Annotated in this window: 106 protein-coding genes, 3 tRNA genes and 1 pseudogene (1 of these 110 running past the window's edge); 62 read left to right on the top strand and 48 right to left on the bottom strand. The window is 38.3% G+C overall.

Annotation, left to right across the window (positions count from 1 at the left end; all coding sequences use genetic code 11):
• The 18 genes and pseudogenes from tuf to A8B79_RS04315 all read left to right on the top strand — a co-directional run.
• Positions 1-285: pseudogene (tuf, locus tag A8B79_RS04230) on the top strand (elongation factor Tu); the annotation flags it as partial.
• A 69-nt stretch (positions 286-354) separates the two neighbouring features.
• A tRNA-Trp gene (locus tag A8B79_RS04235) sits at positions 355-427 on the top strand.
• Between the two features lie 25 nt (positions 428-452).
• On the top strand, positions 453-635 hold the full coding sequence (gene secE, locus A8B79_RS04240) for a preprotein translocase subunit SecE (RefSeq protein ID WP_066218416.1): 183 nt from the start codon (positions 453-455) through the stop codon (positions 633-635).
• Between the two features lie 4 nt (positions 636-639).
• The gene (nusG, locus tag A8B79_RS04245) at positions 640-1,197 is read left to right on the top strand and encodes a transcription termination/antitermination protein NusG (protein ID WP_066218419.1); all 558 of its coding nucleotides are present in this window, start codon (positions 640-642) and stop codon (positions 1,195-1,197) included.
• Between the two features lie 75 nt (positions 1,198-1,272).
• Positions 1,273-1,704, top strand: coding sequence for a 50S ribosomal protein L11 (gene rplK / locus A8B79_RS04250; protein WP_066218424.1), 432 nt, complete (start codon positions 1,273-1,275; stop codon positions 1,702-1,704).
• 12 nt (positions 1,705-1,716) lie between these two features.
• Complete coding sequence (rplA, locus tag A8B79_RS04255) at positions 1,717-2,415, top strand: 50S ribosomal protein L1 (RefSeq protein ID WP_066218427.1); 699 nt, start codon at positions 1,717-1,719, stop codon at positions 2,413-2,415.
• A gap of 18 nt (positions 2,416-2,433) precedes the next feature.
• Entirely contained in the window at positions 2,434-2,955 is a 522-nt protein-coding gene (gene rplJ, locus A8B79_RS04260) for a 50S ribosomal protein L10 (protein ID WP_066218430.1), read from the top strand.
• Between the two features lie 62 nt (positions 2,956-3,017).
• The gene (rplL, locus tag A8B79_RS04265) at positions 3,018-3,395 is read left to right on the top strand and encodes a 50S ribosomal protein L7/L12 (protein WP_066218432.1); all 378 of its coding nucleotides are present in this window, start codon (positions 3,018-3,020) and stop codon (positions 3,393-3,395) included.
• Between the two features lie 145 nt (positions 3,396-3,540).
• The gene (gene rpoB, locus A8B79_RS04270; protein ID WP_066218435.1) at positions 3,541-7,356 is read left to right on the top strand and encodes a DNA-directed RNA polymerase subunit beta; all 3,816 of its coding nucleotides are present in this window, start codon (positions 3,541-3,543) and stop codon (positions 7,354-7,356) included.
• A gap of 31 nt (positions 7,357-7,387) precedes the next feature.
• Positions 7,388-11,689 (top strand): DNA-directed RNA polymerase subunit beta', encoded by a 4,302-nt coding sequence (gene rpoC / locus A8B79_RS04275; RefSeq protein WP_066218439.1) that lies wholly within the window; start codon positions 7,388-7,390, stop codon positions 11,687-11,689.
• A 142-nt stretch (positions 11,690-11,831) separates the two neighbouring features.
• A complete protein-coding gene (locus tag A8B79_RS04280) occupies positions 11,832-12,668 on the top strand; it encodes a LytR/AlgR family response regulator transcription factor (RefSeq protein ID WP_066218444.1) in 837 nt (278 codons plus the stop codon).
• A 100-nt stretch (positions 12,669-12,768) separates the two neighbouring features.
• A complete protein-coding gene (locus A8B79_RS04285) occupies positions 12,769-13,386 on the top strand; it encodes a dioxygenase family protein (protein ID WP_066218446.1) in 618 nt (205 codons plus the stop codon).
• Complete coding sequence (locus tag A8B79_RS04290) at positions 13,379-13,972, top strand: YceI family protein (RefSeq protein WP_066218450.1); 594 nt, start codon at positions 13,379-13,381, stop codon at positions 13,970-13,972. Before A8B79_RS04285 ends, A8B79_RS04290 begins: the two co-directional genes overlap by 8 nt.
• Before the next feature lie 354 nt (positions 13,973-14,326).
• A complete protein-coding gene (locus A8B79_RS04295) occupies positions 14,327-16,129 on the top strand; it encodes a FliG C-terminal domain-containing protein (RefSeq protein ID WP_066218453.1) in 1,803 nt (600 codons plus the stop codon).
• Between the two features lie 3 nt (positions 16,130-16,132).
• Complete coding sequence (locus A8B79_RS04300; RefSeq protein ID WP_066218456.1) at positions 16,133-17,206, top strand: hypothetical protein; 1,074 nt, start codon at positions 16,133-16,135, stop codon at positions 17,204-17,206.
• Positions 17,178-17,813, top strand: coding sequence for a hypothetical protein (locus A8B79_RS04305; RefSeq protein ID WP_066218459.1), 636 nt, complete (start codon positions 17,178-17,180; stop codon positions 17,811-17,813). The genes A8B79_RS04300 and A8B79_RS04305 overlap by 29 nt, the downstream gene beginning before the upstream one ends.
• On the top strand, positions 17,810-18,634 hold the full coding sequence (locus A8B79_RS04310; RefSeq protein ID WP_066218464.1) for a motility protein A: 825 nt from the start codon (positions 17,810-17,812) through the stop codon (positions 18,632-18,634). The genes A8B79_RS04305 and A8B79_RS04310 overlap by 4 nt, the downstream gene beginning before the upstream one ends.
• Before the next feature lie 5 nt (positions 18,635-18,639).
• Positions 18,640-19,314: an OmpA/MotB family protein gene (locus A8B79_RS04315; RefSeq protein ID WP_066218469.1), complete on the top strand. Its 675-nt coding sequence runs from the start codon at positions 18,640-18,642 to the stop codon at positions 19,312-19,314.
• On the opposite strand, the gene A8B79_RS04320 is transcribed toward A8B79_RS04315, so the two are convergent.
• The 3 genes from A8B79_RS04320 to A8B79_RS04330 form a co-directional block, all read right to left on the bottom strand.
• Positions 19,308-20,351 carry a WD40/YVTN/BNR-like repeat-containing protein gene (locus A8B79_RS04320; RefSeq protein ID WP_235603560.1) on the bottom strand — a complete coding sequence of 348 codons (1,044 nt, stop codon included), beginning with the start codon at positions 20,349-20,351 and terminating at the stop codon, positions 19,308-19,310. The genes A8B79_RS04315 and A8B79_RS04320 overlap by 7 nt on opposite strands.
• Before the next feature lie 172 nt (positions 20,352-20,523).
• Positions 20,524-22,641: a fatty acid oxidation complex subunit alpha FadJ gene (gene fadJ, locus A8B79_RS04325; protein ID WP_066218472.1), complete on the bottom strand. Its 2,118-nt coding sequence runs from the start codon at positions 22,639-22,641 to the stop codon at positions 20,524-20,526.
• A 104-nt stretch (positions 22,642-22,745) separates the two neighbouring features.
• Positions 22,746-24,092, bottom strand: coding sequence for a thiolase family protein (locus A8B79_RS04330; protein ID WP_235603563.1), 1,347 nt, complete (start codon positions 24,090-24,092; stop codon positions 22,746-22,748).
• A gap of 69 nt (positions 24,093-24,161) precedes the next feature.
• Here A8B79_RS04330 and A8B79_RS04335 point away from each other — a divergent pair.
• From A8B79_RS04335 to egtD, 5 genes are all read left to right on the top strand, one after another.
• Positions 24,162-24,239 (top strand) — tRNA-Val (locus A8B79_RS04335).
• Between the two features lie 206 nt (positions 24,240-24,445).
• Positions 24,446-26,437, top strand: coding sequence for a sensor histidine kinase (locus A8B79_RS04345; RefSeq protein ID WP_066218477.1), 1,992 nt, complete (start codon positions 24,446-24,448; stop codon positions 26,435-26,437).
• 76 nt (positions 26,438-26,513) lie between these two features.
• The gene (locus tag A8B79_RS04350) at positions 26,514-26,765 is read left to right on the top strand and encodes a hypothetical protein (RefSeq protein WP_066218480.1); all 252 of its coding nucleotides are present in this window, start codon (positions 26,514-26,516) and stop codon (positions 26,763-26,765) included.
• A gap of 67 nt (positions 26,766-26,832) precedes the next feature.
• Positions 26,833-28,119, top strand: a complete 1,287-nt coding sequence (gene egtB / locus A8B79_RS04355) for an ergothioneine biosynthesis protein EgtB (RefSeq protein ID WP_066218483.1) — start codon at positions 26,833-26,835, stop codon at positions 28,117-28,119.
• Positions 28,120-28,124: 5 nt separating this feature from the next.
• Positions 28,125-29,069, top strand: a complete 945-nt coding sequence (gene egtD, locus A8B79_RS04360; protein ID WP_066218486.1) for an L-histidine N(alpha)-methyltransferase — start codon at positions 28,125-28,127, stop codon at positions 29,067-29,069.
• A gap of 275 nt (positions 29,070-29,344) precedes the next feature.
• Here the strand turns inward: egtD and A8B79_RS04365 are convergent, their stop codons facing one another.
• The 15 genes from A8B79_RS04365 to A8B79_RS04435 form a co-directional block, all read right to left on the bottom strand.
• Positions 29,345-30,082 carry a lysophospholipid acyltransferase family protein gene (locus A8B79_RS04365; protein WP_066218489.1) on the bottom strand — a complete coding sequence of 246 codons (738 nt, stop codon included), beginning with the start codon at positions 30,080-30,082 and terminating at the stop codon, positions 29,345-29,347.
• A gap of 34 nt (positions 30,083-30,116) precedes the next feature.
• On the bottom strand, positions 30,117-30,482 hold the full coding sequence (locus tag A8B79_RS04370) for a YraN family protein (protein WP_066218491.1): 366 nt from the start codon (positions 30,480-30,482) through the stop codon (positions 30,117-30,119).
• Positions 30,475-31,044: a GbsR/MarR family transcriptional regulator gene (locus tag A8B79_RS04375; protein WP_066218495.1), complete on the bottom strand. Its 570-nt coding sequence runs from the start codon at positions 31,042-31,044 to the stop codon at positions 30,475-30,477. Before A8B79_RS04375 ends, A8B79_RS04370 begins: the two co-directional genes overlap by 8 nt.
• A 44-nt stretch (positions 31,045-31,088) precedes the next feature.
• Positions 31,089-31,835, bottom strand: coding sequence for a DUF1835 domain-containing protein (locus A8B79_RS04380; protein ID WP_066218498.1), 747 nt, complete (start codon positions 31,833-31,835; stop codon positions 31,089-31,091).
• A 6-nt stretch (positions 31,836-31,841) separates the two neighbouring features.
• Positions 31,842-32,225: a hypothetical protein gene (locus tag A8B79_RS04385; RefSeq protein WP_066218501.1), complete on the bottom strand. Its 384-nt coding sequence runs from the start codon at positions 32,223-32,225 to the stop codon at positions 31,842-31,844.
• Between the two features lie 3 nt (positions 32,226-32,228).
• The gene (locus A8B79_RS04390) at positions 32,229-32,591 is read right to left on the bottom strand and encodes a DUF1304 domain-containing protein (protein WP_066218504.1); all 363 of its coding nucleotides are present in this window, start codon (positions 32,589-32,591) and stop codon (positions 32,229-32,231) included.
• A 10-nt stretch (positions 32,592-32,601) separates the two neighbouring features.
• The gene (locus A8B79_RS04395; protein ID WP_066218506.1) at positions 32,602-32,931 is read right to left on the bottom strand and encodes a DUF5615 family PIN-like protein; all 330 of its coding nucleotides are present in this window, start codon (positions 32,929-32,931) and stop codon (positions 32,602-32,604) included.
• On the bottom strand, positions 32,931-33,152 hold the full coding sequence (locus A8B79_RS04400) for a DUF433 domain-containing protein (protein ID WP_066218508.1): 222 nt from the start codon (positions 33,150-33,152) through the stop codon (positions 32,931-32,933). The genes A8B79_RS04395 and A8B79_RS04400 overlap by 1 nt, the downstream gene beginning before the upstream one ends.
• Positions 33,153-33,194: 42 nt before the next feature.
• Positions 33,195-33,971: a DNA alkylation repair protein gene (locus tag A8B79_RS04405; protein WP_066218511.1), complete on the bottom strand. Its 777-nt coding sequence runs from the start codon at positions 33,969-33,971 to the stop codon at positions 33,195-33,197.
• Positions 33,972-34,026: 55 nt separating this feature from the next.
• Positions 34,027-34,407: a GxxExxY protein gene (locus A8B79_RS04410; protein ID WP_066218516.1), complete on the bottom strand. Its 381-nt coding sequence runs from the start codon at positions 34,405-34,407 to the stop codon at positions 34,027-34,029.
• Positions 34,408-34,520: 113 nt separating this feature from the next.
• On the bottom strand, positions 34,521-35,714 hold the full coding sequence (locus tag A8B79_RS04415; protein ID WP_066218518.1) for a pyridoxal phosphate-dependent aminotransferase: 1,194 nt from the start codon (positions 35,712-35,714) through the stop codon (positions 34,521-34,523).
• 210 nt (positions 35,715-35,924) lie between these two features.
• Positions 35,925-36,416: a pantetheine-phosphate adenylyltransferase gene (gene coaD / locus A8B79_RS04420; RefSeq protein WP_066218521.1), complete on the bottom strand. Its 492-nt coding sequence runs from the start codon at positions 36,414-36,416 to the stop codon at positions 35,925-35,927.
• A 9-nt stretch (positions 36,417-36,425) separates the two neighbouring features.
• Positions 36,426-36,980 carry a 16S rRNA (guanine(966)-N(2))-methyltransferase RsmD gene (rsmD, locus tag A8B79_RS04425; protein ID WP_066218524.1) on the bottom strand — a complete coding sequence of 185 codons (555 nt, stop codon included), beginning with the start codon at positions 36,978-36,980 and terminating at the stop codon, positions 36,426-36,428.
• A 103-nt stretch (positions 36,981-37,083) separates the two neighbouring features.
• Positions 37,084-37,944, bottom strand: coding sequence for a hypothetical protein (locus A8B79_RS04430; protein WP_066218527.1), 861 nt, complete (start codon positions 37,942-37,944; stop codon positions 37,084-37,086).
• Positions 37,944-38,420 carry a hypothetical protein gene (locus A8B79_RS04435; RefSeq protein ID WP_066218530.1) on the bottom strand — a complete coding sequence of 159 codons (477 nt, stop codon included), beginning with the start codon at positions 38,418-38,420 and terminating at the stop codon, positions 37,944-37,946. Before A8B79_RS04435 ends, A8B79_RS04430 begins: the two co-directional genes overlap by 1 nt.
• A gap of 171 nt (positions 38,421-38,591) precedes the next feature.
• Here A8B79_RS04435 and A8B79_RS04440 point away from each other — a divergent pair, with 171 nt between their 5' ends.
• The 7 genes from A8B79_RS04440 (at position 38,592) to A8B79_RS04470 (ending at position 45,145) form a co-directional block, all read left to right on the top strand.
• Positions 38,592-39,902 carry an MATE family efflux transporter gene (locus tag A8B79_RS04440; protein WP_066218533.1) on the top strand — a complete coding sequence of 437 codons (1,311 nt, stop codon included), beginning with the start codon at positions 38,592-38,594 and terminating at the stop codon, positions 39,900-39,902.
• 4 nt (positions 39,903-39,906) lie between these two features.
• Positions 39,907-40,416, top strand: coding sequence for a SixA phosphatase family protein (locus A8B79_RS04445; RefSeq protein ID WP_066218536.1), 510 nt, complete (start codon positions 39,907-39,909; stop codon positions 40,414-40,416).
• 87 nt (positions 40,417-40,503) lie between these two features.
• Positions 40,504-40,851, top strand: coding sequence for a hypothetical protein (locus A8B79_RS04450; protein ID WP_066218539.1), 348 nt, complete (start codon positions 40,504-40,506; stop codon positions 40,849-40,851).
• 85 nt (positions 40,852-40,936) lie between these two features.
• Positions 40,937-41,122, top strand: coding sequence for a CsbD family protein (locus A8B79_RS04455; RefSeq protein ID WP_066218542.1), 186 nt, complete (start codon positions 40,937-40,939; stop codon positions 41,120-41,122).
• A 141-nt stretch (positions 41,123-41,263) separates the two neighbouring features.
• Positions 41,264-42,082, top strand: coding sequence for a mechanosensitive ion channel family protein (locus A8B79_RS04460; protein WP_066218546.1), 819 nt, complete (start codon positions 41,264-41,266; stop codon positions 42,080-42,082).
• 164 nt (positions 42,083-42,246) lie between these two features.
• On the top strand, positions 42,247-44,217 hold the full coding sequence (locus tag A8B79_RS04465) for a DUF349 domain-containing protein (protein WP_235603567.1): 1,971 nt from the start codon (positions 42,247-42,249) through the stop codon (positions 44,215-44,217).
• Positions 44,218-44,281: 64 nt separating this feature from the next.
• Positions 44,282-45,145: an MBL fold metallo-hydrolase gene (locus A8B79_RS04470; protein ID WP_235603569.1), complete on the top strand. Its 864-nt coding sequence runs from the start codon at positions 44,282-44,284 to the stop codon at positions 45,143-45,145.
• 20 nt (positions 45,146-45,165) lie between these two features.
• Here the strand turns inward: A8B79_RS04470 and A8B79_RS04475 are convergent, their stop codons facing one another.
• On the bottom strand, positions 45,166-45,636 hold the full coding sequence (locus tag A8B79_RS04475; protein WP_235603572.1) for a hypothetical protein: 471 nt from the start codon (positions 45,634-45,636) through the stop codon (positions 45,166-45,168).
• Between the two features lie 83 nt (positions 45,637-45,719).
• Here A8B79_RS04475 and A8B79_RS04480 point away from each other — a divergent pair, with 83 nt between their 5' ends.
• From A8B79_RS04480 to cdaA, 12 genes are all read left to right on the top strand, one after another.
• Complete coding sequence (locus tag A8B79_RS04480) at positions 45,720-46,319, top strand: TIGR04282 family arsenosugar biosynthesis glycosyltransferase (RefSeq protein WP_066218549.1); 600 nt, start codon at positions 45,720-45,722, stop codon at positions 46,317-46,319.
• 1 nt (position 46,320) lies between these two features.
• On the top strand, positions 46,321-47,001 hold the full coding sequence (locus tag A8B79_RS04485) for a TIGR04283 family arsenosugar biosynthesis glycosyltransferase (RefSeq protein WP_066218552.1): 681 nt from the start codon (positions 46,321-46,323) through the stop codon (positions 46,999-47,001).
• A gap of 100 nt (positions 47,002-47,101) precedes the next feature.
• Positions 47,102-49,204: a hypothetical protein gene (locus A8B79_RS04490; RefSeq protein ID WP_153038347.1), complete on the top strand. Its 2,103-nt coding sequence runs from the start codon at positions 47,102-47,104 to the stop codon at positions 49,202-49,204.
• A gap of 11 nt (positions 49,205-49,215) precedes the next feature.
• Positions 49,216-51,903, top strand: coding sequence for a T9SS type A sorting domain-containing protein (locus A8B79_RS16275; protein ID WP_066218560.1), 2,688 nt, complete (start codon positions 49,216-49,218; stop codon positions 51,901-51,903).
• Between the two features lie 63 nt (positions 51,904-51,966).
• The gene (locus A8B79_RS04500; protein WP_066218564.1) at positions 51,967-53,475 is read left to right on the top strand and encodes a hypothetical protein; all 1,509 of its coding nucleotides are present in this window, start codon (positions 51,967-51,969) and stop codon (positions 53,473-53,475) included.
• A gap of 4 nt (positions 53,476-53,479) precedes the next feature.
• Positions 53,480-56,434 (top strand): TonB-dependent receptor, encoded by a 2,955-nt coding sequence (locus A8B79_RS04505; protein ID WP_066218566.1) that lies wholly within the window; start codon positions 53,480-53,482, stop codon positions 56,432-56,434.
• Positions 56,434-57,432, top strand: a complete 999-nt coding sequence (locus A8B79_RS04510; RefSeq protein WP_066218572.1) for a PorV/PorQ family protein — start codon at positions 56,434-56,436, stop codon at positions 57,430-57,432. Before A8B79_RS04505 ends, A8B79_RS04510 begins: the two co-directional genes overlap by 1 nt.
• Before the next feature lie 5 nt (positions 57,433-57,437).
• Positions 57,438-58,718 carry a hypothetical protein gene (locus tag A8B79_RS04515; RefSeq protein ID WP_153038348.1) on the top strand — a complete coding sequence of 427 codons (1,281 nt, stop codon included), beginning with the start codon at positions 57,438-57,440 and terminating at the stop codon, positions 58,716-58,718.
• Positions 58,719-58,755: 37 nt separating this feature from the next.
• Positions 58,756-59,955: an alkaline phosphatase family protein gene (locus A8B79_RS04520; RefSeq protein WP_066218578.1), complete on the top strand. Its 1,200-nt coding sequence runs from the start codon at positions 58,756-58,758 to the stop codon at positions 59,953-59,955.
• Positions 59,956-60,024: 69 nt separating this feature from the next.
• Complete coding sequence (gene fdxA / locus A8B79_RS04525; protein ID WP_066218581.1) at positions 60,025-60,360, top strand: ferredoxin FdxA; 336 nt, start codon at positions 60,025-60,027, stop codon at positions 60,358-60,360.
• A 143-nt stretch (positions 60,361-60,503) separates the two neighbouring features.
• Positions 60,504-61,286: a dihydropteroate synthase gene (folP, locus tag A8B79_RS04530; protein ID WP_066218584.1), complete on the top strand. Its 783-nt coding sequence runs from the start codon at positions 60,504-60,506 to the stop codon at positions 61,284-61,286.
• A gap of 12 nt (positions 61,287-61,298) precedes the next feature.
• On the top strand, positions 61,299-62,114 hold the full coding sequence (gene cdaA / locus A8B79_RS04535) for a diadenylate cyclase CdaA (RefSeq protein ID WP_066218587.1): 816 nt from the start codon (positions 61,299-61,301) through the stop codon (positions 62,112-62,114).
• On the opposite strand, the gene A8B79_RS04540 is transcribed toward cdaA, so the two are convergent.
• On the bottom strand, positions 62,115-62,726 hold the full coding sequence (locus A8B79_RS04540) for a hypothetical protein (protein ID WP_066218590.1): 612 nt from the start codon (positions 62,724-62,726) through the stop codon (positions 62,115-62,117).
• A gap of 137 nt (positions 62,727-62,863) precedes the next feature.
• Here A8B79_RS04540 and scpA point away from each other — a divergent pair, with 137 nt between their 5' ends.
• The 3 genes from scpA (at position 62,864) to A8B79_RS04555 (ending at position 67,217) form a co-directional block, all read left to right on the top strand.
• Positions 62,864-65,008, top strand: a complete 2,145-nt coding sequence (scpA, locus tag A8B79_RS04545) for a methylmalonyl-CoA mutase (protein ID WP_066218592.1) — start codon at positions 62,864-62,866, stop codon at positions 65,006-65,008.
• A complete protein-coding gene (gene meaB, locus A8B79_RS04550; protein ID WP_066218596.1) occupies positions 65,005-65,976 on the top strand; it encodes a methylmalonyl Co-A mutase-associated GTPase MeaB in 972 nt (323 codons plus the stop codon). The genes scpA and meaB overlap by 4 nt, the downstream gene beginning before the upstream one ends.
• A 77-nt stretch (positions 65,977-66,053) precedes the next feature.
• Complete coding sequence (locus tag A8B79_RS04555; RefSeq protein ID WP_066218598.1) at positions 66,054-67,217, top strand: acyl-CoA dehydrogenase; 1,164 nt, start codon at positions 66,054-66,056, stop codon at positions 67,215-67,217.
• Between the two features lie 46 nt (positions 67,218-67,263).
• On the opposite strand, the gene A8B79_RS04560 is transcribed toward A8B79_RS04555, so the two are convergent.
• On the bottom strand, positions 67,264-68,001 hold the full coding sequence (locus A8B79_RS04560) for a formylglycine-generating enzyme family protein (protein ID WP_235603573.1): 738 nt from the start codon (positions 67,999-68,001) through the stop codon (positions 67,264-67,266).
• 117 nt (positions 68,002-68,118) lie between these two features.
• Here A8B79_RS04560 and A8B79_RS04565 point away from each other — a divergent pair, with 117 nt between their 5' ends.
• Genes A8B79_RS04565 through A8B79_RS04575 form a run of 3 tightly spaced genes read left to right on the top strand, consistent with a single transcriptional unit; the run spans position 68,119 to position 71,731 of the window.
• Entirely contained in the window at positions 68,119-69,378 is a 1,260-nt protein-coding gene (locus tag A8B79_RS04565; RefSeq protein ID WP_066218601.1) for a PAS domain-containing protein, read from the top strand.
• 52 nt (positions 69,379-69,430) lie between these two features.
• Positions 69,431-69,859 (top strand): SufE family protein, encoded by a 429-nt coding sequence (locus A8B79_RS04570; protein WP_066218604.1) that lies wholly within the window; start codon positions 69,431-69,433, stop codon positions 69,857-69,859.
• Positions 69,860-69,901: 42 nt separating this feature from the next.
• Positions 69,902-71,731 (top strand): response regulator, encoded by a 1,830-nt coding sequence (locus A8B79_RS04575; protein ID WP_066218606.1) that lies wholly within the window; start codon positions 69,902-69,904, stop codon positions 71,729-71,731.
• On the opposite strand, the gene A8B79_RS04580 is transcribed toward A8B79_RS04575, so the two are convergent.
• The gene (locus A8B79_RS04580) at positions 71,724-72,347 is read right to left on the bottom strand and encodes an FMN-binding negative transcriptional regulator (protein WP_066218608.1); all 624 of its coding nucleotides are present in this window, start codon (positions 72,345-72,347) and stop codon (positions 71,724-71,726) included. The two genes, A8B79_RS04575 and A8B79_RS04580, sit on opposite strands and share 8 nt — an antisense overlap.
• 492 nt (positions 72,348-72,839) lie before the next feature.
• Between A8B79_RS04580 and A8B79_RS04585 the strand changes: the two genes are divergently transcribed.
• From A8B79_RS04585 to A8B79_RS04605, 5 genes are all read left to right on the top strand, one after another.
• A complete protein-coding gene (locus A8B79_RS04585; RefSeq protein ID WP_066219029.1) occupies positions 72,840-73,565 on the top strand; it encodes a YwaF family protein in 726 nt (241 codons plus the stop codon).
• Positions 73,566-74,141: 576 nt separating this feature from the next.
• Positions 74,142-78,080 carry a class I SAM-dependent DNA methyltransferase gene (locus A8B79_RS04590; RefSeq protein WP_066218610.1) on the top strand — a complete coding sequence of 1,313 codons (3,939 nt, stop codon included), beginning with the start codon at positions 74,142-74,144 and terminating at the stop codon, positions 78,078-78,080.
• 65 nt (positions 78,081-78,145) lie between these two features.
• A complete protein-coding gene (locus A8B79_RS04595) occupies positions 78,146-78,637 on the top strand; it encodes a hypothetical protein (RefSeq protein ID WP_153038349.1) in 492 nt (163 codons plus the stop codon).
• 4 nt (positions 78,638-78,641) lie between these two features.
• A complete protein-coding gene (locus tag A8B79_RS04600; RefSeq protein WP_066218617.1) occupies positions 78,642-79,115 on the top strand; it encodes a helix-turn-helix domain-containing protein in 474 nt (157 codons plus the stop codon).
• Between the two features lie 8 nt (positions 79,116-79,123).
• Positions 79,124-79,570 carry a hypothetical protein gene (locus A8B79_RS04605; protein ID WP_066218618.1) on the top strand — a complete coding sequence of 149 codons (447 nt, stop codon included), beginning with the start codon at positions 79,124-79,126 and terminating at the stop codon, positions 79,568-79,570.
• A 162-nt stretch (positions 79,571-79,732) separates the two neighbouring features.
• Here the strand turns inward: A8B79_RS04605 and A8B79_RS04610 are convergent.
• The 3 genes from A8B79_RS04610 to A8B79_RS04620 form a co-directional block, all read right to left on the bottom strand.
• Positions 79,733-79,806: transfer RNA gene (locus tag A8B79_RS04610), tRNA-Arg, on the bottom strand.
• 141 nt (positions 79,807-79,947) lie between these two features.
• Positions 79,948-81,255 (bottom strand): adenosylhomocysteinase, encoded by a 1,308-nt coding sequence (gene ahcY, locus A8B79_RS04615; RefSeq protein ID WP_066218619.1) that lies wholly within the window; start codon positions 81,253-81,255, stop codon positions 79,948-79,950.
• Between the two features lie 15 nt (positions 81,256-81,270).
• The gene (locus tag A8B79_RS04620; protein WP_235603575.1) at positions 81,271-81,807 is read right to left on the bottom strand and encodes a TlpA disulfide reductase family protein; all 537 of its coding nucleotides are present in this window, start codon (positions 81,805-81,807) and stop codon (positions 81,271-81,273) included.
• 127 nt (positions 81,808-81,934) lie between these two features.
• Here A8B79_RS04620 and lhgO point away from each other — a divergent pair, with 127 nt between their 5' ends.
• The 4 genes from lhgO to A8B79_RS04640 all read left to right on the top strand — a co-directional run bounded on the left by lhgO (position 81,935) and on the right by A8B79_RS04640 (position 87,717).
• Positions 81,935-83,146, top strand: coding sequence for an L-2-hydroxyglutarate oxidase (gene lhgO, locus A8B79_RS04625; RefSeq protein ID WP_201118464.1), 1,212 nt, complete (start codon positions 81,935-81,937; stop codon positions 83,144-83,146).
• Between the two features lie 46 nt (positions 83,147-83,192).
• Positions 83,193-84,122, top strand: coding sequence for a D-glucuronyl C5-epimerase family protein (locus tag A8B79_RS04630; protein WP_066218625.1), 930 nt, complete (start codon positions 83,193-83,195; stop codon positions 84,120-84,122).
• Positions 84,123-84,199: 77 nt separating this feature from the next.
• Positions 84,200-87,010, top strand: coding sequence for an FAD-binding and (Fe-S)-binding domain-containing protein (locus A8B79_RS04635; protein WP_235603577.1), 2,811 nt, complete (start codon positions 84,200-84,202; stop codon positions 87,008-87,010).
• Positions 87,011-87,051: 41 nt separating this feature from the next.
• Entirely contained in the window at positions 87,052-87,717 is a 666-nt protein-coding gene (locus A8B79_RS04640; RefSeq protein WP_066218630.1) for a T9SS type A sorting domain-containing protein, read from the top strand.
• Position 87,718: 1 nt separating this feature from the next.
• Here the strand turns inward: A8B79_RS04640 and recN are convergent, their stop codons facing one another.
• Together recN and A8B79_RS04650 are read right to left on the bottom strand one after the other, a co-directional pair.
• Entirely contained in the window at positions 87,719-89,425 is a 1,707-nt protein-coding gene (gene recN, locus A8B79_RS04645) for a DNA repair protein RecN (protein ID WP_066218633.1), read from the bottom strand.
• 21 nt (positions 89,426-89,446) lie between these two features.
• A complete protein-coding gene (locus A8B79_RS04650) occupies positions 89,447-89,803 on the bottom strand; it encodes a four helix bundle protein (protein ID WP_066219035.1) in 357 nt (118 codons plus the stop codon).
• An 81-nt stretch (positions 89,804-89,884) separates the two neighbouring features.
• On the opposite strand from A8B79_RS04650, the gene A8B79_RS04655 reads away from it, so the two are divergent.
• Both A8B79_RS04655 and A8B79_RS16010 read left to right on the top strand, forming a co-directional pair.
• Entirely contained in the window at positions 89,885-90,892 is a 1,008-nt protein-coding gene (locus A8B79_RS04655; RefSeq protein WP_082894060.1) for an RluA family pseudouridine synthase, read from the top strand.
• A 301-nt stretch (positions 90,893-91,193) separates the two neighbouring features.
• A complete protein-coding gene (locus tag A8B79_RS16010; RefSeq protein ID WP_235603581.1) occupies positions 91,194-91,361 on the top strand; it encodes a hypothetical protein in 168 nt (55 codons plus the stop codon).
• 41 nt (positions 91,362-91,402) lie between these two features.
• Here the strand turns inward: A8B79_RS16010 and A8B79_RS04660 are convergent, their stop codons facing one another.
• From A8B79_RS04660 to A8B79_RS04670, 3 genes are all read right to left on the bottom strand, one after another.
• Positions 91,403-91,819, bottom strand: coding sequence for a nuclear transport factor 2 family protein (locus tag A8B79_RS04660; protein WP_066218636.1), 417 nt, complete (start codon positions 91,817-91,819; stop codon positions 91,403-91,405).
• Between the two features lie 127 nt (positions 91,820-91,946).
• Entirely contained in the window at positions 91,947-93,056 is a 1,110-nt protein-coding gene (locus tag A8B79_RS04665) for an alpha/beta fold hydrolase (protein ID WP_161485135.1), read from the bottom strand.
• A gap of 191 nt (positions 93,057-93,247) precedes the next feature.
• Complete coding sequence (locus A8B79_RS04670; RefSeq protein ID WP_066218641.1) at positions 93,248-94,318, bottom strand: helix-turn-helix domain-containing protein; 1,071 nt, start codon at positions 94,316-94,318, stop codon at positions 93,248-93,250.
• 171 nt (positions 94,319-94,489) lie between these two features.
• Between A8B79_RS04670 and A8B79_RS04675 the strand changes: the two genes are divergently transcribed.
• Both A8B79_RS04675 and A8B79_RS04680 read left to right on the top strand, forming a co-directional pair.
• Complete coding sequence (locus A8B79_RS04675) at positions 94,490-94,831, top strand: PadR family transcriptional regulator (protein WP_066218645.1); 342 nt, start codon at positions 94,490-94,492, stop codon at positions 94,829-94,831.
• A complete protein-coding gene (locus A8B79_RS04680; protein ID WP_066218648.1) occupies positions 94,832-97,432 on the top strand; it encodes an ABC transporter permease in 2,601 nt (866 codons plus the stop codon).
• 216 nt (positions 97,433-97,648) lie between these two features.
• On the opposite strand, the gene A8B79_RS04685 is transcribed toward A8B79_RS04680, so the two are convergent.
• The 4 genes from A8B79_RS04685 to A8B79_RS04700 are packed head-to-tail and all read right to left on the bottom strand — an operon-like array spanning position 97,649 to position 99,403.
• On the bottom strand, positions 97,649-98,062 hold the full coding sequence (locus A8B79_RS04685) for an SRPBCC family protein (RefSeq protein WP_066218651.1): 414 nt from the start codon (positions 98,060-98,062) through the stop codon (positions 97,649-97,651).
• Between the two features lie 13 nt (positions 98,063-98,075).
• On the bottom strand, positions 98,076-98,573 hold the full coding sequence (locus tag A8B79_RS04690) for an SRPBCC family protein (protein ID WP_066218654.1): 498 nt from the start codon (positions 98,571-98,573) through the stop codon (positions 98,076-98,078).
• Positions 98,574-98,583: 10 nt separating this feature from the next.
• A complete protein-coding gene (locus A8B79_RS04695; RefSeq protein WP_066218657.1) occupies positions 98,584-99,087 on the bottom strand; it encodes an SRPBCC family protein in 504 nt (167 codons plus the stop codon).
• The gene (locus A8B79_RS04700; RefSeq protein ID WP_066218660.1) at positions 99,077-99,403 is read right to left on the bottom strand and encodes an ArsR/SmtB family transcription factor; all 327 of its coding nucleotides are present in this window, start codon (positions 99,401-99,403) and stop codon (positions 99,077-99,079) included. The genes A8B79_RS04695 and A8B79_RS04700 overlap by 11 nt, the downstream gene beginning before the upstream one ends.
• A gap of 146 nt (positions 99,404-99,549) precedes the next feature.
• Here A8B79_RS04700 and gldC point away from each other — a divergent pair, with 146 nt between their 5' ends.
• A complete protein-coding gene (gene gldC / locus A8B79_RS04705; protein WP_066218663.1) occupies positions 99,550-99,882 on the top strand; it encodes a gliding motility protein GldC in 333 nt (110 codons plus the stop codon).
• 99 nt (positions 99,883-99,981) lie between these two features.
• Here the strand turns inward: gldC and A8B79_RS04710 are convergent, their stop codons facing one another.
• The 14 genes from A8B79_RS04710 to asd all read right to left on the bottom strand — a co-directional run.
• Positions 99,982-100,500 (bottom strand): hypothetical protein, encoded by a 519-nt coding sequence (locus A8B79_RS04710; RefSeq protein WP_066218665.1) that lies wholly within the window; start codon positions 100,498-100,500, stop codon positions 99,982-99,984.
• Between the two features lie 3 nt (positions 100,501-100,503).
• Positions 100,504-101,838: a YfcC family protein gene (locus A8B79_RS04715; RefSeq protein ID WP_066218667.1), complete on the bottom strand. Its 1,335-nt coding sequence runs from the start codon at positions 101,836-101,838 to the stop codon at positions 100,504-100,506.
• 106 nt (positions 101,839-101,944) lie between these two features.
• On the bottom strand, positions 101,945-103,186 hold the full coding sequence (gene amrB / locus A8B79_RS04720) for an AmmeMemoRadiSam system protein B (protein ID WP_066218669.1): 1,242 nt from the start codon (positions 103,184-103,186) through the stop codon (positions 101,945-101,947).
• Positions 103,187-103,460: 274 nt separating this feature from the next.
• Positions 103,461-103,700 carry a DUF2188 domain-containing protein gene (locus A8B79_RS04725; protein WP_066218672.1) on the bottom strand — a complete coding sequence of 80 codons (240 nt, stop codon included), beginning with the start codon at positions 103,698-103,700 and terminating at the stop codon, positions 103,461-103,463.
• Between the two features lie 199 nt (positions 103,701-103,899).
• Positions 103,900-105,831 carry a molecular chaperone DnaK gene (gene dnaK, locus A8B79_RS04730; protein ID WP_066218675.1) on the bottom strand — a complete coding sequence of 644 codons (1,932 nt, stop codon included), beginning with the start codon at positions 105,829-105,831 and terminating at the stop codon, positions 103,900-103,902.
• Between the two features lie 237 nt (positions 105,832-106,068).
• Entirely contained in the window at positions 106,069-106,503 is a 435-nt protein-coding gene (locus tag A8B79_RS04735; RefSeq protein ID WP_066218678.1) for an Hsp20/alpha crystallin family protein, read from the bottom strand.
• A 268-nt stretch (positions 106,504-106,771) separates the two neighbouring features.
• A complete protein-coding gene (locus tag A8B79_RS04740; protein WP_066218681.1) occupies positions 106,772-109,741 on the bottom strand; it encodes a lamin tail domain-containing protein in 2,970 nt (989 codons plus the stop codon).
• A 143-nt stretch (positions 109,742-109,884) separates the two neighbouring features.
• Positions 109,885-111,267 carry an alpha/beta hydrolase family protein gene (locus A8B79_RS04745; RefSeq protein WP_066218684.1) on the bottom strand — a complete coding sequence of 461 codons (1,383 nt, stop codon included), beginning with the start codon at positions 111,265-111,267 and terminating at the stop codon, positions 109,885-109,887.
• Positions 111,267-111,935, bottom strand: coding sequence for an SdpI family protein (locus A8B79_RS04750; RefSeq protein WP_066218686.1), 669 nt, complete (start codon positions 111,933-111,935; stop codon positions 111,267-111,269). Before A8B79_RS04750 ends, A8B79_RS04745 begins: the two co-directional genes overlap by 1 nt.
• A 4-nt stretch (positions 111,936-111,939) precedes the next feature.
• A complete protein-coding gene (locus tag A8B79_RS04755) occupies positions 111,940-112,200 on the bottom strand; it encodes an autorepressor SdpR family transcription factor (RefSeq protein ID WP_066218688.1) in 261 nt (86 codons plus the stop codon).
• Positions 112,201-112,266: 66 nt separating this feature from the next.
• Positions 112,267-112,806: a superoxide dismutase family protein gene (locus tag A8B79_RS04760; RefSeq protein WP_066218691.1), complete on the bottom strand. Its 540-nt coding sequence runs from the start codon at positions 112,804-112,806 to the stop codon at positions 112,267-112,269.
• A 43-nt stretch (positions 112,807-112,849) separates the two neighbouring features.
• Positions 112,850-114,130 (bottom strand): lysophospholipid acyltransferase family protein, encoded by a 1,281-nt coding sequence (locus A8B79_RS04765; RefSeq protein ID WP_066218694.1) that lies wholly within the window; start codon positions 114,128-114,130, stop codon positions 112,850-112,852.
• Positions 114,123-115,049, bottom strand: coding sequence for a bile acid:sodium symporter family protein (locus tag A8B79_RS04770; protein ID WP_066218696.1), 927 nt, complete (start codon positions 115,047-115,049; stop codon positions 114,123-114,125). Before A8B79_RS04770 ends, A8B79_RS04765 begins: the two co-directional genes overlap by 8 nt.
• A 93-nt stretch (positions 115,050-115,142) precedes the next feature.
• Positions 115,143-115,343: the final stretch of an aspartate-semialdehyde dehydrogenase gene (gene asd / locus A8B79_RS04775; protein WP_066218700.1), read on the bottom strand. Its footprint extends 849 nt past the window's final position; only the last 201 of its 1,050 coding nucleotides appear in the window; the start codon falls outside the window, past its right edge; the stop codon is at positions 115,143-115,145.

The following is a 115,343-nucleotide window of genomic DNA, read 5'->3' on the forward strand; positions in this document are numbered from 1 at the left end:
CCACACAAGCAGTTTGATTGTGAGGTATATGTACTAAGCAAAGATGAAGGTGGAAGACACACACCATTCTTCAAAGGATACCGTCCACAGTTTTACTTCCGTACAACGGATGTAACGGGCTCCTGTGAGCTTCCGAGTGGAGTGGAGATGGTGATGCCGGGAGATAATGTAAAGCTCTCCGTAACACTGATCCAGCCGGTAGCAATGGAAGAAGGCCTGCGTTTTGCGATCCGCGAAGGTGGACGTACCGTAGGTGCTGGTGTGGTAACTAAAATTTTAGACTAAGCACTACCAGCTAAGCGAATTTACGGAAAAAAAGTAGGTGGTTTTTGCCATCTACTTTTCCGTGTATAAACGGGCGTAGCTCAGTTGGTAGAGCACTGGTCTCCAAAACCAGGTGTCGGGAGTTCGAGTCTCTCCGCCCGTGCAATTAAATAAAACGAATAAGCATAATGGCTAAATTATCAGGAATTTTTGACGGTGTTGTAGGTGAGTTTAAGAAAGTAGCTTGGCCTACACAGAAAGAACTTATTGACAGTACTATGATCGTTGTGGTTTTCTCGATAATTCTATCTGTATTTATATTTGGTGTTGATCAGGTATATAGTACTGCTTTAGAATACATTTACAATTAAGAACATGAGTGTTGAACTAGTACATGATTGGTATGTAGTACGTTGTTTCTCCAGTCATGAAAATAAAGTAAGAGATTTTCTTGAGCGTGAGATAGAAGAGCAAGGTTTAGAGGATAAAGTGAAAGAAGTGCTTGTTCCAACTGAAACCATTGTTGAGATCCGTGGTGGAAAAAAGAAGACAAGAGAAAAGAATTTTTTCCCGGGATATATACTGCTCAACACCCATTATGATGAAGAGGTAAACAATTTAGTACAAAGCGCTCCTTCTTGCTTAGGATTTTTGAAAGTAGGAAAGACGCAAACTGTACCGCATCCACTGAAAAAGCATGAAGTCCAAAGAATTATAGGACGTGTTAGAGAAGGTGGAGAAGAGAATGCAAATATTGAGATACCATTTAGTGAAGGTGATCTCGTAAAAGTTATTTCCGGTCCATTCAAAGATTTTGATGGCACCGTACAGGAGGTTAACACCGATAAGTTAAAACTGAGAGTGATGGTTTCCATTTTTGGACGCCGAACCCCTGTAGAAGTAGATGTGAACCAAGTGGAATCCACTACTTAAATTAAAGAAACTAGTTGATGCTAGCTATTACGCAACCAAACAGAAGTTACTAATCATTTAGGATCCTGATAATCCATGGCTAAAAAAGTTGAAAGAATCCTGAAGCTCCAAATCGTTGGTGGACAGGCAAACCCTGCGCCCCCAGTTGGACCGGCTCTCGGTCAGGCTGGAATTAACATTATGGAGTTTTGTAAAGCCTTTAATGCTAAGACTCAGGAAAAAGCCGGAACTGTAATTCCAGTTGAGATTACTGTATACGCTGACAAGTCTTTTTCATTTAAAACAAAGACACCTCCAGCGCCAGTATTGCTCAAGAAAGCTGCGAAAATAAAGTCCGGATCGGGTGAACCTAACCTTAAAAAGGTTGGAACAGTTACCTGGAGCCAATGCAAAGATATAGCACAAGAAAAAATGGAAGACTTAAATGCGTTTGACATTGAAGCTGGTGCCGAAATGATTGCAGGAACGGCTCGGAGTATGGGTCTAAGAGTAAATCGCGATAAATAAGGAGTTGTGATTATGGCAAAAAAAGGAAAGAAATACGAACAAGCCGTGGCATTAGTTAATCCGGAGATTGAATATTCTCTGGAGGAAGCATGTGATCTGGTTAAAAAAACTTCAAACCGAAATTTCGATGCTTCGGTGGATATTGATGTCCGCTTAGGTGTTGATCCGCGACACGCCGATCAAATGGTACGTGGAACTGTGAGCTTGCCTCATGGTACAGGTAAAGAAGTTCGAGTTTTAGCTTTGGTAAACGAAGCAAAACAAGATGAAGCCAGAGAAGCAGGTGCCGACCATGTTGGTATGGACGAATACATCAAAAAAATTGAAGAAGGTTGGGCGGATATCGATGTGATAATCGCTACACCTGATGCAATGGGAAAACTCGGTAAACTGGGAAGATTCCTGGGACCGCGTGGGCTTATGCCAAACCCAAAAAGTGGAACAGTTACTATGGATGTAGCTGACGCTGTTAAAACGGTGAAAGCCGGACAGATAGATTTTCGTGTTGATAAATTCGGAATTCTACATACATCCGTAGGTAAAATAAGTTTTGACGCAACTGCAATTAAAGAAAACGCTGAAGCTTTTCTTTCAACTGTAATGCGCTTAAGACCTGCATCCGCTAAAGGACTATACGTGAAATCAGTTTTCATGAGTAGTACTATGGGGCCAAGCATACCTATAAGTAGAACCGCAGTTACATCCCTATAATAGGAGGAATTAAGAATTATGCCTACTGCAGAAAAAAAAGCAGTCTTAGACGAAATCACAGAAAAACTTAATAGTGCTAATGGTATTTATATCACTAAGTACACCGGTATGTCTGTGGCAGATGCTAACGAACTGCGTGGAGAATTCCGCAAGGGAAATATCTTCTTCAAAGTTTACAAGAATAAGCTAATGAAACTTGCTATGCAGGAAGTTGGAGGCTACGATAAAGTACTTCCTTCTTTAGTAGAGCAAAATGCATTTGCATTCGTTGAAGATGAATTGTCCGCACCGGCTAAAGTATTAAAAGAGTTTACTAAGGATAAGAAGAAACCAGAATTTAAAGCCGCTTTTATAGATGGTGAATTCTATTCTTCTGATAAATTAGAAGCTCTCGCCGCAATGAAGTCTAAAAACGAAGTTATTGGCGATATACTTGGTCTGTTGATGTCACCTGCACAAACCGTAGTAAGTGCGCTTACTGCACAAGGGTCAAACCTTGTTGGTGCTGTGAAAACTATTGCCGAAAAAGGCGAAGAATAATATTTATACAACATGTCGCAAGACATTAAAAATTTTACTTTAAAAAACAACTGGAGATAAAAATGGCTGACGTTAATAAACTAGCTGAAGAGCTTGTCAACCTAACTATCAAAGAAGCAAACGAACTAGCAAAAGTTCTTGAAGAAGAATACGATATCAAACCTGCAGCTGCAGCTGTTGCTGTTGCTGGACCAGCCGGAGGCGGAGACGCTGCTGGTGCTGAAGAGCAAACTGAGTTTGATGTAGTTCTTGAAGCTGCTGGTGGAAAGAAAATCGCTGTGATCAAAGAAGTTCGCGGAATCACTGGTCTTGGGCTTAAAGAAGCTAAAGAACTTGTTGATGGCGCGCCTAACACTATCAAAGAAGGTATTGCTAAGGCAGAAGCTGAAGAGATCAAAGCTAAGCTTGAAGAAGCTGGAGCTACAGTAGAGCTTAAATAAGCTTTTTTACAATATTCGCACGTAGCCGATATCGTGAAAACGGTATTGGCTATTGGCGTCTATATTACTTAACCCTGTTATTTATAGGGTTTTTACCGTTTAATTTACCTTCAACAAAAAGGAGAGGTTCCTTTTGAGCAAGAAGATGCAAACTATTCCAAATACGGATCGCCAATCTTTTGGGCGAACAAAAGAAGTTTTAGAATATCCTGATTTCCTGGATATCCAATTAGAATCGTTCGAGAAATTCGTTCAGCTTGATATTGCACCAAATGAGCGTGCTAATCAAGGGCTGCAAAGAATTTTCTTGGAAAATTTCCCAATTCAGGATACCAGAGAAACTCATATACTCGAATTTTTATACTACAATGTTGATGTTCCAAGGTATACTATCAAAGAATGTCAGGATCGTGGATTAACCTATTCAGTTCCATTGAAAGCAAAGCTCAGATTATCATCTGTTGATGATAGTGATGAAGCCAGCGAAACAATTGAACAGGAAGTATTTTTGGGTGACTTACCATGGATGACAGATCGTGGTACATTTATTATAAATGGCGCTGAGCGTGTGATTGTATCTCAGTTACACCGTTCGCCGGGCGTATTTTTTGGCCAATCAGTTCACCCTAATGGTACTCAACTATATTCAGCTCGTGTAATTCCTTTTAAGGGATCATGGATCGAATTTACAACTGATATCAGAGATGTGCTCTGGGCTTATATCGATCGTAAGAAAAAGATTCCTGCTACAACATTGTTACGTGCTCTTGGGTATTCAACAGATATGGACTTATTGAGTCTGTTTGAATTATCTGAAGATGTAAAAGTTGGAACTAAAGCAAACTTCAAGAAGAACCTTGTTGGTAAGCGACTTGCTCAGAACATCATCGTTGAAGAGATGGAAGAAGTTGTTGATGATGAGACAGGTGAAGTTACAGAAGCATTAAACCGTAAGATCATTTTTGAACGTGATCATGAATTGACTGAAGATGATTACGGAATGTTCGGTGAAGTTGATCAGAAAACTGTTCTTGTTCAGAAGATTACTTCAGAAGAATCTGAGCGTTCAGTAATGATGAATACGCTTCGTAAAGATCCAACCTGGGATGAAACTTCTGCACTTGGGGAAGTTTATCAGCAAATCAGATCCGGTGAAATGCCTGATCCTGAAACTGCTCGTTCTATCCTCGAAAGATTATTCTTTAGTGATAAGAAATATGATCTGGGTGAAGTTGGTCGTTACAGATTGAACAAACGACTTCGTTTAGAAGGTAATGAAGATGTACAGTATCTATTGAAGGAAGATATTGTAGCTATTATCACAGAAGTTATTCGTCTTAAGAATATGAAATCTCAAGTTGATGATATTGATCATTTGAGTAACAGACGTGTAAGAACTGTAGGTGAGCAATTAGGACAGCAATTTGCGATTGGTCTTGCAAGAATGGCAAGAACGATCAAAGAGAGAATGAACTCTCGTGATGCTGAGCAGTTGACTCCGCAGGATCTTGTGAATGCTCGTACCATTTCTAGTGTAATTAACACTTTCTTTGGTACAAACCAGCTATCACAGTTTATGGATCAAACGAATCCATTGGCAGAATTAACGCATAAGCGTCGTATGTCTGCTCTTGGACCTGGAGGTCTAACTCGTGAGCGTGCAGGTTTTGAGGTTCGTGATGTTCACTACACTCACTATGGTCGACTTTGTCCAATTGAAACTCCTGAAGGTCCGAACATTGGACTGATCTCATCACTTTGTATTCATGCAAAAGTGAATGATTTTGGTTTTATTGAAACACCTTACAGAAAAGTTAAAGACAAAAAAGTTTCTAAAAGTGTTGAGTATTTAGCAGCGGAGCAGGAAGATGAGACAGTAATTGCTCAGGCTAATGCTGAATTAGATGATAATAACACTTTTGCTAACGATGCAGTATTCTCAAGAATGCGCGAAGGTAACTATCTAGTTGCTAAGGCAGAAGAGATCGAGTATATGGATGTGGCTACAAACCAGATCACATCACTTGCAGCTGCATTGATTCCTTTTATTGAACATGATGATGCAAACCGTGCCTTGATGGGCTCGAACATGCAACGTCAAGCAGTTCCATTGTTAAGACCAGAAGCGCCGGTTGTAGGTACAGGATTGGAGCACAGAGCGGCTCGTGATTCTCGTGCTATTATTACTGCTGATGCTAAAGGTGAAGTTGTATACGTAAGCTCAACTGAAATTCGTATCAAGTACGAAAGAGATGAGTTGGATCAACATTGCTATTTTGATGGCGGTATTAAAACGTATGAGCTTGAAAAATTCAGCAGAACAAATCAGGATACCTGTACTAACCAACGTGCTATTGTAAAAGTAGGCGATAAGGTTAAAAAAGGACAGGCTATTGCTGATGGTTGTTCAACAGACGGTGGAGAGCTTGCTCTTGGTCGTAACTTACTCGTGGCTTTCATGCCTTGGAGAGGTTATAACTTTGAGGATGCAATCGTTGTAAGTGAGCGCATTGTTCAAGACGATATCTATACTTCTATCCACATTACAGAATTCGAACAACAAGTTCGTGACACTAAGCGTGGTGAAGAAGAGCTTACTCGTGAGATTCCTAACGTAAGTGAAGAAGCAACTCGTAACCTTAATGAAAAAGGCATTATCCGAGTTGGAGCAAAAATTAATCCGGGCGACATTCTTGTTGGTAAGATCACTCCAAAAGGTGAAACAGATCCAACACCGGAAGAAAAACTTCTTCGCGCAATCTTTGGTGATAAAGCCGGTGATGTAAAAGATGCTTCTTTGAAAACACCTCCGGGCGTTTCAGGAACCATTATCAACACTAAGCTTTTCAGCCGTAAGCGCGATGAGTTAATCTCAAGAAAAGAAGAGAAGAAAAGAGTAGAGCAAGAGCAGGAAAGACATGCTGAAAAACTTGCAGAATTGAATCAGCAATGGGCTGATAAAATGTATTCTCTACTAAGAGATAAAACTTCTCCTGGAGTACTCAACTACAGTAATTATGAGTTGATTCCAAAAGGTGAGAAGTATAAAAAATCAGTATTTGAAGAATTAGATCCGGTAAATATCAATGAGAATATTGACTGGGCTACAGATCAGGATTTGGTAGAAAAAGTAAGACTACTGTTTGCTAACTATCGTGACCTTCGTCGTAAGATCGACAGTGAGGCTAAGCGTCGTACGTTTGCAATCCAAGTAGGAGACGAACTACCTCCTGGAATCATCCAAAAAGCTAAGATCTACGTTGCTAAGAAGCGTAAGCTTCAGGTAGGTGATAAGATGGCGGGACGTCACGGTAACAAAGGTGTTGTTGCTAAGATCGTACCACAGGAAGACATGCCGTTTATGGCTGATGGTACTCCTGTAGATATCTGTCTGAACCCACTTGGTGTACCTTCTCGTATGAACCTTGGTCAGATCTATGAAACGATCCTAGGTTGGGCAGCTAAGAAACTTGGCGTTACTTTCGCTTCTCCGATTTTTGATGGAGCAAGCATGGATGACGTAAAAGGAAAATTAAAGGAAGCAGGATTACCTGAAGATGGTCGTGTAAATCTTTACGACGGTCGTACCGGTGAAGCTTTCTCTCAAAAGACGACAGTAGGTTACATCTACATGATCAAGTTGAATCACTTGGTTCAAGATAAGATGCACTCTCGTTCTATTGGGCCATACTCATTAATTACGCAACAGCCATTGGGTGGTAAAGCTCAGTTTGGTGGTCAGCGACTTGGTGAAATGGAGGTTTGGGCACTATATGCTTATGGTGCTTCAAGTATCCTGAAAGAAATGCTCACTGTAAAAAGTGATGATGTGAAAGGGCGTTCAAAAGTATATGAAGCTATCGTTAAAGGTGAGAACCTTCCTGATGGTGATGTGCCTGAATCATTCAAAGTATTGCTTCGAGAGCTTATGGGTCTCGGGCTTGAAATACATATTCAATAATCACTGTTAATTATTTAATGGAGGAATACCCTTGCCAATAACAAAAACATTAACAGTTACCAACGACTTTAACAGTATCGGAGTATCACTTGCTTCGGCTGAGACAATTTTGTCACGTTCGCACGGTGAAGTCTTAACACCAGAAACAATAAACTACAGAACCTTTAAGCCTGAGATGGATGGTCTTTTCTGTGAAAAGATCTTCGGTCCGGTTAAAGATTATGAGTGCCATTGCGGTAAATACAAGCGTATTCGCTACAAAGGCATTATCTGTGATCGTTGCGGTGTTGAAGTAACAAGAAAAGCTGTTCGTCGTGAGCGAATGGGTCATATTACCCTAACCGTTCCTGTAGTACACATTTGGTATTTCAAATCTTTACCAAACAAGATCGCATACCTATTAGGTATGTCTTCTAAGAATCTTGATAAGATCGTTTATTACGAAACTTTCGTGATCATCAATCCTGGTGTAGCTCGTGATTTGGGTTACGCTAAAGGTGATATGATCTCTGAAGAAGAGAAATACGATATTCTTGATCAGCTTCCGGAAGATAACTACGAACTTGATAACGACGACGAAGATAAGTTCATAGTAAAAGAAGGAGCAGATGCACTAGCTGCTATGCTTGCTGATCTTGATCTTGATGAATTAGCTTACCAATTACGCTACGAAGTGAAGCATGAGACTTCACAGATGCGTAAGAAAAAGAAACTAAAACGCCTTCAGGTTATTGAGTCTTTCCGTGCTGCTGCAGAGCACACAGAAAACAAGCCAGAGTGGATGTGCCAGAGTGTGATCCCGGTAATTCCACCGGAACTACGTCCTCTTGTACCTCTTGAAGGTGGTAGATTTGCTACTTCTGATCTTAACGATCTATACAGAAGAGTGATCATCAGAAACAACCGTTTGAAGAGATTGATGGACATTAAAGCTCCTGATGTAATTCTTCGAAATGAGAAGCGTATGCTTCAGGAAGCGGTTGATTCTTTATATGACAACTCAAGAAAATCAAACGCAGTTAGAAACAACAATCGTCCGCTAAAATCTCTTAGCGACATGTTGAAAGGTAAAAGCGGTCGTTTCCGTCAAAACCTTCTTGGTAAGCGTGTTGATTATTCAGGTCGTTCTGTAATTGTGGTAGGACCGGAACTCAAAATGCATGAGTGTGGCCTTCCAAAAGAAATGGCAGTCGAGCTTTACAAACCATTCATTATTCGCCGATTGATCGAACGCGGTTATGTTAAAACCGTTAAGAGTGCGAAGAAAGTAGTTGATCGCAGAGATGCGGTGGTTTGGGAAGTACTTGAAAATGTAATTGATGGACACCCGGTAATGCTTAACCGTGCTCCAACGCTTCACCGTTTAGGTATTCAAGCGTTCCAGCCGGTGCTTATCGAGGAAAAAGCGATCCGTCTTCACCCACTAGCGTGTACGGCATTCAACGCCGATTTCGATGGTGACCAGATGGCGGTTCACTTACCACTTAGCCATGATGCAGTGCTTGAAGCTTCTGTATTGATGCTTGGTTCTCATAACATTATGAGTCCTGCAAGTGGTGGACCTATTGCAGTTCCGTCTCAGGATATGATCTTGGGTCTTTACTTCCTTACTAAGCCTGCAAATGGCAAGAAAGGAGAAGGAAAGACTTTCTCAGATATGGATGAGGTTCTTGTCGCTTTTGATCAGGGACAGATCGATCTGCATGCAAAAATTAATGTTCGTGTTGATGTAGTCAACGAAGAAGGCGAAACTGTAAAAGAAGTAGTTAAAACTTCTACAGGACGTGTGATCTTCAATCAGATCGTGCCTGAAGAAATCGGGTTCATGAACAAAACTCTCGGTAAAAAAGAGCTTAGAGTTCTGATTGGTGATATCCATTCTATTGTTGGAACTTCACGTTGTGCTGCATTCCTTGATGAAATGAAAAAACTTGGTTACGAAAACGCTACTCTTGGTGGACTTTCATTCAGCCTTGACGACATCATCATCCCGGATGCTAAAGCAAAATTGATTGATGGAGCCAAAGACGAAGTAACTGACATTCAGGGTCGTTACGAAATGGGTTTCATTACAGATAATGAACGCTACAATCAGGTAATTGATAAGTGGACAAGTACTACTAACCGAGTTTCTGAAACTCTGTTCACGGCTCTTCAAGAAGATCGTGAAGGTTTCAACCCGGTATATATGATGGCTGACTCCGGAGCCCGTGGTTCTAAAGAGCAGATTCGTCAGTTAGGTGGTATGCGTGGTTTGATGGCTAAGCCTCAAAAGAGTTCAATGCAGCAGGGTAACGAAGTAATTGAGAATCCGATTCTTTCTTCTTTCAAAGAGGGACTTTCGGTACTTGAGTACTTTATCTCTACTCACGGTGCTCGTAAAGGTCTTGCCGATACCGCACTTAAAACTGCTGATGCAGGTTACTTAACTCGTCGTCTTGTTGACGTTTCTCAGGATGTGATCATTACTGAAGATGATTGCGGTACTCTTCGTGGTATCAAGATGTCAGCTCTTAAGGATAATGAAGATATCATCGAAAGATTGGAAGATCGTATTATCGGTCGTTTCTCTCTGCATGATATTCATGATCCGATCACAGATGATCTTATCTGCGAAGCAAACCAGATGATCGATGAAGGAGTAGCTAAGAAAATTGCTGAAACTTCTATTGAAGAAGTGGATATCCGTTCGGTACTTACTTGTGAAACCGGTCGTGGTGTTTGTGCAAAATGTTATGGTCGTGACTTAGCTCGCGGAACTGTTGTTGAGAAAGGTGAGGCCGTTGGTGTTATCGCTGCTCAATCAATTGGTGAGCCTGGTACACAGCTTACACTTCGTACTTTCCACGTTGGTGGTACGGCTTCTCGTCTTGAGGCAGATTCACAACATAAAACTAAATTCGACGGTAAAGTTGAATTCGAAAATGTACGTGTTGTAGAATATAATGATGGCGAAGAAGAGCACAACATTGTATTGAGCCGTGCAGGTGAATTGAAAATTGTTAATGACGAAGGTCAAGTCTTAATCAGCTATAACGTACCTTATGGTAGCGAGATGATGGTTGAAGAAGGCGATATGGTTCCAAAAGGAGCACAGCTTTGTAAGTGGGATCCATACAACGCACTGATCTTCTCTGAAATTGATGGTACCGTTGAGTACAAAGATATTATCGATGGAGTTACTTCTACCGATGATACTGATGCTCAAACAGGTCACCGTGAAAAAGTTATTACTGACTCCAAGGATAGATCTCTTGTACCAACACTAGTTGTTAAAGGTGCAAAAGATGTGATCCGCGAAAGTACTCTTCCTGTTGATACTCACGTAGCTATCGACAATGGTGAGAAAGTTTCTGCAGGTCAGGTAATCGCTAAGATTCCTAGAGCAGCATCTAAATCTAAAGATATTACAGCGGGTCTTCCTCGTGTGACTGAGCTTTTTGAAGCTCGTTCTCCAAGTGAGCCGGCAGTAGTTTCTGAGATAGATGGTATTGTTGAAATGGGAGGCCGTAAGCGTGGTTCTCAGGAAGTATTTGTTAAATCAAAAGACGGTACTGATGAGAAGAAGTACTTGATCTCTTTGAGTAAGCATATTCTTGTACAAACCAACGACTTTGTGAAAGCAGGTCAGCCATTATCTGATGGTACAATTCCTGCACAGGACATTCTAAACATTCTAGGGCCATACGCTGTACAATCGTACTTAGTGAATGAGATTCAGGAAGTTTACCGTTTACAGGGTGTGAAGATCAATGATAAGCATATCGAGGTTATTGTTAGCACGATGATGCAGAAAGTTGAGATCACTGATCCGGGCGATACAATGTTCCTAGAAGGCGATAAAGTTGATCGTTTTGAAGTTAATACCAGAAATGACGAATTGATCGGTAAGTTTGTTGTAACCGAAGAAGGTGGCAGTGAGCTTAAGAAAGGAAAGATCCTTGATCGTCGTCAGGTAAGAGACATCAACAACGAATTGATCAAAGAAGGCAAAGAAGAGATCCAAACTCGTGAAGCTGAACCTGCAATTTCTCGACCAATTTTATTGGGTATTACGAGAGCTGCACTTTCTACTGAAAGTTGGTTATCAGCTGCTTCTTTCCAGGAAACAACGAAGGTACTTACTCAGGCTTCTATTGAAGCTAAGAAAGACTTCTTACGTGGACTGAAAGAAAACGTAGTTGTTGGACACAAAGTACCAGCCGGTACCGGTCTTCGTGAGTACAATGATCTTATCGTTGGACCTACTGAGGAAGTTGATGAAAGTGACGCAGAAGTTGCAGAGATATTTGAAACTCTGGGCGGAAGCGATGAGGAGAAAACAGAAGCTTAGGCTTTCTCCAATTAACTTTTATCTAAGATAAATTGAAAAGCCCCTTCAGAAATGAAGGGGCTTTTTTTATGAAAGCCTATTTTCTAACTTGATTTAATAAAGTGATTTTTGTTTTGCTAGTCTCTAATTAGTAATCTGTGCTATGGGAAAGTTGATTGCATATCAAAAATTAGGAAAAATAGAAAAGTGGTTCGCTTTAAATAAGAATAAGGCAAATCATTTCTTTGCATTAGCAGCTTTATTAGTTACTGCCAGTGCTATTTTTCAGGATTTTCTTTTTTCAGAAATCAATAATACAGGTTTCTATTTAAGGGAAGTGCTTCTATTTAAGATCTTTTGGTTATTCTTTATTCCATTCTCCTACATAATTTTTTTTCTGCATAATAAACTCTCTCAAGCATCAATCAAGTCTGTATATCGAGTTCTATTATTGATCTTGATAATTGCTTCATTGTTTGCAGTACAGGTTCTAAGTTCATCTGTTTTGATCTCAAGTCTTGGTACCGCTTGGTTTGGGTTTCGAATAACAGTTTGGCAGCTTATTACCACAAAACTGATAAATTACTTAGGAATAGGCTTCTTGTTTTATGTTCTGGCAATTTGGGTGGCAGAATACATATATCGAACAAACGAAAAATTAAAGAGAGATAAAAAGGTTAAGATTATCACAGTAAGAGAGGGTAAAAAAATTATCCCAATCAACGTTTCTGAGATAAAATGGATCAGCTCAGATAAACCATACATTTCAATACATACCGAGGAAGGAAAGTTTCTTCACAGTTCTACATTAAAGGAAATTCTGAAAGAATTAGACAATTCAAACTTCGTACGAATACATCGCTCCACTATTGTAAATGTTTTAGAAATAGAAAAGTTGGTTTCAAGACTAAATGGTGATTATGATGTTTTGATGAAAGGGGGAAAAGAGTTGCGCTTAAGTCGAAATTATAAAGATAAACTGAATAGCCGTTTTTTTTGATTATCACCTTAGAGTATTAATTACACGTCTTAGCTTATCAGGGTTTGTTGAAGGTGTCACAATAGCGATAATGAGATGAATTCCAACAAATCTCATATAAATGAAGCTATACCTTTTGATATTTTTCACTCTAGCCAGTGGGGTGACATGTGCACAATCACAATCTTCAAGTATCGTAGGAGGTCCTTGTGAAGGTTGCGAAGCCGCCTTGGATTATGGAAGTAAAGAACTATCTGCAATCGATACCCTGCCTAACTTTGAAAACCATTCTCAAAAAATGAAAATTCAAGGCACTGTATATAAATTAGATGGTATAACGCCGGCAAAAGATGTGATCATCTATATATATCAGACAAATCAGAAGGGTGTTTACGAAAAGAAAGGTGATGAAACGGGCTTTGCCAGCTATCATGGTATTTACCGGGGATGGGTCAAAACAAATGAACTTGGCCACTATGCGTTCTATACATTTAAACCGGGTTCCTATCCGGGAAGAACCCAGGCTGCTCATGTTCATTTCACCATCAAAGAGCCGGATAAAAATGAATATTATATCGATGCAATTGAATTCGCTGATGATCCACTACTGAGTGAAGCGGATAGAGAGAGAAAAAATCCGCGGGGCGGAAATGGAATAATAGAGTTAACAAAGAAAGGTGATCTGCTTATTGCGGAAAGAGACATAATCCTAGGCTTAAATATTCCAAACTATGAATAAGTTAATATTAGTAATGGCAGTGTTTCTATTTCTATCACAGTTAAGTGTAGCACAGGAAATCGTGCAAGTACCCATTGATATCAAAGAGTCTGAAGTGAAATGGAAAGGAACTAAAATGAGAGGTTTAGGAAAACACGAGGGAATTATATCTATAAAAAGCGGGCATTTTGAAACAAAAGATGGAGAGTTTTATGGCGGTAAAATAGTTTTTGATATGAATTCTATTTCGGTTACAGATATTCCTAAACGTGAACCAATTCCAAGAAGAAGATTAAACAATCATTTAAAAAGTGATGACTTTTTTGGAGTTGAAAAATATCCTGAAGCAGAATTTCTGATTTTGAAGGTACTTAAAAAAGAGAAACAGAATATAACCGTAGAAGGCGAGCTTTCTATACGCGATGTAAAAGATAGAATCACAGTTTATCTGGAAATAAGACGAGACAATTCAGAAATTAGATCAATAAGTTCTAAACTAGAATTCGACAGATTTAATTGGAATATTGGATATAAAGGAAGCTGGGCGGATCGTACTTTAGTAGATAAGGAAATTGAGATCACCTTATTATTACATGCAAACAATTAGCTTTGAGATTAATAATGGAGACTCACCAACTCAGTCCTCCTTGTTTTGAATATGAAATAACCGGAGCTATAATCACTAAAGTTCTTGTACATTTTTTTCGGGAATATATCTTACTGATGATCGATACCAAGCCCCTTTAGAAATGAAGGGGCTTATTTATTTAAAGACCCATTATAAAATATCAAATAGAAGACGTTAGATGTTGATAACTTTGAACTTCAAGCAAAAAGAGTTAAAAAAATTAGCTTAAATCAATAAATAATATTATTGTTGTCAAGAATTAATAAAAAATCTGATTCAACAAAATTGTGGATAACTTTTTGTTGAAATATTATCTACAGATCGGGGGGTGAAATGAGAAGATCAATAAGTTTCATACTTTTATTAGGGTTTTTTACCCTTAATAATTCTATTGCTCAAATTCCCAGAAGCAATTCGAATTCACCTGATAAACAATCAGAAGAAACTAAATATGAGCGTTATTACGAAATAGTGCTCGAAAATGCTCTTTCAGAGTATTATGAAAACGGCTCTTTTTTGGTGGATGTTCAAGCTGAGGTTGAGCGGGTGTTGGTAGCCAGTGAATACGAAGTAGTGGAAGAATTACCTCCTCTTGAGATAGAAAACCTTCCGGGTTTACCCGTAATACCTCCCGGTTTAAAAGCTACCAGAACGGGCAGAGATAGTATAAAAGTTACTGGTTTTAACTCCAGTTTCAGATTGAATCAGCTTACCATACGCATCCTTATAGATACATCCTATACACAGGAAGACTCGGAGTTTATAAATGAAATGGCAGGAATGGTTGCAAATGCCGATCGATTTCGGGGTGATATCGTAACAGTAGAGAGAAAAATATTTCCAAATCAACAAAGAGGAACTACTTTAACTGCAACAACAAAAGCGGATACTGTATTTATAGGCCAATCAAATGATGGAGTTGAGTTAGCGGAAAATAAATTTTTAGGTATAGATTGGAATAATCCTAAACACTTGATGTATGTGATACTTGGTTTATTTATCCTTGCAATAGCTCTTCTGATTTGGGCACTAATGAAGAGATCAAACTCTGAAAATCAAGACTATAGTGCTGTAAGCGAAGAATTAAAAAATCTTCAGGCAAGTTTAGAATCAGATGAGAGACCGAAAGACGAACTGAGAGAGTTTAAAAATGATAAACAGGCGAAATTCGAAGAAGAGAAGATGTTCATCATTAACAGAACGGTTAGTCAGCCCGAAACAATTGCAAAATTAATCGAAGATCTGATAAATGATAATGAAGATGAAGGTCTTGTAAAAGCTGTACGAGCAATATTCAGTACCGACCCAAAGATTATAGATGTTCTTCAACCTTACCTTGACGATAAGATACATGATTCAATTCTGTTCGGATTAACGAACATAGAAACGATACCGGTCAGTGAAAAAGCAGAAGAAGTTACTGAGTTCAAGAAGAAATTATTAGCTCTAAAAGTATCAAAAAATAAAGGAGATGATGATAATCACCTTTTTGAATTTCTGAATCAGCTTACTAATCAGCAGCTTTTGCATCTTATTAGAGGAGAGTCGGATGAAATGATTGCGATTTTACTTGCTCAGCTATCCGGTGACAGATCAAGCTTCGTGTTACAAAAACTGGATGAGAATAAGAGAATTCCTATTGTTCTTAAAATGGGAAAAATAGCAAACATACCAATCTCAATTTACAAGAAAGTAGCTGCTCATTTTTCTCACAAGGCTCTTACAGTTTCAGATATGAAATATGTGGCCGCTGATGGTGTTGAGAGCATTCTGGATACCATTGATAATTTACCTGTAACGGAACAGCAGAGTTTTGTTAACTCAATAGCAGAGAAGGATTTGAATCTCGCCAAGAAAATACGGAAGTACTTTGTAGCTTTTGATGACATCCCAAATGTTAACGATGAGATTCTTCAGACTGCTTTAGAAGATTCGACCACCGATGATTTAATAAAAGCTCTCTATAATGCAAAAGAACCTGTAAAGGCTAAAATATTGAGTGTCAGACCTGATCGTGAAAAGGAACTCATTTTAAGTGAATTAAAGAATAATCAGGAATTCACATCCATTGAAATTGAAGGGGCCAAAAAGAATATTCTTTTACTAATAAGAAAAGTTCTCAAAAGCAGGGGGTAGAAAATGAATGTTAAAGTACTTCCTGTTATTAGAGTTATAGCATTTTTGTTTTTCATTTCTCTGATGGGTAGAAATGTATTTGCACAGTCTGATGCAGTTTTGGTAGAGAAAGCTGTGGCTAAATTGCAGGATATGACATCTGATATACCTTCTGATGTAAGGCGAGTAACGGTGTACCGATTAAACTACAATGAAAATTACCTGTCAGAAGAAACAGTAGGATATATAGTTTCTCGTATAGAACAAACATTCAGGGAATATTCAGCTCTTACCATTATATCCCCACCTGAATTAAAGCCCACGAATGAACTCAAAATATTTGGAAGAGATTCTACTATCCAAATTTCAAATACGAAAGGGCGAAGTCTTGCCGAGTCCAATAGTGAATTGCTTTTAGAAACTGCTCAAAAGTACTCATTGCATGCATTAATTGAAGTCTCTGTTCAAAAAAAGGCTATAGAGGGTTTTATAATTAATATAAGAATGATAAGACCTGAATCTCAGGAAGTTGTTTGGGTGAAAACTCTTATATCAAATCAGGTATTTCCAAAAGAGGATATAGATAAAGGGAAACTTATCTTTATAAATGTAGGGGTAGAAACAATTATTGGGGAGAGTTTTAAAGTAGACAGCATTACTACAGACGCTGAACAACAAATACTTAATTTTAATGCATCTGTAACTTTCCGGCAGCCCATTGATAATTCTGTTTCTTCTTATTTTGGGATCAGGAGTGGATTAAACATTTATAAAGGAACCCAAGATAGTCTATACAATGCTACATTGTTAAATCTCGGTGTTGTTTTTCACTATGGTTTGGGAGAAGAGAACGAGTCAATAAATGCAAATCGTTTGTTGCTTACTCTTGACGCTGATGTTCGTTTTGCACTAACAAAGTATGAAGGCAGTATTTTTACGATATCACCGGGATTACAATTTAATTTCACAGAATCAATATCAGTAGCACTATATGCCAGAAATATAATATCAGGTGATGAGCTAAGGCAGAAAGACGTAAATCAAAGTATAACATTTAATCGGTTAAGTTATGGCTTACAATGTGTCTTTAGATTTTAGAACAAAACTTATTATAGCAGCCGTAGCTGTGGTTTGTTTAGCTATTACCGGTTGTGCTACAACAGAGCAAACACCTGAAGAGAGTAGCTCAGCGGGAATTACGCCTGAAACACCAGCAGAGGATTCTTCTTCTTTAGTTAAGGAAGAAGCCGGTGAGAGCAGGGTTTCAAATTCAATAAAAGTTATCTACAAGAACAAGAATACAGATTTGGAAGTAACACTAGATCCAAACAAAGAAGACTTTTTTCTGGATCTTAGTGGAATGAGTCCGGCGGAGAAAGATACTATCACTATTGCTGATTCTACACTTATAAAACAACGGGCAGTTGATATGCAAAAATTACTGTCCTCATTCAGGGCAGCTCAGGATCTGTTTTACAAAGGAGAGTACAACGAAGCTTTACTAAAGGTGAACGAATCACTAAGAGTTCAGGAAACTGCAGACGCTTATGGCCTTAAAGGGACGATCTATTTTATGTTGAATAGAAAATCAGCGACCAGAGAAAACTGGGATAAAGCAGTTAAAATGAATCCTGATATCATGATACCGAATATTCCTGAACTTGAAGATATTATTAAAGATATAAAAGGGGATACAGAACAATGAGATTATCGCTTACAAATATTTTAGGAGTATTTTTTAGTGTAGGGATTTTAATTTTTGGAGTCACAGAAATCACCGGTGCTACAGGATATATAAACTCGATTCCTACGTTAAGTAAATATCAGTTTTTGAATATCCCAAGTTTGTTTATAGTTCTTGGTGGGGTTTTAAATGCTGCATTTATTACTTATCAGCCTAAATATGTGGGGCAGGCACTGGTTAGTGTGTTTTATTTGTTCAACCAATCCAGAATATCACATAAAAAGCTAAGTGAAGATCTGAATAATATTCTTGAATGGAGTGATCAGGTTAAAGCAAACCGAATAAAGGCAATGAGCTCGTTGGAAAAAGAGAATGGAGATGAAGTAACCGGGTATTTTTTTTCTTTGATAAATACGAATTATACCAATGATGAGATCAAGGAATTTGCAGGAGTAAGTATTGAAGAGCATTACTTCCGTAAAATGGTAGTAGTTGATGTTCTACGTGCTATGGGTGGAGCGGCACCTTCATTTGGGATGTTTGGTACACTGTTTGGTTTGGTAGTAATGTTAGGTCAATTAGAAAACCCTTCCGGTATGGGGCCTGGTCTTGCGGCAGCATTAATTACAACATTGTATGGTATTTCTTTGGCCAGATTTATTTTTTATCCAATGTCAGAGAAGTTGAAAAATATTGCTCAGCAAAATCGGTATCGTGAATACTTCATGCTTGAAGGTGTGTTACTTATTAATTCAAAGAAATCGAGTTTTTACATTCAGGATAAGCTAAAAACATATTTAAGAAGAGACCTTAGAGGGCAGCAAAAAAAAGATAAGGTATAAATCTGTTGGATTTTAAGAACCTCCATAGAAAAACTGAATTAGATACCCATGAGGAAGATCAGGAATGGCTATTAACGTACAGTGATATGATTACGTTATTATTAGCATTTTTCGCTGTATTAATTGCAGTGTCATATGTAGATCTAAACTTATGGGAGCAAATGAAGCAGGGTCTAAGATCTGAAATAAATAAACAGGAGAATGTTCAGACTCCTCTGGCTGAGGTTAAAAAAGACCTTGACGAAAAACTTGCAGAGGAAAGAGAGGCTGAACTGGTTGATATTACTTTAGACCGGGAAGGAATAAAATTATTTTTCAATTCAAGCTCATTTTATAACTCAGGAGAAGCTAATCTGCTGCCTACAGGACAACAAATCATTGATAAAGTAACTCAGGCAATGAATGATCTGGGCTACTATAAATTTAAAGTAGATGTGGAAGGGCACACTGACAATGTCCCGATCAATACTCCTGTTTATCCATCAAATTGGGAACTGTCTGTTGCAAGAGCATCCGGAGTTGTGAAGTATTTTATCCAGGAAGGTATTGAGCCTGAAAGAATTAAAGCATCGGGTTATGCGGATACAAAGCCTATCGTCCCTCATGTAGATGAAACCGGAAACGATATAGTTGAAAACAGAGCTTTAAACCGAAGAATTGTGATTAGAATTTACTACTGATCAGTCAGTTCCAATTTCCCAATCTTTCCTGAGCCTGCAAGCCAAGCAGCCTTTCCATCTTTGGTAAAACGAACAGTATAAAAAGACTCTTCACTGACTTTCTTCCAGCTTAGTCCTCCGTCTTTTGAATATGATATACCCGGAGTTCCAACCGCTACAAGTTCCTGTCCATTACTACCGGGAATATATCTTACTGATGATCGATACGAGGGCCCTTCACCTTCTGCCGTTAGAGTCCATGTTCTTCCACCGTCAGATGTAATGGCTTTGTTCTCTGTGTTTTTATCTTTCTGATTCCAGTCTCCACCGACTATTATCCCATTTTTTGAATCATAAAAGTGGCTTGAGAAAATTCCCGTCATTTGACCTCCCTGAACAATGGGAGTATTATACACTCTCCAGGTTTCTCCTTTATTTTCACTATGAAAAACCCGTGCTCTTGTTCCGCCTGAAACCAGCCAAACGTTATCTCCGATAATATTCACATTTGAGTTACTTGCTGCAAATCCCGCTTCTCCATTTACTACGATGGGAAGAGAGTCACAGGAAATTTTCCTCCAGTTATCACCACTATTTTCGGTAATTATTACAGAAAGGCATTCATCAATAGGATCACCTACAGCCACACCAAAACCGTTTTTGGAAATAGCCATAGCATTGTAGAATGCTGAAGGATCATCTTCCTTATAAACCAATTTCCAATTTTTCCCTTCATCTGTACTTTTATATAACAAGGCGGGTGAAGCTATACTCAGGACGAAAACGGCACTATCTGTTACAGCGATGGATCGAAACTCGGGCTTTAAGGTATCATAGCTAATCGTGTCAATCTCAAAACTTACACCTTCAGTTTTAGTGAATCCAACCTGACCATTTGACCCTGCAAACCACATGGTGTTTTTATCAATAGCTTCGATTGCCCGGATACTTATGTCAGGAATTTCGAAAGTAGTGACCTGAAAATTCTTTTCTTTATTTACAGTACATGAAAGAAACAAAAGTGAAACAGATAGAACGGTAAGAATGGTTTTCATCATAAAGTGAATTTATTAATCAGGACAATATCAGATTAGGAAACAGAATTCAAGTAAGAATTCTGTTTTAATTTCTTTTCACACAATGGGTTATCTGCCAGATGGATTCCGGAGAGAAGAAAATATACAAGAAGAGACTTCAGATATTATCAATATCTAGAGGGAAATTGAGAGATCAGTCTTTATGAAAAGTTTCTCCTTTTTTAGCTTTATCCATTAAAATTGATGCTGGTTTGAATCTTGGACCAAATTCTTCAGCAAAGCCATTTAGTTTTTTGACAATCACATCGGCTCCTAAACGATCAATGTACCTGAAAGGACCGCCAAGGAATGGAGGGAATCCTAAGCCTAAAATTGCTCCAAGATCCCCATCAGTTGCTGATTTAAGAATTCCTTCTTCCAGACAATATGCAGCTTCATTGATCATGGTCAATGCCATTCGGAACTGAGCAGTTTCCATATCAGGTTTTGTTCTGTTTGTACCACCGAAGTATTTATAGATTCCGGTATTCACTTCTTTTTTCTTTCCGCCTGAATATGAATACATCCCTTTTTTATTCTTGCGACCCAAATAACCTTCATCAACGAGCTCCTGAGCTTTTTCTGAAGATCTTGCTCCTCTTTTATCAAACATTGGCTTCATAGTTTCTCCAACATGAGCGCCTACATCAAATCCAACTTCATCTAAAAGAGCCATTGGGCCAACGGGGTATCCAAACTGTTTCATAGCTTTGTCCAGAAATTCAATGGATGCTCCTTCTTCAAGCAAAAGCAAAGCTTCATTCATAAATGGAGCTAATATTCTGGTGGTATAAAATCCGGGACCGTCATTTACAACGATTACGGTCTTTCCCTGCTTTACGCCTACTTCATAAGCAGTGGCAGTAACCCAATCAGCAGTTTGTTCAGTAGTAATGATCTCCAGTAGGGGCATCTTCTGCACCGGAGAGAAATAGTGCATGCCGATAACGTTTTTCGGATGTGATGATGCTTTAGCGATTTCAGAAATAGGAAGCGAAGAAGTATTAGAAGCAAAAATTGTATCATCAGAAGTCACTTCTTCCACTTCTTTTATGATTTTATGCTTGAGGTTCAGATCTTCAAACACAGCTTCTATAACAAGGTTCAATCCATCGAAACCGGCATATGAATCTACACCGGTAACCCGGCTGGCAATTTCATCTCTTTCAAACTTAGTGATGATCCTTTTTTCCGATTTTTTATTCAGATCTTCCCAGATGCCTTGTTCGCCTTTTGCTGCGGATTCTAGATCACGATCTTTTAGTAGTACGGAGTATTTACCCTTGTTAATACTTACATCAGCAATTCCCGACCCCATTAGTCCTGCTCCAAGAACACCGATCTTGTTAACAGGTTTTACCAGATCTTTTTGAGGGTTTTTCTTGGCGTTGTTCATTGCAAAAAACAGATTCACCAAAGCTCTGGATTCCTGAGTTGCTCCCAGTTCACCAAAGAGTTTAGCTTCATTTAGTAAACCTTTTTCTTTGCCGTGCTTGTAGCCATATTCAACAGCATCTAAGATCTTTTCAGGAGCAGGGTAATTTCCTTTTGTTTGAGCGAGTGTTTGTTTAAGAGCCTGCGAAAAAACGATCTTACGTCCGAGGCCATTACCCTCGATCATCTTTTCCATAGAAGTTCTTTTATCTGTTCGCTCAAATTTGCCTGATGAAACACTATGAACAGCTTTTATGGCAGCTTCTTCCAGAGCGTCTTTGTGAACAAGCTCATCTACTAATCCCATTTTATAAGCTTGACGCCCATAAATATTTTTTCCGGTTAACATATAATTCAGTGATTTCTGAATCCCGATCAATCTCGGTAGACGTTGAGTTCCTCCCGTTCCGGGCAGAATACCCAGTTTCACTTCAGGCAATGCCATAATAGTTTTGGAATGTCCGGAGGCAATTCGATAATGACAGGCCAAAGAAAGCTCTAGGCCGCCTCCCATACAACTTCCGTGTATTGCCACCACTATTGGTTTTGAAGAGCTCTCAACTCTGTTTAATATCTTATGTCCGTCCAGGCTTAATTGCTCTATTTCTTCAGCTGTTTCCCGGGCTTTGAACATTTCTATATCAGCACCGGCAATAAAGTTATTTTCCTTTCCGCTGATGAGGACAGCACCTTTTAGAGAGGGATCAGAATCTAGATCATCCAGAAAGCTTGCAAACTGATCCATCATCGCTTCATTCAATGTGTTTACTTTTTCTCCCGGTTGATCAAGAGTTATAATAGCGACGTTTTCTTTTTTTGTGATGTTTAAGTAACTCATAAGTAGATATTAGAATGTATATAAAACCTATTGCTGAATCCCTTCTATGTAAAGAAAAGCTCAGGTACTAATTTCTTGTAATTTGAAAAATTGATCATTGTCATTTATCCTTGATATCTCTCAAGGATTATCGCATGTCCTTGTCCACCTGCGGCGCAAGCAGTAACCAAGGCGTATCTTCCCCCTTCAAGATGAAGGCGATTAGCAGCAGTTGTAACAAGTCTTACTCCGGTAGCACCAAAAGGATGTCCTAATGAAAGAGAACCGCCCATGGTGTTAATTTTATCCATTGGAATCTGTCCAACTTTGGAGTCTCTGTTTAAAGACTCTTTAGTAAATTTCTCAGAATCCAAAGCAGCCAATACGGCAAGAACCTGCCCGGCAAAGGCTTCATGAATTTCAAAAACGTCAATATCTTCAAGTTTAAGATTCATTTTATCCAACACTTTTGGCGTTGCATATGCAGGACCAAGTAGCAATTCATCTTTAGGATCCTGAGATACAAAATTATATTCTCTCAAATACGCTTTTGGTTTTAGACCTAAGGATAATGCCGTTTGTTCTTCCATTATAAAAGATGCAGAAGCCCCATCCGTTAAAAAAGAAGCATTTCCGGCTGTAATAGTTCCGTGAGGTTTTATAAAAGCAGGTCTTAACTTTGCCAGTTTTTCAATTGAAGTGTCTGAACGAAATCCATTGTCATTGTTAACAACAGAAAATTTTGGTGGTACTTTTACGGGGAAGATTTCATCATCCAGCAGACCTTCCTGAGTAGCTTTTGCTGCTAAATGATGTGAGCGCATTGCAAATTCATCCTGATCCTTCCGCGAGACCCCAAACCTTGCTGCCATTCGGTCTGCACTTTTGCCCATAGTTTCTCCGGTAGAAAATTCTGCAATAGCAGGTAATTCAGGGAGAAGGTCTTTGGGACGAAGTCCTTTTAAGAATTTTAGAAAATCTAAAGGAGATTTATACTTTCGTGCTTCCAGCACTTTTTGGCGAAATTTTTTCTTAAATCGAACCGGAATGTCTGACATCGTTTCCGTTCCTCCGGCTAAAATGATCTTGGCTTGTCCTGATCTTATCAGGTCAACTCCACTGGCAACAGCTTGATTGGAAGAAATACAAGCCAATGCTATTGTAAACGCTGGGACTGTGTTGGGGATGCCTGCACCTAAAGCACTTTCTCTGGCCACATTACTGGTACGAACTTCCTGGATGACATTTCCCATAATGACCCGGTCGATGCTCGAAGGATCAACAGCATTACGTGCTAATAGTCCTTGAATGGCATAACGTCCGAGGTCATAAGCCATAAGATCGTTGTAATCTGTACCGGATTTTAAAAAGGGAGTTCTGATTCCGTCAACCAGCACTGCAGTAAAAGGATAATCTTTCAAAATAGTTGGATTTATTTCAGCTTTCAGCCATAAGTTAACAGTGTTAACCAAATAATCAATATTTGTTGAAATATTTCTTTGTCTGCATTGTAAATGTTCATATATTTGTCGCCCTTGTTAGGGCGATTAGCTCAGTTGGTTTAGAGCACCTCGTTTACACCGAGGGGGTCGGGGGTTCGAGTCCCTCATCGCCCACCACTTGTTTTAAATAACAAACACCAAATTCCAAAAGCCACATTGATTTCGAAACAATGTGGCTTTTTTTGTTTTATAGCAAGGTTAGTTAGTAGCTCTTCTTTCTCCAATGAAACCAAACATGCTATAAAAACATTAATGGTTGATATAGTAATTATGACTAAATTAAAGTAATGTAGCACAATCATTAATCCTGCTCAGAAATCAGTTTGAGATCTAATAACAGTTCTATAGGTTTTGGGGAAACAGAGAAGCGACTTCAGCTTCTGTATCAGATCACGTCTCAGTCCAAAAAAGACTTAAACGAGCAACTTGATAATGCACTTGAATTAACTACGAAGTTACTGGGGATGGAAATAGGTATTATCAGTTCCATTTCTAAAGAGTCGGAAACGTATTCAATCAGAAATTTCTTTCCGGAAGATTCAGGGCTCTCTGTGGGACAAACTTTCGATCTGGGAAATACCTACTGCAGTATAACGCTGGAAAGTGATGATGTGATTGCGATCAATCATATGAAGGAATCAGCATATGAGCGTCACCCTTGCTACAATGCTTTTTCTCTGGAAGCCTATATCGGGATTCCAATAATCATTGATGGAGAATTATACGGAACTATAAATTTTTCGAGCCCAAATCCAAAAGAAGGGGGGTTTGTTCCGTCAGATTATACATTGATTAAGCTTTTGAGTGAATGGGTTGCAGCTACAATTAAGAGAGCAAGAACGGTCAAAGCTTTAAAAGAAAAGAATGACCGACTTGAACTGATCTCTAAAAATAGTGCTGATCTGATCTGTTTACATGATTTGGAAGGGGTGTATACATTCATATCGCCATCCGTAGAGAATATTTTAGGCTTTACTTATGAGGAGCTACTGGGAAAAAATCATGCTGACCTGATCCATAAAGAAGATCTGAAAATGTTAATGGAAGATTCCCGAAAAGAATTAGAAAAGAATGGGGTTGTAACTAATGCCGGATACAGAATTCGGAATAAAAAAGGTGAATATATCTGGTTCGAAAGTTCCGTTTCAACCGTTAAGGATCTTGATGACAAACCAATAGGCCTGCAATCAATTTCAAGAGATGTAACAGCCAGAAAGAAACTGGAGTTGATGTTCGAGAATGCTCAGGAAATGGCACATGTTGGTGGCTGGGAGTTTGATTTAATAACCGGAGAGATTTTCTGGACAGATGAAGTGTACCGGATTCATGACAAAGAAATAGGATCAGAACTAATACTGGAAGAGGGAATGGATCATTTTCCCGGAGAAAGCAGAGATAAACTTGCAATGGCTATCAACAAAGCCACTATGAATCACGAAAAGTACGATCTTGTACTTCCGTTTATTTCAGAGAAAAAAGTTTTTAAGTGGGTGCGTGCAATTGGCGAGCCACATATAGTTGATGGGAATGTAGTAAGGCTGAGCGGTACATTTCAAGACATCAGCAAGCAGGTTAATTATGAAAAGAGAATAATCGCTCAAAATGAAGAAATGCTCAAACTTACAGAAACAAGAGATAAACTCTATTCTATTATTGCGCATGATCTTAAGAGCGCTTTTTTTGGAATTAATGGAATGATCGATCTATTAATTGAAGAGCTGGAAGAAGACAAGAGTGAAAGAGGGATAGAAAGAAGTTTAAAGAATTTGTCCTTGATACATGTTTCTTCTCAGAATGCATATGAACTGCTCGAAAATCTCCTTGAATGGATCAGGGTTCAGAATGGTGAAATTAGTGTTGACAAAGAAAAAATAAATATTGCTCAGCTATTGTCTGACAGCATTTCCATTTTTGAAACATCTGCAGCGAAAAAAAGAGTAACAATAAGTCTACAGACATCTGATATACATATTATGGGGGATGTCAATATGCTGTCCACTGTTTTTCGAAACTTAATATCGAATGCAATTAAGTACTCTGAAAAAGAAGGTGAGATAAATGTGTACATAGAAGAAAGTGGGCATTCGGTAGCTATCGTCATTAAGGATTCCGGAATTGGAATGACTGCAGATATTAAAGATCAGCTTTTTGATAAAGAAAACAGGCCGCAAAGAAGAGGGACTTTATCTGAGAAAGGTACCGGATTGGGATTGCTGTTATGTAAAGATCTTGTAGAGGCACATAACGGAACAATTACAGTTGTTTCAGAAGAAGATAAAGGATCAGAATTTATCGTAAACTTGCCTAAACTCTGACAGAGGTCATTAAAAGGATTTTTTATAAAAAAAAACTATATTAAACAATGCACTCTCTATCTAATGGCGTGTTATTATGGAAATTAAATTTGTTAAACGTTCGGCAATAAACTCTTCTAAGAAAAGAAATTCGAAGTTTAAACCTCTTCTTGAAGCTATCGATAAGCTGAAACCTGGGGGGCAAGCACTCGAGGTATCTTATACAAGTGATAAAAATGTAAACTCAATGCGCACAGCAGTTTACCAACACAGCAGAGTTAAAAATATTAAGATCAAGAGTAAAAAAGATCCATCCATAAAAAAAATTCACTTTTACAGAGAAGAATAAGGAATGAGTTTTTTGGCTTTGGTGTTGATTCCCTACATTATGAGGAGACACCAAACTGCCCTGAACTATGAGTGAAATTACTACAAAAGCAGAGACAAAGAACACCAGGTTTTTGAGAGAAAATGTGGAACTTCAATACTTGAAAGTCAGAAGCTTCACAAACAAAATAGTTGAGCCTTTAGAGACGGAAGACTTTGTAATCCAACCTATGGAAAACACAAGTCCGGCTAAATGGCATTTGGCTCATACTAGTTGGTTTTTTGAGACCTTTGTTTTAGAAAAGTTTCAGCCGGGTTTTGAAAGCTTACATCCTCAATACGCGTATTTTTTTAACTCATATTACTTGCAAACAGGAGTGCCGTTTTCCAGAGCTAATCGGGGTCTATTATCCCGACCTACAGTAAAAGAGGTGTTCGAATATCGCGAGTATGTAAATGAAAAAGTTGTAGATTTTATACAGAATTGCGATGACAAAATTTGGGAAGAAGCATCAAAAGTAGTTGAGATCGGGATAAATCACGAGCAACAACATCAGGAATTGATCCTTACTGATATAAAGTACTTACTTGCGCAAAACCCGTTGCTTCCCATTTACAAAGAAAGAGAAACACTGGACTCAGAGACTCCGGGAGAACTGGAATGGATCACTTTTGAAGAATGTATCGTAGAAATCGGAAATAAAGGTGATGAATTCACCTATGATAATGAACATCCGGTTCACCGAACTTTTATACAGAATTTTGAACTTGCAGACCGCTTGATCACGAATAATGAATTTCTTGAGTTTATGAATGATGATGGATATAGACGTTCAGAACTTTGGTTGGATGAGGGGTGGAGCAAAGTGAAGTCAGAAGAATGGAATGCGCCACTTTATTGGTTTACCAGAGATGGATCATGGTTCAATTTTACACTTTCAGGAGCCAGAAAAGTAGCACTTAATGAACCTGTAACTCATATAAGCTATTATGAAGCAGATGCTTTTGCAAGATGGAAAGGATGTCGTCTACCAACTGAACAGGAGTGGGAATATGCTTGTGGTGACCGTGAAATAACCGGAAATTTTGTAGATGGAAATACTTTTCATCCTTTAGTTTTAAAAAATAATGAAGGTGGATTAAAACAAATGTATGGAGACGTTTGGGAATGGACCCAAAGCAGTTATTCTCCTTATCCCGGCTATAAACCGTTACCGGGAGCACTAGGTGAATACAACGGAAAGTTTATGGCCAATCAGTACGTTCTGCGTGGCGGCTCTTGCGCAACTTCAAACTCTCATATCAGAAAAACGTACCGCAATTTTTTTCATGCTGATGCAAGGTGGCAATTCTCAGGAATAAGATTGGCAAAATAGATCCAATGACAGAAACAGAACTATTATCCAAAAAAACTTCAATGCTTGAGGAAGTGATCTCAGGATTGTCTCAGGAACAAAAAACACTTCCGAGTAAATTTTTCTATGATGAAAGAGGCTCTAAGTTATTCGACGATATAACCGAGTTGGATGAATACTACCCAACTCGCACAGAAAGAAAGATTCTGGAAGAGAATGTGAATGAAATAGCAGAATATTTAGGAGAGAAAGTTTTACTGATAGAGCCCGGCAGCGGAAGCAGCTCAAAAACGAAGATCCTGCTAGGGAATATGGAAAATATCTGTTGTTATATTCCAATGGATATTTCTGGCGACTATCTGTATAAAGTTGCTGAACAATTACGATTGGAATTCCCCAATATTCAGATCTTACCTCTTTCTGCAGATTATACTAAGCCATTCGAGCTGCCTGAAAGTAGCCCCGATGCAAGAAAAATAGTTTTTTACCCCGGCTCTACCATTGGGAATTTCAAAATGGAAAAAGTAGAACAATTCTTAAAAGTGATACATGACATTATTGAAGATGACGGGGCTTTCCTGATCGGGGCAGATCTTAAAAAAGAGATCAGTGTTCTGGAAGCTGCATATAACGATTCCGAGGGAGTAACCGCTGAATTCAATAAGAATATTCTTACTCATCTGAATAAAGAATTGGGGACTTCATTCAATACGGATCTATTCGATCATAAGTCGATCTGGAATGAAGAAAAAGGACGTATCGAGATGCACCTTTTTGTGAAAGAAGATCATGATGTTGTTCTAGGAGAAGAGATGATACACTTTCAAAAAGGAGAATCTATTCATACTGAAAACTCACATAAATATACTTTAGATGGGTTTGCCGAGATGGTATCTGAATGGTTTGAGGTGAAAAAAGTATGGACAGATGAGAGGGATTATTTTAGTTTACAATATTTGGTTCCGAGGTAACAATAGGTCATTCATTAAATGTTACGTACATCGACGAAAAAATGTGCCCTTAGTATTTAAGATGAGATAGAGAACAAAATCCGTCAGCCGTGCAAAGCCCGACAGACGGAGTAGTAGATATCCATCATTTCGCTGAAAGAGGGGTGATGGAGTTAGTTGAAATAATTCTAAAGGTCGGTGTAGTTGGAAGCTTTTCCTAAAATCGTCAGGATTATAAACAGGGGTAAGTTTTGTAAGTGAACTATCTAACATCTACAAGGATAACCTCAATCACACTAAACCCCAGCCCAATCCAAAAACATGTTTCTCACTTCTTCAATGTGTTCTTCAATAGTATCAATTTTCCAAGAGGAGGTATCGATCTGAGGATGAATGGTAGCTGTGATCTCGCCTTGCTTTGCCATCAAAGATCCACCCTTACTTAGTCTGTCATTCCCATCAAAATAAATCGGGACAATAGGATATCCCAAGTCAATAGCCATTCTAAATGCTCCTTTTTTGAAAGGTCCGATCTTTCCTTCGTGCTTCCGCGAACCTTCAGGAGCTAAAATCAGATTTAGATTGTTCTCTCTGAGCCTGTCATACGTTTTTTGAAGTGTAGATATGGCATGTTGTTTATCAGAGCGTTTGATAAAAACCTGTCCTGTTAATCGTCCGATAATAAAAAAGAAAGGGATGTATTGGAGCTCCCACTTTATTACAATTCGGAAGCGCTCAAGTGCTAACATCAAAACAGCGGGTATGTCAAGGGTTGAGCAGTGGTTAAAAATAAAAATGACGGGTTTGGAAGTATCTTTTCTCAGATCGTTAAGATGGTAATCTATTCCAAGTAAAAAGAAGATCGGTTTCCCCATATATTTCGGAAAGGTTTTAACGATCCAGTTGGTAGCCTTTCCGAAGGTAAGAAGTACTAAAATAGTTACGAGTAAAGAAACCAGTAGCAGAATTAACATGAATACGATCATCGTAATGATGCTTCGCACATATTCAAAAAAAGTCAGGGTTGTTTGCATAGTGGAAAATCAATATTCAAAGGTACATTTCCAACTATCGAAACGCATCCTGAATGTGGTTAAATTCGGGGGCTTCATTTTTTTTCTGTAGAATGCCGATCACGTCAAACCGCATGGGAGAGCCGTCCATTTTTCGCTCATACATCCAGGCTTCTGCAGCTTTAAAAACGTGTTCCACTTTTACTTCAGAGACATATTCTTCGGGTCGTCCGTATTTATCGGAAGATCTTAACTTTACCTCGATAAACACAATAGCGGTGTCATCATAAGCGATAATATCAACTTCTGACTTTTCGAAAAAATAATTTCTTTCCAGAATTCTCCAACCTTTGCTTTCCAGATAAGCACAAGCCAGTTCCTCGCCTTCATTTCCAATTTCACGGGTAGTTTTTTTAGTCATCAGACTTTTTTCCTATCAATGATTCTTTCACTTCCACTAATTTTATGAGCTGTTTCAAAAAGCCGAGATTCTTTTTGTTGATGTATGGGAGGAGGGCTCCGGTAAATCGTTCAAACATTTCCAGAAACTCATTATAATTTTCGATGCGTTGTTTGAAGGCTTTGCTTTCTTCATCATTTAACCCGCCAGATTCCAACGTAGCGATGCATTCTTTCAATTCAGCTCTGATGGGCTCGATTTCTTTTTGTTGCCGTTCCCGTATAATTGTCGATACTATTTTCCAGACGTCGGTTTCGGCAGTATAAAAATCTTTGCGTGTTCCGGATTTTTGAACTTTATGGATCAATTCCCATTCCACCAATCTATGCAGATTCATATTGGCATTTCCACGACTTATATCAAGCTTATCCATTATAGAGTCGGTATCCAGCGGATGTGATTCAGCATACAGCAGTGCGTGAATTTGTGACATCGTTTTATTGATGCCCCAAGCGGAAGCCATATCTCCCCAAAGCTGAACAAATTGATCTAAGGCATCGGTATAAGCTTGCGTTCTTTTCATGTGGAGAAAATAATCAGAATTACACTGAAAGAAAGATTTCTTTATTAGCTATTTCTCAATTGATCAAACAACCGCTTTACCTGAAGATCTCCAAAACCATAAATGCTTTCTCTTTTATGAAACTCCCGGAAAACAAGACCAAATTCATCAGAACCTGTTTCTTTCATTATGTCCAGAAGTGTTTGTTCCGGCCTTCCCGGTGAACCATCACTCGGAAACCGTTCAAGGTTCGCTTGTGCTGCATCTTCCAAGAAAGGAAATTCTTTAGAGTGTTTCACAGCGAGTTCTAAAATTTCCGTATGGTTTTGATCCTGATATAACTCCCAAAGAGAAGAGAAAAGCTTCACTTCATCAACAGATAACCGGACTTTTGATCTAAAAGCGTTTTCTAGACCATCAGAGTTTAAACCGCCGAAACCATACTGAATATCGGTATGTGGGCGAACAAGAAAGACTTGGGTAGGAGTTACGAAATTGAGAATTAAATGAGACACAAACCATAAGTTAACCTGACAAAAAAGATCATCTTCAAACCAAAGATTGATAACTGAATGTTCAGGTAAAGAAATAATTTTTTTAAACTCGGGAATAACTTCATTATGGTAAAATCCTTTTTCTGAATCGTAAGCATTACTTAAATATTCCGCTCTTAGCTCAAAAAGTTGATCCAAAGAATCCGCAGATACATCACCATTCACTAAACATTCTCTGGCTACGATTAGCTCGCCATTTAAAGAATCAGGAAATTGATCTTTTAAAGCATCGCCATTAAGGATGTGGAATTCTTTCATGTCTGTTCAGAGATCTTCAAGAAAGGTGATGCGGTTTTTGCTTAATATGAAGAAACTGACTTCTGAAGTATTCCAGGAAGTTTGTCTGCGTATTTGTTCCTCTTTTATAACTCCTGAGTCGATCAATTCTTGATACAAGAGTTCAATATTTTCTACTTCAAATTTCACATCAGTTGAGATCATGTCTTCCGGAAATTGAAACTGAAGATGCATGTATAAATTGTCTCGTCCAATTACAGCATAATCGATCTTTCCATCCTGATATGCGGAGCTGTCATACACATTTTTAAATCCCAGTTTCTCTTCATACCACTTAACATCTCTATCAACATCTGCAGAAGCAAGAACGGGACTTATGAATTTAAGCTTTGCTGTTGCGGGTTTGCTCATATCTCAAATATATATTAATAGAAGAATCCCGATAAGTGCGGGCAAACCTTGTACGAAGAATATCTTTTTGCTGACTGTAGCGGCTCCAAAGATTCCTGCGGCAGCTACACAGCTCAGAAAAAATAAAGCCACATTGACCCACCAATAAGGGTTTTCTATAAAAAAAGACCAAATGAGGCCGGCTGCAAGAAACCCATTATAAAGTCCTTGATTGGCGGCCATATTTTTAGTCTTTTCAAAGAAATCAGGTGAAAATCCTGTGAATACTTTCTTTGCGCGTGTTGTCCAGGCAAACATTTCTAACCACAAAAAATAAAGGTGTAGAATGGCGACAAATCCGATGAGTATTTTAGCTGCTAGTTCCATGAGTTTTTAGTTAATATAGTTCAAGACAACCTATTTCAGACTTTATAAAGCTTTTTATGGTGTCAATATGATTTTTTAAAATGGTACTAAGTTGGTCTCTAGTTGTATTACCAAATCTCAACCATATTATTTTCGGAGGGAATCCATTAAGTGTTTGCAGTTCATAAAAATCACCATCAAATGTAACAATAGTAAAGGCGTTTCTTTTTGCAAATTCCCATATTTCAAGGTCAGGCTTATTTTGCAATCTTACTTCATTAACGTGAACAAATTGTAGGTCCGGATGCTCAAAAATTTTTGCTACTCTATAGGAAATATTCTGGTCCAAGAGTAACTTCATTAAGCAACTCGAATATTATGTTCTCGGTCGGCGGCAAAAGAAAGGCATGCCTTGATATCCTCTTCTGTAAGCTCCGGAAAGTCCTCTATAATTTTTTCTTTCGACATGTCCTTGGCTAGCCAAGCTAAAACATCGTAAACTGAAATTCGTGTATCACGGATACAAGGTTTTCCAAATCTCTTAGAAGAATCGATTTTGATTATTTTTTTATAAGAGTCCATAACTACAATATCAATAATCGTAATATTACTTACAAAAATTGATCAGAAATTATTTATCAAGCTTAAAGCCCATTCATCATTCTTCTTCCGAAGATTCCGGAGTGCGTGTTTGATGATCCAGATTCTTTCTTTTGAAGCATCTGTACTCCATTTTTCAATAATCCTTTTGGCAACTTCAGGATTGTCTTTCAAAATATCATTCAGACAGTTAGCAACAGATTTCTGAACGTATTTTGAAGGATCATCTTTAAGGATTTCCAGAATAGGAAATAACGGATTCGGATTGTCTATAAACATCTGAAGTTTGGTGGCCCAAGGCAACCTCGGTCGACCGCCTTCACTTGATAACCTTCGGATGTGTTTATTGGAATCCATCGACCAAGTTTTCATCCTTGCCATTGTTTGTTCCGGATATTTTTCAATAAAGGGACGGATGGCATATTCACCGGTATTTCTCTTGGTGATCTCTTCAATGGCTCTCATGGAAATATCAAAGTGATCTAACCCATACTTTTCTACAAATTTTGCAATGGGCATGATCCAGTAATATTCTTTAAACATTCCGGTTTCTTCATCGTTTTCCGGTCCAAGTATTTGAAGCAAAACTTCAACTTGTTGTGGATAATCGCTTTCCAAATGGTTGTTTAGCTCATCGGCTATTAACTCGACCCTGTCTTTGAGTTCTAACCCATCAACTCCTGTATCTACTTTTTTGATGAAAGCAGTTGAGTTAAAATCAGATCTAACAGAAAGTAGTTTTTCCGAAAGCTGTTCTGCCAGTTCATTATCGAACCAAAGTTTAAGAGGTTTGTAGGGCATATAAAGGCGGGTGAAACAGAATTATCTGGATTAAAGGATTGTCAGAATGCTTGAATTACTTTGGATGATATTTGGGATCGAACAACAATTTATATTCCATGCTTTTGCTTCCAAAATTAATCAATAATCCTAAAGGAAAATCATAAGCAACGGTATAGTTTTTTGCTTGTGCAAGATGAACATCTTCAAGCTTTGTAACGGCTTTTATTTCAACAATTACTTTTTCTTCTACTACAAAATCTGCTCTTCTTGTTCCTACTTGTACATCTTTATAAAATATGGCTTGATTCTTCTCTCTTTCGAAATTCAATCCGCTTTCTTCTAGCTCCATTTTAAGACAACGCTGGTATATAACTTCCTGAAAGCCCGGACCAATAGTATTATGAACATTCATTGCACAACCTATAATCTTATAAGTGAGCTCATTTTTAATCATAGCAATCTGAAGCAGAATTTACAGGATTAAAGAATTACTTTAATTAAGCAAAGTAAATCCTGCAAATCCAGTAATCTTAATAATTCTGTTTCAAATTTTATTGGATTATCGTACTACCCCAAACTCCCCAATCCTTTCTTAAATCTCTCCATTGCATCTTCAAGATCATTCATCGAAGCGGCGTAACTCATTCTCAATCCATTGGGTTCGCCAAAAGCATCTCCCGGAACCAGAGCTAATCCGAATTCTTCCAGCAAGTACATACAGAGTTCTGTTGAGGATGCAATCTTGTTTCCGTCCGGTTTTTCAGAATTCAGATAATGAGAGATATCAGGAAATACATAAAAAGCTCCGCCGGGTGAAAAGCAACTTACTCCTTCAATAGCATTCAATGAATTAACCATGAAATCGCGACGCTTTTTAAACTGATCACGCATGGCTTTAACTTCATCCAACGAGCCATTATATGCTGCTTCTGCTGCTTTTTGAGATATAGAAGAAGGCGCAGACGTTTCTTGACTTTGAATCTTAGACACAGCACTTACAACTTCATTACTTGCGGCAAGGTAACCTAATCTCCAGCCGGTCATTGCAAACCCTTTTGAAAATCCGTTTACCAATAATACACGATCTTTAAGATCCGGCGCTACATTTAAAATGCTGACATGATCGCCGTCAAAAACGATGTACTCATAGATCTCATCCGAAAGAATATAAATTTCCGGGTGATTACGAAGTACGTTTGCCAAACCTTCCAGCTCTTCTTTAGAATAACAAGCTCCGGTAGGATTTGAAGGTGAGCACAGAATGATGGCTTTAGTTTTATCGGTGATAGAATCTTCAAGCTGCTGTGGTGTAAATTTAAAATCATTTTCAAAAGACGTTCTTACCAGCACAGATTCTCCTTCTGCCAAACGAACCATTTCAGGATAAGAAACCCAGAAAGGAGCAGGAATAATTACTTCATCGCCTTTATTTACGATGGCTAATAAACCAAAACCAACCGATTGTTTTGCACCATTAGAGCAGATGATCTGTGATGGATCGTAATCCAAGCCATTATCTCTTTTAAGCTTTGCAACAATTGCTTCACGTAACTCCGGGGTTCCGGTATTCATAGTATATCCGTGGAATCCATCATTAATTGCCTTTATAGCCGCATCGCAAATATGTCGCGGAGTTTTAAAGTCAGGTTCTCCGGCACTGAGGGAAACTACAGACTTTCCTTGTCTTTTTAGCTCTTTGGCTTTTCCGGTGATCTTTAAAGTTTCTGATGGCTGAAGGTTTTGTGCCCTGTTGGATATCATGCGCGGGATGATTGGAGTGTAGTTATTGTGCAGGCGGAAAATCCCAAATAGTTAGGTAAAAGGGAAACGTTATTTCAAGAACAAAAAACAAAGTTCAATTTTAAAATCACAGATAACATAGAAAGTGCCGTCAGGGTTGAAACCCTTCCTAGCTTATGAACGGGCTAAAAACAAGAACATAAACAAGTAAGGACTTTAGTCCTGAGTAATTCAACTGTTCAATTTTTCCAACAGTGCCTTAGCGACGCGTTCTGGCACAAAGGATGAAAGATCACCATTCCAGTGAGCAACTTCTTTTACCAGTGATGCGGAAATGAAAGTGAAGTGTTCATCGGGCATTAGAAATACTGTGTCGACTTCAGGGGCTAATCTTTTGTTGGTAAGCGCCATTCGGAATTCGTACTCAAAGTCAGAAATTTGCCGAACGCCTCGGATAAGTGTATTGGCTTTTACTTTCTTGGCATGATTTACCAGTAATCCTGTAAACTGATCTACTTCCACATTTCTTGCCCATTCTTTTCCTTTCAGGCATTCTTTAATGAGCTCGACTCTTTCATCGCCTGAAAAAACCGCATTCTTTCTGTGATTCACGGCTACAGTCACCAAAACCTTATCAAAAAGATTAGTAGCACGTTCTAAAATATCTAGATGTCCAAAAGTGATGGGATCAAAAGAACCGGGATATAAGGCAATGTGTTTCATAAAAGTAGTTTATTTAGAATCTACCGGATGCTTTTCAAAAATACTAACGGTTGTTCTTCCGTAAGCTTTGCTGAAGAAATGATGGGGATGCTTTTCGTAATTATGATATTTATCATGTTCCAGAATAAACCATCCATCTTCGTTCAGCCAATCATTATCTATAATTTCGGCGATCATTTCATCCATCCATTCATACCAATATGGTGGGTCGCAAAAAATAAAATCGTAGCTCATAGTTCTGTTTTCTAGAAATTGTTGAACATCGGAAACCACAGTCCTGATATTCTTTTCGATCTCGAAATCAGTAGCTACTTTTTCAATCAGTTTAATATTCTCCGGTTTAATATCGACGAAAGTAACCTGCTTGGCTCCGCGTGAAATTGCTTCAAAACCCAAATTTCCTGAACCACCAAAAAGATCCAGTATCACAGAATTCTCCAGATATTTGTAGGCTACGATCTTGTTAAAGATGCTTTCTTTGGTTCGATCGGTAGTTGGACGTACATCCAGTCCTTTTGGAATTGAAAATCGGCGTCCTTTAAGTTTTCCGGTAATTATTCGCATGAAGTAATTTTTGAGTAAATATAAGGCAAACTACTATAACACCGTAACACCATCACACTAATTAAGTGTTATAGTGTGATGGTGTTACAGGTTTGTTTTGTTTTTAAAAATCTAGGCTCAACAGAATTGCCGGAAAAGCTGCTGCCAGATCAAATCCGTAAGTTTCTTCTTCTGCTTCAACGCCGATAGACTCTAAAGAATTCAAATGTGTTATTTCAGAAGATGGATCCCAAAAACTTTGAAGTGTTTGTTCAGTTTCATGAGTATGATGTCCGAATAAAAATATGTTTTCATGTAAACCATTCATCCAGGAAGAATTTGTAGCTTGCTGTAACCAATGGTAAGGGGCATCAGAAATTTGATCGAACTGGAAGTAAGTTGCTGCTCTGAATTTGCCTAACATAAAAGAAGTCACTGTTAACACGTTTTTGTGACAACCTACCATCAGAAACGAACCGCCGGGTTTTTGAAAAGCTGACCATTTTTGTGCAATCTCAAAATCACTGGCAAAATCAGTAATTGCAATTCTTTCAGTAAGGTCATTGAACCCCTGCATAACTGCTCTTCTTCTTAAACAAAGAAATTTAAAGGAAGACTTGCTCAATCCATGCCATGTAGGTTCTACATCCTCACGGTCAATACCTTTCATTAAAATTGAAAGATGATCTTCTCGCTCATCGGCATTATCGTATACAACTTTTGGTAGTGCTGTCCAGCATTCTTCTCCCGGATGCGTGAGAGCGCGAACAGATTGAATACTATTCTCTTTGAAAATGCGCTCAAAAGTTGTTTGGAGGATAGGAAAGTACTCTTCATTTCGTGTAGTAATGGCTCGGTTTACATCAAAATTAAAGTCAAACGAGCCTATACGAAAAAGGTGCTTGCTGTTTTGCGGATCGTTGAGAGCATAAAAAAGACGATCAGCAAAAAAACAAACACCTAAGTTTGAGGTGGATTCGCTCATTAATTCCAGCTAGGAGCGTTTCTCATTGTGGTTCTGGATAAACTACCAATTGCATCATCAGAATCTTCGCTTGGGTCTTCAAGCAGATATAGAGGAGGACGAATAGTATCGTTTACAGAATAGATAAAACGTTGTTGGTCTCTAGGCGAGTAAATCAGCTGACCTGCAGCAAAAGCCTCACCCTTATAAGAAAGTAAGCTGTCTGAAATTGCCATCATAGCAGAGTCAGTTTGGACAAATTGAACAACAGAATCTAAACCGCCTTCAGCAGGAGGATATTTTCCATGACGCACATCGTATTGGATAAGAACGTCTTTAACGGTGCTCATATGATAGCGAACACGCTCAGTCATAGCCTCACGTTCAAGAACTTCTTGGTATGGTGTAACGATTGAATCATATAGCAACCAGGAAAGGGCTAAAATTACGATCCCTAAAACGATGCTTAAAACTTTATTGCGCGTATCAATATTCATTTGAAATAAAAGTCAGTTAATTGTAAAGAATTTTGGAACTTTGAGAGGGTAAAAATACATTCGCACCTATATATATGCAACCATTGTAACGGATGTAAATGTAAATCTGTAATTAAGTAATGTCTGCTTTGCATTAAAGGTGTTTTTAATACGTAAAAAAACAAAAATCATTTGAATAAAAGAGTACTTCAACTAGCCATACCCAATATTATCAGCAATATTTCCGTGCCTTTGCTGGGAGCTGTGGATACAGCTGTAATTGGACATTTAGAACATGTTTATTATTTGGGAGCGATAGCGGTTGGGAGTATTATCTTTGATTTTATTTTTTGGGGATTCGGTTTTTTGAGAATGGGAACTACCGGTTTGGTCGCTCAAGCGTACGGTGCAGAAAATATTCACAGGACGAAAGTAATTCTGATAAGAGTACTATTGGTAGCTCTGGCAGGATCGGCAGCTATACTGCTGCTGCAATATCCTTTAATTGAATTTTCTTTATGGGTTATAGATGCAAGTCCTGAAGTTGAGCAATACACTCGTATTTACTATAAGATCAGGGTGTTTTCGGCACCGGCTACTTTAAGCCTGTTTGCTATAAACGGTTGGTTTCTTGGAATGCAAAATGCACGATACCCAATGATCATAACCATATTCCTCAATATTCTGAATATAGCATTGAACCTGACTTTTGTGTTCTATTTTGGAATGAATGTTGACGGCGTTGCATGGGGAAGCTTGCTTTCCAGTTATTTAGCAGTTGTGCTGGCAATAGTTCTATACATGAGTACATATAATAAAGTAAAACTTAAAGTTTCATGGAGCGATCTGATCGAGCTTGAGGAATTGAAAAAATTCTTCAGCGTGAACAGGGATATTTTTATCAGAACTTTGTGTCTTATTTTTTCATATGGTTTTTTTACCGCATCATCAGCTGAAATGGGAGATGTTTGGCTGGCTTCAAATACGATATTACTTCAGCTTTGGTATATAAGTGCTTATGCAGTTGACGGTTTTGCATATGCTGCAGAAAGCTTGGTAGGAAAATATGTTGGAGCTATGGACTTTAAAAAAATGAGGAAAGCTATTTGGATATGTATGGCATGGGGATTGGGATTCGGTGTTGTGGGGACATTATTTTATGCCGTATTTGATCGCGAGTTGTTGTCCATTTTCACAGACAAACCTTTGGTCATTGAAACAGCTATGATAGTAGCCATCTGGTTAATTATTGCACCATTGATCAATAGCATTTGTTTTATTTGGGATGGAGTGTATATCGGTGCAACTTCAACGGGTGCTATGCGAAATTCAATGCTGATCGCTACGATCATATTTTTCGTTCCTGTATATTATTTAGTGAAACCTTATGCGGGGAATCATGCTTTATGGATCGCAATGACATCTTTTATGGTTATAAGAGGGGTTACGTTGACACTATTTGCGAAAAAGGAGTTATTCCTAAAATTTCAACATAAACAATGAGCTCATGAAACAGATACTATTACTTAGGCATGCAAAATCGAGTTGGGATCACCCCGGACTAGATGATTTTGACAGACCCTTAGCCAAAAGGGGTTTAAAAGATGCACCGAGAATGGGAAAGTTTCTAAGAAAGACAGGAAGAACTCCGGATCTTATCATTTCATCCACCGCACAAAGAGCTAAAGAAACTTCTCAGCTTGCTGTAGAAGGAATGAAAGAAGATGAAAGTATCATCATGTGGAATAGCGATTTGTATTATGGAAGTATGAGAGATTATTTGAAAGCTATTCAATCAGCCGATGAAGATGTTGAACGTGTAATGATTGTAGGACACAATCCTAAGATGGAAGATACAGCCGGGGCGTTGATCGGTTCTGAACGATCTTCTGATATTCGCATGCCTACAGCAGCTTTAGTATGTGTTAATTCATATGCAGCTAGCTGGGATCAAGTACAATGGGGAGGGTGCGAGCTGGAGTGGATGATGATTCCCAAGGTGCTAAAAGAAATCTGATATCGGCACGAACTTGCTAAACATTTATATGCACTTTGTTTATATTCAAAAACGAAAACCAATCTACAATTCAAGAATTAATTAAGAATGAATTTTCAGCAAAACTACTTTTTTCTATGTAAAACTCCACTAAGCGCAGAAGGTGCTGATGATGTTGAGGTGATAACCAGAGCTGAAGACAGTACAGATTTTTCTCGAGTTTTTAAGGAATACGAAGAGAAAAGATCACATGCGTTTAACAGTGATAACATCTATAGTGTGGTTCGCGCTGATGATATATATGATCTGATCCGAATGCCAAATGAAAAAGAAGCTAAAGAAGAAGCTTACGAAAGAGCTACTCCTGAGATCATTACTAACCTTCAGCATCGTGCAATGCAAGGTAAAGATGCCAATGCTAAAGCTATTTTGAAAGAAGTTTACGATCTGGAGTAAAAAGGCCTTTCCGAACTAAATCGGAACATTTTCTTTCTTTTGGGAGTTGTAATAGTAGCAGAAATGATAATCAAAGCTAATTATTATGAATGACTTAACGATCGAAGGAAATTGGAATCAGGTAAAGGGTAAATTAAAGCAAAAATACTCTGACCTTACAGATGACGATCTGAAGTTTCAGGAAGGAAAAGAAGATGAACTGTATGGTAGATTACAAGAGAAGCTTGGCAAATCAAAAGATGAAGTTAAGCAGATGATCGCTTCACTATAACAGCATCTGCATTGAATAATATTAGGAAGTTGTAACAGACTTCCTTTTTTTTTATCTCTAAATTTGGGTTTAAAGGAATGGCGGATAGATTAAAATGCTTTTCCAAAAAGCAGCTATCACTAACTATTGAGGAATAATGACATGGAAGATTTTGAGTTTAGCACAGATGTATTCTTAGATTTTGCTTATACATATGGTCCAAATTTATTAAAAGCTATTGCAGTATTAGTACTTGGGCTTTGGGTAGTAAAGATGATAGGCAGTTTCGTAAAAAAAGTGCTTAATAAAAGCAATGTAGACCCATCACTTCAGGGATTTCTTAGAACGTTAGTAACCATTACGCTTAAAATTATGGTATACATCACAGCATTAGGAATGCTTGGTGTAGAAATGACTTCTTTTATTGCGATACTCGGAGCAGCCGGTTTGGCTGTAGGTTTAGCGCTTTCAGGAACACTTCAAAATTTTGCCGGCGGGGTTATGATTTTGTTCTTCAAACCAATGAAAGTAGGTGATTTCATAGAAGCTCAAGGACACTCCGGAACAGTTAAAGAAATTCAGATTTTTGTGACTATCCTAACAACACCGGATAATAAGACGATCATTATTCCTAACGGACCTCTTGCTACAAGCTCAATGACGAATTATTCTACACAGCCAACTCGTCGTGTAGATTGGACATTCGGAATTGGTTATGGCGATGATGTAGATAAGGCATACGAAGTATTAAAAAGATTAATTGACGCTGATGAAAGGATTCTAAAAGATCCGGAACCTTTCTTTGCTGTAAAAGAACTTGGTGACAGTTCAGTTAATTTCGCGGTACGTGCTTGGGTAAACGCTCCGGATTATTGGGCAGTGTTTTTTAGAATGAATGAAGAAGTGTATAAGACATTTGATAAAGAAGGTCTTAGCATTCCTTATCCACAAACCGATGTACATCTTCATAAAGCTGATTAAATAGTTTTTGAGCTAAAAAGTTAAAAGCCGGATCTTTGAATCGGCTTTTTTTATATCAGAAAACTGATTATAAAAAAAAGTTTATAAATACTATCTTATTCAACTTATATATAATGCAGGCATGAGCCGAATCAATGAACCAAGTGGAAAGGAAGGTTGCTATTATGAACCTGGAGCAAGATAAAAATACAGACAAAGACACAAAAGATTCACCAGAGAATCCTGAAGTAACAAACGAAGAGAATTTAGCTGAGGAGAAAGCAGAAGCTCCTGAAGCAAAAGAGGAAGAAAAGATTGAGGAACCGGTTTCTTCAGAACAAGATGAGAAAGCCGCAGTAGAGGCAGAACCTTCATCAGAAGAAAAGGATGAAGTAGAAGAAGTTGCAGAAAGTGAGAATGAGGTTGCTTCTGAAAAAGATGAAGAAACAGAATCTCCTGATTCTGATGCCGATGATAATTCTAAGGAATATTACACGAAGATCTTAAGTAAGATCAAGGAAGTTCTGGAAACTAAAGATTGGGGATTGATCTCAAATGAATTCTCAAACCTCTCTTTGCATATTGGTGAAGGCCCGGAACCTGATGATGAATCAAAAGCCCTGCTGAAAGAATTTGAAGAGCTAAGATCAGATTTTGAAGAACGGAAAAAAGCTCATTATGAAGAGCTGAACCGGAAGAGAGAAGAAAATCTGAAGAAAAAGAAAGAGCTTTTAAAGCAGTTTGCTGATATAGTTAATGAAGAAAAGTGGACAGCCACAAAAGAAGTTTCTCAGATAAAAAATAGTTGGGACAGAATTACTCAAATCCCAAGAGATGAAATTGATGCTTTGAATGAAAGATTCGATTCGTTCATGAAAGAATTTGATAGCCACAAAGTAGATCGTCTGGTAAAGAAACTTGAGAAAGAAGAAGATAACCTGACATTGAAGCTTCTTTTACTGGATAAAATGGAAGCTTTGAATAAGCGTAGTGATGATTCCAAAGCTGATTTTAAGGCTTTAACAAAAGAATTCGACGATCTTCACAGTCAATGGAGGAAAATCGGCAGAGTACCCAATGAAAAGAATCAAATGGTCTGGGACCGATTCAATGCTGCTGAAGACGCCTTCAATCAACTTCGTTTTAAGAATGATAAAGCCTACCGGGAAAAGATCGAGAAGTCTTTAAAAAAGAAGAAAAAACTGATTGCCGAAGCAGAGGCTCTGGTTGACAACGAAAATATTGCAAAAGCGGCGCGTAAGGTTAATAAACTTCATAATGCGTGGAAAAAAGCCGGTAATCTTCCTCAAAAAGATGAAAATGAATTATGGGATAAGTTTAAAGCTGCAACCGACGCTTTCAATGAAAAGAAATCTGAAAACATTGATGTTCTCAGAGAGCAGGAAGAAAAAAACTACGACAAGAAGCTCCAGTTAATAGAACAAGCTGAGGAGATTCAGGACACTGAAGATTTTGATAAAGGTCATCAGAAAATGCAAAGCCTGATGGATCAGTGGAAGAAGATAGGTCCGGTTCAACGAAAGAAATCTTCCAAGATCTGGAAGAAATTCAAGGCTGCAATGGATGTGTTCTATGAGCGACGCAGAGATCACTTTAAAGATCGACGTGGAGAAGAGAAGGAGAACCTTGAAAAGAAGAAAGAAATTCTAAGCAAGCTAAATGAACTAGGGTCTCATGAAGATCCGGTAAAAGCCGTTGAAGAAGCTAAGAAACTGCAGGAAGATTTTAAAAATGCCGGTTATGTCCCTATTAAATCCAAGAATAAGATATGGAAACAATACAGGGAAGCTTGCGATGTGATCTATGAACGATTCAGATCCAGTGGTTCTGATTTGGGAATGGAAAGAGAGTTGGCCTCAGAAGGAGTGGAGCCTGCCGATCGTAAACAGGTAATAAAGCTTCGCAAAGAAAAAAGTGCTGTCCAGAAGGAAGTTTCGAAACTAGAATCAGAAAGTATTCAGTACGAGGAAGCTAAAACATACTTTAAACCAACAAATAAAGGGAATAAACTCAGAGATGAGTTACAGGAAAAGATCGATAAAGTTGGAGAAAAGTTGGACACTAAGAAACAAAGGATATCTGAAATAAATAGAACTCTAAGAGATCTTATGAGTTCAGACGATGAAGAAGAATAGGCAGGATTTATTTGGTAGTGATAGTTAGATTTACTTATTATTACATTTAACAATACGTTGATATTTGGAAAGCAACATCAAAATAAAACTTTGGGGAGTAAGAGGTTCAACGCCATGCGCTAACCCTGAAAATATGAGGTATGGTGGTAACACCTCTTGTATTCAGATATCAATTCCTGGAATGGACGAGTTGCTTATCGCCGATTGTGGTACAGGTTTTAGAAACCTTGGTAATGAATTAGACTCTAACGGAAATAGCTTGATGGGACGTGTATTTATTACTCATCCTCATTGGGATCATTTGCAGGGATTTCCTTTTTTCAAGCCATTCTACGATCCCAGAAACCGTTTTGAAGTGTACATGCCTCCTCAGGATGGGATAGGATGTAAAGAAATTCTTCAAGGACATCTGTCGAACACCTTTTTTCCCGTTTCTATTGATATGCTCGAGTCAGAACTTGATTGCATCACATTTGAAAAAGAGAAACTGAACTTCACTAATTATACCGTTGAGTTTATGTGGGCAAATCATACTGTGCCAACAGCAATTTTTAAATTTACCATTGGAGAGTCCGTAATCGTTTTCGCTCCTGATAACGAGCTTCCTGTTAATATAGATTCTGATAACAAAGCGTTTGTAGATGAGTTCCGGGCTTTCGTAAAAGGAGCTAATGTTTTAATTCACGATGCTCAATTTACCAAAGAACAACATTTGGAAAGATTAGGTTGGGGACATTCGAACTGGGAAACAGTGATTGAATTGACGAAAGATCTCGGGATAAAAAGGTTGTGTTTATCTCACCATGACCCGGATCATAGCGATGATACTCTGGACAGGATAAATTCTAAAATTGCGAGTATCAAAGGTACTTCATATGTAGAAGCAACGGTGATACAAGAAGGACAGGAATTATACCTGCCCAACTAAATATCATTAAATGATGATTCTTAGAAGTAGTATCTGATACCAATTCCACCATCAGCATCGCCATCTGTATCCGGAATCAAATTAATTACCGGAGCAACTTCCAAATAGAATTCTAAGGGAGCTTCAGGTGCTAAATATGACAAACCGAGTGGGATACGTGCTCCAAAAAAAGTATCGTTTGAAAATATCGCTCGAGCACCGATACCATAAAAGAATGCCAAACTACCTTTTTCAACTTCAAGAGGCTTATGCCATTGATGATCAGCGTGCACGTAAATATCATCATTCCCAGATAGTGACCAAGCCAAACCAACATCAAATGCTGTATTTTGACTGGTCCATGATTTAAGCGTAATTCCGGTTGGTTCACCGATCATTACACCTAGTCCGGTTTTCCCCGCATTGGTATTTTGAGCAGTAGAATCGACGGTTAAAAGGCCTATAAAGACTAAGGTGAAAATTAGAAGAAACGATTTTTTGATTGTTTTCATTTTTTGGTTAGTTAGTTCGTATTCAAAGAGTTAAAGGATATATTTAAGATTTTAGTTCCAAATATTAACAACAACTAATACTCGTGAAAAACAAGAAAATCGTCGTATTTGTAAAAAATGCAGTTCCGGGAAAAGTGAAAACACGTTTGGCCAAAACAATTGGGGACCAAGAAGCACTGGAAGTATATTTGAGATTGCTGGAGATCACAAAAAGAGAGGTTTTAAAGGTTGATGCGAATAAAGAAGTTTGGTATGCATGGGATATTGGTAAAGATGATATTTGGGAGGAGGAGCTGTTTTCTAAAAAGATCCAGATTGATGGTGATCTTGGAGAAAAAATGAAAAATGCATTTGAGGATTCTTTTAAAAATGGCCGCAATAAAATGGTGTTGATCGGTAGTGATTGCCCAACTTTAACAAGTAAAATTATAGAAGAAGCTTTTGCCAAGCTGGATGAGAATGATGTTGTTTTTGGGCCATCAGAAGATGGAGGATATTATTTAATCGGAATGAGTTCGTACAAGCCTGAAGTTTTGGAAGGTATTGACTGGAGTACAGAAAGAGTTATGGAGCAAACAGAATTAAGAGCTCAAGAGAATGAAATCAAACTGGCTAAACTGCAGGTGCTGAATGATATTGACAACGAACATGATTGGAATGAGTATTTAGCTAATCTTGATTAGAATGGTCAGCATTATAGTTCCGGTTTATAATGAAGAAGCAGGTTTAAAAACATTTATTTCATACCTGCAGAAACACACTTCTGGTGAAAGAGCTGAATTGATTTTTATAGATGGGGGAAGCACCGATAAGACTGTAGAAATCTGTAAGGAATTTGGTATAAAAATATACACATCACCAATAAAAGGAAGAGCGTCACAAATGAATTATGGTGCGGAAAAAAGCACCGGCGATATATTATACTTTTTACATGCAGATTCACTGCCTCCGAAAAACTTTATCAAGGATATTTTGAAAAGCATTGACGAAGATTATATAGCAGGTTGTTATCGTCTGGCTTTTGAACCGGAACTTCCATTGTTAAAGCTGTATGCCTGGTTTACTAAGTTTGATTATGATCTGTTCAGGTTCGGAGACCAAAGTCTTTTTGTAACCAGAAAAGCGTTTGATAAGGTGGATGGTTTTGATCAAAGATTGAAAGTGATGGAAGATCAGCAGATTGTAGTTGACTTGAAAAAAGAAGGGAAATTTAAGATTATGAATAACTCAATTATTACTTCTTCCCGCAAGTATATGAAAGTAGGGATTTTAAAACTTCAGCTGATATTTACAATTATCGTAATTTTTTACTATTTAGGAGTGAGTCAAAAGGTTATGGCAGATTTTTACTCTAAACAAGTTTAATAACGTGTTATCAAACTGTAAAACCTTCAATTCTAACTTCGTTTAAGTTAGAATTTTCTTATAATTGTGCTCATTATAATCGTTAGCAATTTATCCTTATTTGAAGAAGTTAATCCTACTCCTGTTAGTATTCCTGATTCCATTGTGTGTAACCGCACAAGTTCCATTTGAAAGAGCCGAGACGGACGCCGGAATTATAGGTTTATCAATTACAAACTTTGGAACATTAGGTAAACCTGATGTCCGAAATAACCCTGAAAGTGGATCAAGTATGCGCTTTCCAAGATCTACGGGAACTGAACATTTGTTCGAGGCCGGAATCTGGATAGGTGCTGACGTTGGAGGGCAAATCAGGTTATCTTCATCTTCTGTGACGAATCCTGCAGGATACTCCAGAGGCGCAAGTGGTTTTGAATTTACCTCTGAATCGGTTATTACCCGTAGGAGTTCGGATCCTGATAACGAATTCTTTTCTGTATCGGCAGTAAGTGAGCGTGATATTTTGGCAAGTTTTACAGATCGAAGAAGAAGCGTGAATGGAACCGAGATAACCGGACATGATAACCCGTTGTTTACAGATGTGAAATTAGAGAGCTACAACTGGGGTTTTCCTTTTACTGAAAATTTTTCCATTCTTAAATATGATATTACAAATAACAGTGATATCCATGCACTTCCCGAGACTTGGGATAGTGTTTATGTTGGAATGTATGCTGACCTGGTAGTGCGAAATGTAAACAGTACTACTGAAACCGGAGGAGCCTTTTTCAATAAGAACGGTGTTGGTTTTATGGATTCACTGAATACCATGTATGCATTTGATGCAGGTTCACCGGACGACCCCAGCATTAACACATATGGGGCTGTTTCTATAGTTGGGGCGGAGTACAGAGATTCTTTTTTCCATCCTGATAATCCTGACACGCTGGATGGCAAGTTTACGGAAACCGGGTTTAATGTTCCTGATCTGGGACCAAGTTATTGGTTGTTTAGTGCCGGAGCCGGAGCTTTCACAGCGCCTTCAAACGACAATGACCGTTATGATAGAATGGCTCAGCAATTTCCATATGAAGATAATGAGAATGCGTTGAGAACAGATGGTCAAAGCGGTAATGGAAATTATATTTCATTTATTTCCATGGGACCTTTTCCTCAGGTTGAGCCGGGGGAAACAATTACAGTATATTTCGTTTTTAGCGCTGCTTTAAAGCCGGATCAATTTCAGGGGCAAGCGGGCAAGTCTGTTGATAATGAAGATTCCAGAGTAGAGATGGTGAGCACTATAAACTCAGCCAATAGTGTATTCAGAGGCGAAGATAAAAACAAGAATGGAGTTCTTGATCCCGGTGAAGATACAGATGGAAATGGTGAATTAACTCGATATCTGTTTCCAACTCCACCTGATAACCCAAAAACAAAAATTGTATTAGAGGCGGGTAAAGTTTCTATTTATTGGGATAAAACGGCTGAAGAGTCTGTGGATAGAGTATCAGGAGAAATGGATTTTGAGGGGTATCGTGTTTATAGTTCAGATCTGGGGCAGGACATAAATCCAAACGCTCGATTGATCAGAGAATTTGACAAGCCAAACAACAACATTGGTTTTGATGTGGGCTTTAATGAGGTTGAACTAGATGAGCCGGTTACTTTTGAGGGAGATACAGTTGAATATTACTATCGCTACGACCTGACTAACTTATTAAGTGGTTGGCAATATCAGGTATCAGTAACCGCTTTTGACAGAGGAGATTCTGAGTTTGGAGTTGAAAGTTTAGAAACCAGTACAAATTCGAATGCGGTTCGTGTATTTCCCGGAACGCCTGTAAACGAAAACTTTGGTGATGATGGGTTTGAAGTAGGGGTTTATCCAAATCCTTACAAGGTAAATGCAGCATGGGACGGACCAAATGAAGGAGACCGAAAACTTTACTTTTATAATCTTCCATCAAAAGCAGAAATAAGAATTTATACCATAGCAGGAGATATAGTTGCAGAATTAGATCACGATTCTGAAACATACAATGGAGATGTTTCCTGGTTTGATGATTTTAGTGACGACCCAAGAGTGCTTCCCGGTGGTGAGCATGCATGGGATCTGCAAAGTGAAGCAAACCAAATCTTAACAACGGGTTTATATCTATTTACCGTTAAAGATTTAACTACTGGAGAAATAGAAAAAGGAAAACTTACAATAATCAAATAATACTTATTACTATGAAAAAACTGATACAATTTTTTGCAGTTGCTATGTTAGTAGCTTTGCCGATGTTTGTGCAAGCTCAGGACACAGTTTCTGTGAAAGAATTAAATACGTACGATGGACTTACTGAGTATTCGCAAAATGCTCTGCAAGCGCACCCTTTAAATGGGGTTACGGTAACTTATACCGGTGTAATCGTTTCAAACCCGAAAACGTCAGGTAATGCAACACCTAATGATACCAATAGTGACGGTGTAATCGATGACATTGGAAGAATACATGTTTTCATTACTGATACTGCTGCTGTTACCCAAGGTAGAGCAGGAATGTCGATTCAAATTGTAGAGAGTGATTATGAAATACTGGAAGGTTTCCAGAGAGGCGATGTAGTTACTTTTGTAGGTCGAATGACATTTTTTAACTCAACGGTTCAAATGACTGCTGATGAAGCTTCTCTCCAGGGAACTACATCTATCAACTTTCCGGAATACGCAGAATTGCTGGATCCTTGGGAAGTAACTGTAGATGAGCTTGTTACTGCAAATGGCGATGGCACTTTTCAGATGGATATTGAAAGCTATCAAAAGTATAACAATGCTTATGCAAAAATTACCGGTGCAACCGTAAGTAATATTTCGCTGGGAAGCAGAGTGGACTGGGCATTAAATCAAAATGGTTCAAGAATTTACATGTATGATATCTCTCTTCGTTTCAGAAATGACAGAGGCCTAGGATATTTACCGGATTGGAACTATAGAAGATTACCGGGTCTTGAAGATGGATCTGATGGAAACTTTGAACCACCTGCAGCAGGAGCGGTTGTAAACGTAAGTGGATTCTTAAATCTGCAAGGTGATGATCCTGATGGAACGGTTGCAGCAAACCAAATTTCATGGAGCATGAGTCCGTTTGAAGATGGTGTTCTTTGGACAACCGATGACAATTCAGGAGAGCCGTTGAGATGTGTGGATGGAGAACTTTGTAATGGTGAAACTCTAAATTGGCCAAGTGATGTTGAAGTTGTGGGTCTTCCTCCAAGTTTCAGTAATGCTGCACTATCTGACTCTACTGTAACCTCTTCAGATGCTGTTACTGTGAGTGTTGATATTACTGCTGATGGTGCTGCTACTGTTACAGGTGCAAATGTTGTGTACTCCAATGGAGACACTACAATTACTGCTGCAATGACAAATTCAGTGGGTAGTACTTATGAGTTTACATTGCCTGCTTTCGATAACTTTACACCGGTTTCATTTTATTTTGAAGCTACTGACAGCGAAGGTTTAACCGGTAGAGATCCTATTTCCGGAAACTATGGTTTCTTTGTACAGGATGAGCCTATCAATTCTATTGCTGTAATTCAAACTACGGCTGATGGAAAAGCAGGTGCAAGTCCACTTGAAGGAGCAGGACAACTTCCGGTTGATATCTCAGGAATTATTGTTTCTGACAATTCTGATGGAGTTATTATTCTTCAGGAAGCTGCTGCAGCATGGAGCGGAATTTTCTTAGAAAGAACTTCTGCAACACAAGCATTAGTTAAAGGAGACTCTATTACTGTAACATCTGCTCAAGTAGCTGAAGCTGCGGTTGCAAGTAACTCTTTAACTCTAACTCAGCTTGTAAATCTTGAATTTACAGTTAATTCTTCAGGTAATGATACGGAACAGGTAATACCTGTGATAAGTTCTGATACAGTTCAGGCTCTGCAAAATGGCGGTGAACTTGAGAACTATGAAGGTATGGTTGTTAAGTTTGAAGATGTTCAGCTTACAGCAAGAGGTTCTTTTGGTGAGTATACTATGCAGAACACTGATGCTGATTCTTCAAATGGCGCCATCTTTAATGAAGATATCAGATCAACTGCTGTAGGTAACACTCAGGCAAGAGGAGATTATAATGAGTCAGTAAGAGAAGGCAAAACTATGGATGCTTATGCTGTAGTTGCAGCTTCTTTCGGAGCTCCTAAATTCCACCCTAGAACTGCCGCTGATCTAGTTACTGAAGACAATAACTCATTTAAACCATTATTAGACTTCTCCTTAACCGGGCCGGCTGATAGTGCAAGTGTTGTAGTAGATACGGAGACCATTGAGTTTACATGGAACTCAACGACAGATTATGATGGAGACGATGTAACTTATGGGTGGAGACTTTATAGCAACGACACTACCTCAGTTCTTTTAGATCTTGAATCGAATTCTGATGGTACTGTGAATGCTTCATCTCCAACTTTTGAAGCAGTCGATGCAGCACTCGTTGCTCAGGGACTAGATGTTGGACAGTCAGCTGATTTCTTATGGACTGTAGTAGTATCTGATGGTTCAGATACACTGCAAGTAAGAACTGATTTCTTTGCAGACTTTTCAGCAATGTTCAGAGTTGTTACTTTGGAAAGAGGATTGCTTACTTCAAACGATTTTGAAGAAGGAACGCCTAACACTTTTGCTTTAGAGCAAAACTATCCTAACCCTTTTAACCCAACAACAAATATTAAATTCGCACTTCCTAAAACGGCAGATGTGACTCTTACTATTTATAACATGCTGGGGCAAAAAGTAAACACACTGATCAACGAAAAAATGACTTCCGGATTCCATATCGTACCATTTGATGCAAGTAACCTATCAAGTGGAATGTATATTTACAGAATTCAAGCAGGTTCATTCACTAGCACTAAGAAAATGCTATTGATCAAATAAGTATATTTTGAAATGGAGCTACCTTATTCTAGGTAGCTCCTTTCTTTTTTAATAATTTATCTCTTGAAAACACACGTACTTTTACTTCTCTCTTTATTTTTAACTTCCGTTTATTTTAATGGTTGTGATGACACTATAAGCGGAGAACTTGCAGAAAACCAACCACCATCAACAAATTTGACTGTAGAAAGGATAAATCGCGGAAGTGATTTTCGTTTGTCCAGCCAAATTCAAATTTCTTGGTTCGGTAATGATCCCGACGGATTTGTTGCAGGTTTTGAATATGCTATCAATGATACTTCAGAAAGTAATTTCACTTTTACCACTAAGACAGATAGTATTTTCATTCTCCCTATTACCCCCGGTCAACAAACGGATGATGTTTTATTTAAGGTAAGAGCTGTTGACGATAAAGGACTGGCAGATCCGGTAGGAGCATCATTGGTTTATCCAATAGTGAATTCTACACCTCAGGTATCTATCAATACTAATCAATCACCACCTGATACATTATTTTCGGTTTCAAGTTTTGGGTGGAATTTCAGCGACCCTGATGGAATATTAAATCTTGCAAGTACAGAAATTGCTATTAACGATACTATTAATGGTTGGACTGAAATCCCTTTTACAGAAGATGATGATGGTCAACTGTTTATCTCTCTTGAAGTAGATAATACAACTTCAGGAACCACCGATGCACAAGTCTTTTTGGGAAGAAGCTATTCAACTCTTCAGGCAAATGGAGAAAATTTAACCATTCCGGTTAATGTTGGAGCTCGAAATACATTTTATGTAAGAGCGGTAGATGCAGCGGGTTCGGCTAGTGAAATAGATTCTTTATCATGGTATATAAAAGAGCAAACATCCAATACATTGTTCTTAAATGATTTCTCAGGTCCAAGCTCATCAGACAAACAACAATTTCATTTAGACTTATTACAGCAAAACGGAATTTCACCGGATATATGGATTATTAATGATGGAGAAGTTTCACAAGATAAGGTAGCCCTTTCTAGTGCATTTCCGACAGTAATTGATCCAACTTTAATAAAGACACTTTCTAAATGGGATCATGTATACTGGATCTCAAATGACTTGGATAGAAATATTACATACGCTCAGGAAATATTAGATGAATTTTTTGATAACGGAGGTACTTCGTTTGTAAATATTCCGATGAAGAATTTAGATAGAGAAGATCCTGTTTTTAATTTCTTACCAGTGGATTCAATTCAAACAGGGCAATTTCTGATATTAGAAGATTCCTTGGTGACTCCAACCAATGTGTCAATATCAAATACTCTAAGGGTGGAATCAGGTTCATTTGCTTTAAGTGGGGTGTTTCCGATCAAGGGAGTAAATGGCAGTACAAGTTTATATCAGGCTAATTTTGTAAGAAGAACAGCTACAGGTGGTGTTCGTCCTTATAATGATTATCAGTTTGTTACTATTGAAAACGCAGAAGGCAACCTTATTTACTTTAGTCTTGACTTGTCAAATCTGGATGGCAATAACAACATTAGTAATATGATACAAGAAGTAGTAATAGATCGTTTAGGCTTTAAACAATAGAATTATGAAAAATTTATACAGTTTATGTACAGCCTTATTTGTGTTTGCAGTTAGTACATCAGCATTTGCGCAAACAGGTGGAATTAAAGGAATAATTACTGACGCTGAGACGGGAGAAACCTTAATTGGTGCAACGGTACTTATTACTGGAACTAGCTTTGGTACAGCTACCGGTATTGATGGAGATTATGAAATTGATAACATTCGTCCGGGTGAATATTCAGTAAGAATCACGTACATCGGGTTCGAAACAGTACTTTTAACGGCAATCAAAGTTGAAGCCGGAGAATTTACAGAGCTTAATTACAAGCTAAAGCCTAAAGTTTTGACTTCAGGAGAAGAAATAGTTGTAATCGGAGAACGCCCTATTTTTGATGTAGAAAAATCGACTACTTCTTCAACTATCTCAAGAAAAGATATTGAAGCAGCTCCGGTTAGAAAAGTAGAGGACGCGGTTTCGCTACAGTCCGGTGTAATTAAAGATCCAACGGGTTTATACATTAAAGGTGGTCGTGCTTATGAAACCGGCTATGTAGTTGACGGAGTTTCGGCACAAGATCCTTTAGCGGGAACTGGTTTTGGTCTGGATCTTGGAGCAAATTCTTTCAGCAATATTGAAGTAATAACCGGAGGTGTTGGAGCTGAATATGGAGATGTTACTTCAGGTGTAGTTTCTGTAAAAACCAGAAACGGTGGAGATAATTACGAAGGAAGCTTTTCACATAAAAGAGATAATTTCGGTTCCAACGTAATGGACCATCAAGCTAATTATTTTCAGGATGTTTACGAATTAAGCATTGGTGGACCCGGAATTCTTGCGGAGAAAATATTACCAAAGCTGGGACTTGATCTGCCCGGAAAAATCACTTTTTATGCTACAGCTCAAGTTGCTTTAGAAGATGGATATACTAAATTATCAGCTGATCAGATCCAGTCTTCTATTGTAGGTTCTGATTTTTGGTCGCCTCGTCAGGGAAATCGTTGGAATGGTATGATGAAACTTACCTACAATATAAAACCCGGAGTGAGGTTGCAGGCTGCTTATCAGCGATCCCTCACGATCAATCAAAACACCAGGATGCTTCAGATCACAGGTGCGGATACTCAGGTTCAGCCCGGTTTCCAGTTTGCATTTTCGAATGGGTTTTTGGACAATGCCAATACATATACTCACGATTCAAACCTTTCGTATTTAAAGTGGACTCAAACACTTTCGACTTCTTCTTTTTATGAAGTTCAGGTAAGTAGATTATTTACTCAATTGCGTGCAGATGCTAATGGGAGAAATTGGAGACCTGATATTGTAGATGGTGAATTTGATCCTGAAAGTATTGTGACTTTTCCGGGAGATGAATTTGAAGGAACAGGTGACTTTACTTATATCTTAGCTGGCCCCGGATATTTTAATAACGGTGGAATTGCGACGCTGTGGCACGACCATTTTGCTGAAGAAATTACAGTCAGATCAAGTTACACTAAGTTATTTGGTGGACAAGAAAATCAGTTGGTGATAGGAATTGAGTCAAAGTTCAATGATTATCAGTGGATTGACATTACCCGTCCTTGGATCGGAGCTCCAATCAGAATTGATGAAAATACGGTTTCAGAAACTTTCAGAGTTGGAGAAAATTTTGATGCCTGGAGAGTAAAGCCAAAACGAGGAGCCTTGTTTATTACAGATAAGATTCGTTACAACGGATTGATTGCAAATATTGGTGGTAGATTCGAATATTGGGCTCCGGGAAGATATGTGGATGAACGAGTGGAAGAAGCGCTTGATCCGGATGTATTTTCAACGATCCCAACATTTGTTGCAGAAGAGTATCAGAAAGACAGTAAAGAAATACTTGGCCTGAGATATAAATTTATTTTCTTGCCTAAAATTAATGTGTCTTTCCCTGTAAGAGAGAATCAGGTATTGTTCTTTAACTATGGGCATTCAGCAAGAATCCCTCACCCGAGTTTTGTATATGCAGGTTTAGATCCATTCTTTCAGGATCAGTCTGATCTCCCAAGTTTAGGAAACCCGAATCTTAACAGAGAAGTTGATATCTCGTATGAGATCGGTCTCAGAAATCAGATCACATCAAATGATGCATTGAATATTTCTGCATTCTGGAGAGATAAATATGATTTTGTTACTTCACAAAGTATCCGGGTAAATGATGTTGACGGCAGACCAGTTACCAAAGCATTCAGAATAAATGGTGACTATGCAAGATCTCGTGGTGTTGAAATCTCTTATCTGAAGCGTTATCAAGATCTGTTAAGAGGTCAACTTTCAGTAACCTATAGCCGAGCAGAAGGATTGAGCTCTACTAATGATGATAACCTGAGTGGAATTTCAGGAAGTCAAAACGTTGGAAATAACATTGAAACCCCTCTTGCCTGGGACAGACCTTTTGATGTAAAAGGAAATGTTACTTTTACTCATGCCAGAGAAAAAGGGATATTAGACAGCCCTGTGTTAAATAATTTTCAGATATTTCTTTCTGCGGTATGGAGAAGTGGAGCGCGGTATACTCCTTATGAAAGAGTTGGTACAGAAAGAAATCCTATAACCGGAGAAGAAAACTGGAGACCAATTTATGAGCAGGTTAACGACCCTGCACAAAGATACAGTGAAGTTGGTCCGGCTTGGTTTTACATGGATTTCAATCTACAGAAATGGTTTACAATAGGAGAAACCCGGATTTCAACCTTCCTTGAGATTTCAAACTTCTTGAATAATAAAAGCGCAGTTGTTATAAATCCGGTAACCGGTGAAGGTTATAAGAACTACCCAAGTAACCAGTCCGAATTAGTAGCACTAAGAGATGACAGATCATACGATGTGCCTAATGGTGTTCGTGATCCAAGATATTTAGATCCAACAGACAACGGATTACCTAACTACGAAAACCCCGCAAACTTTTTACAACAAAGACATATTGTCTTTGGCCTTTCAATCAACTTTTGATGAAAAATTACTCTAAACTTATTTCGTTTTTTATAGCCGGACTGATCTTATATCCTGGTGCGCAAACATTTGGTCAAACATCTTATGGTGATGATCGATCGGGAACTGAAGGCTTTCAGTTTACCAAAATCACAGTGGATGCAAGAAGTGCAGGAATGGGGAATTCCAACATGGCTGATGCTACAGATGGATCCAGTTTATACTGGAACCCGGCAATGGCTTCAAAAATAGGTACTTCGTTTGCAAACCTTTCCCACACCTCTTACTTAGTTGAAACGAGTCAACAGTACTTCAGCTATATTCATAAATACAACGATTTCGCTATTGGTGGTTCGGTTCAATATTTCACATCAGGAGATCAGAAGGTAACAACTGAAACACAACCGTTTGGCGATGGGCGTACTTTCAGAACTCATCATCTTTCTGCCGGATTAACAGGTTCTCACAAGATCACAGATCTTTTTAGTTATGGAATATCCCTTAGATACTATTATCTGAATTTCTATGATGTAACGTATCAAACTGGAGCCATAGATTTCGGTTTTTCATACGACGTTGGTGATACAGGATTAAGGTTTGGTGTGAGCGTAAACAACTTCGGTTTTGAAGCATCACCTGATGGGGAAGTAACAAACTCATCACCTGATGGAGAAACTACACAGGAACCTGAAACTGAACTTTCATTGCCAACACGTTTTATTATTGCTGCTGCTTACGACCTGTACGAAACTGAGCAGAATAAGCTTGTAGTAACGGCTCAGGTCAATAACCCAAGTGATAATTCGGAAGAGCTGAATATTGGTGGCGAATATAGTTTTATGGATCAGTTCTTTTTCAGAGCCGGATATGAATTCGGAAATGAAGAGAGAATTCTTCCGAGTTTTGGAGCAGGAATTAAAGTTCCATTTTCAGGGAAAACACTTAAAGCTGATTATGGCTTTACTAATTTTGATCGTTTAGGAACAATACACAGAATTTCGTTAGGATTTAGTTTATGAGAGCAATGAAGAAATTAGGATTTTTATTAGCACTTTTTGTTGTTGCAGGAGTAGGTTGTGACAATATCTTTGGTTCCAAGAATGACGAAACAAATGAAGAAATTTTCGACGAAGGAAAGATAGATCCGCGCCTGGAGAACGTAGATGGTTATGCTCCTGTACTTCCTTTCTGGGGAGAGTTTGATGCACCAAATGATGTGCATATTGGCTTTGACACTTTTGTATATGTTACCGACAATGAAGGTGTTCATTTGCTTGACAGAGCAGATCTTTCACCCAGAAGGACCATACAGTTGCAAGGGGCTAATGCAGTAACTCAGGATCGCTTATTAAACATTTATGTATCAGCACGAATTGATACAACGATCGACAAAAACGGAACACCAACTACCTTCAATCTTCCGGCTGTCTTTAAGATCAAGAATATGAATGGGGCCGGTGATATTCAATTTGTTGACACACTCATTTTTCCTTTTGATGATGCCAGCTTAAGTACTTCAGCTGCACAAAATGCCAGACTGAATAAAAGCTCATCAAATAATTATGAAAACGTTGAAATTACGGGTTTAACAATTTTAGCTGATAATTCTGTTTACATATCCCGAAGAGGACCCCAGAATAATACCAATCAAATTGCAGCACCGGATAATACAGTTCTTGAATTTGCCAGAATTGAAGTGAATGGCGTGCCTACAAATAAAATGACTAACGTTCGTCAGATCACTACGTTGAATCCAACTAATCCTTCACTTAGAAGTGCTGTTCGATTAAGTTCTGTAGCTTCATTTGTTACCCCTCCTCAAAGAGATCGGTTAACTGATGACAGAAGCTTTTTAATTGCTCAGGCTTCTCAGGCCCAGGATATTGATTTCAGAGTTCTTTGGATAAATGCTGTAGAAACGACTGATGGGCTGATATTTGAACAAAACTCGTCACTTCTTGCTCAGGACACTTCTCAGGCAAATGGGTTTTTATATGAACCCGGAAAATTTCAATTGCCTACTGACATTGCATTTTCCGGTGATGACGATGCTTTTATTTTTGTTGTTGATTCTGAAACCGACTCGCTTTATCAGTTTCAATCTAACGGACAGGAAGGAGTTAATCCTCCGGTTGGAGCTGATGCGGACAGCAAGAAAATAATCGTTTCGTTTGGTGGAGAAGGAGCGGGTCCAAAGCAGTTTATGAACCCAAGTGGAGTTGCTTACTACAGAACTATCGTATATGTAGCAGATACAGGGAATAACAGGATCGCCCGATTTAAACTAACGACCGATTTCGAATAATCTATCACTTAAGTTGATCTTCTTTCATTCAAAAACAATGAAAAATTTTCTATTAGCACTTTCGGTTTTACTTCTATTTGGTTGTTCACCTGAAAAAGAGCAACCACAGGTATTACTGATTTCCTTTGACGGATTTCGGGCAGATTATTTAACGAAAACAGAAACACCAAATTTTGATCGCCTGATCAAAAATGGTGCAACTGCAGATGGTCTGATACCGATCTTCCCAACGAAAACCTTTCCAAACCACTATGCCATTGCTACGGGTTTATATCCCGAGAACAATGGATTGATCGGTAACAACATGTATGATCCTGAAATGGATGCCAGATATTCTATGGGGAACAGAGATGCAGTTGAAAATCCGGATTGGTATTTGGGTGAACCGATTTGGAATACGGTAGAAAAAGCAGGGAAAAAGGCAGGAACAATGTTCTGGATAGGGTCCGAAGCTCCTATTCAAAATATGAGACCGAATCATTGGAAAAGTTATGACGGAAGTATTGCTAACGAAGCCAGAATTGATACTGTGGTTAATTGGATGACCCGCGAGCAAGATCCTGTAGATTTTGGAACACTCTATTTTAGTTTTGTTGACAGCCAGGGACATCGTCACGGACCGGATTCAGAAGAAGTAATTGAAGCTATTAAGCAGGCTGATGAGTTAGTTGGATATTTAATGGAAAAGCTGGAAAGCAACGAGTCCATTAATTTAATGATCGTTTCAGATCACGGGATGATCGAAGTATCGCCATCAAGAAAAGTTACTTTGGATGACTACATCGACGTGAATAAAATTGAGATCATATCGTACTCTCCTGCACTCATGTTTAATGTAGAAGGTGAAGGCGAGGTAGAGGCTTTTGAAAGCCTGAAAAAGAACGAAGAAAATTTCAAAGTATATCTCAAAGAAAATATTCCGGACCGTTATCATTTAAAAAATAATATCAGAGTTCCGGAAGTTCTTATGGTCGCTGATGAAGGTTACACGATAAATACGAAGCAGTTTTTTGAATCAAGAGGTAATGATTATCCAAGTGGTGGCGCGCACGGTTTTGACAATGCTAATCCCAAAATGGATGCGATCTTTGTAGCTTATGGACCTGCATTCAAAAAAGAAGTAAAGCTTGGTCGCTTCGAAAACATTCATCTTTATGAAGTTATGGCGAAAATATTGAATATTGAACCGGCTCCGAATGATGGAGATATTGATGCTGTTATGGAGATACTTGAATAATTTGAATTGCATCTAATGCTTCAGCCTAAGATATTCCGAATCATCTAATGAAAATACAAAAATAACATAATGCCCTACATTGTAACTGAACCTTGTGTTCAATGTAAATATACTAATTGCGCTGCTGTTTGCCCTGTAGACGCTTTTCGGGAAGGACCTAATTTTTTGACTATCGATCCCAACGAATGCATTGATTGCGATGCATGTGTTTCTGAATGTCCGGTAGAAGCTATTTATCCGGATGACGAAGTACCTGAAAAGTGGGAACACTATATTGAGCTGAATGAACGTCTTGCTGAACAGTGGGAAGACAGAGTAATCAATGAAACTCAAGACGCGCTCCCTGATGCAGATGAATGGGCAACCAAAGAAGATAAATTAGACGAGCTTCAGGAAGAGTGGTAGTTTTACGTCATTCCGAACTTGTTTCGGAATCTTATACTTTTTGAAGCCTTGATTAAACATTAAAGATCCTGAAACAAGTTCAGGATGACCTATTTTTATTTGACATCTCAAAACTTGATTTAAACTTTACCACTCCCCAAATAATGGGGATTATAAATGCCACTCCGGATTCTTTTAGTGATGGTGGTAAGTATATCCATGTAGAACGCGCACTCGACAGGATCCATATTATGCGCAGAGATGGAGCTTCTATCATTGATATTGGTGGCGAGTCTACCCGTCCGGGATCGGATCCGGTTTCTGAACAGGAAGAAATAGATCGGGTTATTCCTGTTCTTGAAAAAGCTGCACAGACATTCCCTGATCTCGTTTATTCAATTGACACAACCAAGTTCAAAGTAGCTGAAGAAGCACTAAAAGCCGGAGCCGGTATAATAAATGACGTAAGCGGGTTACAGAAATCTCCCGCTATGGCTGAACTGGCAGCCAAGCATGACGCAGCCTATGTGATAATGCATTCTCAGGGAGATCCAAAAACAATGCAGGATGCTCCAAAATACGATAATGTGATAGAAGATTTACTTCAGTTTTTTGAAAACAAGATCGCTTTTGCCCGGTCAAAAGGAGTTCAGGAAATAATTATTGATCCGGGTATTGGCTTTGGTAAAACTCTGGAGCATAATTTAAAATTACTCGCCCACCTTGATAAATTCACAAAAATTGGCGTTCCTGTGTTAATTGGAGCATCACGAAAATCGATGATCGGAAAAATTCTGGATGAGAGACCTGCTGATGATCGGTTGATCGGAACGGTTTCAGTTCACTATGATGCACTCATGAAAGGAGTAAAAATACTTCGTGTGCATGATGTTAAGGAAGCTTCCGATTCATTACGTATATTCCAAGCAATTCAATCACAACGCTAGACGGCCACTACATTGTTTCCCATCGGATTTTTAGAATTCGGAATTAAGGATTTCATCGAAACCCTCATTATTGCAGGGGTTCTGGTATATCTGTATCGATGGATTAAAGGGACTTTTGCAATTCAGGCTACCATCGGGATCTTTTTTGTGATCCTGATCAATTTTATAATTCGTTTACTGGGTTTTGAAACGATCAATTTCATTCTCAAAAGTATTCTGGATGTAGGTATTCTGGCGGTATTCATTCTTTTCCAACCGGAAATCAGAAAGCTTTTATACAGAATTGGTAATAACACTAGCTTCGATCGCTTCTTTACCAGAACGGGATCTAATGAAATGATCGATGAGGTAATTGATGCCACTAAAAAAATGGCAAAAGACAGAACCGGAGCGCTGATCGTGTTTGCCCGTTCTTCTTCGTTGCAGGACTTGGTAGATGCCGGAGTAAAAATTGATTCTGCGGTAAAAGCCGAATTACTTACCACAATTTTTCAGAAAGACACCCCACTTCATGATGGTGCGGTGGTGATCCGAAGCAATAGAATTGTAGCTGCCAGTTGTTATTTACCCATCTCACAAAATCCGAATATTGCTCAGTCTTTTGGTACACGTCACCGTGCAGCGGTAGGAATAAGTGAAACCAATAATGTATTAGTATTGATCGTCTCTGAAGAAACAGGACGTGTTTCTCTTGCCAGAAACGGAACCCTGAAAAGTGGATTAACCATTCAAAAACTCCGTGCCGAAATGGAAGAAATCTTCGGAAAAGGCGAGTTTGATTCAGATCTGAGTTTTGGTACTTCCCAGACTGAGATGAATTTGAAGTGACTATCTGTTTATTAAAAGATGTTCTCTTACACCTCCCTCTAACCATTGTCTTATTCCAATAATTTCATCTTCATATACTGCTAAAGAGTTTTGCTCAATTATAAGAGTGTCAACCACATTATTAGATAAAAAGTAAGTACCTTTATTAATGATGAAAGCTTTTCTATCCAGTAAATGATAGTGAGTTCCTGATGTGCTGTATTCCAAATTTTCCATTTCGAGCGAATTTTCGTTCAAACCAACTTCAGATCCAAAAATAATAACAGTTGAAGTATAATAGTTAAAGTGATCAGAGTTCGGTGGAGGATCGTATTTCAAAGAATATATTTCTAAGTAATAGTCATCGTATCCGTCACTATTAAAATCATAAACCTGAAGATGAGTTTGAGAAGTCTTTTCTAAATGAATAATAGAACCCTCAAAAGGATTTACTTTATTGAATAAATCGGGTTTTGGGAAATCATCAGGAAATAATTCGTAACCTGGATAAAATTCCTCTAAATAATTTTCGATTTCTTCTTCAATACTTTGATTATTTGAGGTCGTGCAACCTGCTATTCCTAGAAAAGAAATCAAAAAGATAAATGAAATATTTTTTAATAAAGTATTCAAAAGTCGCAGTTTTTATATTTCTTAAGGTATATAATAATACTCTGGTTATACACATTCACCTCAAATTCTCTTTTTACTTTCGAAAAGAGAAAACCTTACATTAGTTCAGATAAAGGTTTCCATAAAAAACTAACTCCATGTCAGATAATAGTTCCGGTAAAGAAAATTGGAAGAAAGGTGTAGAAAAGCTTTTAAAAGGTGATAAAGCAGAATCTTTGAACCGACAAAGTCCTGAGGGTTTTGAAATTCAGGCATTGTACGATTCAGAAGATGTTTCGAACAGAAATGTCGATCCGGGATATCCGGGAGAGTTTCCTTTTACGCGCGGACCGTATTCCAGTATGTATACACAGCGTCCATGGACGATTCGTCAATACGCCGGATTTTCAACTGCAGAAGAATCGAACAAATTTTATCGTCAGGCGCTCGAAAAAGGGCAAAAGGGGCTAAGTGTGGCTTTTGACCTTGCAACGCATCGGGGCTATGATTCTGACCATCCACGGGTAGTTGGTGATGTTGGTAAAGCCGGAGTTGCCATTGATTCAGTGGAAGACATGAAGATTTTGTTCGACGGAATTCCTTTGGACAAAATGTCCGTTTCCATGACTATGAATGGAGCAGTGATTCCGATCATGGCAGCGTACATAGTTGCAGCAGAAGAACAAGGAGTTTCAACAGAGAAATTAAGTGGAACTATTCAGAACGATATTCTGAAAGAGTTCATGGTTCGCAATACTTATATCTACCCTCCGCAGGAGTCTATGCGATTGGTTTCGGATATCATCGAATATACCAGCGAAAAAATGCCTCGCTTTAATTCGATATCTATTTCCGGATATCATATGCAGGAAGCCGGAGCTGATTCAGCGCTTGAATTGGCTTTTACGCTGGCTGATGGTTTGGAATATGTTAAAACAGCGGTGGAAAGCGGTTTAGATGTGGATGCTTTTGCCCCACGATTATCTTTCTTTTTTGCGATCGGAATGAACTTCCTTATGGAAGTGAGCAAGCTCAGGGCTGCCAGAACACTTTGGGCAGAATTGATGAAAGAACATTTTGAGCCAAAGAATCAAAAGTCATTGATGTTGAGAACACATTGCCAAACATCAGGTTGGTCATTAACTGCTCAGGATCCATTGAATAATGTGGTAAGAACTACCATCGAAGCTATGGCAGCAGTTCTCGGCGGAACTCAATCGCTACATACCAACAGTTACGACGAAGCAATTTCTCTGCCGACAGAAACGTCATCCAGAATTGCCAGAAATACACAGACCATCATTCAGGAAGAAACGGATATCACTCACACCGTTGATCCGCTCGGAGGTTCGTATGCAATAGAATCAATGACTCATGACCTGAAAGAAAAGGCTAAGACCATCATCAATGAAGTGATGGAAATGGGCGGAATGGCAAAAGCTATTGAAGAAGGTTATCCTAAACGAAAGATCGAAGAATCTGCGGCCATCAAACAAGCCGGAATTGATAAGGGCGACATCACCATAGTTGGTGTGAACAAATACGTAAATGAAAAAGAAGATCCGGTGGATATTTTAGATATCGACAACACCGGAGTTCGGGATGGGCAAGTTGATCTGATCGATGAGATCAAAGCTAAGCGCGATAAGGTAGCAACTAAAGAAGCCTTGTTGGCAATTACCGAAGCGGCTAGATCAGGAGAAGGAAATATTCTGGATCTTGCTGTGGAAGCAACAAGGAGAAGAGCTACTGTTGGAGAAATATCTACAGCACTTGAGCAGGCCTGGGGAAGACATACCGCCACCAATCAAACCATAAAAGGAGTGTACGAAAGCGTGTATAAATCGGATAAAGGATATCAAGAAATAAAATCAAAGATCGATGCATTTTCCGAAGAAGAAGGTCGCCGACCAAGAATTTTAGTAGTGAAAATGGGACAGGATGGTCACGATCGTGGAGCTAAAGTAGTTGCAACAGCATTCGCGGATATGGGTTTTGATGTGGATGTGGGACCATTATTCTCAACGCCGGAAGAAGCCGCTAAGCAAGCCATTGAAAATGATGTACATGTGATTGGTGTTTCCACTTTGGCTGCCGGACACAAAACGTTGATTCCTGATCTGGTAAAAATCCTCAAAAAAGAAGAAGCCGGAGATATTATCATTGTGGCGGGTGGTGTAATTCCTGTTCAGGATTATGATTTTCTTTATGAAGCCGGTGTTTCTGCAATTTTTGGTCCCGGTACGAATATTCCGAAAGCTGCTTCAAAAGTAATTGATGAAATCAGAGCTAAAAAAGCATGACCATTGACGAACTTGCAAAAGGGGTTCAGGAAGGAAAACGGCGACATTTAGCCAAAGCCATCACTCTGGTTGAAAGTAATCGGGAGGCAGATCAACAAACTGCTCAGGATCTGATCAGTAAAGTAAGATCAGCTAAGGAAACCATTCGGGTTGGTATTTCCGGAGTTCCGGGAGTGGGAAAAAGTACATTTATAGAAGCACTTGGAAATCTGTTGATCGAAGAGGGTTTGAAAGTTGCGGTATTGGCTGTAGATCCAAGCAGCCCTGCAACCGGAGGAAGTATTTTAGGTGATAAAACCAGGATGGAGACGTTATCCTCAAAGGATGAAGCCTTTATTCGTCCTTCGCCGACTTCCGGCACATTAGGCGGTGTTGCAAAACGAACCCGAGAGTCCATGATGTTGTGTGAAGCCGCAGGATATGACGTGATCTTAGTGGAAACTGTGGGAGTAGGTCAAAGTGAATTTGAAGTAGCTTCCATGGTGGATTGTTTCTTGGTGTTGATGTTGCCAGGAGCCGGAGATTCACTGCAAGGCATCAAAAGAGGAATCATGGAGATCATTGATATACTTGTGATCAACAAAGCGGATGGTGATCAGGAGAAGATGGCGAAAAATGCAGTTACGGAATATCAAAACGCATTTCATTTACTTACTCCAAAGTACGATGGAATTGGAGTGGACTTTTTGACCGTGAGCTCCATCAAAAAGAAAAGAATTGATGAAGCCTGGGAGAAAATTCAGGGGTTTATTTCTGCATTAAAAGAGAAAGGAATTTTCGAAGCTCAAAGAAAAGAGCAGGAACTGAACTGGTTTAAACGATTGGTAGAAGATGAAGTGTTAAGGAGACTCTGGGGATCAGAGACAAATAAGGAAAAAGCAGCAGAGCTTGTTGAACAAATTAAAAAAGGAGAGATAACTCCTGTAAAAGCTGCCTATGATTTTTTGAGCTCAGAAATTAGCAGATAAACACAAAAACAGTAGCAGAAAAGCGCTTACAATTCGTATATTTAAAATCTTACAACCTTCAAAGCAGAATATTTTTAATGGAAGCAACAGAACAACTGGTACCACCCCTAACTACTCTAACAGAAGACGAGCAATTATTAAAAGATGCCGCAGCTGATTTTGCCCAAGCCTCAATAAAGCCTTTGGTAGAGGAAATGGATGAAAACGCTAAGCTTGATCCGGGTCTTATTAAGGAATTCTTCGAGATGGGTTTAATGGGAATTGATATTCCTGAAAAATATAATGGTGGCGGTGGTACTTTTATGATGTCTGTTGTTGCTATCGAACAGATATCTAAAGTGGATGGATCTGTGGGTGTTTTTATGGATGTTCAAAATACATTGGTAAATAATGCCTTCGTAAACTATGCATCTGATTTTTTGAAAGACAAGTATTTGCCACAGCTTGCCACAGAGAAAGTGGGAGCATATTGCTTATCTGAAGCAGGATCCGGAAGCGATGCTTTTGCGTTAAAGTGTAAAGCTAAAGAAGATGGAGATTCTTACATTCTGAACGGTGCAAAACTTTGGATCACAAACGCAAATGAAGCAGATATTTTTATCGTACTTGCCAATGTTAATCCGGAAGCTGGATATAAAGGCATCACCGCGTTTGTAGTAGAAAGAGGATTTGAAGGTTTTTCAGTTTCTAAGAAAGAAAATAAACTGGGAATTCGAGCTAGTTCTACTTGTGAGATCCTGTTAGAAGATTGCAGAGTTCCAAAAGAGAATGTTTTAGGTGATGTTGGGAAGGGATATAAAGTTGCCATTGAAACCTTAAATGAAGGAAGAATTGGGATCGGCGCCCAAATGGTAGGTATTGCGCAGGGAGCTTTTGATGCTGCTTTGGGATACATACAGGAACGGAAACAGTTTGGCAAAGCTATTGCTGAATTCCAGGGAGTTCAGTTTCAATTAGCACGTATGGCAACCGATATTGAAACAGCTCGTTTGCTGGTTTATAACGCGGCCAGAATGAAAATGGCCGGACAGCCTTTCCTTAAAGAAGCTGCAATGGCAAAATATTATTCATCTGAAGTTGCTGAAAGAGTAGCATCTATGGCTGTGGATCTTTACGGTGGAAATGGATTTGTTAAAGAATATCCCGTTGAGAAATTTTACAGAGATGCCAAGATCGGAAAGATCTATGAAGGAACTACGAACATGCAACTTATGACAATTGCTAAGTTGCTGCTTCGATAAGTGAGTGAGTAAAGGGAGCTTCGGCTCCCTTTTTTATTTCTATGAGTTAATCATCGGCGCACCTGAATCCTATATCTTCAGAGCGAACATCTCTTAAAGTTCCGGTTCTCCAATAAGTTCGATTGGCAACCATATTTTCATAATAACTTCCGCCACGAATGATACGAACAGCGTCTTCGTCCAGACTATGTTTTCTTTCAGGCATAGAATAGAATTGATAGTAGTCACCGATCCACTCAAAGACATTGCCACTCATATCATAAATACCCAGATCGTTGGGTTGTTTTGTTCCAACTTCAATTGATTCACTTCGGTCTTCATCTTTTGTCAGAGCTACAACATAAATCGAATCCAGAGTTGTTGCACCTGATACCACTTGATTCTTTCCACCTGACCTGGCAGCGTATTCCCATTCTGTTTCAGTAGGTAATCGGTATCCAAAAAACTCACAAAAAGCTTTTGCTTCGTCCCAGGTAATGTAAGTCACTGCTCGGTTACCCCTTTTTTCCAGATCAGACTCAGGTTCTTTGATCTTAGTTTTCTCAGCGAAGTAGTCAAACTGCTCGTAGGTAATTTCATATTTACCGATCTTAAACCCATCAACTTTTACCTGATGAACAGGTATAGCATCTGTGTTTTTACCTTCATAAAAATCTCCATAGGCAAAAGAACCTCCTTCTACTCGGATCAGCTCCGGTTTGTAGTTTTTCTTCTCATTTAGTTTGAAAAATGAACATCCCGAAAGAGAGATCAACAGAAAGTAAATAAGTAGCTTTTGTAACATAGAAATTTAATATACTATCAAGATAGTATAATGTAAAAAATTTCTGCTTTAGAATGGAATGGTTTAAAGTATTGAATAGTTATAAACCTAAATATACCCTCTATAAACACTATCGCAATGAGTATAAGAGAATCTGAAATTCTTGAATTAATAAAATCGTGCAGTAAAGACAAAGCTTCCGAATCAAAATTGGAGAGTTTGTTTTCTGAGATCCTGCAAAAATATGATCGGACTAAGTCTCACTTGTCGCTTCTGGAGAACGCAACCAAGCATGATTACGATTCCATCTTAATAACAGAATTGAACTTAAAAGAACCCGGACCGCGTATTGTATACGTGAACGATGGGTTTACTAAAATGACGGGTTATTCCAGAGAAGAAGTGATAGGGAAAACACCAAGAATTCTACAAGGAGAAAAAACTGACAGACATGTTTTAGATCGTTTGAAAAAAAGGTTGATAGATGGGCAGGCATTTTTCGGGCATACTGTAAATTACAGAAAGGATGGATCGGAGTTTATTAATCAGTGGGACATTCACCCTCTTACAAATTCAGAAGGCGAGATAACACACTGGGTTTCTTATCAGAGAGATATTACGGAAAGACAAGAAACCAGTAAGGTGCTTTTTGATGCCACAATAGATTTTGAAGAACTGGAAGAAAACTCTAAAAGAACCTTTGTGGATCTTGACATACAAGGTAACATCATTTCCAGCAATAAATCTTTTCGGGAGATTTTAAAACGAGATGTGGATGAACTTAAAGAGATAAAAATATGGGATTTAGTAGCCGAGAAAGACAATGCCGAAGTTAAAGATCTTTTTCAGGATTTTGATGCTGATGTAATTTCTGAAGACAATTACACATGGGAATTTAAAAGTGATGGCGATCAAAAATTGATGCTGGAAGCTGATGTTAAATCATTTGTAAGCAGCGATCATACCGTTATCAGAATTCACTTTGATAATGTTTCTTTGAGAAATCGTGTTATCGAAACACTGAAGAAAAAAAGTGAGAACATTGAAGACTTGCTCAAAAGTCATGATGAGTTCGTAATGAAGTTTAAGAAAGATGAAAATGGCGAGATCTACTGCAGTTATGTTTCAGAGTCTTATCAGGATATTACAGGGCTATCGCAGGCAACTTTGTTGGATCAGGGAATCGAATCCGTAGTTTCAAAAAAGACAGCGGATATTATTAGAGAAAGCCTGACCAAAGCTTTTGGTGGAAAGCGGTGTTCCGAAAAATGTGAGTATGTAGGGAAAAATGATGGCACTATTGCTATGATACAATCATTCAAGCCAATCGTAAACGAGAAAGAAAATAAAGTGGAAGCAGTAAAATCTGTAGCTCTTTTAGAATTAGGAATAGACTAAGAAATAAAGCTCTGAGGGTTAATTTAATGCTCTCCTTTCATTACCTTTAGGTATGGATATACAAGAAGTACAGGAAAGAATAGTTAAAGAGTTTAGTTTATTTGAAGACTGGACCGAGCGTTATAAATATATCATCAAACACGGCGAAAAGCTGGAAGAATTGCCTGATGAATACCGTGTTGAAGGTAATTTAGTTAAAGGCTGTCAAAGTCAGGTTTGGCTTACTGTTGAACTGGATGGCAATAAACTGATTTTTAAAGCAGACAGCGACGCCGCAATAACAAAAGGTTTGGTTTCTTTAGTGGTGAGATTATACTCTGGTCAAACACCTGAAGCGATATTGACTACAAATCCGGAGTTCATTTCTAAGATCGGTATGCAACAGCATTTATCGCCCACAAGAGCTAACGGCTTGGCGTCCATGGTGAAGCAAATGAAAATTTATGCCATGGCTTACAAATCAAAGTTGCAAACGTCTTGACCAATAGAGAATAATTGCCGTACTTAGTTCAATATTTCAGGTATGGCAAATAACTTCTCACTTACAGGTATAACAGATAGTCAATCTGTTAATTTACAAGACGATCAGAAAGGTGATGGTGGTTTATTCAGATTACCCGTTCTTGATGTTGTTTCTTATTCGATTGCTCTTATTTGTACTCTTTTCTTTCTCATCTTTGCGATTGATGAATCCATGTCAGTTTCATGGTTCTTTATTTCTGAGATCATAGCACTGTGTTTAATTCCTGTTCTTTCGAAACAAGGGTTTGAAACAATTGCTAAATTTCTTCTCATCCTTTATGTAGATATAGCGATAATAATACTCAGCTCAATTTTTGACGGAGAAGCAGAGATACAGTATTTCCTGATTCCTGCTATGGGCTTATCTATTCTTCTTTTTGAATCCGGACATAATCGGATCAGAAATGTTTCCATATTTATATCTGTGGTTTCGTACTTCATCATAGATTTTATAGCTATAGACAGGGTATCTCTCAGTCCGGAAACAATTGATTACGTGAGATGGGGAGTAATAGCAGCGGCCTTTGTAACCACATGGATCATATTTAACATATTTTCAGAATCGAAAGAGAGAGCAGAGCAAATTACCAGAGAATTCTTAGAGAAGGAGAAAGAACTGAACAGGCAATTAAGCCTTAAACAGGACGAGCTTCAGGAATACATCGAAAAATTGGAATCAACCAGTGAGCAGTTAAAGAAAAGTTCTTCAGCTAAATCTGATTTCCTGGCAACCATGAGTCATGAGATCAGAACGCCAATGAATGCAATACTGGGAATGACAAATTTTCTGAAAGAGGATAATCCCAGAAAAGATCAGCTTGAATCAATTAACATTGTAGATTTCTCAGCCAAAACGTTATTGAGCCTGATCGATGATATTCTTGATTTTTCAAAAATAGATGCCGGAAAAATTGAGTTTGAACAAACGGACTTTGAACTAAAAGAACTGGTTAGTACGGTATCAGAATCGTTTAAAACTACTGCCGTAAATAAAAAGGTTGAGCTGATAACAGAGATAGGAGAGAAGCTCCCGAAATACCTGACAGGAGATCCTGCCAAGCTCATTCAAATCCTTAATAATCTTGTTAGCAACGCTTTGAAATTCACTGACAAAGGTTATGTGAAAATTTTTGTACAATGTGTTGCAGAAAAAAATAAAAAAGTAGATGTTGAGTTCAAGGTTTCAGATACAGGAATTGGGATTGAGGAGTCCAGATTGGACTCGATATTTGAAAGTTTTGTGCAAGCTGATAAAAAAACAAAAAGGTTGTATGGCGGCACTGGTTTAGGATTAAGCATCAGTAAAAAGTTAGTTGAACTGCAGAATGGTTCAATTTCAGCCAAAAGTACATTAGATAAAGGCAGCGAGTTTATTGTTCTGCTTACATTTGGGAAACCCGAAAACAAAGAAAACACAGACGCAGGTAGAGTGGAAACTCAGGAAGAAAACATAGAAGGTCTAAAAGTTATAGTTGCGGAAGATAATCTTGTGAACCAAAAGGTTATGCAAAGTTTTCTGAGAAAATGGAAAGTTGATGCTACCATTGTTTCTAACGGACTTGAAGCCATAGAAGCATTGAAAAGTAATGAGGTCGACTTGATTCTAATGGATCTGGAAATGCCTGAAATGGACGGATATGAAGCTGCAACTGCCATACGTAATCTGGAGGATGCAACGAAAAAGAATATCCCGATAATAGCCTTAACGGCAGCAGCACTTAACGAAGTAAAAGAAAAAGTGTATTCAGTGGGAATGAATGATTTCGTTACCAAGCCTTTTAATCCGGTTGAACTCAGAAGAAAACTTTCCGAAATAAATAAAGCTATTTAGATGAATCGAGGTTTCGTTTCATAATTGCGCTTATATCTTCCCTCCCTAAATCTTCCATCTTAGCAATTACACTTTTCTGGTCCTTATCAGGCTTATTCTGATTGAATTTGAATTTACCTTCCATTTTTGAGATCTCAATTTCCAATCCCACAATCGCTTTTAAGTCAGTGTTGTAATCTTTTTCAGGTACTTCATCAAGCTTCCAGCCTGTGTTTTCCTGATCTTCATGAAAATGTGTGAGCTCTTTAACCATTTTGTTCAGCTCAGCGGCATCTTCTATAACCTTAGGTTTGCCGAACACATGAACTGTTGCGTAATTCCAGGTGGGTACTTCAGCTCGGTTTACGTACCAGGCCGGCGAGATATAACTGTGTGGACCTTGAAAAACCACTAATACACCTTTTGCCTCATCTAACTTTTTCCAGTGCTTATTTGCCTTCGCAAAGTGAGCGATCAAAGTTCCGTGTTTGCCTTTTTGTCTGTGTACTAAAAAGGGGAGGTGAGTAGCTTCAGGCTGATCTTGATGCTGGCTGAAGATAATTCCGAAATTATGTTCTTCGATCAGGTCAAAAAGCACATCCGGATTTTCTTCTTTAAAGGAAGAGGGTGTATACATATGGTTTTTCAGCGAAGATACTACATAATTTATTTTTGTACCTATATGTATTCAGAGCAAAAAAAGCCGATTCTTATTTACGAACCGGCTTTGTGTAAAAAATTTAGTCTAAATTATTTACGACCACTTTTCTTTGCTTGACCAACTTTCTTCGCAGGAGCTGCATTCTTAGCTGAAGATTTAGTTTGGTTGACAGCAGGCTGTTTAAATTTATTAGCCATTGCTTTATCCATTGGATGTTTTGGTTATGTTCTCCCGCCTGTTTTGGCGAAATCGTAACCCATGATCAGACTGTTTTAATTCTGATCATTAAATAATGGTACGAAGAATTTTGATCATTTCAACTAGTTTTAGAACCGGATAAAAAATATTTTTTTGATCATTGAATATTTCAGGCATTCACTTTTTCTGTTATTTTAAAACTGTTAAAGGTGAAAGATTTTAATAATTGAATAAACGGAATAACCGGGGTTGATAGAACATCAGATCAAATTGAATTCATTTTTCGAGACTACATATTTATTTTCTTCATATTCAGCTGAGCATCTGTTCTTGCTGATCGGATTCGTAGTTTTCTTTGTGTGGTTTATTCGCTCCTTGAAACAAAAACCTGAATCGATTCAGCAAAGGATACTGCTTGTTCTCGCTCTGTTTCTTACTGTTCTGCAATTGGCAAAGATTCCTCTGAATCACTATACGGGTGTTTTTGATGTTACCAAAGATATTCCTCTGCATATGTGCAATTTCCTTCCCATGATCATGGTTTGGGTGTATGCAACTAAAAACAGAACCGTTTGGGCTACGATCTTTTTCTGGATCATATTGGGGGTTTCCCAAGCCAATTTTACTCCTTCCGTAGAATTCTCATTATTTCATTACGATGCCATTCGGTACTGGATGGTTCACCTGATGTTGGTTTTGCTGGGGCTTTATCCTGCGATCGTCTGGGGATGGGAACTGGAATTAAAAGATGTGGGAAGATCATTTATAGCTCTGAATGTGGTAGCAGGTGTGATCTATTTTTTAAATCTGATCCTGGACAGCAATTATCTGTATGTAATGGATAAACCACCGGGAACTACTTTCTTCAGTCTGCTTCCTGAATGGCCGGTCTATATTCTGGTTCTGGAAGCGATCATCATCGTTTGGTCGCTAATGGTTTGGGGAGTTTTTAGGATGGTTAAGAGCCGTGTTGTTAATAAAAAGGCTGTTATATAACCGTTATTACGTGGATGTCCTTTTAAACCAATCCGGATCTCGGACATACTACGCGAGATGGTCAAGATTGAGGCTTGTTCTGACCCCATCTGTCTTCCCCTTGGATAAGGGGAAGGACTTTTTAATTACATCACAATAGTATTAAAAACCCAGGGTCATCCTGAACTCGTTTCAGGATCTTTGTGAGGTCTGGTAGTTTAATCAGGTCTACCGGCTCTGTTTTCTAACCCACTTACACAAACGCAGGGCTGAAGCCCTTGCTAGCTTATGAACGAGGCTTTATTCTATCCTATGTAATTAAGGTCATTCCTGCGGAGGCAGGAATCTGGATCGTCATCACAGGCATGTTTCTCTAAACCAATCCAGATCTCGGGCATACGCCGCGAGATGACCTACTTACTCCATTCACGATCCCGAGAATTCGGAAGAAGTGATCTCCCGAATATGTTTGGAATTTAGTTTATGGAGATTGCTTCGTCGTATGCACTCCTCGCAAAGGGCATCTCAAAATTTTACAAGCATTCCTTTCTACTGAGTTTCTCTTTCGCTATAATCCGTTGATAATAAAAGGAGAAGATGATCAATTTTCAGACTAAGAAGGTTCGGCAGGGTATTAATAAAGCATATCTTAAAGTAAATGTTAAGCAGGGTGACTTAAACACGTTCAAAGATGAAGCAACAACCTACCTAAACAATCTTAAGCAAGCTCAAGGCGAAAGTGAAGAGCACTTTAAAGGGTATTTAAAAGATTTTCTACAAGATGCTTTTTATTCGAATGCAGAAAAGTTAGTGAATACCAGTGACCGAATTGATCTGGCTATTTACTCTGGAAAATCTAAATCGACTTCTGTTGATGTAATTATTGAAGCCAAGCGACCTGATAACAAATCGGAAATGATCAGTAAGGACAAGCTGAATCAAAAAGCTTTTCAGGAAGCGCTACACTACTATTTTGATGAGCGAGAAAAAGGTAACGACAGCATCAAGCAAGTAGTAATTACCAACTATACTGAGTTTTTTATCTTCGATGCGCAGGAAATAGAACGCCTCTTCTATTCTAAGAAAAAACTGGTAAAGACCTATAAGGAATGGCAAAACGACGGAAAAGTATCAGGTAAAACAGAATTCATATACGGTAAGTTTGAAGAGTTTATAAAAAACTCAGAAGGAACGCTTACTGGAATTTATGCGGACCTGAACAATTACAAAAAGCAACTTAGCACAACAGGAGATGAAGACACCGACAAAAAGTTAATTCCTCTGTATAAACTGTTTTCGCCTGAGCATCTAACTAAAAAGAGCTTTGCCAACGATAGTAACTCTCTGGATAAAGGCTTTTATAATGAGTTGCTTCATATTCTGGGATTACAAGAAGTAAAAGAGGGAAGTAAACGACTTATTCAGCGATTATCCGAAGATGATCGCAATACAGGATCTTTAGTAGAAAATACCATTGCCACGCTGAAGTACGATCAGCATATGAATGAAGTGCGTGACGCAAAAATCCAGTATGGTGACAGCGAAGACGATCAGTTATTTGGTGTTGCACTGGAACTGGTAATTACCTGGGTGAACCGCGTTTTATTCTTAAAGCTGTTGGAAGCGCAGTTATTAGCGTATCATAAGTTTGATGAGAAGTTTAAGTTTTTGGTGTTTGAAGGAATCATTGATGAATATGACGAACTAAACAAGCTCTTTTTCAGAGTGCTTGCGCTAAAGAACAACGACAGACCGGAATCTTTACAAAAGAGATTCGGACATATTCCTTATCTAAATTCTTCTCTTTTTGATTCTACTACGTTAGAAAAGAAGACCATCCAAATTTCGGGACTGGATGATAAAGCGTCACTTCCCATTTATAACCGAAGCGTATTCAGAAAAAGTGCCAATCCGCCGAAAGGCTCTCTTAATACCTTAGAATATTTACTCCGTTTTTTAGATGCCTATAACTTTAGTGCAGAAAGTTCAGGCGGAATTCAGAAGGAAGACAAAGCCCTTATAAATGCTTCAGTTCTTGGATTGATCTTCGAAAAAATTAATGGCTATAAAGACGGTTCGTTCTTTACTCCCGGATTTATAACCGAATACATGGCTCGGGAAACGCTGCGTAAGTCGGTGGTTGACAAACTGAACGATGCTTTTGATTGGGATTGTAAGGAATTCAATGAATTACATCGTAAAGTTGAAAGTACATCGCTTGGAGAGGTAAATGCTGTTATTAACTCCATCACTATTTGTGATCCCGCCGTGGGTTCCGGTCATTTTTTGGTGAGTTGTTTAAATGAATTGCTAGCCATAAAAGCAGAATTGAAAGTGCTTTGTGATGTGGAAGGAAAGCGCATTCCATATTTGGATATTGCAGTAGAAAACGATGAACTGGCGATCGAGCACAACGGTGAACTGTTTGAATACAAAGTAAATCACGAATGGAAGAATGAACTTGTTGAACGAAGCCACGCCGGACAAGATCGCCAACGAATTCAAAAGGCATTATTCCACGAAAAGAGATCTCTGATAGAACACTGTTTATTCGGAGTAGATATAAACCCGAATTCAGTAAAGATCTGTCGGCTTCGTTTATGGATAGAACTACTAAAGCACGCTTATTATAAAGAAGACCGTCATGCTGAACTTGATACTGAATCGAGTTCAGCACAGGTTTCAGCATCTGTGGAGGCTTCGAAAGAAAAATATGTCCCATTCTCCGAACTCGAAGTACTCCCCAACATAGACATTAATATAAAGCAAGGGAATTCGCTGGTAAGTCGGTTCGGGTTAGACGAAGATCTGACGGCGATATTTAAGAAAAGCGAACACTCACTAGAAGACTACAAACAAGCGGTAAAGAATTACAGGGAAACACGTGACCGTTCTGAAAAACAGCGCCTGCAAAAACTGATCAATGATATAAAAGAAGAGTTCTCAATTGGACTTGAGCAATTACATCCTGAACGAGTTAAGTTGAAGGAATTAATTGCTAAACATCATAAACTATCAACTCAGTTTGATATGTTTGGAGATGATATTGAGGGTGAAGCAGGATCAAGAAGAGCACGAATTAAAAAAGCAGAGCAGGAGCTTGAAAAACAACAAAATATTGTAGATGAAATGGAGGCGGGCACATTTTACCGTGAAGCCTTTGAATGGCGCTTCGAATTCCCGGAAGTGTTAGATGACAAAGGAAATTACAAAGGCTTTGATGTAGTGATTGGGAATCCGCCGTACATTCGTCAGGAAGAGTTTAAGGATATTAAAACCTTTTTAGAAAGCAAATATACTACCTATGCTGGCACGGCAGATTTATTTGTCTACTTTGTAGAATTAGCTTTTCAAAACCTGAGAAAAAAGGGTGAATTTATTTTCATCATACCTAATAAATGGATGAGAGCAGGATATGGAAAAAACCTCAGAAATTTCCTTAAAGATTATCGCATTCAATCTATTTTGGATTTTGGGGACCTGCCTGTATTTGAAGAGGCAACAACATATCCTTGCATTCTGTCTGTTTCTAAAAACGAACCAAAAGTAGAGTTTGAAGCCGTAAGTATTGAAATTTTGGAATTTCCAAATGGCTTAGAAGAGTATATTAAAAGTAACAAAATAGATGTTTTAGCTAATGAATTACCTGAACAAGGTTGGGCTTTAATTGATGCTCAAGAGCAGAAATTATTAATAAAATTAAGAGGAAAAGGCATTTCACTTGGTGAGTATGTAGACGGTAAAATTTTTAGAGGAGTATTAACTGGACTTAATGAAGCTTTTATAATAGACAGTGAAAAAAGAAGTGAACTTATCCAACAAGACAGGAAAAATGAGCAAATAATAAAGAAATTTTATTCCGGGAGAGATATAAATAAATATTCAATTAATGACAGTAATAAATACTTAACATTTTTACCATGGCATTTTCCATTACATGAAGATGAAACTATAAATGGATCTTCTGACTTAGCAGAAAAGAATTTTAAAGCGAACTATGAACCGTTATATAAGCATATAGAAGTTTATAAGAAAAAACTTCTAAAAAGAAATAAAGCTGAAACTGGAATTAGATACGAATGGTATGCACTTCAAAGATATGCATCGTCTTACTATAAAGAGTTTGAGAAGAAAAAAATTGTTTGGCCAGAAGTTAGTAAAACAAGTTATGTTGCATTAGATGAAAGTAAAGCATTCTTAAATAAAACCTGCTTTTTTATACCTATTTCTGATCTTTATTTAGTTGGTTTATTAAATTCAAGTTTGGTTCAATTTTATCTAGATAAAACAGTCTCGAAAATGAGGGGTGGCTACTTCTTATTAAGTGAAATCTACATGGAAAAAATTCCTATCCTTAATTTTAATAGTAATAGAAGTGAATTATTTGAATCTAAAGTCACCCAAATCCTCTCCCTCAAAAAAGAAAACCCAGAAGCCGATACTTCAAAACTAGAAGCCGAGATAGACCAACTGGTTTACGAGCTGTACGGCTTAACCGAAGAAGAAATTGCTATAGTAGAGGAGAGTGTGGGGTGATGATGCGATTAAGGAACGTTATTAATAAAATAATTGTCAATTTATTGACAAATGCACTATTTTAGATGACTTTTTCGTTTAACATAGTGCCATTTTATGAAGGAAAAAGAGCAAACTTCTATACAATTATTATCGAAGGTGAAGAATTACCTGAAGGAGATAAATTTTTGAGCAATGAAAGAGTTAATACAAACTCTCATTTTAATAAATTGAAACAAGTCTTTTTCAACTTATTGAATCGTTTTGGGGCAAGACAACAATTTTTTAAAGATGAAGGTCTTGCAGGCGACATGGTAAATGCCTTTTACGTAAGGAGAGGTAATTTAAGATGGTATTGCTTAAGATGGAGCGAGCAAATGGTAATATTTGGTAATGGTGGAGTAAAAACTGTTAGAGCAACTCAAGACGACCCATATTTAAAGAATTGTGAATACTCGTTAAGATGGATAGACAAATGCCTTACTATTGCCCTTAAAGAAGGAAAGATTTCAGTATCAGGAGATGGGAAACTTTCCGGTGATTTGAGGTTTAACAAAGAAGATTACATTAATCTATAGCGTTATGGATATTAATAAAAGCAAACAAATTAGAGATAGCTTTGAAGCCCTTGAGGTTGAAGAAAGTCGATTTGTGGACAATCAAATGTTTGTTGCAGCACAAATCCAAAATGGTTTGGAAAGAAAAGGTTGGTCACAAAATAAATTATCAAGAGAATCAGGTTTGAATGAAAATGTGATTCGTCAAATAATAGCAGGCGAAGGAAATCCAACGCTAAAAACAATCTCAGCAATAGAACAGGCTTTAAATGAAGAAGTTATTGTGGCTCCGGACTTCTTTATGGAAGAGTTAGAAGAGAAAGGGGTTATTATCAGTGAATCGAACTATATGGATTTTTCATTTAGATATACTGAAGAACTATCAAGTTCTATGTTTGCGGAAGGAGCTGAGTATTCTTTTGAGTTCAATAAAAAAAATAGAGATCAAGTAGAATATATACCATCTGATAACATGCATTTATTGCCAAAAGCCAGCTAATTAGAAGAATGGAAAAAAAATTAAGTTTTGGTTTAGATTCTTTCAAAGTAAAATCTTTTCGGTTTGATTCAACGGAGAAGACAATTCGGAAGGATCGTATAAATTTTGATATTCAGTTAAATATCAAATCAAAAAAAGGCGAAAGAAAATGTACTGTGTTTTTTCGCATTGAGGCGAAGCATGGAAAGCAACAACCAATTAGCTTAGGTGTCATCGAGACAGAAACAATTTATAATCTTATTGGTGAAATACCTTACAATGAAGAAACAGATTCTATACAGTTACCTAACGATCTAATTGTTACGTTTGTATCAATAGGATATTCAACCACAAGAGGAGCTTTATTAGTAAAAGCTCAATCCACGATACTTGCAGATGCTCCACTGCCCATTATTGATCCAGTGAAGCTTTGGGAGCATTTTAAAAATCAAAAAAGCGAAAAAAAATCAGGTTAATTACTTGATACACACCCCCCAAACCTTCAATAACCCATCCGGCATTTACTAAACTGATCGCGGTTTCCTGAGCTTTTTCGCTGGATTAAAAAAGACGGGCGACTCTACTAAAATAAAAAAGCCCTCAGCGCTGTGAAGACGCGTTTTGGGCTTATTTAGGTGTACACCCGACAGGAGTCGAACCTGTAACCGCCTGATTCGTAGTCAGGTACTCTATCCAATTGAGCTACGGGTGCATTTTCAATAAAATTAATTGAGAGCCTTAAAGATAAGGACTTCTTTACCGCTTCACAATCATTTTTTGCAATAAAAAAAGCCTTTCTGTGAAACACAGAAAGGCTTTGAAATTTGATACTTGAAATTTGTTCTTTAAGCTATCAATATCTGTACTGATCAGACTTGTAAGGTCCTGTAATCGGAACACCAATATATTCAGCTTGTTCTTCAGTAAGTGTTTCCAGCTCAACGCCAATTTTAGATAGATGTAATCGTGCTACTTTTTCATCTAAAGATTTAGGCAACACGTGAACACCGGGCTCAAATTCTTCCGGTCTGTTCCAAAGTGCGATCTGAGCTATAGTCTGATTTGTGAAACTGTTACTCATCACAAAAGATGGATGTCCGGTAGCATTACCAAGATTCATCAATCTTCCTTGTGAAAGAAGCACGACTTGTTTTCCTGATTTCAGAGTAAAAATATCAACCTGAGGCTTGATGTTTTCTTCTTCGGAATTCGCTTTCAACCAGGCTACGTCAATTTCGTTATCGAAATGACCAATGTTACCAACGATCACTTTGTCTTTCATGCTTTCAAAGTGACGACCTTTAACGATGTCTTTGTTTCCGGTAGCTGTAACAACGATGTCAGCACGTTTAGCAGCTTCATCCATGGTCTTAACTTCAAAGCCATCCATTGCAGCTTGTAGTGCACAGATCGGATCAATTTCAGTTACAATCACGCGGGCACCGGCTCCTCTCAAAGAAGCAGCAGTTCCTTTTCCTACATCACCGTATCCGGCAACCACGGCAACTTTTCCTGCCATCATAACATCGGTAGCTCTGCGAATGGCATCCACCGCTGATTCTTTACAACCGTACTTGTTATCAAACTTAGATTTGGTAACAGAATCATTTACGTTGATTGCAGGAAGTGTAAGTGTTCCTTTTCTTTCTCTTTCGATTAAGCGAAGAACACCGGTGGTAGTTTCTTCTGAAATTCCGTTAATGCCATCCACTAATTCAGGATATCTGTCCAGAACCATGTTGGTAAGATCTCCACCGTCATCCAGAATCATGTTGAGAGGTTGTCCGTCAGGGAAGAATAATGTTTGCTCAATACACCAATCAAATTCTTCTTCGGTCATTCCTTTCCAAGCGTAAACCGGAACTCCGGCTTTAGCAATAGCTGCAGCGGCGTGATCCTGAGTGGAATAAATATTACAAGATGACCACGTTACATCTGCTCCTAGATCAACAAGCGTTTCAATAAGAACGGCAGTCTGAATGGTCATGTGAAGACAACCTGCAATTCGCGCACCTTTTAAAGGTTGCTCAGATTTATACTCTTCTCTCAATGCCATTAATCCCGGCATTTCAGCTTCAGCAAGCTCTATTTCCTGTCGGCCATATTTAGCTTGAGAAATGTCTTTTACTTTGTAGGCTAATTTTTCTTTTACTTCTGGCATAATGTATAATCTAATCTATGATTGTTTATTGTCTTCTATAATGGTCTTGGCTTTTAAGTAATCGCCTTCAGTTCCATTAGAACCCACTTCTGCTTTAATAAGATAGCCATTTGGGTCTATAAATATCTTAAATGGGATTCCGAAACTGATCACCTTAGGTCCGATCTCATTTTTATCAAGAACAAAGTTGAAGTCATAATTTTTGTCATTCATAAAAGCTTTCACTTCTTTCGGAGTATCACTGTCTTGTAAGTTTACAGCCAATACTGCGAAGTCGTCTTTATATTCTTTTCTTAGGGAATCCATCGCCGGAAAAACTTGCAGACAAGGTCCGCACCAGGTTTCCCAGAAATCAATCAAAACAACTTTTCCTTTATAATCCTGAATAGAAACTTCATTTCCATTCAAGTCAGTAAAAGTCGAGTTCCAGATAATTTCGCCAATTTTTAATTGCTCATCATTCAGCTCTCTTGGGTTTTTGCGAGGCTCACCGCACGAAGATATCAGAAGAGAAGTAAAAAGCAGTCCGAGTAGTATGTGTTTTTTTGTCATTTTCATATTTGTTTTAACAACAAAAGATAAGGCAAAGTTCTGTTAAATGAGATAACAGTTCTGTAACAAATAAATGCGAATATGGGAAAAGTTTGAAACTTAAAGTTAAGTAACAGTATCTTTAAAAATGCAGAATAATATATATGATTTCACAATAGTAGGAGCCGGAATTGTAGGCCTCTCCACTGCTTACAAACTTTCATTGGCAATGCCGGATGCGAAAATATTAATTCTTGAGAAAGAAGATAGAGTAGCAGCTCACCAGACCGGGAAAAATTCAGGAGTTATACATTCCGGTATTTATTACAAACCGGGAAGTTACAAGGCCAAAAATTGTATCAATGGCCGTCATCAACTGGTAGATTTTTGTAAAGAAAACGACGTGGCTATTGATATATGCGGTAAAGTAATTGTGGCAACAGAAGAATCAGAAATGGAGAGACTCGATTCTATTTATAAGCGTGGACTGGAGAACAAGATAGAAGGTTTAGAAAAGATCGATCAAAATGAATTGGTAGAAATTGAACCCTTTGTCAGTGGTGTTGGAGCTATCAAAGTTCCTTGCGCAGGTATTGTTGATTATGCGGGAATGTGCAGGAAACTTCTGCAGAAAATAATTGGGCTTGGCGGGAATATAGCTTTTGGAGAAGAAGTAGTACGCATTAAAACTGAAGTTGATTTTCTTTCTGTAAACACCAAAAAGAACAGCTATAGATCTAACTATTTAATTAATTGCGCAGGTTTATATTGTGATCATGTAGCCAGAGCAGCCGGTATAAAATCGCCAATTCAGATAGTCCCTTTTAAAGGCGAATATTATGAGTTAAAACCCGAAGCTGAATATTTAGTAAAGCACCTGATCTATCCACTTCCACATAAGGATTTTCCATTTCTGGGAGTTCACTTTACAAGAATGGCAAATGGGGGAATAGAATGTGGACCGAACGCCGTTCCTGTGTTTAAAAGAGAAGGATATAAGAAACTCTCTTTTGATATGGAAGAAGCATTGGAGATGATGAATTTCTCAGGGTTTTGGAAGCTTTCGAAGAAGCATTGGAGGATGGGAATGGACGAATACCATCGCTCTTTATCAAAAGCTGCGTTTGTTAAAGGATTACAGAAATTGATACCAAGCGTAAAGAAAGAACATCTTAAAGTTGCTCCATCTGGAGTAAGAGCGATGGCTCTAAAATCGGACGGAGAAATCTTAGATGATTTTTATTTTGAAGTAGTTGATCGTCAGATTCATGTTTTAAATGCTCCAAGTCCGGCTGCTACGGCCGGGTTAGCTATAGGAGACGAGATCGTAAAAAAGATAAAAGAAAGTTTTATACATTAAGGGCTAATATCCGGACTCACAAGCATATATAAACAGCTATTCCATAATGAATGTTAAAGTTATTTTTTTTCTGTTAATCAGTGTCTTAGTACTGTCCTGTAAATCAGAAATTGAAGAAGATCTAAAAGACCTGTCTTCAGTTAAGGTGACTGAGTATTCCTATCAGGAGTTACCATACTTGGAGCAACCATATATCAGGGAGAATTATATATCTACTACGATCGAGTATTTCGATCAGGACTCCGTTCCGGTGCAGATTAAAAATGGAGAAATGTATTACAATCCTGTGTTTACATCCCTGTATGGAATAAGATATGTGGATGCATTTATACGAAGTGGGGATTCTTACTATTTAACATTGGCTAAGCGTATTGCAGATAGATTAGTTGAGGAGTCAAGGGATGATAATCAGATTTTATTATTTCCTTATAATTTTGAATTCGAATACTCGCATGAAGATAGGTTTCAAACTCCTTGGTATTCAGGAATGGCTCAAGGCAGAATGTTGACTTTTTTTGTGAGAATGTATGGTGTGACGAATGAGTCTAAATATTTGGAATGGGCACACCAAACTTTCGAGACATTTAAACTTCTTCAAAGTCAGGATCAGGATTGGATCGGATATATAGATAATGAAAATTATTACTGGATCGAGGAATACCCGGCTGAAAATCCTATTCATGTGCTTAACGGATTTATTTATGCCATTTATGGTTTGTACGATTATTATTTACTAACCAAAGATGAGGAGAGTTTGTATTTGCTCAATGCTTCTGTGACAACAATTGAAAATTATATTGAGGACTTCAGAAACCCCGGTGGCATTAGTAGTTATGATCTAAAGAATCGTTTTTTAAATTCTGATTATCATGATATTCATGTTGACCAATTAAATATGTTATTTGCGATAACCGGAGAAACTTACTTTAAAGAAAAAGCCGACCTCTTTGAAAATGATTTTTCAGGTTCCAATTGATTTTCAGTATTAATTAACACAAAATTTTTTCATAAAAAGGAAGATCCCAGTTGATAGATTCTAATAAACTTACAAAAATGCTTTACTCTCAGGATGCATCTATGTATCAAGAGACACCAAAAGGAGTTTCATTTCCAAGATCGGTTGATGATATCAGGGAGTTGGTTCTGAAAGCTAATAAAGAACGATTTTCAATAACTGCCCGGAGTGCAGGAACCAGTTTAGCAGGGCAAACTACGGGATCAGGTGTGATCATGGATATTTCAAAATTCATGACAAAGATCGTAGAAATTGATACTGAGAATAAAAGAACAATTGTTGAACCCGGAGTGATCAGGGATGTTTTAAATCATGAAGTCGGGAAGCATGATCTGTTATTTGGTCCTGATACTTCTACCACAAATAGGTGTATGATCGGTGGGATGATCGGAAATAATTCATCCGGATCGTTTTCCATCAAGTATAAAACGACAAGAGAGCATGTACTTTCAATGGATGTGGTTTTAAGTGATGGAAGCATAGCCAGGTTTGAGCCACTTTCGCCAAACGAACTGGAGGAAAAGAAAAAGCTTCAGAATCTTGAAGGAAGTATCTATCGCAGTATGCTATCCTTGCTTGAAAAAAATAAAGAACTGATTAAGAAAAATTATCCGCATCCGGAAATAATTAGAAGAAATACCGGCTATGCTCTGGATAAATTGCTTGAAATGGAGCCTTTCACCGATGGGGGGAGAGCATTTAACTTATGTGAGTTGCTTTGTGGTAGCGAGGGCACACTGGCAATGACAGGGTCCGCTACATTAAACCTTGTTCAAACAGATTCAATTCAAAAAATAGTGATACCTCATTTCAATACTATCAATGAATCCATGGTAGCAACTATTGAGGCAGTAAAATATGATCCTAGTGCTGTTGAGCTTATTGATGATATTATTCTGAATGCTACAAAGGCCAATCCGGAACAATCACAAAACAGATTTTTTCTGGATAAGGAGCCTAAAAGCATACTTGTCGTACAATTTACAGGTAACGATGAAGCCGAAATTGATCTGAAAATAGATGAATTGATACGATCTCTAAGTAGCAAAGGTCTTGGATATTCTTTTCCAGTACTTTCGGATGCTTCAGAAATGAAAAGTGTTTTCGATCTGAGAAAAGCCGGACTTGGTCTTTTAATGGGATTAGGTAAAGAAGCAAGATCACCAACTTTTTGTGAAGATACAGCTGTTCGAGTCAAGGATTTGCCTGAATATGTAAACCGATTCCAGAAGCTTTTGGACAAACACAAAACCACATGTGTATTCTACGCTCATGCATCTGTAGGTGAACTGCATCTTCGCCCTATGATAGATACGATGACTCCCGAAGGAATCGAGAAGATGAAAATCATGGCTGAAGAAATTGCTGAACTTGTTGGTGAGTTCAGGGGATCATTGTCGGGAGAACATGGTGACGGAAGGGCAAGAGCACCTTATATTGAAAAAGTTCTCAGTAAAGAAATGATGCCGATTTTAAAGCAGGTGAAAGAGATCTGGGATCCTAATTACATCTTCAATCCTGGGAAAATAATTAACGCAAAACCAATTGAAGAAGATCTAAGGTTCTCTCCGGCATATCATTCAAAACCGGTGAGTACAGAATTTCATTGGCGAAGAGAAGGTAGTTTAAATGAAGCTTTAGAGCTTTGTAACGGTGCTGGAGTGTGTAGAAAGCTTTCATTAAGTGGTGGTACAATGTGTCCGTCATATATGGCTACTACAGACGAAAGAGACAGTACCAGAGGTAGAGCTAATGTTTTCAGGCAGGTTTTTGAGGGAGAGAATCCTGATCAGTTTAAGTCTAAAGAACTAAAAGAAGCACTGGACCTCTGCCTGAGTTGTAAGGCTTGTAAAAGCGAATGTCCTGCCAATGTAGATATGGCAAAAATGAAGGCAGAGTTTATGAATGGGTGGCATCAAGAGCACAGAAGTACCATTGGAGAAAAATTCTTTGTTAATTCATCAAAACTATATCCTTTGGCGGCTTTATTTCCGAGGCTTTCAAACCGGATTTCAAGCCTTGAGGTAACAAAGAAGCTTTTGGAAAATATTGCCGGAATATCTTCATCAAGAACACTTCCGGAGTTTTCTGATCAGACCTTCCGGTCATGGTGGAGATCATATAAAAAGAAGGAAGCTTCAAAGAAAGTAGCGCTGGTTGTAGATCTCTTTACAAACTATCATGAACCTGAAGTAGCCAAGTCAGCAGTATTCGTGTTAGAAAAAATGGGATTTCAGGTTATAGTTCCAAAAGTTGATGAGCTCGGTCGACCTCAATTATCAAAAGGCTTTTTAAAAGAAGCTAAAAAAATAGCTCATAATGCGATTTCTGAATTAAAGGGATTCGCAAATAATAAGATCCCGGTAATTGGTCTGGAGCCATCTGAGATACTAACGGTAAAAGATGAATTTCTGGATCTGTGCGATGAACAGCATTTAAAAGACGCACATCAATTAGCTAAACACTGTTATACTTTTGAAGAGTTTTTGGCTTCGAATCTAGAATTACTGCCTGCATCAAAGTTTGATGATCCTGTAATTGTACATGAACACTGTCACGCTAAAGCGCTTTCTAAAAAAAGGTTGTCCAAAAAAATACTGGAGCATGTTGGATTTAAGGTAACAGAATTAGACGCGGGATGTTGCGGAATGGCCGGAAGCTTTGGGTATGAAAAAGATAAGTTTGAAGTGTCTATGGAAATCGGAAGCCAACGATTATTCCCTGCAATTAAAGAGGATAATAATCGTAGTAGCGTATGTGCTTCTGGGTTCTCTTGTAGACATCAGATATTTGACGGAACTGAAACGAAAGCAAAGCATATAACTCAATTGATTTCTGATAAAATTTAATTAGATTGATATTAAACTAAATTGAAGAAAGGAGATGTTTTATGAAAAGAATGTTACTAGTTTTAAGTTTTAGCATAATAAGTTTTACAGCTACTGCTCAGATAGATTACGGTAATGACATTCAACCAATTTTTACTAGTAATTGTAATTCTTGTCATAGCGCCGGTCAGAATAGCTTCAATTCAAGTTCTTATTCTGCGGTAATGGCGAGTACAAGTCCTTCCAGCACGTATGATAGTAAGCATGTAATTCCGAACAATGCTCAGGGGAGTCCTTTGGTGGATAAAATTGAAGAAAGTCCGGAATTTGGGGATAGAATGCCTCAGGGAGGTCAGCTTTCTACTGATGAGATTGACAAGATCAAACAATGGATTAATGAAGGTGCTCATGAAGAGGTTCAAACGTCTAATGAGATCGAATCAGACTATCCCGATAAATTTGAACTTCTCGGCAACTATCCGAATCCATTTAACCCAAGTACAGTAGTACAGTTTCGATCACCTGTAAGTACAGAATTTCGGATCACTGTTTATAATGCGAACGGGCAACAAGTAAATTCATTGACCGGAAGAACAGTTATTGGAGAGAACGATTTCACAGTTAATCTTTCCGATCAACCAAGTGGGGTTTATTTTTACAGAATCAGAGCAACTTCGAATGTATCAAACAGTTTTATTGGTTCCGGAAAAATGACACTGATCAAATAAATCAGTTCTTAAAAGTGTTCCGTGAGATCAGTTCTTCGGCACTTTTAAGAGAATTTTCTGAAATCTCAGAACCACTCATAAGACTTGCTACTTCGCGAATATGTTCTTCATTGGAAAGGGACAGTATTCGTGTAATGGTTCGGTCTTCAGTTTCCTGCTTATCCACCTTGTAGTGATGGTGCGCCTGACTCGCTATTTGTGGTTGATGAGTTATGGCTATGATCTGACAATGATTAGATAACTTCCGCATTGCCCGGCCTACTTTTTCTGAAACTTCGCCGCTGATACCGGTATCAATTTCATCAAAGATCATTACCGGCAAGCTTTGTTCTTTGGCCAGAATAGATTTCAATGCCAGCATTACTCTGCTTATCTCTCCGCCCGATGCAATTTTTGCGAGAGGTTTAGGTTCTTCACCTTTATTCGTTGAGATGAATATTCGGATATCATCGCAACCCAATTCGGTGCATTCTACCTTTTGTCCATCTATATCTACCCAGCCGTTGTTTGCAAATAGCCATTCAACAGAAACTTTCAGATTTGCATGTTGAATTCCTAATTGAGCAAGCTCGATCTGAATTTGTTCTGATAAATGCTCTCCGATCTGTGTTCTTTTGTTATGAAGTTGTTTAGCAGAGTGAGCTAATTTTATCTGTTGATCTGATATGGATTGTTCAATTTTTTCAATTTCCAGATCAAAGTTATCAGCAATAGACAGTTCTCTTTGAATCTCATTCAAGTATTTAATCAGCTCCGGAATATCCCGCTGATATTTCTTTTGAATTCGATTCAGCTCACTTTGTCGTTGACGAAGTTCTTCCAATCTGTTCGGGTTGAATTCGATCGTACTTCGATATCGTTCTGCAAACTGGATAGCTTCATTAATACTGACACGGGCAGCATTTATTTCTTCCAGATAAGTTGAAAATTCAGGTTCAATTCTGGTTAGATCTTCAAGATTCAGTTTTAAGTGATTTAATAGCTGAGAAATATTCCCGTCATCACTTTCTTCCATTTCAGAAATCGCAGCTGCTTTTTGATCAAGCAATTCTGCATTATCCAGAAGATTCATTTCGGCTTCCAATTCCTCTTCTTCTTCTACCGAAAGATTTGCGTTTGCTAACTCATTTACCTGAAAGCGATAAAGTTCTGTTTTCTCCTGTAGATCTGATTCTCTTTTCTTTAATGAAGACAATTCTTTTTGAAGGGACTTCATCTTGCTAAATTCTTTCTGATAGGAATTTAAAACTGGTTCAATTTCTCCAAAACCGTCTATCACACTTCTGTGATTTTCTTCTTTCAACAAGAGTTGATGGTCGTGTTGTCCGTGCAGATCCACGAGCTGATCCCCAACGGCTTTCAGAACACCAATGTTTACAGGAGTGTCATTAATAAAAGCTCGACTTCCTGTTTGACGAATTTCTCTTCTCAGGATCAGATAGTCAGCTAACTCAACTTCATTATCTGTGAGTAAATTCTTCAGAGTTTTGTTTTCAAAATATTTGATAGTCGCTTCAGAGATGGCTTTATCTGCACCACGACGGATGACTTCTGTATCAGCTCGTTCACCCAGGATCATATTCAACGCACCAATGATGATCGACTTTCCTGCTCCCGTTTGTCCGGTGAGGATATTTAACCCTTGCCCGAAACTAACTTCCAGCTCGTCAATTAAAGCAAAATCTTTTATGTGCAATGATTCTATCATTGAATTATGAATTTTGGATTATTAATTCTGAATTGAAGATTGTGACGTTTTTATAATTGATGTTATAATTCTGATTATCTGATCAATTTCATTCAAGTATAAAGATACATCAATATTAGTCAAATCACTTTTTTGAAGAAGTTTTAACCAATAGGCTGTTTCTCTGGCTTCTTTAGATGAAATAGACATTTTATGAATAAAATCTTTTCTGGATTGTGCGGCAATGGCTTCCTCAATATTTGCACCAATGCTCGTCCCACTTCTTAGCAGTTGTTTTGATAGTACATATTCTCTCTCTTTTTTTAAGGATATATATAGCTGGATTATTGATAAAGAGAAATCAAAACTTTTCTGTTGTATAAGGTTATCTTTAGGCATAATTCAAAATTTAGAATCAAAAATTTAAAATTCTCTATAGTTAGACAGCTTGGAGTCATAATCCTTACAAAAAAAGATAAAGTGAGTAGAGAAGAAGAAAAGAAAACCACAGTTTACGAATTCAAAGTACCGGAAGGTCAACAGGAATCGATTCGCCTTGATGTGTATATCACAAACTTCGTTGAAAATGCTACCCGAACCAAAGTTCAGGAAGCTATTAAGGACGGATATGTTCAGGTAAACGGGAAAAAAGAAAAACCATCTTATAAAATGTTACCGGGTGATGAGATCTTTATCGAATTACCAAAAGCTCCGCCTCCCGAAGCTGTCGCTGAAAAACTGGATATCAATATTGTATATGAAGATGACGATATCATTTTGGTGAATAAAGAAGCCGGAATGGTAGTTCATCCTGCTTATGCCAACTGGACGGGGACCTTGGTGAACGGATTGATGTATCACGTAGACGAACTAGCCGAAAATGAGGATAATGATCTTCGCCCGGGAATTGTGCACCGTCTGGATAAAGACACCAGCGGATTATTGGTAGTGGCTAAAAACGATGAAGCCCTCGCAAATCTCTCCGCGAAGTTTGCAGAAAAAGATGTAGAACGAACATATTGGGCGATAGTTTGGGGAACTCCAAAAGAGGAGGGAACCATTGAAGGAGACATCGGCCGTTCCAGACACGATCGTAAATTGATGACGGTGTTACCGGAAGGAAAAGGCAAGCACGCCGTTACTCATTGGAAAGTTCTTGAATATTTTGATTACCTGAGTTTGGTGGAAGTAAAACTGGAAACGGGAAGAACACATCAGATCCGGGTTCACTTTAATCATATTGGTCACAACGTATTTGGGGATAAAACCTATGGCGGAACTTCTGTTCGATATGGTTCCAACACCGGGTCCCGAAAAGTGATGTTCCATAAATTGATCACAGATTTAGACCGACAAGCATTACACGCTAAAACCTTGGGGTTTGAACATCCAACCACTGGTGAAAAAGTAAGTTTTGATTCGGAACTACCTGAAGACTTTTCTCATGTTTTGAATATGCTAAGGGAGCACTGCAAAGCGGAGTATTAGTTGGATATTGAATATTGAACCGAAGAATATTGAATGATGAATCAGGACTTTGTCAATTCGAACTAATGTGAGAAGCTTAGTAATTTTTTGGAGCCTGATGTTTTATGTTCGGTCGTAGCTCATTCAGAACGAGGAGTAAATTGACAATCCATCTGACGGATATCCCGTCTGATGGATTTCTCTTCTTTGAACGGATACGGCATCGGTCAGACGGACTTCAGCCGTCAGACCGACTTATCCCGCTCCAAAACTCCGCGTAGGAACGGTTCGTTATGGTTCCAACACCGGGTCCCGAAAAGTGATGTTCCATAAATTGATCACAGGTTTAGACCGACAAGCACTCCACGCAAAAACCATGGGTTTTGAACATCCTACTACCGGGGAAAAAGTTAGTTTTGATTCTGAATTACCTGAAGACTTTTCTCATGTTTTGAATACGTTGAGAGAGAACTGTAAAGCTGAGTATTAGTTGGGTATTCATGAATAATGAATCCGAAAAGTGTAAAGGCATCAATCAGAAGTTTTAACAGTGTAAGCTTTATGGATAATAGTCCATTTCCCGTCAGCTTTGGCAAGCATAAAGTAGTCGATAAATGGAGCATCGCGGCCCGGAATAATGATCTCAGCTTTGGCTACTGCAACATCATTTTCATAATCGATAGATAGAATTTTCCCTTTTCTTCCGGTATCTCTTCCTTCGATAATTCCATTTATATAATCCTGGCCAAACCAAACATTAAGTTTGCCATTTCTGATGGAGTAAAGATTCAGATCCGGATGGAAGGCATTTCGTACTTGATCTTGATTACCGTAAGATGTGCCCTCTATATAATCATTGATGGTATCTGTTATTAGTTCTTTTTCAGTTTGGGCATGTAATGAGGTTGACAAAAAAAGGGCAAAAGCGAATAAGAAAAACTTTTTCATAGGTATGGGTTAATTATTGATGTTTTGTAAAATCTATAAAATGAAAAACTAAAGAACCCAAAAATGGACTTCGGATTTACAAATCTGAAGAAGAAATTTGAGAACATTAACCTACAAAGAGTTCGTTTTAATATTTGCTCTCTAATGGCTTGGCATTCATTAAGTATTCGTAAAGAGCAGTCATAAATTCAGTAGTTAACATGCTATGATGGTTTCCTTCAATTTCTACAACGGTAGTTCCTTTCTGCTTAAGTATCTTTATTTCTTCTGTAGACTTTCTTCCATTCGCTTCATCTTGAGTTGAATAAACGGATATTATTTTTTTAAAATCCTCATCTTCTAGTAGCTTGGTATACTTTTTTTCCATGTTACTTCTAACAATCATGGTCAGGTTATCTGCAACTCTATCGAAAGAGGATTTTAAAGGATGTTTATTTGAAATTCCTCCAAAAACAGTTCTAGCAAATGGCTCCTTTCCATTTTCCCATCTTATGTACTCACCAGAGTTTAGAGTTTCCCAACTGCTGATATCTTCGTCTAAATCCAAGCCCATTAAAACTACTTTTTCCGCCAAATTTTTTCTAGAGTTAACATATTCCATACTTATAGAAGCTCCGTATGAATGCCCTATTAAAAACACCTTCTTTTTGCGATCAACTAAATATTTAATGACTCTGTCTAGAATCTCAACACTTTCTGCATTTTCATAAGCACTTTGCTTTTCAGTCAAAATCGGGCTGGATATGATCGTTTTCGGATTCAATATCTGTGCCTGATATGGGTATATTTTTAGCAGATCTTCATGATTTGGCATTAAGTGTAATCCGTCTCTGGGACCTATATTAAGTTGCAGATCTGGCCCGCCTTGTACGTACACAAAGGCTATTTCATTTTCCCAATTACCCATTTTACGAAATAAATTTACTGTATCTGGAGGAAGGAGGGTTGGTTGATAAATATTCGGCCTTAAGTAACCAATTTGATGGAAATGAGCTCTTCCATTAAGTTCAATAGCTTTTCGATAATACTGAATAGATTTTTCGAAATCCTCAACAATCAGATACCCTTCAGCTGCGCTATCAAATGCATTTGAAGACTCCGGATATAATTGGATGATGAGTTCAAATATTTTTATTGCTTCTTGAGGTTTATTTAAATTATAAAGTAGCCTGTAACCAAAAGCGTTTAGGCTCTCCTCATCTATTTCAAAATAGTCCGATTTTTTATTTTCGGTCAACCAATCATTAACCTCTTGAACACCGGTTTGAAGTAATTTTTGTTCTTTATCTATTTGAGCTGAAGTCGGAACAGTTAAAAAAAAAGACAACAGCAAGTAATATCAGGCTTTTCATAAAGGAATAATTGAATTGTTGATTCCAGAAAACCTATCAAAAGAAATCTTAAAGAACCCAACATTGAACTTCGGATTTACAAATCTGTAGAAGAATTACTCAGATTTTTTTTGAATTCTCCGGGTGTAACACCTTTTATCTTTTTAAAAGCAGCATAGAACGTTGAATTCGACTTGAAACCACATTCCTGTCCAATAGCTTCTACAGTAAGAAGGTCATTATTTCTAAGCATATCTTCAGCAGCGTGTACACGATACTCATTAACAAAGTTCGTAAAGCTTTTGTCCAGATTGCCATTTAAAAACTGAGAGAGATAATTCGGAACAAGGTTCATTTTGTCTGCCACTTCCGAAAGCTTCAAATCAGGATTTTTATAAAGCTCTTGTTCTTTAAACAACTGCTCAAGCTTTATTGCAATCGAATCGGATTCTTTAGGGGCGATGGTTTTTGAAGCATATTTTTCCTGAGACTCAAAAAATGGAGCAACTTTTCCTTTCCTTGATACCCAAAGCAATATAGATATGTAGAAAATAAATGAAAAAGACAGAGCTCCAACAATATATGAAGTATATCCATTTGAGTAGTAGGCAAGGAAGACAACCCAAATACCGGAGACTACATTTACCAACCAGATATCCTGACTTCCAATCGCGAATTTTTTAGAGAATATTTTTTTGAATGAGTTTTTTGCTAAGTAACTGGCGCATAGTAAATACAAAAACCATTGAATGTACATAAACCAACCAAGTATACCTCCCGCATTTCGATACCAAAGATGACGATGTTCTTGATATGGGTATGTATAACCAATAATGATCATGGCAATAATTATTGGAAGAATATGGATCAACCAATTCCAGGATTCATACTTTTTATCTGTTGTTGAACGGACATGCAAGTACAAAAAAGGTCCGATAAGTAAACAAGCTGTTAATCCAATTTGTATAAATGAACTAGACAATCCCCCATAGAAAAAGAAAAAGGCAGATTTAGTAACCCGAATACTAATTACAAACAAAAGAGAAGATAGAAGGTAAGTGGTTTCATTTCGTTTCTTGATGAAGAATGCAAAATATACGCTAAGAAAAAGCCCATTTACTCCACCCAGTGCGCTAAATAAAAAAATTAGTTGGTCTTCTAAACTCATGATTCAATTTCGGTAATCAGAAAGACAATGGGTACTAATTGTTTGTTGTTTTGTTTCAACCTTAGCCAAGGAATGAAATTACAAACCGATACTTGAAACTTATTTCTTTCTAAATAGTAGAGGTTATAAATTTTTCTTCTATATTTGTTCTACAATTTAGTAATAAACATTATGAAAGAAACAAAACTTGGAGATTTTGAAGAAACGCTACTACTCATTGTAGGGATACTTGAAGATGAAGCGTATGCATTCAAAATTGCAGAAGAATTCGAAAATCAATTAAATCGCTCCGTATCTATCGGGGCAGTTCATTCTACACTAAGCAGACTGGGTGACAAAGGATTTTTGATCTCAGAAATGGGGAAACCTACTGCTGAGCGGGGTGGTAGACGTAAGCGTATCTATGAAATTACAGGAGCCGGTCAACGAGCACTTAAAGATTCCAGGGATATTAAACTCTCGTTGTGGAGTCAGTTTCCTGCTTTTGCTGATCTTAAATTCAACGTGGGATAAATGGATCCAAAGCCTCCAAAAATAGCCATTCGATTCCTGACTTTTTTCCTGAAAAAAGAATTACGGGAAGAGGTATTGGGTGATTTGGAGGAGCAGTTTTATGCATCAGTAAAAACACACACAGCTTTTAAAGCAAAGTTAAAATATTGGTTTCAGGTTTTGAATTATCTGAGACCGTTTGCTATCAAAAATTTTAAATCACCTGAAATTTATCCTGCCATGTTCTCTCATAATATCAAAATCAGTTACCGGACACTTATTAGAAATAAATTTTTTTCTCTAATAAATATCGGAGGGCTTGCTTTAGGAATGACTGTAACCATTTTTATAGCACTCTGGATTTATGATGAATATTCCTACAATACAAATCATCGGCATTATGATCGAATCGTTCAGGTGATGCGTAAAGACATATCTGATAATGGCATACAGGTCAGCAGCTCGCAGACAGGCGGTTTAGGAGTAGAACTGGAGGAGAAGTTCCCTCACTACTTCGAGCATGTGGCGATGACATTTTATCGTCCTGCCCCACAGTTGCTGCTTTTTGATGATAAACATTATCGGGAAATGGGGTATTTCTTCCAAAAAGATATTCCTCATATCCTCACCTTGAATATGCAAAAAGGCACAAGAAGTGTGCTTGAAAATCCCGGTAGCATAATTATTTCGGAGAGTCTTGCCGGTAAACTATTCAATGAAGAAAATCCAATGGGGAGAACCATTTCATTGAATTCTAGTGCAGACTTAATCATTCAGGGTGTTTTTGAAGACTTGCCTGAAAACTCCACTTTTGGAGACGCTGATTTCTTTGGTTCTATGGCTTTGTTATATAATGAAGACAGGCCTTATGTCTGGAATAATTACAATATGAAGGTCTTTGCTTTGCTCAATGAAAATGCTGACCCGGAAGCAGCTTCTCTCGCCATAAAAGATGTATTGAAACCTTATCGGGATGGCGATGATAACCCAAGAGAATTATTCTTACTTCCTATGAAAGACTGGCATTTTTATGCGACGAATCAACTTGGTGAACAGGTTACGAGTAAGCTGGTTCAGTTTATACGGCTTTATGGAGCGATCGGAATTTTTATTCTACTCATTGCGTGTATCAATTTCATGAATCTGAATACTTCCAGATTCCAAACACGTGGAAAAGAAGTAGGGATTCGAAAAGCAATCGGTTCACTCCGTTCTGAAGTAGTAGGTCAGTATTTAACAGAGTCGTTCTTATATGCATTTGGAGCATTAATTATATCACTATCGTTGGTTTACTTTTTGCTCCCGTTATTTAATTCATTTACCGCCAAAGAAATATCATTTCAATGGAGAAACCCTGCGTTTTGGCTCATAAGTTTTGGATTCAGTTCGATAGTGGCTTTACTGGCGGGTAGTTATCCTGCGCTGTTTCTGTCATCTTTTCGACCGGTGCAAGCGCTTAAAGGTCGGCTTAGGCAGGGAAAGAAAAACGAGCGTTTACGACAAGGATTAGTAGTATTTCAATTTGCCATTTCTATTGTACTGATTATTGGTACGATTACTATAAATGAACAAATTCAACACGCGAAAAACAGATCGACCGGATATCAAAAAGAAGGCCTGATAACAATGACAGGTAGCCAGTCTGTTTATCAAAACTTCGATGTATTGAAATCTGAATTAAAAAATACCGGAGCGGTAGAAGAAGTAGCCTTATCAAATTATCCGCTTACAAACACATTGGGAAATAACGGAGGATTTAGACTATCAGGCTCATCTGATGAAATTCCGATAACATTTAATACGATTTACGTTAGCCCGGAATATGGGAAGGTTACTAAGTTTGAGTTAATAGCAGGTAGAGATTTTTCGAGAGATTTAGAAGCTGAATCTGCGAATATTATTCTAAGTGAATCAGCCATTCAAGCTATGGGATTAGAAAACCCCATTGGAAAGCAATTGAGCTCAAGTAGTGAAAGAAATGGTCATACCACATTTACTATTATTGGAGTTGTTAAAGATATGATCAAAGGCTCTCCATTTGAGGAACCCATGCCATTAATGTTATTTTCCACTACTGATCCAATGAGTCACATGTTTCTGCGAGTAAATCCTGAAGTTTCGCTTGGAATAGTATTATCAAAAATAGAAGAGGTTTTTGAAGAAGTAGTTCCCGAACACCCATTTGAATATGCCTTCGCTGACGATCAATATCTTACCAAATTTAAAGCTGAAGAGCAGACCGGAACGTTAGCAACACTATTTAGTGGTTTAGCTATTTTGATCAGTTGTCTTGGGTTGTTTGGTTTATCAGCATTTATGGTTGCACAAAGAGTGAAAGAAATTGGAATTCGAAAAGCACTCGGCGCTTCGGTAACAAATCTCTGGATCCTTCTTTCAAAAGATTTCGGAATTTTAATTACACTAGCGTGCTTGGTTTCTATGCCAATTGCTTCGTATATGATGAATATCTGGCTACAGGATTATGAGTATCGAATTCAAATTTATTGGTGGATTTATGCAACAGGGGCGTTTGCATGCTTATTAGTTACCATGCTAACCGTGAGTTATCATTCTATTAAAGCATCTATGGCTAATCCGGTGGACTCATTAAAAACGGAATAGCTAAATTATAAAAGGCTTGCAGCTTATACTCAATATGCACCAACTTTACATTCCGACGCAGAGCGTTCGGAAGGAGTTGTTCCACAAAATAATCCATCTGACGGATATGCCGTCTGAAGGATTTCTCCTCTTTGGAGCGATATGGCATCGGTCGGACGGACATTAGCCGTCAGACCGATTCACCTTCGATATTATACTTCGCGTCAGAGCTTTTATTCAAGACTCCACATACTTCTTAAAATTATTCAGAATAGCCTGCCAGCCGTCGCGTTGCATTTCGATCGGGTTTTCGGATTCTGCATCAAAGACCGTTATGACTTTAGTTGTACCATTCAGTTTCTCAAAAGTAGTTGTTACTTTTCTGTTGTCCGCAAGGGTATAAGTAATCTTTTCTTGTTTGATGATCTCATCGTAGACAGCTTCAAAATCGAAGCCGAAACTCCCGTCTTTAGCTTCCATTCGGGCTTTGTATTTGCCACCGACAACCAGATCATTTTCAGCACTTGGGCAGCACCAGTCATTGGAGGCAAAATTCCATTTTATGATATGGTCAGGTTCAGTCCAGTAGGACCAAATTTTTTTCGGAGTTGCTGAGATTATTGAATCAATCGTTATTTTTGTTGTTGCCATAGCGGATTAATATTTAATCGTTATTTAATAACTCAGTTAACTGTTCTAGGCAAGCTGTAAAGCCTTCTTTAAAGCCCATTTCAATAATCTTCTCGAGATCTTCCAGAGTTTCATGTTTGATTTCTACATAAACCGTTGTTACTCCATCAGATTCACTAAAGCTTACTGTCCAGGAGGAATCAGGAAGAGATTCGGTTCTATTTCCTTCACTGTCACAAAATCCGTCACTGTACGAAAAATTATCTTTTGGATTGATTGAAGAATAGTCTGCAAAAGCCCAATGCTCTTCTCCATTTGGGCCAACCATTGCATATAAGCGTCTTCCGCCTTCTTCGAATTCCATATTCTTGGTTACGGATCTCCATGGTTTTGGAGCCCACCATTTGTCAAGCAGCTCAGGTTCTGTCCATGTTCTCCAAACCAGATCTTTATTTGCCGTAAATTCACGGGTTACATTAACTATACTATTTTCTTTATCGACTATGAAGTCGTTTATAAGTTGTGGTTTCATAATTTTAGAGTTATTTAGTTAAGGTTTCGAGTAATTCATCTAACCTTTCAAGGGTTGAGATCATACCTTCTTCCATGCCCATATTTATGACGGTTTCCAGATCTTCTAGAGATTCATAATTAACTACGGTTGTTACCACAGCATGATCATTCGATTCTGAAAATTGAACGTGCCATTTCGCCTTTGGCAGATCGGGATTAATGTTTCCTTCACTATCAGAAAAAGCATCCACGGTTCGGTAATCATCGATCGGGTTTATCTCATAATATTCAGTGTAGCCCCAATATTCCGTTCCATTTGGTTCCACCATAGCATAATGCCAATGACCGCCTTCACTAAAATCCATGGATTTGGTTTTAGTTGTGAAAGGCTTTGGGGCAAACCACTGGTTCAGGAGTTCTATTTTAGTATAGCAGTCCCAAACTAATTGTCGGTTAGCAGCAAATTCCCGTTTTATAGTAAGTGTGTTGTTTTCCTTGTCTGCAAGGAAGTCGAATTGAAGATCAGCTTTCATCGTTTTCTGATTTTAGTTTAGTTAATAAGTCATCAAGTTGATCGAATCTGTTTTCCCAGATCTTTCGGAATTGCTCCAGCCATTGATCAACTTCTTTCATTTTATCGATTTTTAGTTCGTAGTAAATTTCTCTGCCCACTTTTTCTTGTTCCAGTAATTCACATTCATTCAGGATCTTTATGTGTTTTGATACAGCTTGTCGTGTAATGTCAAACTGATCAGCAAGTGCATTTGGAGTTAATGCCTGAGTAGCAATTAAAACCAATATCGCTCTTCTGGTTGGATCTGCAATGGCTTGAAAAATGTCTCTTTTCATAAAAAACTAGTTGATTATGCAATCATTAGGTTGCATAAATATACGCAACCATTTAGTTTCTCAAAAATTATTTTTTTGTTTTTTTAAAATTTCTCGAACTCTTGCGAATTCCCCTTATCTTTGAGTAAACATCAAAACCACTTTTTATGCCAAAGAAAGACATTAATATTTCAGTAGAACTTGACCAGGATAACGTACCAGAAAACATCATTTGGAATGCGGATGATATGAATGGAATGGGAGAAGCAAAGTGCAGAGCAATGCTGCTTTCACTTTGGGATTCTGAAGCTAAAGATACTTTAAAGCTGGATCTGTGGACGAAAGATATGACCGTAGACGAGATGAAAATTTTCTTCCATCAAACACTGGTAACAATGGCAGATACTTTAAAACGTGCTACCAACGACGAACGCATTTCAGGAGACATGATGGATTTCTGTGATTATTTTGCCGAGAAGATGGAGATTAAAGGGAGCTGAGGTGCGGTAGTGAAGAAGGTGCGATAGTTTTAAGGTGTTATGGTGGTCTAAATTTACGCCACCATAACACCTTAAAACCGCAATACTATGTTACTTGTATTAACTTAAATTCTGAGATGTCAACTCATTAATACTTTTAAGAACACCTTTCCTAACTCCCGGCGAAAGTGTATTCACGAAATGAGGTTGAGCTAGTGACAAAACCTCATTCTTCAATTCGGGATATTTTTCTACTACCTTCATCATACCTTGAAAAGCATAATAGCGAACAGAAGACTGTTTCCGAACTTGTTCCCACAGAGTTACTGAAATATCAAATAGCAAACTCTCGAAGTCTTCATCCAACTCCATTTTCAGTAGAATTTTCAAAAGCTCTCTTTGGTGTCCATCGTCCCGGTCAGGAAGTACTTCAATTATTTTTTGAATAAAAGGTCTAACTCTTTGATCATCTTTTTCCATAACCCCGGCAACAAGCCATGTCGCTCTCCATGATAAATTCTCTTCATTTTCGAGAGCTAATTTTATTGCTTGATCAAAAGATTCCGGATGACTGTCCATAAACTCTACCATCTCAGACTTTCTTCTTCTAATTAAAACAGATCGAAGAGTTTCACTCATATTCTATAAACCAATAAAAATTGCAACGAATATAGCAACCAAAGACATCCCCATGATGATCAAAAAGGGTTTGATGCAAAACGAGAACCACTCTTTAAAGCTCACTCCTGCAGCGGTTATCATAGCTAGTAATGCTCCGTTTGTTGGGGAGATCATGTCCATCATTGCCGCTCCGTACTGGTAACAGAGAATCATTACCTGACGCGACATGCCAATCAAATCAGACAACGGAGTAAGCAAAGGCATCGTCAATACAGCCTGACCTGAATTACTTGCAACGGGTATATGAAGCAAGGCTTGAGAAACGGTCATTCCAACCGCTGAAACAGCAAGAGGCAGATCTTTCAAAGGATTAAAAAGTCCGTATACAATGGAGTCAATGATTCTGCCTTCGTCAAGAACTAAGAATATGCTTCGTGCTAACCCAACCACAACTGCTGCAAAAGCAAGTTCCTGAAAACCGGTTGCATACGCTCTTGAAGTTCCGTTCATGCCAAGTTTGCCAATAATTCCGCAAACGATACCCATCACAAAAAACAAAGCAGACATCTGGTTGTAGTCCCAATCCCAGGCTAGAATTCCATATACCATAACCGCAAAAGTGACTGCGACTAAAATCAGAATTAAAGCGGAACGTAGTGGAAGTTTGAAATCTTTCTCTGGTGCTTCAATTTCTATCTTTTCACTGGATTTTCCTTTTTTGGTCACCCAATAGATCCAGAAACTAAGTACGATTACAAACACGATCATTCTGAAAAGGGTACCCGAGAATGGTTGAACTTCAGCAATTTTTTGAGCCAACAGAACTGCAAATGGGTTCATTGGACTAAATGCTGCACCGATGATCGCAGAACCGGCACTTATGGCAAGTACACCTGTTTTGGTATATCCGATTCTTTTACCCATTACGATCAGAAAGGGAACCATGGCTATTATTTCTTCAAAGGTGTTGTTCAGTAATCCCACCGTTGCGAAAGTAATTCCAACAACAATAATTACCCGATCTTGTGTGTGTTCGAACTTAGTTACCAGTGCATTTATTCCATCTGTGAACGCGCCCGTTTTATCTACAACAACGAAAGCACCACCAATGATGAGGATTAAAACGACAATATCTGCACCAAAAATAAGTCCTTCAGGAACTTTCAGAATGGTTTCAAATATCCCAACCGGGTTCGCTTCAATTTCTTGATAGCTGTTAGCAACCACAACTTCCCGACCGGTAGCTTCATCGGTAACTCTATCATATTGTCCCGCCGGTATAATGTGAGTAAGAACAGCAGCCAGTGCGATGAAGATCAACAGAATGGCTAAAGGATGTGGAAACTCAAATTTCATAAATACCCTGATTATTTAGTTTGAAGAAAGTAGGTAAAAATAGAGCAATTAAGAATTAGGCAATTAACAATGTAAAAATCATTGTTAATTGGTCATAGAATAATCCTTAATTGAAAAGAATACTCCCAAAACTGACGGCACTTTCTCGTTCGGTTTCATCCCAAAGATCTCTGGAAATTATTTTTCCATTTAACTCAGGAAACGCATTCAAAAAAACATACAGAGGAGGGAAGCCACATATTCTATACGGATCATACTCCGAACTCATGATTTTCAGCATAGTTTTAGAATCGTTATTTGCGCCAACTTCCAGAAAGGCTTCATCAAAGGCTTTTACTTTATCGAATAGTTCAGATGCGGGTTGTTGGTCACCGAATTTCTTTCCGAAGTGAGCCAGATCTCCGCTTATAAGAAAAAAAGTGTCCTGATCATTGAATTGCTGATTCAGCAAATAAGTAAAGGCTTCTATCTGATTAGCTAGAAATCCATCTTTGGCATAATATAGCTGATCAAAATTGCCAACCAGAATAGGAACAATCTCAAAATCATGTTGCCAAATGTGATTCAGAAATAACAGAGGTAGCTCAATGCTGTGTTCAATTCTGTGGGCTCGATCAGAAAATGAAGTCCCGAATATCTCATCATGAGAGGTTTGTTCCTTTATGAGAGAGATCGTTCTTTTGTCTGTTTTCACTAAACCATTTGGTAAGTCAAAGTCTTTGTTTGAAATAATGAAAGGCTTATTGGAGTATTCATTGTTATACAATCCTGAATAATGAGATGTAGCCAGGATAAATATCCGCTTAGGCTTTAAATTCCTGATTGCCGAGAAAGCTTTAACGTAGGATGCCATCCCAAAGCGTGGGTCAATATGTGGAGTATAAAGAGCTTTAGCGGTATCGACCGAGTCTGAATGGGCATGATTTTGAAAAGCTGCATTGAGAAATTCTGTGAGCTCTTCAGGATCGGCAGGGTAAGAGTTTCCGGCGGTAACAGATCGATGAGCTTTTGATTTTTCATATTCACTTTCGATCAGTTCAGCATGTTCGGAGAAATACTCAGAATCTAGTAATCCGTTTTCATCCAGAAACCGCGCATAACCCAGAATATGTTCTTTAGTAACTTCATCAGAGCTGAATTTAATAATGTCGTTTACGGAACGGGTTCCATCCATCAAAGAAAGAATCGGTTCAGCATCTGTAGGCAAAGCAAAATCAGGAGTTGAATAACCTAACTGATCATAAAAGTAGATAAACGATCTTCCATTATCCTGAATAGGAATGCGTTGAATATCGTACCTGAGATTCGGGATTGGATCGGAATATGAATCGAACAATTTTTCTGACATGCGCAGAAGATAGTCGATTTAGATTATGAATTCAGGTATAAAAATAATCTGAGTTAAAATGTCTCTACCGATACCTTAATCGTCGGACGTAAACGACTTCCTTGTATAAAATCCTTAAACATGGAGACTCTTCAGGGTCGACGAGATTATAAGTATATATAGATAAAACACCGTAGGCACGCAAGATTTTGCGTGCCTACGGTGTTTTAAATGATGCCAAATAAAAAAGCTCCGATACGAAGTATCAGAGCTTTAAAATGTGATCGGCTTTAAATCAGCCTGGAACATTTACAGGATCATTACCGGGAGCAATGGTATTTTTTTCTCGTATTTGCCCGTCTAGACCTTTAATACTTATCTCTCCACCGCCTTGATTATGTAACATTTCTTTAGCGGCTTCATAAGCTTCTTCCTGAGTGTCATGTAAGGTGCTTGCTTTACCGGCTTCATGCTTTTCATTTACCCACTTTCCATCTTCATTTTTATAAATTGTTCTGTCTTGTGGCTTGCTCATTGTCTCTTGTATTAAGTTATAATTCGCTATTCACTTACATTTAAAGCGTTTTGGGGATCATTTGTTTCAAATTCTATTCTTGAAAAACAGATAGAAATAAAAAAAGCTCCGACACTTTCGCATCGGAGCTAATTTCTAAATATCTAGCAATGAATTAGATAAAGATGTCTAACATCTTATATCTAAAGTCTAAATACTATTATTTCTTTTCGTCTTCTTCGTCTACAACTTCGTAGTCTGCGTCAACAGCTTCTTCGCCTTCAGAAGATTCGCCATCTGCAGATGCTTGTTCCCCAGCACCTTCAGCACCGGCAGCTTCAGCTTCTGCTTGAGATGCAGCGTAGATTTCTTCAGAAGCTCCGGTCCAGGCAGCATTCACCGCTTCGATTCCGGTGTCAATTGCTTCAAGGTCTTCGGCTTTATGAGCTTCTTCCAATTTAGCAATAGCGTCTTCGATTGCTTTCTTGTTGTCTTCAGAGATCTTATCTCCGTATTCATCAAGTTGCTTTTTGGTTGAGAAGATCAGACCATCAGCCTGATTCATTTTCTCTACTTTCTCACGAATTTGCTTGTCTTCCTCTTCATGCTCTTTAGCAGCATTCTTCATTTTTTCGATTTCCTCATCGGATAATCCTGAAGAAGATTCGATTCTGATAGTCTGTTCTTTTCCTGTTCCTTTGTCTTTTGCTTTGATGTTGATCACACCGTTTGCATCAAGATCGAAAGTAACTTCAATTTGTGGCATTCCGCGTGGTGCAGGAGGAATTCCGTCTAAGTGGAAACGACCAAGCGTTCTGTTGCTTGCTGCCTGAGCACGTTCACCTTGTAATACATGTATTTCCACACTGCTTTGGTTGTCGGCAGCAGTAGAGAACACCTGTGATTTACTAGTTGGGATCGTGCTGTTTGCTTCAATTAGTGGAGTCATAACGCCACCAAGAGTCTCAATACCTAAAGTAAGAGGAGTTACATCCAGAAGAACTACATCTTCAACATCTCCTGAAAGAACACCACCCTGAATGGCAGCACCAACGGCAACAACTTCATCAGGATTTACACCTTTACTTGGATCTTTACCAAAGAACTCTTTAACAGCTTCCTGAATTCTTGGAATACGAGTTGAACCACCAACCAGAATTACCTGATCGATATCGTTCTTGCTCATTCCTGCATCTTTTAACGCTTTCTCACATGGAGTGATAGAGCGTTTTACAAGATCGTCAACTAATTGTTCAAATTTAGCTCGGCTTAAGTCAACATTTAAATGCTTTGGACCGTCATTAGTTGCAGTAACAAACGGTAAGTTCACATTTGTTTTGGCTGAGCTTGAGAGTTCGATCTTAGCTTTCTCTGCAGCATCTTTAAGACGTTGCATTGCCATTGGATCGTTTCTAAGATCAATTCCTTCGTCTTTCTTGAACTCATCTGCCAAGAAATCGATAATACGGGCATCGAAATCGTCACCACCAAGATGCGTGTCACCATTGGTTGATTTTACTTCAAATACGCCGTCACCAAGATCAAGGATAGAAACATCAAATGTACCACCACCAAGGTCATACACCACAATAGTTTGATCAGTTTCTTTCTTATCAAGACCGTAAGCAAGTGCAGCTGCTGTTGGCTCGTTTATAATTCTTTTAACTTCAAGTCCGGCAATTTTTCCGGCTTCCTGAGTTGCTTTACGTTGAGCATCGTTGAAATAAGCAGGAACTGTAATAACAGCTTCCGTTACTTTTTCACCGATGTACTCTTCTGCAGTCTGCTTCATTTTTTGCAGTACCATTGCAGAAATTTCTTGTGGAGCATATTTACGGTCATCGATCTCAACACGAGCTGTACCGTCATCGCCTTTAACAACTTTGTATGCAACTTGCTTGGATTCATCTTTTACTTCGTCGAACATACGACCCATGAATCGCTTAACAGAAGCAACTGTTTTATCCGGGTTAGTGATAGCCTGACGTTTTGCAGGAGCACCTACCAAACGTTCGCCATCTTTTGAAAATGCTACAACAGATGGAGTTGTGCGTCCACCTTCAGCATTCTGAATTACAACCGGCTCGTTTCCTTCCATTACAGAAACGCATGAGTTGGTAGTTCCTAAGTCAATTCCTATGATTTTTCCCATTGGTCTAAAATCTGATTTTAATTGTGTGATCTCAGCTACTTTAGCACGAAACCACGAATGTTTATTGTTTACTTGTTTAAACTAATTGTTCGTTCCGACGCCGAGCGTGCGGAACGAGAAAATTCAATATTTATGTCTTGCTCCAATGTTCTGCGTTGGAGCAAATTTGTTAAGCCACAAATACACAAAGTTGTCATTTGAATTTTGTGTATTTGTGATTTAGTGACATTTATAATGTCACTTTACCGGTATCGATTGAGTATCCTTCAAATTTTCTGATTTCGGCATACTCACTGTCAATACTCCATTTCTGAAACTTGCGTTTACCTCTGCTTTGTTTACATTTTCAGGTAAAGCAAAAGAACGGGCAAATGCACCACGAGTTCTTTCCTGTCGTTTAAATTCTTCTCCTTCTGATAATGTAACTTCGCGTTCACCTTTTATAGTGAGAACGTTGTCTTTTAGGGAAATTCCGATCTCCTTTTTCGAAAGCCCCGGAAGATCGATCAGAATCTTGAATTCATCATCACTTTCAACGATATCACAATCAGGAGCAAAGTCTTTATCTTCATTGGTCAGCGGAACTACTTTTTCCACAAACTGTTGGATGTCTTTTCCGAGTTTGGAAAGATGTTTTTCCACCTCAATACCGAATTCTGTAAAATCTCCCATGATGCTCACCTCATTAAATTAATTTCAAGGAGAATAGAGCAAGCACAATGCCAACTTAGATGGGTTTAAGACAAACTGTCGCTTTGGCAGGCCACGCTATGCGTGGGATTAAAAAATATAGAATGAAAAATTAAAGATAAGTTAGGTTTTGACTTATCGAAAAAGGGGAGGGTGTCATTTGCTATGGTCGGCAAAGTGGACACGGACTCCCCACAGAACATTTAAAGAATCAACTTGAACCTTGATCTCCTCTCAGAAGAGATTGTTGTTATTTAACCAACACCATTCTCTGAGTTAAAGAAGTAGTAGGCGTTCTTAACTGGTAAATATAAATACCACTGGAAAGATTGCTTGCTTCAAATCTTACAGTATGACTTCCGGAAGTTAGATTACCATCGACCAAAGTTTCAACCTTTTGGCCGAGCATATTGTACACGATAAGCTGCACTTTTGCACTTTGCGGAAGCACAAAGGAAATATTTGTAGATGGATTAAATGGGTTTGGATAATTTTGTTTGAGGACAAAACTATCCGGACTGTCTGTTCCTTCATTTTCAATAGAAACAGGAACAGTTCCGTTTGCCCAACCCGGAGTTCCGCCCAATCTTGACGAAGCCATCCAGCTTGCTGCTAATGTGTTATCAGAACTAGCATCAGTAAGTTCTAATGTTGAGCCATCACCATCAGCTTCAATTGGCCATGGAGCATTATCTGAGTAGGTAAGAACATCTACGAGTCCGCCATCGGCATTAAATAAGCGTAATTCTTCACCCGATCCTGAAAGATTGAATGCAAAATCTCCAATGTAATTTCTGGCATCCGGGTTTACTGTTTTGAGTTTTGTGGTATCGTCAGCAATTACTAAATACCCAAAAGCTTCAAGAATAGTGTTATTTGGAATGACGAATGAATTTGAATCCACTTGATCTTTGAAAATCCAGCCGGAAACATCGACAGCTTCGTCCATAGTATTGAAAATTTCTACCCAATCTCCGGTTCCGAAATCATCAGATGAATTATAATTGATCTCATTAATGACCAATACATCAGTGATCTCTGAGAATTGAGCCTCTACTGTTACCGGACTATCCGTTAATGGAATCGTTAAAGTCTGAGATGCAGGTTGAGATTGACCATTAACAACCCAGGCAGAAATCTGGTAACCGAGCTGTGGTTTAGCTTCGAAAGTTGCATCAGTTCCCTGAAAATATATTCCACTCCAGTTTGAAGATGAAATATCAGGATTGATCGAATTAATTTGTACTGTTCCGTTTTCGGATGAAAGCAAATTAACACTGGTTGTATCGTTTCCAAGAGTGTCTGCTATTTCTGAATAGATAAAATCCGGAATATCTTCTACATACCATTCGGTGATGGTTTTAATGTATTCCATATTATAGTTTGTTGGACCTCCAATATCATACCATCCATCTGTCCAGCGAGCAATATCTCGAGACATTTCCGGATTAATTGCAGTATCAATAGAGTCGATCAAACCCATCATGTACTCAGGCTGAAAAGAGGTGTTCAGAAGATCTGCCAGACGATTTAAAAAGATCTCTTTATATCGATCATTTTCCAACATTCTGCCCAATATTTTATAACCTCCTGTACTTCCGCTCATAAAATCTCTCAGTGAGCTAACAAACTCATTTGGCTCGTCGCCTAAATTTTCCCACCAATCAAAATCATATGAAATGTAGTGCCATTTTCCACCCTGTTGACGGGGTCTCCAGTAGCGAATATTGTTAGGATCACCGTGAGAAGTATAAAGTTGATAAATCCAATGGTCTGTAAAACTGTCAAAGTCTATCACAGATTCAGCATAATTGAAGAAAGCATCTCCGGTCAGAGTTTCGTCATTAAAATTATCAAGAAGTTCATCGTAAGCAATCGCATCACCGTCGGTTACTTCGTCATAATCTTTGATCATATCAATGTCATTAAAACCATATCGGGATTCCACAAAATCATCATTCTTTCTTTCGTAGATATTATAAATACCCCAATACTGCCCGTTTATGTAAAGTACAGCAGGTTTGTAAGACTGCATTGCATTTTTATGATCCCATTGGATGTTTATGGTTCTCATAAGTTCATTTAATAATCTGGAACGTTCTTCCGCACCGGCTCTTAAAGAAAAACCATCATATTCCTGATAATCATTTTCCGGAAAAAGTGGGTAATTCAGTCTGTCTAGACCAAACTGATCATTGTTATTTATAATGAAAGATTTCTTTGGAAATCCGCGACTGAAATTTCCACCTATCTCTGCTTCTGCCATAAATTCGAATTCAGGATTTCCGAACTCATTCATGTATTCGATGTGGAGAGGATATTGAAAATCTTCCCAAAAATTAGCTCCGAAGAAAGGATACTGACCATTTGTCTCAGAAGAATCACCAATCACATACATACCTTTATCATAATCGAACAGCGAATCGGGCTCCATCACAAAGGAAACAACCGGGATAGTGTGTTGATCTTCAAATAAGAACGTATTTGTTATAGTTTCACTCGCTTGTTTTCCCGATTCGATTGCGATAGCTCGAATCACAGTAGAAGTATCCAGTGAAATTGGTGACGAATAAAGAGGTGAGTTTGCAGTTGGGACTGAACCTCCGGTTTCATATCTGATCTCAGCACTTCCTGAAGCCGAAAGCCCAACCGTTATGGTTCCTGAATAGAATCCGGTTTCCAGAGAAAAGGAGGGGGTGTCAGAAATTTCTGCAACAACACTGCCATCATTCATAGCATTTGGAGTCGGGTTTAAGAATGCAAAAGAGCCAACGCCATCCGTTTTACGACCAAGAGAAATATCGGTGGTTTGTTCTCCAAAAGAGATAGAATCTAAAACTGTGGTGCCATCCGTATCAACAAGTGCAATGTGCTCTCCACCTGCGCTCAATTTAAAATCAACGTGATGAGCACCCTGCTCAGGATCATTATCCAGCCAAATGATCAAATAACCGTTCGCATTTATAGTAGTTTGAGCACTTGAAGTACTTGGGATCTGCCATTTTGTAAGATCATCCGGGTCATCTGATAAATATAATCCTGCAAGGTTAACAGAGACATTTCCGGCATTATAAATTTCAATCCAGTCATCGAATTCACCTTCATTATCAGCTATAACTGTTGAGTTTGAAGCCATGATCTCGTTAATGGAAAGTTGTGCGAAAGCAGGGGCAGAAATAAAAAATAGAAGTAGCGTGGCAAGTGTGTAGCGAATATTCATATATGTTGTGCTTAATAATGATTTACAATGAAAGTAAAATTCTCTCTATAACAATGAATTTTAACTAAATATAGGAAGAAATCTAAGCATGAAATTGTGAAAAGTCGTTTCCCTGCGCTTATTCGGATTAGAATCGCATAATATTAGTTGGTAGTCATCCATTTAATGATGTGATCAAGAAAGCCATCAACAAATTTTTTATCTAGTTGAGGATATTCGTTTGCCAAACCGGTATTTGCTTTTTGAAACAAATGATTAGCATCATCAAAGATCTTGATTTCAAATTCCGTTCCCGAAATTTCCAGAGCCTTTCTTATTTTTGCCTGATTTTGAGTAATGGTGACCTGGGTATCTTTTCCTCCAAATAATACTAAAGTCGGTACATTAATTTTTTCAAGGTCATCCGTAGGAACATAAAACAACAAAGATTTTACCTGAGGTGAGCTGTAAATTTGAGCCAATTGATCAGTTTGATTGTTGACCATAGCATTGATATCAGGAATGGAATTTTTTTGAGAATCGGGTAATGCATTTAATAACTCAGAATAAGCCTGATTGTAACCAATTTTGGCTGCATCAATATCGTTATTGAAAGCAATTGCTTTCATCAACTCTTCTCTTGCATTGATCTCTTTTTCAACAAGGCTTTCCTCAACAGGAGAAGCTGCATATGCAAACTCAACCTGATAACGAAGTATCTCGCTAAGAGAAGGAGCAGTAGATCCCATAAGTATAAGTTGATCGACAGCTACATTTTCGGCAGCTACTTTCCCGGCTACAACGCCTCCCTGACTATGCCCCAGTAGTGCAAAGCGTTGGAATTTATTTTTTGCATCGTTTTGAAAATATGACATTATAGTTTCCACATCTGAAGCCAGATCATCTAAAGTAGTATTTCCAAAATTTCCTGTAGACTCACCAACACCCCTGTCGTCATATCTGAAACTAGGAATTCCTTCTTCTGCCAGACGTTGTGCCATATCAGAGAATATCTTGAAACCAAAAACCTCTGAATCACGATTTTGTGCACCGCTACCTGAGCTCATTATCAAAAGAGGAGCTTTAACATCGCCTGCAGGTAGTGTAAGTGTTCCACCAATTTGTATTTCACCATTAGAAATTATCAGATCTGTTTCATTTTCAGGCTTTGGTGGTGTAGTTGTTAATGAAGTTCTCTCTACAGAAAAAGGAGTGGTAGGACCGCCTTGAGAATAATTTCCTGAAATTTCGGTCTTGGAATCAAAGTTGCCTGTAAATTGTCCGGTGATTTGCCCTGCAGTAAATGCTAAAGCAACGGAATCTCCAGTTTGAAAAATTGGATCTAACTCTAAACCTTTAGCTCCTTGTTGGGGGATATCCAATGTTCCCGAATAACCATCAGCGAATTTGTCAATTTTGAATATGATCTTTAATTCTCCGCCCGGTACAGTTATGCCACCTTCCCAGATGCCCTGAAGAGAATTCTGACTATAAATTTGCGATGTAGATATCAGTGTTAGAAGAAAAGATACAAGAAATAGTTTCATCAGGAATCCTCATTAAAGTTTTTGAGCTTGTTGAATAATCTGTATGAATAAACGAAAGGAATTACGGCTAAAATGAGAACTGCCCCAACAATGAAGAACAGAGAACCTTTCAAGAAAGGGATAAAAGCTGAAACCATCATCAAAACTCCACCTGCAATCCAAAGTTTACTTGCAAAACGGTGAGTCTTCTTCCATACTTCCGGGTTTTCTAAAGTCCATGGAGTTCTAATGCCGATAAAGTAATTCGGCTTGATGGAATTCATATAATTTCCGAAAATTGCGATCAGAATACCAACACTAACTAAAACAAATTGACCGATATCTGCTTCCAGATCGAATGACTTCATCATAACCAAAGCATAAACACCAATCAGAAAAAGTGAAATTACAATACGTATTGCAGCAATTGGCTTCTGTGTGTTTTCAATCCTCTTTTTAGGGTCAATTGCAGGAATAACCAATAAGAAAAGGTAGGTTGCAAATGCAATTCCCGGTATTAAAAATGCATTTATCCATTTGGGACCAAAGTCGTCAGCTTCACCGGCAGCATTAAAATGTACAGGAACTATATCAGGCATTTTCTCCCAAAGTATGAAAGAAGCTATAAATGGTGCTGAGAGCAAAACTATCATATACCATTCTTTCTTTAGTGTGTTTTTGATATTCATGGCATTAATTTGAGTTCATTAACTTAAAAAGCCATTGCGTGGCTTCTTCCAGAGCAGTTGTATCCAGTGAATAAACTATAAACTGGCCATCCCGTTCAGAGCTCACCAATCCTGCGTTTTTCAGAAGATCAAGATGATGAGAAATGCTTGGCTTGGAAATTTCAAAAGCTTCTGCTATTTCTCCTGCTGATAAATCTTTTTCCTTCAAAAGATCCAGGATCTGTCTACGAGTGGAATTGTTTAATGCTTTAAATAGTTTGTTCACTTAGATAATTAGATAACTGTCTAAATATAAATTATAAAAACGAAGATTCAATAGAAAGGTTTCAAATTAGTTTTGGGCTATCCCAATAACACCACAAGCAATACGAGCTCCGGCATCTCCGGAAGGCTGAGAGGTAAGATCATCTTCACCGGCGTGTATGATAATTCCGCGACCGATAATTTCTTCCAAAAAGATATGATTATCTACATAACTAAGTGTAGTTGTAGATTCCTCGCCTTCGCTTACCAGGTTTCCCATGTCACCAACGTGGCGTTTTTCTGCGTCTCTTGAATTGTGTTGCATGTCGTCAGGATCAAAATGTCCACCCGCTGAGCTCCCATCTGGTGCTGTGCAATCACCATACTGGTGGATATGGAAACCGTGCTCGCCTTCCGATAGGCCTGTAATTTCAGCAGTTATTTTAGTTCCGTTGTTTATTTTATCAAAGTTGACAGTTCCGGAAATGTCGCTATCCCCAATGGGATGGATTACAGCTACAGCATTTTGAATCTGAGGTCCGTCAAATTCCTTAACTACCTCAATTCTTTCTGTTTTGGTACAGTTTAAAATTAGTGTAAGCGCTAAAAGTGTAAATAGATTCTTCATGTCAGTTAATTTAGTTTTTTAATTAACAAAGAGAATTATTACTTCATTCACCTTTAACAACAACTTTTCTGAACTCAGCAATTTTAGATAGCTTCGTTTTCAGGTCATTAAAAATATCAGGGTTGGATAATTTGAACCGCTGAATTTTCTTTTTCTCTTTTTGATTTCGGAGTAGCTCGTTCGCCCTTTTAAACATTGTTGAGGTAAACAAACTAACCAGAAAATATCCCCATGCCCAGATCGCCGGTACTCCGGCAATTAAAAGAATACAAGTCACTAATAGATAGAAAAGAGGGAAGAGAAATAATCCAAGAACGAATTTGATGGAGACATCGAAAGCTTTGTCCTGGATCTTATTTTTGATGATGTAGCGAGCGGGTTGATATGGGATAATTCCATTCAGCCAAACAAGAAGGTAAATGGGAGACAAAAGAATTCTTTTGATCATGGGTAGTTTTACTTCAGATAAAGCTCTTACACTCAACTTATTCTTCTCAGCGACTTCCAGTACATGTTCCGCATCTGATATCAGTTCCGGTGTTTGCAGTTTTTCAGCATTCTGAACTAAAGTATTCATGTACTCATTATTCGAAAGTTTTGCTCTGTCAGATTCCATTTCATCCAGTGCAATCTTTATCAGAGGATACTGATCCAGTTTAGGGACATGCATGATCAATGGTTTCAGATTATCTGAAGTCTGATTCTTTAAACTGTTTGCAGCACTCCGCTCACTTTCTTCATATTCTTTTCTGTAGTCCGAAACTTTGATAGGATCTCCGAAAACAACACGTACTTCATTTCTGGAATTTTGATGGTCGCTGTAATTAACGCCAACCGGCTGAACATACAGATCTAGATTCCAGTCATTTTTGATTTCAGCATCAAAAGCTATTCTTGTAAACCCTTTGCTGAAAGGACGAAGGCGTCTCTTCAAGTCATGATTAGCTTCTGCAAAAACAAGTATAGCTTCTCCATTCGTTAAATATTCAACGCAAGTTTGAAATATCTCATTGTTCTTTTGGATCTCACTCATTCCGTCTCTCACCCGGTAAACTGGAAGCAGGTTCAGGGAGCGTAAAAACCAATTCATGAACTTCGACTGAAATGCTTTTGCCCGAGTCAAAAAAGAAGTGGTTTGAAACACAGTTGTAGTAACCAACAACGCGTCCATAAAAGAATTCTGATGATTGGGAACCAATAAGATCGGTTTACCTTTTGGGATCTTATGTTTGTCGACTACATGTATTTTTTTATAAAAAAACTGTAGTCCGGTTCTTACTAAACCAAGACGAATAAAATTGTACCAAAGAAAGTTTTTACGCATTAGTTATCACGCGTTGAATTGATTTTTTCCCAACCGACCAGTACCAGCCAAGGCTCATTCCTGCAAGTATATGCCAGATTCCCCACCAGGCTGTAATAAGTGCCATGCCGCCTAGTCCGTCAAAAAAGTTGAAAATTAAAAGTAAACCCAATCCCGAGTTTTGAATTCCTGTTTCAATGGAAATCGACCTTCTGTCAGCTTCAGGAAGGTTAAATGCTCTGGCAAGCCCATATCCTGAAGTTAAAGCTACAGCATTATGGATAAATACCAAAAGCAGAACAAACTGTACATATGCAATAAAATTGTCAAAGTTGGTCCAAAAGGCAACAATCACAAATCCCGCAAAGAAAATCACGCCAAAACCTTTAATCCAGGGGCTGATCTTTTCAGCTACATTTGATTTAAAATGACGAACGATCATCCCCAAAACAAGCGGAATCCCGAGAATCAAAACTATGATCTCAAATACTTTACCCAGATCTAAACTGATCTCCTGAAGGATCGCATTTGTTGGAGAATACAAACCTGCCCAAAAAGTGAAATTCAGTGGTGTCATAACGATAGCAAGTAATGTTGCAATGGCAGTCATGCTGACCGAAAGTGCAGCATTTCCTTTTGCCAGCAAAGAAAAAAAGTTGGAGATATTACCACCTGGACAAGCAGCTACCATAAACATTCCTAAAGCAACACTGGGTGCGGGTTGCATCAGCCAAACTAATACAAATGTTAGAAATGGAAGTAGTAAAAACTGAGAAAAGGAGCCTATAAGAGTGGATTTAGGGTTTTTTGCGATGTCTTTAAAGTCTTGTATAGTAAGCTCTAGAGCCACACCAAACATAATTACGGCAAGCGATACATTCATCACCATTAAGCCGCCTTCCCCGAGATTTAATTGCAGAGCATCAATCGATTCAGTCATGCAGTGAATGTATAAAATAAGTGGGTTTTATTTAGGGAGAATTTTACAAGTAGGGTCGCAAAATTTTGCGACCCTACTTGATATCAATAAAGGCTACCCTAGAAATCCTTTTACCTTTAATAATTCCGCATTCAGGATTGCGCCACCGGCAGCTCCGCGGATAGTATTATGAGCCATGGCAACGAAACTGATATCAAACACTTCAGATTCACGAAGTCGACCCATATGTAATTGCATGCCGCCTTCCTGATCAGCATGGAGTCTGGGTTGAGGATATCGGTCATCTTCATGAAG

Source organism: Balneola sp. EhC07 (assembly GCF_001650905.1).
Classification (GTDB): Bacteria; Bacteroidota; Rhodothermia; order Balneolales; family Balneolaceae; genus Balneola.

What these genes read in the sequence shown, in the direction of transcription:
- secE (WP_066218416.1), top strand. Translation starts at nt 453, where the DNA reads ATGGCTAAATTATCAGGAATTTTTGACGGTGTTGTAGGTGAGTTTAAG.
- nusG (WP_066218419.1), top strand. Translation starts at nt 640, where the DNA reads ATGAGTGTTGAACTAGTACATGATTGGTATGTAGTACGTTGTTTCTCC.
- rplK (WP_066218424.1), top strand. Translation starts at nt 1,273, where the DNA reads ATGGCTAAAAAAGTTGAAAGAATCCTGAAGCTCCAAATCGTTGGTGGA.
- rplA (WP_066218427.1), top strand. Translation starts at nt 1,717, where the DNA reads ATGGCAAAAAAAGGAAAGAAATACGAACAAGCCGTGGCATTAGTTAAT.
- rplJ (WP_066218430.1), top strand. Translation starts at nt 2,434, where the DNA reads ATGCCTACTGCAGAAAAAAAAGCAGTCTTAGACGAAATCACAGAAAAA.
- rplL (WP_066218432.1), top strand. Translation starts at nt 3,018, where the DNA reads ATGGCTGACGTTAATAAACTAGCTGAAGAGCTTGTCAACCTAACTATC.
- rpoB (WP_066218435.1), top strand. Translation starts at nt 3,541, where the DNA reads ATGCAAACTATTCCAAATACGGATCGCCAATCTTTTGGGCGAACAAAA.
- A8B79_RS04280 (WP_066218444.1), top strand. Translation starts at nt 11,832, where the DNA reads ATGGGAAAGTTGATTGCATATCAAAAATTAGGAAAAATAGAAAAGTGG.
- A8B79_RS04285 (WP_066218446.1), top strand. Translation starts at nt 12,769, where the DNA reads ATGAAGCTATACCTTTTGATATTTTTCACTCTAGCCAGTGGGGTGACA.
- A8B79_RS04290 (WP_066218450.1), top strand. Translation starts at nt 13,379, where the DNA reads ATGAATAAGTTAATATTAGTAATGGCAGTGTTTCTATTTCTATCACAG.
- A8B79_RS04295 (WP_066218453.1), top strand. Translation starts at nt 14,327, where the DNA reads ATGAGAAGATCAATAAGTTTCATACTTTTATTAGGGTTTTTTACCCTT.
- A8B79_RS04300 (WP_066218456.1), top strand. Translation starts at nt 16,133, where the DNA reads ATGAATGTTAAAGTACTTCCTGTTATTAGAGTTATAGCATTTTTGTTT.
- A8B79_RS04305 (WP_066218459.1), top strand. Translation starts at nt 17,178, where the DNA reads ATGGCTTACAATGTGTCTTTAGATTTTAGAACAAAACTTATTATAGCA.
- A8B79_RS04310 (WP_066218464.1), top strand. Translation starts at nt 17,810, where the DNA reads ATGAGATTATCGCTTACAAATATTTTAGGAGTATTTTTTAGTGTAGGG.
- A8B79_RS04320 (WP_235603560.1), bottom strand. Translation starts at nt 20,351, where the DNA reads ATGATGAAAACCATTCTTACCGTTCTATCTGTTTCACTTTTGTTTCTT.
- fadJ (WP_066218472.1), bottom strand. Translation starts at nt 22,641, where the DNA reads ATGAGTTACTTAAACATCACAAAAAAAGAAAACGTCGCTATTATAACT.
- A8B79_RS04350 (WP_066218480.1), top strand. Translation starts at nt 26,514, where the DNA reads ATGGAAATTAAATTTGTTAAACGTTCGGCAATAAACTCTTCTAAGAAA.
- egtB (WP_066218483.1), top strand. Translation starts at nt 26,833, where the DNA reads ATGAGTGAAATTACTACAAAAGCAGAGACAAAGAACACCAGGTTTTTG.
- egtD (WP_066218486.1), top strand. Translation starts at nt 28,125, where the DNA reads ATGACAGAAACAGAACTATTATCCAAAAAAACTTCAATGCTTGAGGAA.
- A8B79_RS04365 (WP_066218489.1), bottom strand. Translation starts at nt 30,082, where the DNA reads ATGCAAACAACCCTGACTTTTTTTGAATATGTGCGAAGCATCATTACG.
- A8B79_RS04370 (WP_066218491.1), bottom strand. Translation starts at nt 30,482, where the DNA reads ATGACTAAAAAAACTACCCGTGAAATTGGAAATGAAGGCGAGGAACTG.
- A8B79_RS04375 (WP_066218495.1), bottom strand. Translation starts at nt 31,044, where the DNA reads ATGAAAAGAACGCAAGCTTATACCGATGCCTTAGATCAATTTGTTCAG.
- A8B79_RS04380 (WP_066218498.1), bottom strand. Translation starts at nt 31,835, where the DNA reads ATGAAAGAATTCCACATCCTTAATGGCGATGCTTTAAAAGATCAATTT.
- A8B79_RS04385 (WP_066218501.1), bottom strand. Translation starts at nt 32,225, where the DNA reads ATGAGCAAACCCGCAACAGCAAAGCTTAAATTCATAAGTCCCGTTCTT.
- A8B79_RS04390 (WP_066218504.1), bottom strand. Translation starts at nt 32,591, where the DNA reads ATGGAACTAGCAGCTAAAATACTCATCGGATTTGTCGCCATTCTACAC.
- A8B79_RS04395 (WP_066218506.1), bottom strand. Translation starts at nt 32,931, where the DNA reads ATGAAGTTACTCTTGGACCAGAATATTTCCTATAGAGTAGCAAAAATT.
- A8B79_RS04400 (WP_066218508.1), bottom strand. Translation starts at nt 33,152, where the DNA reads ATGGACTCTTATAAAAAAATAATCAAAATCGATTCTTCTAAGAGATTT.
- A8B79_RS04405 (WP_066218511.1), bottom strand. Translation starts at nt 33,971, where the DNA reads ATGCCCTACAAACCTCTTAAACTTTGGTTCGATAATGAACTGGCAGAA.
- A8B79_RS04410 (WP_066218516.1), bottom strand. Translation starts at nt 34,407, where the DNA reads ATGATTAAAAATGAGCTCACTTATAAGATTATAGGTTGTGCAATGAAT.
- A8B79_RS04415 (WP_066218518.1), bottom strand. Translation starts at nt 35,714, where the DNA reads ATGATATCCAACAGGGCACAAAACCTTCAGCCATCAGAAACTTTAAAG.
- coaD (WP_066218521.1), bottom strand. Translation starts at nt 36,416, where the DNA reads ATGAAACACATTGCCTTATATCCCGGTTCTTTTGATCCCATCACTTTT.
- rsmD (WP_066218524.1), bottom strand. Translation starts at nt 36,980, where the DNA reads ATGCGAATAATTACCGGAAAACTTAAAGGACGCCGATTTTCAATTCCA.
- A8B79_RS04430 (WP_066218527.1), bottom strand. Translation starts at nt 37,944, where the DNA reads ATGAGCGAATCCACCTCAAACTTAGGTGTTTGTTTTTTTGCTGATCGT.
- A8B79_RS04435 (WP_066218530.1), bottom strand. Translation starts at nt 38,420, where the DNA reads ATGAATATTGATACGCGCAATAAAGTTTTAAGCATCGTTTTAGGGATC.
- A8B79_RS04445 (WP_066218536.1), top strand. Translation starts at nt 39,907, where the DNA reads ATGAAACAGATACTATTACTTAGGCATGCAAAATCGAGTTGGGATCAC.
- A8B79_RS04450 (WP_066218539.1), top strand. Translation starts at nt 40,504, where the DNA reads ATGAATTTTCAGCAAAACTACTTTTTTCTATGTAAAACTCCACTAAGC.
- A8B79_RS04455 (WP_066218542.1), top strand. Translation starts at nt 40,937, where the DNA reads ATGAATGACTTAACGATCGAAGGAAATTGGAATCAGGTAAAGGGTAAA.
- A8B79_RS04460 (WP_066218546.1), top strand. Translation starts at nt 41,264, where the DNA reads ATGGAAGATTTTGAGTTTAGCACAGATGTATTCTTAGATTTTGCTTAT.
- A8B79_RS04465 (WP_235603567.1), top strand. Translation starts at nt 42,247, where the DNA reads ATGAACCTGGAGCAAGATAAAAATACAGACAAAGACACAAAAGATTCA.
- A8B79_RS04475 (WP_235603572.1), bottom strand. Translation starts at nt 45,636, where the DNA reads ATGAAAACAATCAAAAAATCGTTTCTTCTAATTTTCACCTTAGTCTTT.
- A8B79_RS04485 (WP_066218552.1), top strand. Translation starts at nt 46,321, where the DNA reads ATGGTCAGCATTATAGTTCCGGTTTATAATGAAGAAGCAGGTTTAAAA.
- A8B79_RS16275 (WP_066218560.1), top strand. Translation starts at nt 49,216, where the DNA reads ATGAAAAAACTGATACAATTTTTTGCAGTTGCTATGTTAGTAGCTTTG.
- A8B79_RS04505 (WP_066218566.1), top strand. Translation starts at nt 53,480, where the DNA reads ATGAAAAATTTATACAGTTTATGTACAGCCTTATTTGTGTTTGCAGTT.
- A8B79_RS04510 (WP_066218572.1), top strand. Translation starts at nt 56,434, where the DNA reads ATGAAAAATTACTCTAAACTTATTTCGTTTTTTATAGCCGGACTGATC.
- A8B79_RS04515 (WP_153038348.1), top strand. Translation starts at nt 57,438, where the DNA reads ATGAAGAAATTAGGATTTTTATTAGCACTTTTTGTTGTTGCAGGAGTA.
- A8B79_RS04520 (WP_066218578.1), top strand. Translation starts at nt 58,756, where the DNA reads ATGAAAAATTTTCTATTAGCACTTTCGGTTTTACTTCTATTTGGTTGT.
- fdxA (WP_066218581.1), top strand. Translation starts at nt 60,025, where the DNA reads ATGCCCTACATTGTAACTGAACCTTGTGTTCAATGTAAATATACTAAT.
- folP (WP_066218584.1), top strand. Translation starts at nt 60,504, where the DNA reads ATGGGGATTATAAATGCCACTCCGGATTCTTTTAGTGATGGTGGTAAG.
- scpA (WP_066218592.1), top strand. Translation starts at nt 62,864, where the DNA reads ATGTCAGATAATAGTTCCGGTAAAGAAAATTGGAAGAAAGGTGTAGAA.
- meaB (WP_066218596.1), top strand. Translation starts at nt 65,005, where the DNA reads ATGACCATTGACGAACTTGCAAAAGGGGTTCAGGAAGGAAAACGGCGA.
- A8B79_RS04555 (WP_066218598.1), top strand. Translation starts at nt 66,054, where the DNA reads ATGGAAGCAACAGAACAACTGGTACCACCCCTAACTACTCTAACAGAA.
- A8B79_RS04560 (WP_235603573.1), bottom strand. Translation starts at nt 68,001, where the DNA reads ATGTTACAAAAGCTACTTATTTACTTTCTGTTGATCTCTCTTTCGGGA.
- A8B79_RS04565 (WP_066218601.1), top strand. Translation starts at nt 68,119, where the DNA reads ATGAGTATAAGAGAATCTGAAATTCTTGAATTAATAAAATCGTGCAGT.
- A8B79_RS04570 (WP_066218604.1), top strand. Translation starts at nt 69,431, where the DNA reads ATGGATATACAAGAAGTACAGGAAAGAATAGTTAAAGAGTTTAGTTTA.
- A8B79_RS04575 (WP_066218606.1), top strand. Translation starts at nt 69,902, where the DNA reads ATGGCAAATAACTTCTCACTTACAGGTATAACAGATAGTCAATCTGTT.
- A8B79_RS04580 (WP_066218608.1), bottom strand. Translation starts at nt 72,347, where the DNA reads ATGTATACACCCTCTTCCTTTAAAGAAGAAAATCCGGATGTGCTTTTT.
- A8B79_RS04590 (WP_066218610.1), top strand. Translation starts at nt 74,142, where the DNA reads ATGATCAATTTTCAGACTAAGAAGGTTCGGCAGGGTATTAATAAAGCA.
- A8B79_RS04595 (WP_153038349.1), top strand. Translation starts at nt 78,146, where the DNA reads ATGACTTTTTCGTTTAACATAGTGCCATTTTATGAAGGAAAAAGAGCA.
- A8B79_RS04600 (WP_066218617.1), top strand. Translation starts at nt 78,642, where the DNA reads ATGGATATTAATAAAAGCAAACAAATTAGAGATAGCTTTGAAGCCCTT.
- A8B79_RS04605 (WP_066218618.1), top strand. Translation starts at nt 79,124, where the DNA reads ATGGAAAAAAAATTAAGTTTTGGTTTAGATTCTTTCAAAGTAAAATCT.
- ahcY (WP_066218619.1), bottom strand. Translation starts at nt 81,255, where the DNA reads ATGCCAGAAGTAAAAGAAAAATTAGCCTACAAAGTAAAAGACATTTCT.
- A8B79_RS04620 (WP_235603575.1), bottom strand. Translation starts at nt 81,807, where the DNA reads ATGACAAAAAAACACATACTACTCGGACTGCTTTTTACTTCTCTTCTG.
- lhgO (WP_201118464.1), top strand. Translation starts at nt 81,935, where the DNA reads ATGCAGAATAATATATATGATTTCACAATAGTAGGAGCCGGAATTGTA.
- A8B79_RS04630 (WP_066218625.1), top strand. Translation starts at nt 83,193, where the DNA reads ATGAATGTTAAAGTTATTTTTTTTCTGTTAATCAGTGTCTTAGTACTG.
- A8B79_RS04635 (WP_235603577.1), top strand. Translation starts at nt 84,200, where the DNA reads ATGCTTTACTCTCAGGATGCATCTATGTATCAAGAGACACCAAAAGGA.
- A8B79_RS04640 (WP_066218630.1), top strand. Translation starts at nt 87,052, where the DNA reads ATGAAAAGAATGTTACTAGTTTTAAGTTTTAGCATAATAAGTTTTACA.
- recN (WP_066218633.1), bottom strand. Translation starts at nt 89,425, where the DNA reads ATGATAGAATCATTGCACATAAAAGATTTTGCTTTAATTGACGAGCTG.
- A8B79_RS04650 (WP_066219035.1), bottom strand. Translation starts at nt 89,803, where the DNA reads ATGCCTAAAGATAACCTTATACAACAGAAAAGTTTTGATTTCTCTTTA.
- A8B79_RS16010 (WP_235603581.1), top strand. Translation starts at nt 91,194, where the DNA reads ATGTTCCATAAATTGATCACAGGTTTAGACCGACAAGCACTCCACGCA.
- A8B79_RS04660 (WP_066218636.1), bottom strand. Translation starts at nt 91,819, where the DNA reads ATGAAAAAGTTTTTCTTATTCGCTTTTGCCCTTTTTTTGTCAACCTCA.
- A8B79_RS04670 (WP_066218641.1), bottom strand. Translation starts at nt 94,318, where the DNA reads ATGAGTTTAGAAGACCAACTAATTTTTTTATTTAGCGCACTGGGTGGA.
- A8B79_RS04675 (WP_066218645.1), top strand. Translation starts at nt 94,490, where the DNA reads ATGAAAGAAACAAAACTTGGAGATTTTGAAGAAACGCTACTACTCATT.
- A8B79_RS04680 (WP_066218648.1), top strand. Translation starts at nt 94,832, where the DNA reads ATGGATCCAAAGCCTCCAAAAATAGCCATTCGATTCCTGACTTTTTTC.
- A8B79_RS04685 (WP_066218651.1), bottom strand. Translation starts at nt 98,062, where the DNA reads ATGGCAACAACAAAAATAACGATTGATTCAATAATCTCAGCAACTCCG.
- A8B79_RS04690 (WP_066218654.1), bottom strand. Translation starts at nt 98,573, where the DNA reads ATGAAACCACAACTTATAAACGACTTCATAGTCGATAAAGAAAATAGT.
- A8B79_RS04695 (WP_066218657.1), bottom strand. Translation starts at nt 99,087, where the DNA reads ATGAAAGCTGATCTTCAATTCGACTTCCTTGCAGACAAGGAAAACAAC.
- A8B79_RS04700 (WP_066218660.1), bottom strand. Translation starts at nt 99,403, where the DNA reads ATGAAAAGAGACATTTTTCAAGCCATTGCAGATCCAACCAGAAGAGCG.
- gldC (WP_066218663.1), top strand. Translation starts at nt 99,550, where the DNA reads ATGCCAAAGAAAGACATTAATATTTCAGTAGAACTTGACCAGGATAAC.
- A8B79_RS04710 (WP_066218665.1), bottom strand. Translation starts at nt 100,500, where the DNA reads ATGAGTGAAACTCTTCGATCTGTTTTAATTAGAAGAAGAAAGTCTGAG.
- A8B79_RS04715 (WP_066218667.1), bottom strand. Translation starts at nt 101,838, where the DNA reads ATGAAATTTGAGTTTCCACATCCTTTAGCCATTCTGTTGATCTTCATC.
- amrB (WP_066218669.1), bottom strand. Translation starts at nt 103,186, where the DNA reads ATGTCAGAAAAATTGTTCGATTCATATTCCGATCCAATCCCGAATCTC.
- A8B79_RS04725 (WP_066218672.1), bottom strand. Translation starts at nt 103,700, where the DNA reads ATGAGCAAGCCACAAGACAGAACAATTTATAAAAATGAAGATGGAAAG.
- dnaK (WP_066218675.1), bottom strand. Translation starts at nt 105,831, where the DNA reads ATGGGAAAAATCATAGGAATTGACTTAGGAACTACCAACTCATGCGTT.
- A8B79_RS04735 (WP_066218678.1), bottom strand. Translation starts at nt 106,503, where the DNA reads ATGGGAGATTTTACAGAATTCGGTATTGAGGTGGAAAAACATCTTTCC.
- A8B79_RS04740 (WP_066218681.1), bottom strand. Translation starts at nt 109,741, where the DNA reads ATGAATATTCGCTACACACTTGCCACGCTACTTCTATTTTTTATTTCT.
- A8B79_RS04745 (WP_066218684.1), bottom strand. Translation starts at nt 111,267, where the DNA reads ATGAAACTATTTCTTGTATCTTTTCTTCTAACACTGATATCTACATCG.
- A8B79_RS04750 (WP_066218686.1), bottom strand. Translation starts at nt 111,935, where the DNA reads ATGAATATCAAAAACACACTAAAGAAAGAATGGTATATGATAGTTTTG.
- A8B79_RS04760 (WP_066218691.1), bottom strand. Translation starts at nt 112,806, where the DNA reads ATGAAGAATCTATTTACACTTTTAGCGCTTACACTAATTTTAAACTGT.
- A8B79_RS04765 (WP_066218694.1), bottom strand. Translation starts at nt 114,130, where the DNA reads ATGCGTAAAAACTTTCTTTGGTACAATTTTATTCGTCTTGGTTTAGTA.
- A8B79_RS04770 (WP_066218696.1), bottom strand. Translation starts at nt 115,049, where the DNA reads ATGACTGAATCGATTGATGCTCTGCAATTAAATCTCGGGGAAGGCGGC.